Here is a 114,807-nt window from a genome sequence, read left to right on the forward strand (position 1 = left end):
CCGGCTGCTGGGCGCTTTCACCGGCGCCCTCCCACCGGCGACCGCCGCGCAACAGGCCGAGCTGCTGACCGGCACCGTGATCGCCGTCCTGGTCACCGCCCGGCTGGACCCCGCACAGGCCGCCGCTCTGGCCCGCGCCGCCGCGGCCGAGTTCCGCGCCGGCTGATCGCGGTGCACACTCTTTGGTCACAACCGCTCGAGGTCACCTACGTCAGCGACGAGCCCCCACCCTGCTGCTGCTGGGCGGCGCGACGGTGTTCGCCACCCGCCGTCCTCCTGCGCAACTCCCCTAGGGGTGGGCGGTGTCCGGGTTGTCGAGGATCTCCTGCTCGGCCAGCGCCCGGTAGTCGGCGTACATCTGCTTGTAGCGTGCCGACGCGCCCCGCGTGTCGCCGGCCTCCAGGAGGCGCAGGATGTCCTCGTGGGCGTCGATCACGGTGTTCCACAGACTGTCGGCGATGATCGGCGAGAGACGCATCGTGCGGGACACCACGAGGTCGACCATCGACTGCAACTCGCGGTTGCCGCTCGCCGTGATGACGATGGTGCCGAAGTCGGCCCCCGCCGCCCCGGCCGCCACCACGTTGTCGGCGCGCAACGCCTCGACGAACTCTTTCTGCCGCTGCCGCATGAGATCGACGTGGGCAGGGGTGAGGTTGCCGACGCCCCACTCGAAGCCGGCGCAGGCCAGGACGCTCATCACGTCGATCAGCTCGAGCGCCTTCTTCTGCGTCACCCGGGTGACCTGGCGGGTGCGGTTGGGCGCGATGTCGATGAGGCCTTCGACGGAAAGCTGAGCGATGGCCTCGCGAACCGGCGTGATGCTGACCCCCAACCGCGCAGCCAGCTCCGCGTCCTTGATCACCGTCCCCGGAGGAAGTTCCCCCCTGACGATCTCATCGCGAAGCTGATGGACGACCGCCGCCGTACGGGTCGGCGGGATGACGTGAGACATAGCGGAAGCCTACTCACGGTCACCAGCATCGCCCGGCAGGTACCGTTGGCGGGTGTTCTCACCTCAAGGCCCGTCTCTGCGCGAACTGTGCATCCAGGCGCTGTCCTCGGTCGAACGCGGCTACGACTTGCTGGCTCCGAAGTTCGACCACACACCTTTCCGAACCCCGGAAAACATTCTCGAGGCGACCGCCCATGCGCTGTCCGAAACCGGGCCCTTCGGTACAGGACTGGATGTGTGCTGCGGAACCGGCGCCGGCCTGACAGTCCTCCGGCGACTGTGCGCGCAACAGATCACGGGCGTCGACTTCAGCGCCGGCATGCTCCGCCAGGCACGCACCGCGAATCCGAACACCACATTGGTACGGGCCGACGCGCGCGCTCTTCCTTTCACCGGCGTTTTCGACCTCGCGGTGACCTTCGGAGCCCTCGGACACTTCCTGCCCGCGGAACGACCGGCCCTTTTCGAGGGGGTGTACCGCGCCCTGCGTCCCGGCGGCCTCTTCGCCCTGCCGATCGGTGCGCCGCCACCCCTGACCTCGGTCTGGCATTGGGCGGAACTCGGATTCGACCTGGCCATGGTGGTCCGCAATGCCGTATTGCGGCCTCCGTTCGTCATGTACTACCGCACCACTCCCCTATCCGCGGTACGCCGCGACCTGACGGCAGCCGCTTTCACCGTGGAGTCCATCCCCTTGACCGCCGTGGGCCGGCACAGAGATGGCAGTCCACGCTGCTGGCTCGTCCTAGCGCGTAAGCCGGCAGTGCAGCAACCTTCCGGATAGCCCTTGCTTCGACTCCTACCATGTCGGAGGTGGACACAGCCTCGGGTATCGGTTCAGTCGCCACCCGGATCGGTCTGCTGGCCTTGGCGCTGGGTGCGATCGCCTACCTGATCACCCGGCACCGCGAGAGTCTCAGACGCGCCCTGTCCACCACTCCCGTACTGGGCTGCGCCGAGCTGATCCAGACCACGGACCCACCGCCCCGCGCGATCGTCGTGGGCCGGACGGGCCCGACTCCCACTGGTCCGCTGCTGGCTCCGATTTCCGGGAAAGAGTGTGTCTGGTACCGGGTCGTGGTGATGAGCGGCGGTCCTGGAGCAAGCCGCCGGCACCGCAGCGTCTATCGCTCATCGAACCCGTTCACCGTGACAGATCCCACCGGCGCGGTCGAGGTCGCCCCCCGGCTTGCCGACAGGTATCTGTTCGAGGACGACCTCTATCACGATCTCCCGGTCGAGCTGGTGGAAATCACCTCTCTCGACGCCGGGCCGCATCCCGATGTCCGGGATCGGTTGAGGCAGTACGGCTTTCACGTCACCGGCCACCGCAAAGACGTCTGCGAAATCACCGAGTACCGGATCGCGGCGGACCAGCCGATCACCGTGCTGGGCCGACCCCGCCGCGGCCCGAACGCGAGGGCGCTGACCACGGCCCGAGGCATCTGCGGCGTGGCCGGCCCGCCACTCGACGGGCTGCGCACCAGCGCGCAGTACCACGCGAAGGACATCCGGGAGATCACCCGCGGCGTCGCATCGGGCGGTGCGGCCTTCCTTACCGCCGGCCTGCTGTTGCAAGTGCCGGACTGGCTCACGGGCTAGGCCCGGCAGCAGCGGGCCGCGCCGAGCACAGCGCCCGGAGCAGCAGGACGTCAGTCACCGAAAAGGGCGGGCCCCACCTCCATATCCGCCACTGCATCCGCACCGTACACGTCGGGAGGGGTGCTCATGGCCTTGCCTGGACCGCACAGCGTCCTGGCGCGGCCTCGATATAGTGGCGTCCACCTGTTAGTCAGTGCACCGAACTGCGAGGATTCCCGATGTTCGACAACGAGCCTGCTGCCGAGGCAACGGCACGAATCGACGAATGGGAGCACGCCTTGCAGCGCCGCGCCGAACAGGCTCAGTCGCTTGCGCAGCGCACCGAAGGGCTTTTCGCCACCGCCCGGAGCGACGACCGCCTGGTAGAAGTCACCGTGAGCAGCAACGGGCAGCTCCTGGATCTGCGATTGGACGAGGACATCCGCCACCAGTCGGCAGCCACCACAGCTCGGGAGATAGTGGCAACGCTACGGCGCGCCAGGGCGGACCTGCTGCGGCAATTCGACGAGGCGACTGCCGAAACCATCGGAGCAGACAGCGAGACGGGTCGCGCGCTGATGCGATCGATCAGGGTCCGCCTGGACTCGGTCGATGCTCCACATGACAACCGAGACGGGCCGTGAGCAATCCGGTGAGTCAGCCCGGCGGTGAATTCCAGGTCGATTCGGCGGCCTTGGTCGCCCATGCCGGTGAACTGGACCGTATCGGTGACGACCTCACCACCGCGGCCCAGGCAGGCGAAACGGTCCGGACCGACACCGGAGCTTACGGCCAGCTTTGCCAAATCATTCCCCTGCTGCTCAACGACCTGCAGCAGTTCATGGTGGAGGGCGTATCGACCGCATCTTCGTCCGTCCACGACACGGCCGACGCCCTGCGCTCCGTGGCGGCAGAATACGACGAAGCCGACCGCAGTGCCGCCGACCGGTTGAGAAGAACTCGGTGAGTCGTCGATGACCACTCCGAATCCCCTTGTGGCAGCAGACGCGGGCGGCCCCGTGAGCCCGTGGGCGGGGGTGTGGATCGCCGAGGACATCGAGGCGATCATGGCCGGGGTCGAGAACGGCAGCTGGATCGACGCGTCCATCGGCGCGGTTTCGGCCGGACTGGACGCCCTCGCTTTCGTCTCCGATCCGATCGGTTCGTTGTTGCAGTACGGCGTCGCCTGGATCATTGAGCACGTCAAGCCGCTGTCAGAGGCGTTGGACTGGCTCGCCGGCGATCCCGGCCAGATCGCCGCGCATGCTCAGACATGGCGGAACGTGGCCTCCGCTCTGCAGGACCGAGCCGCCGACCTGGATCGCGCGGTGCGCTGGGACACCACCGATTGGACCGGCAAGGCGGCCGACGCGTACCGCACATGGACGGGCCAGCAGCGGGATGCGGTGGCAGGACTGGCCACCGCAGCTCAGACAATGGCTGCGATCACCGAGGGCGCCGGCGCGCTCGTGGCCGGCGTCCGCATGATGGTGCGCGACGCGATCGCCGTTCTGGTGTCCCGGCTGATCACGTACGCCGCGGAAGAGGTCTTCTCTCTGGGGGTAGCCACCCCCTTGGTGGTCGAGCAGGTCAGCACCTTATGCGCGTCGTGGGGTGCTCGCATCGCCAAGTGGCTTAAAGCTCTGATCACCAGCCTCGAACGATTGAGGGGACTGGCCGGCAAGATGGGCGCCGCAATCGAGGCACTCAAGAAGCTGCTCAGCCGTCTACGCGGCGCGAGGGGCTCGGGACGGACTAATCCCTCAGGGAAGCCCGACCCTCATCGCAAACCGGGCGGTAGGCGCACCGATGCCCATCCAACGAAGAAGAAAGATCGGCCCCTACGGCGCGAGAACGAGGCAGCGGACACCCTGTCGGAGCACGGATTCGACGTGGAGCAGAACCCTCCGCCGAAGCCGAACGGCAAGGAACCGGATTACAAGATCGAGGGCGAGTATTTCGACTGCTACAGCCCGAGCACGAAGAATCTTGACAACATCCGGGACGAGGTGAGCGGCAAGGTCAAAGAGGGGCAAGCCGATCGTTTGATCCTGAACCTAGACGACTGTCCCCGGTCGCTCGACGAGATCCGCGGCGTCCTCGAACGCAAGCCGGTCAATGGTCTCAAGGAGATTTTCGTGGTCAAGGACGGCAAGGTCGTGCCCTTCTACCCGTTCTCCTAGCCCCACAATATTCCCGGATACTCCGACTCTGGCCGAAGGACAGCGATGGCGACCGAGTACACGTATTACAGCGCGGCCGACTTGACCACGGAGGAGCTGCGTTCCGTGGTGGTCGCCGCGCTAAGCGGGTCCATCTCAGCGGACGGCACGGTCGTGCGGGAGGGATTGAGCACTTCGGCGCACCGCGTCGATCGTGGGGACGAGGCGGCGGCGCCACAGCTCTTCGGATTCGCGCACCGCGTGACGTGCCGGTTCCGGTTCTCCGCGACCAGGCCCGACCTGGAGGAACACAACACCGCGCTCATGGTCGGCGCCTTCCTCGCCATCGCCGACCGCACCGGCGCAGACAGCGTCCTCCTGTTCAACGGCGAGGAGGCCGTCCTTCAGAGCGTGGGCGGCGAAGCGGTCTTCGCGGCCGACTGGGAGGACTGGGAAACGCTACCAGAGTTGTCGGCCCTCAGGGTCGGTCGCCGAGTCGCTCAACTCGCACAACCGCTGCTCTGATCACGCGCCCGTCAGCCTAGATGCCGAACCAGAAACTCGCCCGCGGTCGAGAAGGCCTTCGCCTGGTTCTCGCGTTTGGTGAAGCCATGGCCCTCGTCCGGGAAGAGCTCGTACTGAACCTCGACCCCAAGAGCCCGGAGGCGTTCAACTACCTGCTCGCTCTCGGCGCGGGGAACGCGGGGATCGTTGGCGCCTTGCACGACCATCAGCGGTGCCCGAATCCGATCGGCGTAGGTGACTGGCGATCGAGCCATCAGCCGGTCCGCATCGGCGTCGGGATCGCCGAACATGGCCTCCACCAACTTGCGCCAGGTCGGTGGAGACGCCTTGGCCAGGGTGACGAGGTTGCTCGGACCATAGAAGTCGACACCTGCAGCCCAGTTCAGCTCAGGTAGACGGCTCAGGCAGGACAATACGCCGAAGCCTCCGTACGATGCGCCGAAGACGCCGATGCGGCTGGGATCGACCCATTGTTCGCCATGCAGGTAGGCGACCGCGTCGGCGAAGTCGGCGAGGTCGACGCCGCCCCAGTCCTGGAAGATCCGTGTCTGGTAGGACTTGCCGTAGCCCGTTGAACCCCGCACGTTGGGCGCGAGTACGGCGATGCCATGGCCGAGCAAGTATTGGTAGAACCCGTCGTACACGTACGCGGGCATCTCCTGCCAGCTCGGCCCTCCGTGAAGGGACAGCAAAACTCCGACCGGCTGCGTGAGGGTTACCGGCCGGTAGAGGAATGCCGGCACCTCATGGCCGTCGCGAGTCGAATAGTGAACGAGGCTGGGTCCGACGAAGCCCGCCCGATCCGCGTGCACCGGCTTCGCGTCGGTCAGCCAAATCCTTGCCGGTTGTCATGGTGCGGGCACGCAGCTGGGCCGCACCATGGACTCGCACATTCCAGGCGACCACGGAATCGACCGGCGACGTCACCTCCTCGATGTCCCAGTCCGGCGTGTCCCACCAAGACAGGGCGCCGGTGTTCGGGTCCATGACGGCCAGCCCGACGAACTCGCGGCCGGCATTCGTCAGGACCAGGAAGCCGCTGCCGTCGGGCAGCCACGGACCCAACCAGTACGAGTGCGCCTCGTCTTCCGGTGTCAGGCGGACAGCCGATCCCCCGTCCAGGGGCACTACGTACACAAGATGGTCGCTGTTGGTCGTCCGCCACTCCGTTACCGTGAGCCGGCTGCCGTCCGGCGACCAGTGCCCCGCGTGCGCTCGACCGCCGCCCGCATAGATCCGCCGAACGGCCCCGGTTTCCATGTCGCGTACCAGAACGTCCTGGTCCCTGGGGACCCGGTCGTTGGCCGCGTAGGCGAGGTATCTGCCGTCAGGCGAAAAGGGGTTGCCCAGTGCCGCGACAAATTGCGTTCCGGCCGAAGCCGTCAACGCCGCAGGTTCACCACCGGCCAAGGGCACCTGATAAATCTGAGTGCTCTCATCACCCTGGGCGTCTGCCGTGAAGATCAGATAGTCCCCACCGGGATGCCAGGCGACGCGCCGGACGGATGAATCGGTGTACGAGGTGAGCCTGCGCACCTGCCCACCGCCGATCGACTGGATCGTCAGGTTGAACTGGCCTGTCGCGTCGTCGACGTAGGCAACCCACTCACCGTCTGGCGATACCGCAAGCGTGGGAAGAAACCTCAGATCCGGCTGGAAGTCGGGATAGGCAAGCACGCGGGGAGCGTAACGCGAACGCGGAGTGCATGTCGGCGCTGATCTATCTCCTCAGCCGCTGCCCTCCCCGTTGCGGGAATGGCTCACAGAGCAGTCGATGGCGGCCTGCGCCGGCGAGGCCACCGCGACCGATGCCGTACCGGTCACCAGTACGGCCGCCGGCAAGATGCGGCCCAGACCGGCAGCAGGAAGAGCCGGAGGGTGAGTCGGACCCCTCCAGCCATCCCTTCTCAGTACCGGTCGACCGTCGGGATCAACGGGTCGTTCGGGTCGTACTTGCCGGCCGTGACCTTCCACGCCTTCGTGTACGAGCCGTCCTCGAACGACTCCTCGAGGGTGTCGTTGATGAAGTTCCGGAAATCCTTGTCGCCCTTCCTCACGCCGATGCCGTACGGCTCCTCGGTGAAGGCGCTGCCGACCAGCGCGAACTGGTTCTCGTTGGTCGCGAGGAAGCCGGTGAGGATGACGTTGTCGGTGGTGACCGCGTCGACCTTGTCGGCCTTCAGCGCCTTCACGCACTTCGGGTAGGTGTCGAAGAGCACCAGCTGCTCGTTCTTGTCCTGCAGGTACTTCTCGATGTTGGTCGCCGGCGTCGAGTTGGTGACGGAGCAGACCTTCTTCGTGCCGTCCTTGAAGGAGTCGGGCCCGGTGATGTCGGCGTTGTCGTTCTTCACCATGAGCGTCTGGCCGGCGATGTAGTACGGCCCGGCGAAGTCGATGACTTCCTTGCGCTTGTCGTTGATCGTGTACGTCGCCACGACGATGTCGACCTTGTCCTGCTGGAGCACCTGCTCGCGGATGGTCGACGGGGTCTCGACGTACTCGATCCCGTTCAAGGGAATGCCGAGCCGCTTCGCGACGATCTTCGCGATTTCGACGTCGAAGCCCTTCGGCTTGCCACTGGGGCTCATGAGGCCGAAGCCCGGCTGGTCGAACTTCGTGCCCACGCGCAGCTTCTGCGCGTCGCTGAGCCTGCGCATGGTCGAGCCGGCCGCGAAGGTGCCGTCCTCGCCGGCGGAACCGGCGCCGTCCCCGCCGCAAGCGGCCGCGGTCATCGCCAGGGCCAGCGCCCCGGCCGCCGCGGTCAATCGGGTGATGCGCATCGTCATGCTCCTCGTGCTGATACGGCGATCCGATGAAAATTGCTTCGTAGGTCCTCGGCGAGCCGGCCGTCGGCCATGAACACGACCCGGTCCGCCGCGCGCCGGGCGAAGCCCCTCTCGGAGATCACCGCGACCATGGTCATGCCCATCGCGACGCGCTGCTGCCGGCCGCCGGAGAGCTGACCGGGGTACGTGCCAGAAGACGCATGGATCTCCGTCCGAGGGATGGGCCAGCCGAGCGTATTTCCCCGTTCCGCAACTCGCGTCCACATTTCGGCGAGCGCATCGGCACGATGATCGGCTGGTCAGCGGCGAACGGTCAGCCGCCGACTACCCGAAAGGGCCACCGGCTGCCACCAAGCCGGCCACCGCTCGGCACGGTCTGCGCCGTCTTCACCATCGACGCTCAATCGGTTATTTCGGATATACATCACCCAGGTGGTGCCGGCGCGGATCTCAGCACCTGCTGAGCCGACCGTACCGATTGACATCGATCGTCTTCGTCATCCGTGACGCCGGACGGGGGTCGAAATCAAGTCGGCTCTGCGCTAACGTCCGTCCATCTCGAACAGGGGAGCGGACGTGACGAAGTGGTCCCGGCGCGGCATGGCGGCAGCCGGCGCGGCATTGGCGGGCGCCATGTTCCTCGCCGGCCCGGCGTCGGCCGCCCCGCCCCCGGCCCAGGTCGACGAGCGCCTGCTCCTCTACAACGAGAACGGCCAGGCGCCCGTGGCACCCGGTGGCAGCGTCACGTTCGTCATGACGGCGGCCGGCATCCCGGAGCACGTGCCGCAGCATCGCACCGTCGTGCTGGAGCTTCCGGAAGGCGTCACCTTCCGCTCCGCCGGCAACGCGAACGCCTCAGGCCCATGCGTGCCGGACGCCACCGAGCGCAAGGTCACCTGTACGACCCAGGACCCGGTCGACGAGGCACCGGCGACCAACGCCGGCTGGCGGGTCACCACCGACTTCGCCGACGACCTGCCGCTCGGCCAGTACGTCACCGCAAAAGCCACGCTGACCACGGAGATCCCGGATCCGGACCTGTCCAACAACGTCTCCTCCACCGACGTGTTCGTCACGACGAGCGGGGACATGTCCGTCATGATCAGCGCCCCGCCCGGGCCGTGGCAGGTCGGCTCGTCGTTCGACGCGAAGATCAGCGTGCACAACGCCGGCCCGTACCGCTCGCCCGCGGACATGCGCGCGGTGGTCTCGTACAACCTGAGCTACACCGGCTGGCCCGAGGGCTGCGTCGCCGACCCTGGACTGATGTACTGCACGATCCCCGTGGTCGAGGCCGGGGAGACATACAGCTTCACCGTACATTTCAAGGTCATCGAGTTCGAAGAGGGCCGGATCGAGGTGAGCCCGGAGATCACTCCGCTCGCCCCGGACACCGATCCCGCCAACAACAAGGCGACATACCGGGCCGAGATCATCAAGCCGTCGGCTTCCCCGTCGCCCTCGCCCACGGCGTCGCCGACGCCGACGCACCCCGGCGGTGGCACCGGCGGCGGTGAGCCCACCCTGCCGATCACCGGTACGCCGGCCGGCCCGCTCGCCTTTGTCGGCCTGGGCCTGCTCCTTGCCGGTACGGGCGCGCTCTTCGTGTCACGCCGCCGCCGCACCTGAGCGAACCCTCGCGGCGGGCCCGGGGCGCGGCCGGCCGATCAACGCGAGGAATCAGGCGATGAAATGGGCGCGGCGGCGACGCGCGGCCAGCACGCCCGCCCCACCGGCGCCGAGCAACAGCAGGCCGATCCCACCGATCAACCCGGCCGTGGGGCCGGTGACCGGCAGGCGTTCACGGCCGTCCACGATATGAACCTGGCTGATACCGGTAATCGGTGCCACTCCCTTGGCGGAGAAAGTGATGGTCACCTTCCCGGTGTCGCCGACCTTGGCGGTCCTGGCGGCCTTCACCACCACGGGCAGGTACAGCTCGATCGTCTCTCCCTCGAACGAGAGCACTCGCGGATCCGAGCAGATGACCCTCCTCGGTGACGGTTTGACGCATTCGCCGCCGCCGTCGCCCGGAGTGAGCCGAACCCCGGCGACCCCGCTCAGGTGGTAGGTGACCTTCGCCCCCGTGAGCTTCGTCGGGCCCGTGGACCAGAGGCTCGGTCCCAGCGGATCGACGGCGGTGCCGCCCGCCGGCACGTCGATGTCCGGGAAGGCGGCCGAGATCGGATCGCCCTGGTGAACTCCCCCGGCCTGAGCAGGGCCCACCCCGATGGCGAGGAGAACGCCGGCCACTGCCAGCATGCCCGTCAGGCGCCGCGCGTACAGATGCTGCATTGACGTTTCTCCCCCGCTGGTGGATTCCGCCTACGCAGCGTAATGGCGCCGGTGGGAATCTCGGTGGTGAGACACGCCTGTTGCCGCAGCTAAAGCGGGCGGCACACGAACCGGCGAGCGTCGCCGGGTGACACACGGTGCAGAGGCCAGGCCCAGCCGACTTCGCCTGACGATCCGGTTCGTCATCGGTGGAACCAGCGCGCGGGGGTGTCGCCGAGCTCGGCGCGGAATGCGGCGCCGAACGCACTGGGGGTTGCGTATCCCACCCGGGCCGCGACGGCGGTGGCGGTCATGCCGGCCGCGAGGAGTCGCAGCGCCTCAAGCATGCGGAGCCGGCGACGCCACTGCCCGACCGTCATGCCGGTATCGGCGCGGAACACGCGTTCCAGGTTGCGGCGGCTGCTGCCCACCCGGCGCGCAAGGTCGGACACGGAGGCGGTGTCGCCAGGGTCATTCTGGAGGGCCGCGGTGAGGGCGACCGCCAGCGGATCTCGTGGCGCCGGCAGTTGCAGGGGCTCATCGGGCAGTGTCACGAGCTGGTCTGCCAGGACGCCGATCAGGCGGTGGTGCACCGGTTCCGTCAGTCGCAGCGGCGCCAGGCGTACGACGTGCAGGATGAGCTCCCGCACCAGGGGCGGAACGTCGAGCACCCGGCAAGTGGGCAGGAGCGCCAGCGGGTGAGCGAAGTACAGCATGCGGAGCGTCACCCGGCCGGACAGGGCGAGTCGATGACGGACACCCGCCGGCACCCACGCCGCCCTGTGCGGCGGGACGACCCATGATCCGTCCGGAGTGTGCACGGTCAGGACACCGTGCACGGCGTAGACGAGCTGACTCCACGCCGGGTCTTGCGGCAGATCGAGCCGGCCGCCCGGGTGCGATACCGCGTAGCACCGCACATCCGGTTCCGACTCATCGACCACCTGACGCATTTTCGACAGGATACGCCGTGATACCGGTAGTGCGTACCGCGTCGGCGGGCCTAGCGTGCCTGCTTATGAACAAGCTGTCCCACATCGCGATCAACTCCGACGACGTTCCCGCCAGCCGCGCCTTCTACCGGGCGGCCTTCGGCTGGCAGTTCACCGCCTGGGGACCGCCCGGCTTCTACCGGGTGGAGGCGGACGACGCCCACGGGCCAGGCGTGACCGCCGCGCTCCAGCAGCGCCGCCGGCTCCTCGCCGACCATCCGACCACCGGCTTCGAGTGCACCATCGCCGTGGACGACATCGACCGGGTCGAGAAGGCTGCCCTGGCAGCCGGCGGCCGGCTGCTCATGCAACCCACGACGATCGCCGGAGTCGGTCATCTGGTGTGGCTCGCCGACCCGTCCGGGAACGTGGTCGGCGCCATGCAGTACGACAAGAACGCCGAATAGCCGTCCGAAAAGCTTGCCGGCCACAGGTACCCGCGGATCAGCCGGTGGCCGTGACGCGCAGGGCGTCCACCGCGGCGGTGGGCTCCGCCGCTCCGTCCGGTCCGGTGTCCGCGGCACCGCCGATCGCCAGCACCGTGCCATCGGTTTCGGCCGCGGCGGAGAGACTGCACCGGCCGGTGGGGAGCTGGGCCGCCAACAGCCGCCACCGTCCGATGGCCGGGTCGTACACCTCCGTGGTACGCCGGAGCTCGACCAGGACGCCGCCGGCGAAGTGGCATCCACCGATCACCGCGATCCGGTTGGAGCGTCCGGATCCGAACACGGTCACGCCCGGCAGACCGCGGTCCTCGTGCATGGCGGCCACGCTGCGCCAGGTGCCGGAGCGCGGGTCGTAGCGGTCGACCAGCGGAACCGTGTCGTCGGCGGCGTTCTGGCCGCCGATCGCGTACAGGTAACCGCCGACCGCCGCGAGCCTCAGCCGGCCACGCGCAGAAGGCAGCGGCGCGATCGGTGTCCAGCGCCGCAGGCGCGGCTCGTAGGCGAGCGCCGTCGCGGTGACCTCCTCGTCATTGCCGACGGCAAGGTAACCGCCGGCTACATAGAGGACGCCGTCAAGCACGGCGGCTCCCGCCGCGGCCCGCCCCGCCGGGAGCGAGGGTCCGGCCGACCAACCGCCGGTCCTCGGGTCGTAGATCTCCACCACGCCGACCGGTGGATCACCGGCGTCATCGCCGCCGATGACCCAGACCTTGCCGCGCAGCACGGGTCCCCCGGCGTTGGCCCGGCCGGTCGGTATCGGTGAGAGGAGGTGCCAGGCACCCGTACCCGAGCGGGCCTCGACCGAGGTGAGCTGCTCCGGATCGTCGAAGTTGAAGCCCGCGGCCACCCAGGGGTGGCCGTCGACGGTCGCGTAGGCCGCGCCGACCCGGGCGACGTTCAACGGTGGCCGCGACGTCCATTGCGCCGGCGGGGCGGCGTTGGCGGCACCGCCGCAGAGAACGATGGCGAGGGCCATCCCGGACATGTTCCCGCCGGTCCGCGAGTCCTATCCCGCGAACGGTCGACACCGGACACCCCGCTGGTGCCCATCGCTGCAGCCGCGTCGGTCACGGCTGGCCGCAATCGGGCTCAACCAACGGCAGCCGGCAGCCGGCAGCCCGCGACGATCGCCCACCCGGGCCGGGCGATGCGGGGGTTAGCCCCCGGGACGGGATTCGAGATTTCCGGCTGGTGCGGACATCGAGGATCTTCGTACTGTCGGGGCACAGTCGCCTTCCCCGAAAGGAACCTTGACGTGAGCGCACATTCCGCAGTCCGAAGCGCGGTGAGATGGCGGACGATCGTGGCGGCCGCTACGGTTAGCGCGACGCTCGCCACTACGGTCGGCGGTGGTGCCGCGTCAGCCACGTCGCAGGCCTCGGATCACCGGTCCACGGCCACGGTGCTGCAGCAGGGCCTTGACGATCTGCACGGCCTCGGCATATCCGGCACGCAGGGCCTGGTCCGCGACCGGAACCGGGTCACCGTGGCCCGCAGCGGGGTGGCCGACCTGGACACCGGCGCGTCGATGCCGATCGACGGGTACCTGCGGATCGGCAGCGACACCAAGACGTTCGTGTCCGTGGTGCTGCTCCAGCTCGTCGGTGAAGGCCGCATCGGGCTGGACGACCCGGTCGAACGCTGGCTGCCCGGTGTTGTCGACGGCAACGGCAATGACGGCCGGCGCGTCACCGTACGCCAGATCCTGCAGCAGACCAGCGGCCTGTACGACTACACGAACGACCTCGCCGTGCTGAACTCGGCCGGGGAATTCCGGGCGCACCGCTACGACCACTACACCGAGGCGCAGCTGGTGGCGATCGCGATGCAGCACCCGCCGATGTTCGCCGCCGGCACGCGGTGGGGCTACTCGAACACCAACTACCTCGTGGTCGGGATGCTCATCGAACGGGTTACCGGGCACTCGTGGCACACCGAGGTGCGCTCGCGAATCCTGCTGCCGCTGCACCTGACCCGTACCTTCTACCCCGGCGACCGGCCGACCCTGCCCAAGCCACACGCCGAGGGGTACAAGCAGTTCGCGCCGGACGGACCGCTGGTCGATACGACCGTCGTCAATCCGACCGTGGCGGGCTCGGCCGGCGGCCTGGTCAGCACCACCACCGACATGTCCCGCTTCTGGCAGGCGGTGGCGCGCGGCCGGCTGTTGCGGCCGGGGCAGGTGGCCGAGATGAAGCAGACCGTGCTGGCCGAGGACTTCCAGCAAATCCGGGCCGGCATCCGCTACGGGCTGGGCATCATGTGGGTCCCTAACCGGTGCGGCGGCTACTGGGCGCACTGGGGCGGCATGCCCGGGATGGAAATCCTCGAGGCGGTCACCCCGGACGGGCACCGCTCGACGGTCTTGTACCTGGCCACCGACCTGTACCAGGACCGCGTACCACCAGTCATGCAGCGGGGGATGGCACTGCTCGACGATCTGATCTGCGGGTGACAGCTCATCGCGAAACGGCCGGCGCTGACGTCGCTTGTGAGGGCGGCGTGCGAAGGGGGTTGTGCGGCAGGATGGCGGGCATGGCCGTACGCAAAGTGATCATCGCCGGTGGTGGCGTCGCGGGGACCGCGACCGCGCTCGCCCTCCTGAAGGCCGGCATCGAGGCCGAGGTGTACGAGGCGCACCCTTCCGGCGGCGCGGATGCCGGCGCGTTCCTCACCGTGATGCGCAACGGCATGGCCGCGCTCGCGGAGATCGGCGCGGCCGAGGCGGTGGACGCGGTGTCGTTCCCGGCCCGGGCGGTGGCGTTGCTCGACGCTCAGGGCCGGCGGCTCGGGCACCGGCCGATCGAGGGTCCGGCCCGATCACTCACGCGCGCCGCGCTCTACCGGGCGTTGCAGGAGCTCGCCACCACTCGAGGCATCGGGGTGCACCACGGCAAGCGGATGACCGGAGCCTCGAGCGGCCCTGACGGCATCGAGGTCAGGTTCGCCGACGGCAGCCGGGTCACCGGAGACGTACTGGTCGGGGCGGACGGCATCCATTCCCGGACCCGCCGCCTCATCGATCCGGACGCGCCCGAACCCCGCTACTCCGGGCAGCACGTCGTGTACGGATACGCGCCCGGCAACCCGGCCGGTCTCGACCTGGACGAGTACCACATGATCCGCGGCAGCCGAGCGTTCTTCGGCCTCACCGCGCCCGGCGGCGACGGCCGAACCTGGTGGTTCGCCCGCGTCCACGGCGAGGAACCGGCCGCGGGACTCAGCCCGGATCAGTGGCGCGACCTGACCCTGGAGATGTGCCGCGACGACGCCACCCCCGCCCATGCGCTGATCGAGGCCTCCGGCGCGGACATCGTGGGCGGCGACTCCTTCGACATCCCGACCACCCCGCATTGGCACAACGACCGCATGGTCCTGGCCGGCGACGCCGCCCACGCCGCGGTCCCGGCCGCCGCCCAGGGCGCGTCGATGGCCATCGAGGACGCCGTGGCTCTGGCCACGGCGCTGCATGACCACGACGACCCGGCGACCGCCTTCGCCGCCTACGAGAACCGCCGCCGTGCCGAGACGGAGGAGACGGTCGCCGCGAGCGCCCGGCTGGGCTCCCGGTGAGGACGGTCGCGCTGGACGCACCATGCACCCTTCCGTCAGGTGGTCCTGACCGGCAGGCTGTCCACACCGAACACGATCGAGGCGCGACGGAACTTGACCTCGGCCGGGTCGATCGCCGGTCGCAGCTGCGGAAAGCGTCGGAGCAATGCCGGCAACGCTGTGCGCAACTCCATCCGAGCCAGCTCGGCACCGATGCAGCGGTGCACGCCGTGGCCGAACGCCAGATGCGAGCGGTCGGGCCGTCGGTCCGGGTCCAACCGATCCGGGTCGTCGCCGAACAGCCGGTCGCGGTTGGCGCCGATGAGCGAGCACATCACGACATCACCGGCGCGGATCTGCACCCCGGCGATCCGCAGGTCGTGCACCGCCACTCGTGGGAACGCCACCTGCACGACGGTCAGATAGCGAAGCAATTCCTCAACCATCGCGTCGACCTCGTCGCCGGCACGCATCCGCCCGGCCATCGTGGCGTCGCCCATCAACACCAATGCGCCGAGCGCCAGCATGCTGGCTGACGTCTCCAGACCGCCGGTCAGCACCCCGTCGGCCAAGCCGGCCAACTCCCGGTCATCGATCTCAGCGCCGTGCGTACGGACAAGCGCGCCGAGCAGGCCTTCGCCCGGGTTGCGACGCTGCTCGGTGATCAACCCGCCGAGGTAGGCCAGCGACTCGGCCACCGCGTCCAGCGACGCACGCGCGCCGTCGGCCAGGTCGAAACGGTCGGTGCTCAACTGCTGAAAGTACGCGCGATCCGCGACAGGCACGCCGAGCAGTTCACAGATGGTCAACGCCGGGATCGGCAGCGCCCACTCCTGCCACAGGTCGGCCGGCATGCCCGCTGCGCCCAACGCGTCCAGCCGGTCCGCAACGATGGCCTCGATCCGTGGCTGCAGCCGGCTCAGCCGGCGCACGGTGAACTCGGGCGTCAGCATCCGACGTAACCGCGTGTGCGCCGGCGGATCGGAAAAGCCCAGACCGCCTGGATCGGCACCCACCTTGACCCGGAGCCGGCCGGCGAACTTCGCGAAGTCGTTGCTGAACCCGTCCAGGCTGGACAGCACCTCACGAACCGGTTCATGACCGGTGATCAGCCACACCCGGATCCCGAACGGCGCCGGCAGCCGGGTGACCGGTTCCCGGGCGCGGGTCAGGGCAATCCGTTCCACCGGGTCCAGACCGTCGCGGTGCAACGGCCAGAGCACCTCTTCCGGCAACAAGGCAAGATCGGCATACGGTACGTCCCCCGCGAACTTGCTGATAAGCAATCCCAGCACCTGCGACCGCACTGCGGACACCAGCGACGCCAAGTCCACTCCGCCACTCCCCCCACGCTCAGCGAACCGCGGCGACTGCCGGCGCCTGCATGATCACACGAGACTGCCGACCAGCCGCGGACTTCACCGTGTCCGCACGGGTGAAACCACGAGCCCGCCGGTGCCGGGGCTCGAGCCCGCGGGAGACGATCAGCTGACCGACGCCGAGCTCGTCCAGCTCTTGCAGTGAGCACGATGCCAGGTGGTGGTCCTAGTGTCGTAGGCATGGTTACCGGTCCGGACAGCGTCGTGGCCAACCCGCTCGAGCAGTTGACGCTTGAGCAGTTACGCACCCGCACCAGCATCAAGTGGACTGCTCACCCGGCCGATGTGTTGCCGCTCTGGGTCGCCGAGATGGATGTCCTGCTCGCTCCTGCGGTGGCCGACACCGTGCACCGGGCGATCGATGCGGGTGACACCGGCTATCCCGGCGGGCGTGCTTACGCCGATGCGTTGGCCGGCTTCGCGGTGGACCGCTGGGGGTGGGACGGGATCGCGGTCGAGCGGACGGCCATCGTGCCGGACGTGATGATGGGGATTGTCGAGACCTTGCGGTTGATCACCGATCCCGGTGACGCTGTCATCGTCTGCGCCCCGGTCTATCCGCCGTTCTACGCCTTCGTCAGCCACGCCGACCGCCGCGTGATCGAGGCACCGCTGGGCCCGGACTGGCGGCTTGACCTCGATGCGCTCGCCGATGCGTTCACCGCGGCTCGGCGGCTCTCGAACCGTCCGGTGCTGCTGTTGTGCAACCCGCACAATCCGACCGGCGTCGTCCATACCCGTGCCGAGTTGACCGCCGTTGCGGCACTCGCGCGTCGGAAGGGCGTACGGGTCATCTCTGACGAGATCCACGCACCCTTGGTCCTCGCGGGCGCCGAGTTCGTCCCCTACCTGAGCGTGTCCGGAGCTGAGGACGCGTTCGCGCTGTTCTCTGCGTCGAAAGGGTGGAACCTGGCCGGTCTGAAGGCTGCCTTGCTGGTCGCCGGGCCTGAGGCCGCCTCTGACCTGACCCGGCTCCCCGAAGAAGTCAGCCATGGACCCAGCCATCTCGGCATCCTGGCCCACACCGCCGCCTTCAGCCATGGCCGCGCTTGGCTCGACGCCCTTGTGCAGAGCCTCGGCCAGAACCGCAGTCTGCTCGCGTCGCTGGTGTCTGAGCATCTGCCGCTCGCCGACATGGTGCACCCGGAGGCGACCTACCTTGCCTGGGTGGACTGCCGACAGCTCGGCCTGCACGCGACCGGCCCGCAGGATGGACCCGGCATGGTCAGTGACCTGTCCGGACCCGCGAAGATGTTCTTCGACGAGGCTCGCGTGGCGCTGAGTTCGGGCCATGTCTTCGGCACCGGCGGCGCCGGGTTCGTCCGGATCAACTTCGCCACCTCATCGGCGATCCTGCGCGCCGCCGTGAAACGCATGGGCGTGGCCGCTTCCTCGATCACGGCGAGCCGGCCAACCCCTGGATAGCCGACTGCTGAAGGTGACTCCGGCGCATCAGGTCTGTAAAGAATGCGCACGGCGGGTGCTGCGCAGGCGTCGCCCCCTGCCCTCTGAGCGGGCCGGCTCCTGCCGGGTAAGGCCCCGCGGGCAGCGAGCACGGCCGCCCGAGCGGAAGTGACCGCGCGGGCCGCCTGCCAGGTAACCACCGCCTGAATGCGTGGCTGACCGGCTTGATCATGAAGTCGTCCGCGCCCGCCGCCGCTGCGTCAGGTGTTACACCCTGTCTGCACCCTCGGAGCGGTCAGTTCCGAGCGTCGCCGCCGATGATGCAGGAGACGTCGGCGTGATTTGCGCCGCCCGGGTCTGCACCAGGTAAGGGGTCAACCATGCTGGCGATGATCGTCGACGATTCCCGCGCGATGCGAGCGATCCTGCGTCGCCTCCTCGTCCCGACCGGGTGCGAGGTCGTCGAGGCGGACAGCGGCCGCAGCGCCCTGCAAGCCCTCGCAACCATGGAGACCATGCCTGACCTGGCCCTGGTCGACTGGAACATGCCCGAGGTCAATGGGCTGGAGTTCATCGGCGCGGTGCGAGCCCAGCCGCAGTGGCGCGACATCACCCTGATGATGGTCACCACCGAGAGCGACCCCCACCAGATCGTGCGGGCGATGGCCGCCGGCGCGCACGAGTACATCATCAAGCCGTTCACCGCCGACGCGATCATCGACAAACTGTCCCTCTTGGGACTGATGAGCTGAACACCACCGCGGCCCAGCCCTCGCGGTACGACTGACAGCGGGGAGCGGACGCGTCGTCAGGCGCTGAAGCGCTGCTGCATGTCGAAGACGCCGAGCACCTTGCTTACCGCCGCGCTCGCCGCCACCAGCCGCAGCCGCAGCCGCAGCCGCCCGGGAGGGTCCCCGCCGGCGCGTTCCAGCGCGGTCAATCGGGCACAGTCGAAGAACCTCACCTCAGCGAGGTCCACGCCCTTGGGCTCGAGGCCCCGTGCAGACCGCCGACGACGCGGCGCTCTTTCCACCACCTGCAGGTCATCATCGTGGTGCCTGGCTTTCAGTTCGCATGCGTTCTTGGTTGCCGCGCGAAGTGGCGCTCGGCGCCAGGCGGTCGCGCGCCCGCGCCCACTCCGGCGGACCCGCGCGTTTCTCGCCGTACCGCGCGTCGCGCTTCGCCACCGGATCAGCCATGCCGACCGACCCTGGGTGATGAGTTGTCGCGCCCGTACCCGTCACATCTACGACGGGACACGACGAGGCGGAAGGATGACGTGATGAGTGCGGACATGCGGCTGGAGGAGCTGGGCGTGAGCGGTCTGGGCGAGGTCGAGGAGCCGGCGTTCTCGGGGTTGGCGGAGCGGCACCGGCGGGAGCTGCACGTGCACTGCTATCGGATGCTCGGATCATTCGAGGACGCCGAGGACACCGTGCAGGAGACGTTCCTGCGTGCTTGGCGGCGGCGGGAGACCTTCGAGGGGCGGTCGACGTTCCGGGCATGGCTGTACCGGATCGCCACCAACGCTTGCCTGGACCTGCTCGCCAAGTGCCGCCCGGAGCCTGCGACCGGCGGCGAGGTGCTGTGGCTGCAGCCCTACCCGGACCGGCTGCTCGACGAGCTGCCCGCGGGCGACACTGACGAGCCGGAGACCGTTGCCGTCGTGCGGGAGACGATCGAGCTGGCGTACCTGGTCGCAGTCCAGCACCTCGCGCCGCGCCCGCGGGCCGTGCTGATCCTGCGGGACGTGCTCGGCTGGCCGGCGAAGGACGTCGCGGAGCTCCTCGGGGACTCCGTCAACTCCGTGAACAGCGCGCTGCAGCGGGCCCGCGCCGGCATGCGGGAACACCTGCCCGCCGAGCGGCAGGACTGGTCCGGCGGAGAGGAGGACGCCGCGACGCGCGAGCTGGTACGCCGCTATACCGACGCCAGCGTGGCCACGGACATCCCCAGGCTCGCCGCTCTGCTACGGGACGACGTGCGAAGCTCGATGCCGCCCACCCCGGGCCTGTACGTCGGCCGCGACAAAGTGGTCAAGGACTGGATCGACAGCGGCTTCGAGGGCATGAAGGGCCTGCGCGCCGTCCCCACCTCCGTGAACCGGCAGCCCGCCGTCGCCTTCTACCTCTGGCGGAAGGAGGAGGGAGCGTACCTGCCGCTGACGATCGACGTCCTGCGCATCACCGGTGGGGCGATCACCGAGATCGTCACGTTCCACAACGACCGGTTCCCGCGGCTCGGGCTGCCGGAACGCCTGCCGGCGGACGGCACGGAGTAGCCCCGTGTGGACGCTCGCACTACGCGGCGGCGCGCGTGTCGCGGTGGTGGCGGCGCAGTGGTGCGACGCGTTCGGTGTCGTCACCCGCGGGCGGGTGCAGCTGGAGTTGCGCGACGGCGAGCCCGGGCCGGTCCTCGGACGCGACACCGGGTTCTGGCTCCGCGGCACTGGCGTCCGCGCCCTGCGGAACCCCGGCCGTCGCACGGCGACGGTGCGCATCGTCGCGCCCAGGGCGAGCTGTCGACGCCGGTCGGCGTGAACTCCGCGGTAGCGGGGGACGCTGCCTCCAAACCCACAGGCCAGGTGCCCGGTCGGTTCCGGGTACCTGGCCTGTGTGCACGGTGACCCGTGGTCGAAACGGGGACGGGGCGGAAGGTCGGTGAGCCGCCCGCTCTGCCGGGCCGGAGCCTCCTCCGGCTCTCTGAGCTATCGCCGTGCCGGCTCAGCCTCCTCGATCGCTGCGGCGGGCGCAACGTGTTTATCGCGACCGTGCCTGGCCGGAGAACACGCCGACCTGCCGCAGTACCCCAGCCAGCAACGAGGACGACACCGTCACCCCGTGAACCAGGTCCCGGGCCGGCGTCGGCAGCTCGGTCAGGCCCTGCCGGTACGGCTGCGTCCAGCCGGTGGCCTCCGGGTCCACCCCGTGCCGCCGGCACGCCTGCCGCACCAGCTCGGCGCCGCACGTGTCGTCACCGAGCACGACATCCCACGGCAGCGGCAGGTCCGCCCATACCTGCACGTCGGCGTGCTGGTCGCGGCCCTCCAGCCGGTGCCAGGCCGCCACGTCCGCCGCCACGAGCGCGGGAACCTTGCCCGGGCAGCTCACCTCGATGACGTCGTCGTACCCCAGGCCCCGCGTCAGGTTGAGCCAACCGGTGCGCGCCTGGTTGAACGCCCGGGTCGCGACGTTCCACGTCGACGAGTCGTCACCCGCCCGCACGATCATGTGGGTGGGATCGCGGCGCACGTCGTAGGAGCGCCGCAGCGCCCGCGCCGACGCAGCGAGCTGCTCGTAGTACAGCCCCATCAGCCGGCCGCACTGCGCATCGTCGAGCCGATCCAGCACCGACCACCGGGTAAGCACCGAGGCGAGCACCCACGGCCGACAGGTCGGGGCCGCCAGTGCCGCCGCCAGCAGCTGCTCGGCGAGGGTGTCCATCGGCCGCGCCTGGCGGCCCGACGTGAACAGGGTCCGCATGTTCAACCGCGACACGTAGTACGCGGTGAACGCTGCGGTGGCCGGGCACGCGACGAAGTCCTCCTCGGCGACGAGGTACGCGAGCCGGGCCTTGCCGAACGCCACCGACGCCTCCCGGTCCCGCTCGGCGGCCAGCACCTCGGTGCGCTGCTGCAGGTGCAACACGGCCCGCACCGCCCGCCGGTACGTACGCACCGACACCCCGGGGAGGCGCACCCGGCGTGTGGCGGCGTCCATCCGGTCCCGGGCGTCGGCGTGCCCACCCCGGTCGCCCCGAGCCCCGGACGGCTTCGGCAGCCTGTAGTGGGTCTCGCCCGTCCACGATTTCATCGGCGCCGGGCGGCGTGGCATCGTCCGGCGGGCCGGCCACGGCTCCTCGCCAGGGAGCACGAGCAGCGTCAGAGCCGACCCGAGCCACAGGTGCAGCGATGCAGGGTCGGCCGAGTCCGCCACCGCGGGCGCCGGCCGCCCCGCGATGAGGGCGACCGCGTCCACCGCGGTCTTTGCCGCCTCGTACGCGCGGGCCAGCCCCGGATGGTGCCGCCACGCCGACGGCATCGACGACCCGACCGGTCCCGTCCACACCGCCGGCCCGTTCTCCGTGACCAGCAGCTGACGGGCCCGCTGGTACCGAGCCATCGCGTACAGGTCCCGGGTGCCCACCGCATTCAGCCACCCGTCCGCACCGAGCTCCACGATGTCCAGCGCCACGTCCTGAGGCAGCCGCCGCTCGCGAATCCCGAGGTACAAACGGTGCAGAATCTCGTCTTCCGAACGCTTCACCGACACCCTGACCACCCAGCCCCGTCGTCACCACGGCCCGGTGAGCGATCCCGCCCCGAGCGCCGGTCGCAGGAAGACCAGCCGCACAGTATCGGCCCACGCGAGCGAGGCCGTCCAACCGTTTTCGGCTCGCCCGGCGGGGCGGTGCCGGTCAGCGCTTCTGGTCGGGCTCTCGAAGACTGAGCCGGCGGACGTCAAGCGCCGGCGTCCGCCCACCGCTGATCGGCGATCCGAGGCGCCCCAGCTCCCGTTCGTCGAAGGGACGCATACGCTCGCGTAACCTCGGTAGGCACGTCCACATGGGCGATGAAGCCACGCCCTGCCGGCCCGTAACCGTTCCGGTCATCGGTGAGCCGGGGGATCTCCCCCATCAGCAGGGAAACGTATCGATCCAGCGGCCACATGCCGTCGGGCGGCGCCCGGAAACCGAGCTCGCCATCGATCAGATCGACGGGTGTCCGGTGAGCGGCGAAGTTCACGATCCGTGCGGCAGGCGCGTACAAGCGGAATCCGGCGTCTATACGCCGCTGCATCGAGGCGTCCTGAATGATCAGGATCCGCCGGTGCGGAACACCCCTGGCGGTCAGCAGCGCCAGAGCATTGCGAACGTTGCTGCCGCAATTCGTCGACTCGTGCTCCAGAAGGTCGGCGTTGATGCCGTACCGTTCGCGAAGATAGCGATCGAAGAGCATCGCTTCTGCCTGTCCCGGCATGTCGTCCCAGCTCATGCGACGCCGCATGGCGGCGCGGAGGACGTCGGTGGAGTGGCCCTGGCCACCGACGATCATGAAGCGGGCGGCGAGGTCGTCCATGACGACTCGGGCGAACAGGTCACCGCCGGCGAGAATGCTGCCGCCGAAGAGGATCGCGACATCCAACGAGCCACCTGCTGCCTCGTTGACCGCGTCGCGGCTCAGCGCGCCGACATCGCGTTGGGCGCAGAAGTCGGCGAGGGTGTTGAGGTTAGCGACGTCATCGGCTCCCACCACGGATCGAGGATAGCTATGGCCCGTCTTGCGCTTCGCCTCTTCCGGGAGCCTCATCCCGGTCAGAGCTGCAGCTCGCATTCCCACTGTTCGAACGGCGGTTCCACCTCGAATTGCGGGTCGCAGTACGCGCGGATCCACTGGGCGGCACGGTACGACGCCTGCTCGCCGTTGGTGACCTTCCCGCTCTCGTCGATCTCGAGCACGTTGGTGTAGATGGCGAAGATCTGCTCCAGAACGGATCCGTTCTCGCCGAGCGCGGACTGGTAGTCGATGTCGCCCAGCAGCTTCATGGCCAGCGTGCCGTTGCCGAGGTAGTAGGCGAACAAACGAATCGAGGCGCGTACGTCTACAGGCAGCTGAGGCATCCCGCCATGATGCCCGAGCGCCGCCACGGCATGCCGGTCAGCGCTCGCAGCTGGGCACGGCCGCTCGATGGGCGGTGCCGGACGTCGGCACGCTGATGCCACAGCCCGAATCTCACCTTGCCGACCCGGGCTAGCCTGTGGCGATGCACGCACAGGTACGGTCGATCCACTTTCCGGATCTCCCGATCGATGAGTCGTTCGACCCTGCCAACACGGTGCAGCTGGCGGCACCACCGAGGTCTCCGCGATCATCCGCCGTGTGATCGGCGACGTCGAAGGCCACAATTGGCACCATCTCGCCGAGCAGCTCAGCCGCATCGGCCACTGGGAGTACGAGGCCCTCGCCGGCAGCTGACAATCTCCTCGTCGCTCACGCGAGCTGAGCAGAAGTGGGCACGTCTGCGGGCACATCCATCGTGGTGTCATGATCGGCGGCGCGCTGCCGTACCACACCTTCCACACCGATCTCGCGCAGCTGCATCGCCAGGAACGATCCGATGTTGACCAACGTGACGGTGACGTGCGCTCGAGCTCCGACATCTTGGCCCGCGAGGAGCGCGGCCATGCCGGCGCCGTCGAGCATGTGGACATCACCGAGGTCGAGAAGGATCACACGGGGCGCCCACCGCACGATCGCGGCGTGCACCGCACCGGGGACCTGTTCGGGACTTTGGTAGGCCACCACACCGGCCACCGTGATGATCACGGTGTCATCGGGGCGCAACTCAGCGTGTACGAGTGAGGGCACCGCTCGACTTTCGCACAAGATCACAAAATAGCCCAATGGCGATGCCTGGTGTTCGGAACAGTCGGCCTCGTGGGGTGGAAGCGGAACGCCGAGATGGGCATTGAGCGATGCGGCGCGGCCGTCTTGCGCCCGGCGAGGCCCTGACGCCGGAGCTGTCCGGCCTGGAAGTCAACACCTGCCAAGACGGCATTCGGCTCAGCCTTACCCGGTCATTCCCGGCTGGCCGCCGGCGGGACGATCCACGCGGTACGCCGTCGGCGGCCCGGCGTGCGACGGGGGCCGGTCCTGCAGCGTGTCGCGCACGTTCTTCTGCACCGCGACCGCGGCGAACAAGGTCATCGCGAACGCCAGTCCGTAGAAGCCCTTCTCGCTGAGCGTCAGGTCACTGTTCCACAGGCCGATCGCAAGCATCACGATGGCGAGCCCCACCACCACCCACGCGAGCCCCAGGTACAGCGCCGACACCGGCAGGCCCTCGGACCGGTCCCGCACGGACTTCTGCAGGGACACCGCGGCGAACACCCCCAGCACCAGCACCGCGGCATAGAAGCCCTTCTCGCTCCTGGTCATGGTGGCGTTCCACAACCCGACGGCGAACGACACGATGCCGAGGACGAGGACGGTCCACGAGGCACCGACGAAGGCAGCCGAGGGCTTGGACGAAGACGACGGTTGGTAAGCCACAGCAATCTCCGAACGCGCGTTGGGCGGCTCGGCGACGCCGGCCGCGCGCCTGGGCTCGATCGGCGGGCGCACGTCGTCCCCCCGTGGACAGGCGACCCTTGAGACACTATGGCCTTTCACGGCGCCGAGCGGCCGAAACCGCGAAATCCGCCAGGCCGGAAAGCGACCCACTTCGCCCTGCTCAGGACTCACGACTGCCGATCGGATCGAATTTCAGCGCAGTTCGCGCAGCCGACAGAGTGCGGCACAGCTGGAACCCGCAAGGATGGCGCCCGAAGTCAGCCTCTCAGTTCCGATCTTGGGCACCTCGGCACTCCATCAGCACGGGTGGCGGCGCCGCCGTACGTAGAGTCGGCCGTCTGGCGAGCCCGAGCGGACCGGCGCTTCCAGTGACTCGTGTGAAGGAGAAGCATGACGAAGGTAGTCGTTCTCGGCGCCGGATTGGCCGGCCTGACGACCGCGTCGCTACTCGAACGCGACGGGCATGACGTGACGGTGGTGGAACGCGATCCGGACGGGCCGCCCTCGCGACCCTGCGATGCATGGATACGGTGGCGGCGACCTGGCGTGGGCCAGTTTCAGTCCCCGCATCTGATGTTGCCCCGGTGGTGGGCTCTCCTGCGCCAGGAATTGCCCGACTTGGCAGCCGAACTCAAGGCATCAGGTGCGCGGCACCTCAACCTGGTGGAGGCCTTGCCGTCGGCTTGGCGGGGAGGAATGAGACCTGAGGACGACCGATTCGATACCGTGACGGCCCGCCGACCGGTCATCGAGGCGGTGCTGGCCGGTCGTGTCAACGTCCGGCGGGGAACGAAGGTTGCAGGTCTGGTCACGTCCGGCACGCGGGTGAGCGGGATAGCGGTGGCCGGCGGTTCGATACCTGCCGATCTGGTGGTGGACTGTTCGGGCCGGCATTCACCATTGAGCGCGTGGCTCGCCAAGGCGGGGTTACCACCTGTCGATTTCGACAGAGCCGACCATGGTTTCGTCTACTATGGTCGCCACTTCCGTGGCCCGCGCCTGCCGGAAGCGCTCGGGTACTACCGCCAGGACTACGACTCCTTCACGGTGCTGACGCTGCCGGCCGACAACGACACTTGGTCAGTCGCCATCGTCGCCAGCAGCCAGGACAGAGAGGCAAGAAGGCTGCGCCGACCGGAGTCGTGGCAGGCGGCCATCGCGCAGTTCCCTCTTGCCGCACACTGGGCCGAAGCAGAATCGATTTCCGACATCGATGTCATGGCCGGCACCCACAATCGGCGCCGGCTCGGCCCGACCGACGGTGGGCATCTGACACAAGGCGTGGTTTCCGTTGGCGACTCGTGGGCGTCCACGAACCCCTCGCTCGGCCGCGGAGCGTCCATGGCTTTCCTCCACGCACTCCACCTTCGCGACGTCTTACGCGCGACAGAGACGCCGGACGAGATCAGTCGTCACTTCGACGAACTCACCACGCAACACATGACGCCCTTGTACGACTCCGTCATCGGCGCCGACCAGGTGCGACTCGACGAGGTGGACGCCGACATCGCCGGCAGGCCGTTCGAGACGCCTGATCCAGGTTGGGCGCGAGGCCGGGCCTTCCTGGCGGCCAGCCTCCGTGATCCGGACATCGCCCGGGCGTACCTGGCGGTCTCGAGCTTCATCGCCACCACTCGCCAGGCGCTCGCCACGCCGCGTGTGCGGGAATCGATAGCAACGACACCACCGACTCGCTATCCGCTACCCGGGCCGACTCGTGCACAAATATTCGACAAAGTCGCCCCGTGAGTCGGCGCTTTCCGCCGGAACCGCAGCGCAGCGCAGCAACCCATTGCAATTGGAATCAAGAAGGGAACCGAATGGCGCACGTCACCCGACTGGAGGTCCGAGCCGAGGACATCGATGTCAACGGCCATGTCCGGGACTCGAAATACGTCGACTACGCAGCGCATGCCCGATGGCAGGCCGTTATTCAGGCCGGGCTCGACCCGCGCGCACTCGCAGCCGCTGCGATCGGCCCCATTCACCTCGAGGTCACTGTTAAATATCTCAAGGAGCTGGTGCTCGGCGACGAGGTCGAAGTTCGGACTCGATTCGAGTACCCGAAGCCGAAGATCGTACGGATATTGCAGACGTTGACACGAATCTCCGATGGTGAGCCCGTCGCGGAAGTAGCCTCGACGACCGGACTCCTCGACCTACGTAGACGCCGGCTGCTTGACGACGCGCGACAGACCTGGCGCAGATTCCTGACCGACCCTGCAGTTATCGACAGCGCGCCGTGATCACCGAGATGCCGGTCAGGGCGACGCATAGGACCCATTGTCGCGGACCAGCTGAACACATCAGTCAGATCCGGCCGGGTGCCTGCTCCTCTTGCCTAACCCGGCGAAGGGCGGGCGCCGTGAACCGCCCTCACATCCTCACGTCGCGCGACGGGCTCGGAGTGACGCCGTGGCGGACCAGCCGGTGCCGGGCGCGTGCCAGATCCCAGCGAGCGCCCAGCGCCGCATAGATGGCGCACGCCTCGCCGCCGAGCCTTGCCGCGTCCCCCCGCTCCGCGCCACCGGCGACGATGACGGCCGCGTCCTCGAGGGCCGCAGCCCGGTCGATCACGCGTCCGGTAGCCCGGTCGTGGTCGGCCGCGGCAAGCGCGGCCGCCGCGTCTCGGGTCAGAAGTCCCTGGCACCGCAGCGCGGCGACGTGTCCGCGGCCGGGCCTCACCTCCAGGTCCGCCTCCGCCACGCAGACGGCCGCGGCGCGCTCCGCGAGGTCGAGGCGGCCTTCGTCGAGGGCGAGCCGGACGATCTCCGGCAACCACAGGTGACGCGGCAACAGGATGTCGGGCTCGGCGGTGAGCAGCTCGCCGGCGATCACCAGGGCGCGGACCGTGTCATGGCGCTGCTCGGCGACCAGGGCCCGGGCAACGATCAAGAACCCGGATGCCTCTTGATCGCCTTGCCCCGGCAGGCGGGCCGGGGACGCCGGTGACTCGACGTCCCGGTCTTCCGCCGCGACGATGAGCTCCGTGGCCAGGCCGGTTTCGCCACGGCGTGCGGCGACGAGCGCGGCGACGGCGTACAGGGCGTCCCCGGCACCGCCCTGTGCATCGTCGTACGCCGCGGCAAGCTCCGCGGCGACGTCGTCCCATCGCCCGCACCAGTAGGCCTGGATCGCCGATGCCGTGCGCAGGGGGACGGGCAGACCTCGGCTGATCGCGAACAGCGCGGCACGGTGCGAGGTCCGCTCCGCGTCGTCCAGCCGGTCAAGGGCGCGGAGGGTGGACATCCGGTCGCCGAGCAGCTCGAGGTACAGGTCGGCGAAGGACGAACAGTCGCGGATGTGTTCCAGCGCCTCGTCCACGATGCTCAGGGCGTGGTCGTGGGCCCGCCGGGCGGAGGCGGTCAGCCAGGTCGTCTGCAGGGCGAACGCGGCCTCGTAGGGCTCGTTCCGGGCGACTGCTCCGGCGTACAGCTGCGCAGCCCGGCGGTCCGTACGGTCCAGATCGGTGAGGTCTCCCCGGCGCAGCCGAGCCGTCAGCTTCCGGTGCCGGACGCGCCACGTCTCGGGGGTTGCCGGCTCCGCGATGGCGGCGTCCAGCAGGTCCACCGCGCGGCCCCCGTCACCCTGCCCGGCGGTTGCCGCGGCCAGTGCATGCCGCATCTCCTCCCGGTCGTCGGGCGCGACGGCCAGCTTCAGCGCTTCGTGAGCCAGCTCGACCGGAGAACGCCCACCTTGAGACTCGAACCTGACGGCGGCGCGGAGCAGCACCGCCCGGTCGGTGTTGCCCGGCGATCCGGATCGCAGGGCCGCATGGATCAGCGTGCCGGCGAGTGACGGGGCCCGGCGCAGAAGCTCCGCCTGGTGTTCCGCCGTCCAGGTCACGACCCAGTCGTCGACGGCGGGGGACTCCGCCGCGAGCTGACCGGCGACGCGCACGACCCCGGCGCCACCTCGGTGGAGCGCCTCGGCGGCTTGGCGCCGGCGGAACACCCGCAGGTCCTCCGGAATGCTCTCGCACAACGCCTCGCGCTGGAGGGGGTGGGCGAACGCAAGCGTAGTGCCGGTGTCGGACAGCAGGCCCGTGCCCACCGCCGATTCGAGGTGGCCGGCCAGGTCGAACGCGGGCAGCCCGGTCACGGCGAGCGCATCGTCGGTGGTGAACTCGCTGCCGAGCAGCGCGACCCGGCGAAGAACCTCCGTCGTGACGCCGTCCAGGGCCGCCAGGTCCGCGTGGAGCCGGTCGACTTTGGCCACCGGCGGCGTACCTAGTTTGACGACGTGCCCCTTCCTGTTCTCGGCGCGACGTCTCAGCATGTCGAGCCCCGCGCGCCCGGAGCCCGGTCGGGCTGCCGCCACGACGAGCAGCGGGAGGTGCAGGCTGGCGGCGATCAGCCGGCTCCAGAGACGCACGCTGGTGTCGTCCGCCCACTGGATGCCGTCGATCACCAGCAGCAGCGGACCCCGCCGACAGGTAGCGCGGACTTGTTCAGCGAGCGTGTCGGCTCGAACCCGGCCGTCGTCCGGCCGGCCGAGTGCTCGTGCGAGGACGCGCAGGGGAACGTGCCGGTCGAGGTCGTCGGCCGTGGCCCAGGCGACCTGGCAGCCGGCGTCGGTGAACGCGGCGGTCAGTAGCCTGGTCTTTCCGGCGGCCGGGCCACCCTCGAGCCACACCGCGTCGCCGGTGCCGGCGACCAGGCTTCGCGTCAGCTCGCGCAGTCGTTCGACTTCGGCGCGGTGTGCGAGCCCCGGCCCGAAGGACGCGCGGTGTGCAAGCCCCTGCCCGGAGGACGCGCGCCGCGCCGGCGCGGGCATGGCCCGTAGCGGCGGGTGCTGCCGGTCGCCGGCGCCGCTGGTGATGGTGCGGTGGAGGTCGCGCAGGGCAAGGCCGGGTTCGACGCCGAGCTCGGTGATCAGGGTCCGGCGCGCCGTACGGAAGACGTCGAGCGCCTCCGCGGTCCGGCCCGCCCGGTGCAGCGCCCGCATGAGCAGCTCGTGCAGAGGCTCGTGCAGCGGTTGGTCGAGCACCAGGGCCGCCAGCTCGGCGATGAGATCCCCATGACCGATCTCCATCAGCAGGCGGGCCCGGAGCTCCACCGCGGCGATCCGCTGCTCCTGCAAATGCGCGCGGTCCAGGCTGAGGCGCTCGCTCATCAGCCCCGCGTACGCGTCACCGTGCCACAACCGCAGCGCGTCGGCGAGCCGGTCCGCAGCCACGGCCGGATCTCCCCCGGCGCCCAGCTCGGCGGCATCGGCGACGAGGGCCGCGAACTGTTCGCTGTCCAGCTGAGCGGGATCCACGTCGAGGGCGTAGGCGGAGGCCTTGGAGGTCAGCAGCTCGTGCCCGACGGGGGCCAGGGCGCGCCGGAGGCCGGAGACATAAGTGTGGACGCCGCCTGCCGCGCTGGGCGGCGGTGCGGAGCCCCAGATTCCCTCGATCAGCTCGGCGCGGGCGACGAATCGCCCGGGCTCGCCCGCCAGCAGCGCGAACAGGGTGCGTTGGCGGGTCTGGCCCAGGTCGATCTCCCGGCCACCGAGCCAGGCGCGGACCGGTCCGAGAACCGACACGCTCAGCCCCGGCTGCCCCGTCGCCGGCACGACCTTCCTCGCCACACTCATAGAGCGGTGACCTCGAGATGGGAGAAAGCGACCGAGAACGGGGACCGGCCCCCCTCGTCCCCCACCTCGATGCCGAGACGGATCTTGCCCTCGGTGGGATTGCCGGCCGGAAGCCGCATCTCGCCCACCCGGCCACCGCCGCGAAAGACCTGCACGACGCCGCCGGATACGGCGATACGGATCTGCACCGGCTGGTTGAGGGCGATCGGCTGGGCGGCGGGCAGCGTCCCCACTGTCTTCGTGGTGGCGCCGGTCACGGCCGTCACCGAGATGGACTCGTGGCAGACATGCAGGACGTTTCCGCCGAGGCCGGGGTTCCAGAGGAACCGCATCGCGGCGCAGGTTCCCCTGGTCCCCAGGTAGGCGGTGACCTTGGCACTGAAGCCGTCCTTGACGATGACCTCCGGCCCGGAACACATGTACGAGGCACGGTCGACGCGTACCACCTTCAGCACGTCCGAGACCTCGCACTTGGCCAGGTGCGACGCGGTCTCGACGTTGGTGAACTGGCTCGGGGCCCGCAGCGCATCCTTGATGTAGGCGCCGCCGCCGGGCTGCGAGGACGCCGCCCGGTGCTCGTCCGTCCCCTTGGTGAGCGCCGCGAACCCGACGGCAGTGCCGCCGATGAGCACCGCTGCGGTGACCGCGCCGGCGACGCGCCGCCGGAGTCGCCGCCGACCGCCCGGCTCCGGTTCGCTTCGGGCCGGCGGCGGGGCCGTCGCGGGCGTGGGATCGGCGCCGTCAAGCAGCATGTCAAGCAGTTCGCGAGCGGTGGGACGCAGCTGCGGCTCTTTGGCGAGGGCTGCCTCCACGATCCGCCGCATCGGCTCGGGAAGGCCGCTGATCTCGGGCGGCTGCGTGAGGATCCGTGCCGCGGTGGCCGGCGCCGAGTCGCCGTCGAACGGGGCGTGCCCGGTGGCGGCGTAGGCGACGACGCATCCCCACGAGAAGACGTCAGCCGCAGCCGTCAGCGGGATTCGAGCGCTCGTGTCCAGCCGTTCGGGCGCCATGTAGGCGATCGTGCCGATGGTCTGGTCGGCCGCGGTCAGCTGGCTGGTGGCCTCCGTCATCCGAGCGATACCGAAGTCGATGACCTTGGGATTCCCGGGTGGCAGCAGCACGTTGTCGGGCTTGAGGTCGCGGTGGATCACGCCGGCCCCGTGGATGCCGGTCAGGGCGGTGGCCACGCCGACGGCCAGGGAATGAAGGTTCGCCGCACGCAGCGGGCCCCGCTGCTGGATAACCTCGGTCAGGCTGGGGCCGTCGACGTACTCGATCACCAAGTAGGGCGGATCGTGGTCGAGGTCGGCGCCGAGCACCTCGGCTGTGCAGAACGGCGGCACCTGCCGCGCGCGGGCGACCTCGCTGCGGAACCGCTCCTGGAACTCGTGGTGGTGCGCCAGTCCCGCATGCACGATCTTGAGAGCGACGTACGAATTGTCGTGATCGCGCCCGAGGTAGACGACGCCCATCCCCCCGGAGCCCAACCGCCCGACGAGGGTGTAGCCGCCGAGGTGCTCGGGATCGTCCTGGTGCAGCGGACCGGCACGGTACGCGGTATCCACAGATCCTCCCCCGTTGCAGCGCTGGAGTGAGGCCTGAGCGTAGTAGACGCCCGGCACCCCACGGTCGGCGTGCCGCCCCAGGTCAGGCGCGGTTGTACGACAGAACATCAAACAATGGCGCTGATCGCCGTCGTGTCAGTGCTGGAGGGGAATACAGCGTGCCCCTTCGGTTCCCGGCCATTGGTTTTCCCCATCGCCCTTCGGCATGGTGCATCCGTGACCCGACTGAGGAACCTTCTCGCAGCCAACGGAACACGAGCCGCCGCGGGCGGGGCGCTGCTGGTGGACGGGCTGACCGGCGTCGACGTCCCGGGAGGTCGCAAACGTGCCGGCCTGTTCGGTTCCGCGTTCATCGTGGCGGTCGGGGTGCTGATCGCCTGCGTCGGGTGGATGTGGCACGGCCGGCACACGCCCTATCCGGACGGCGTCGCCGCCACCGCCACGGTCACCCGGATCGAGACGTTCCACCAGAGCGAGAAAACGATGTATTCGCGGGTGTACACGTTCCAGACCGGCGAAGGGCGCAAGGTGCATTTCACCGAGCCGGAGCGCAGCACCAACCGCCCGGGGCTCGGTGCCACGGCGGTCGTCTCCTATCGGCCGGCCGATCCGGAGGGCGCGCGCGTCGTCCCGGACACCGACTGGATGCCGTACGGCGTGATGGCGATGGGCGGCCTGGTCGCCGTACTGGGCTTCGGCACGTTCGTGGTCCGGCTCGTGAGTCTGGGGTTCGGCGTCTACCTGCTCGGCAGTGCCTTCCGGCGCCGCAACGACTGAGCCGCCATGCCATCTCCGCACCTCGGAGGCGCTACGGTGGGCCACCGGAGAAGAGCTTGCCGGCTCGAGCCACGGCTCGTACCGGCCGGGCGGGAGTGGCGAGCCGATGACCGAGTGCGGGGCGGGTCTGGACCTCCGCTTGCTGGGTCCGGTGCGGGTCAGCCTCGACGGCGCCGAGATCGTCAGCGGGACCGACCGTCGGGTGGCCGTGCTCTGCATGCTCGCGATGCGCGCCAACCAGCCGATCTCGCGGGAAGAGATGGTGACCGCGGTCTGGGGCGAAGAGCCGCCGCCGAGCGCGCTCGGGAACATCTACAAGTTCGTCTCGGAGTTGCGCCGCGCGCTGGAACCGCAGGGCGGCCGGCGAGGCGCCGGACACGCGCTCAGCTCGGTCGCCGGAACCTATCTGTTGCAGCTTCCCGCCGGCGCGGTCGACGTGCAGCGCTTCGAAGGGGCGCGGGAGTACAGCCGGGCCTGCCGCGCTGCGGGAGACAAGATGGCCGAGCTGACTGCCCTGGAGGATGCCCTCGGCCTGTGGCAGGGCGAGGCGCTGGCCGGTGTCCCAGGGCCGTACGCGGCCGCCCAGCGGATCCGGCTGGCGGAACTGCGTCTCGCGAACGTGGAGCGGCGCGCCGAGCTTCTCGTCGGCTTGGGCCGGCACAACGAGGCGGTCCCGGCACTGCGAGAACTCGTCAACGCGTACCCATCGCAAGAGAAGTTCTACGCGCTGCTGATGGACGCCTTGTGCGGCGCCGGACGTGACGCGGAGGCGTTGACCGTCCATCGGCGCGCCCGGCGCTTCCTGGCGCAGTTGACCGGCGCAGAGCCGGGACTCTTGCTGCGGCGAGCCCACCAGCGGGCAACGGGCGCGGAACAATCCGAGAGGAGCGCTGCGGCTCGGCCTGCCGCAATCGTCGGTCGCAACGCCGAGGTTCTGCTCCTGCGTCGGGCGGTCGCCCAGCTCGCCGCGGGAACGGGCGGCCACATCCGGCTGGACGGGGGCCCGGGCGTCGGCAAGTCCGCCGTCCTCGACGCGGGTCTGCGCGGATCGCGGCCGGTCGGCTACCGCGCCGGGTGGAGCCGGGCCACGCTCGAGACCGGGCAGCCGCTGGCCACCCTCCTCGATTGCCTGGCCTCTGCCACGGGCGGTGCCGAGCCGCAGTGGCTGACCCGTCTTCGGCAGGTCCCCGCCGACCCCGCGATCCTCACTGCGAACGTCATCGCGGCGTTGCGGGAGGCCTGCGCTGAGTCGCCCCTTCTGCTGGTCGTCGACGACCTTCAATGGGCCGACGAGGCGACGTTGCGGGTATGGCCGCTCCTGAGACGGCTGTCGGCCGGACTCCCCCTGTTGCTGGCGGCCGCCGCCCGCCCCGACCCGGCGGTGCTGGACCGGCTGGGCTGGGAGGGCGCCATGCCCCTCGGGCCCTTGACGTCCGGCGAGTCCTCCGCCCTGGTCGTCGCCGCGGCCGGGCGGCCGCTCGACGTGAACGTCATCGAGCGGATCGTCCTCGACGCGGGCGGAAACCCCTGTTACTTGCTTGCGGGGGTCGCCGCCGCGCTGCACGACGACGGTACGCCGGAAGCCGGCGTACCCGCGGAAACGGCGGCGGCGGTCGCCCGGCACCTCGCCACGCTGAACGAACCCACCCAGCATGTCCTGCGAGCGATCGCGGTCCTCGGCGACGACTGCGACATCGCTCTGCTCGCCACGGCCACAGGGAAGCCCGCGAACAGCCTGCTCGACGCCGTCCGGGCGGCGCGCGCCGCGGGCCTGCTCACGACGTCCACCGAGACAATGACGTTCCGCCACCGGATCGTGGCGAGGGCACTGCGCGAGGGCACACCGGCCGCGCTGCGAGCCATGCTGCACCGGTCCTTCGCCGAGCAGCTGGCCGCCGCCGGAACGGCCCCCGCCCGGGTCGTCGGGCAGCTGCTGGCCGGCTCGGCGCCGCTGAGCGCCGAGATGTGCGCCTGGCTCGCCCGCAACATCGACGCCGCCGCCGAGCAGTCGCCTCGGGAGGCGGTCGACCTCCTGCGCAGGGCGTGCCTCCAGCCCGGCCTGGAGTCCGCGAACCGGCTTCGACTGACCGCCGCGCTGGCCCGGCTGCTGTTCCGGCTGGAACGGCCGGCGACGGAACCGGCCGAGTGGGTGGCCGCTCGCACCCAGGACACGGAATTGGAGGCGGAGATGCGCCTGTTGGCCGCGCTCAGCCACGAACGGGCAGGGGATGTCGAGCAGGCGGCGGCCGTGGCCCGCTGGGTCCTCGGCGCCCAGCGCGCGCCCGAGCCGTGGCTGGAGCGGTTCCGTGACCTGATGGCCCGGATTCGCCCCCGGATGACCGGCATTCCCACCAAACCACACGAACAGACCGTGACCGGCAACCGGCTCTGACCGGCAAGGATTCGATGAAGACTTCCGGAAGTTTTTCCGGATCGCCTCCCGGCAGTCTGGCCGTCGCATCGGCCGGCGGAAGGTGTCAGGGGGCAGTGGTGAGCGACGTTCTGGTGGCCCTCTACACGTCGACGCCGTTCGGGCACGCCGGTTTGGCCGGCTACCTGCGGCCGTACGCCGGCATCCGGCTGCTCACCGGCCCGGACCAGGCGGACGCGGACGTCGCGGTGGTGTGCTGCGACCGGCTCACCCCGGACGTCGTGGCGACGATGCGCCGCTGTGCGGCCCGGCGGACAGCGACCGTTCTCCTCGTCAACGAGATGACGGAGGCGGAGCTGCTCGTCGCCCTGGAGTGCCGGGTCGTGGAGATCCTCCCCCGGTCCGCCGTCGAGCCGGAACTGCTGAGCCGCAGCGTCATGGCCGCTGCCGGCGGCAACGGCGTGATGCCCGCCCGGCTCTGCGACGAGTTGCTCAAGCACATCGAGCGAGTGCAGCAGGAAACACTGCTGCCGCGTGGGTTGGGCGCCGCCCTCAGCCCGCGCGAGATCGATGTCCTGCGGTTGATGGCCGACGGCCTGAACACCCACGAAGTCGCGGCGGAGCTCTGCTACTCGCAGCGCACGGTCAAGAACGTCATCTACGACCTCACGCACCGTCTGCAGCTGCGCAACCGCTCGCACGCGGTGGCGTACGCGTTACGCGCCGGCATCATCTGACGCGCAACGCGCATACCCGGCCAGGTTGCGAACGAGAGAAGGACGACCATGAGCAAGATCAACCGCCGCCGGTTGCTGTGGGGTGCCGCGGCAGTGACCACGAGCGCCACCGGTGCAGGGATCGCCTTGAACGCCGCCGCGGACCAGGCGCCGGTCCCGGATCCCACCATCATGGCCTCGAGCACGCCTCCGGCCACCCCGCGCCTCGGTACCCTGCCGTGCATCACGGCCGACGCCCACCAGCTCAAGGCAGCCGTCGGTACGGGCATCACCGGGGTCAACGGCGCGAAATGGTACGACGACGCCCTCGGCATGTGGGACCCGGAGCGGGACCTTGTCCTGCCCGACGTGGTCGCGAAGACGAAACGCGCCGGACTCGGGCTGTTCCGCTACCCCGGGGGCACCTCCGCCAACCTGTTCCACTGGAAGCGAGCAGTGGGACCGCAGAGCGAACGCGGCAACCAGGTCTCCGGTCTCGAGGAGGCCGGACCTGTGGACAACCGGTTCGGGCCGGACGAATGGATGCCTTTCCTCAGGCAGATCGGCGCCGAGCTCACCATCATGGCCCCATTCGCCAGCACGGACCCGCAGGACATCGCCGACTGGGTGCAGTACATGAACGGCCCCCGGGGTACCGAGTTCGGCGACCTGCGCGCCCGGCACGGCCATCCCGAGCCATACGGCGTGCGTTACTGGGAGATCGGCAACGAGCACTACGTCGGCAAGGAACGCTATTGGATGAGCCCCGACACGCAGACCGCCCTCGGGCAGTACGCCTTCGGCGGCACTCAGCGCCAGAAAGGGCAGCGCGTCGGCACGAGGGACGACCACCGCCCGTCGGCGGGCGTCAGCCGCGGCAAGGCGCGGCAGCACTTCACGGTCCACTACCCACCGGTGGTCCCCGGCAGTCAAATCGTCCGCGTCGACGGTGTCCCGTGGACCGCCGTGAACGACCTGTCGAGCGCCCGGACGGCGAACGTCTACACGTTCGCACCGAAGACCGGCACCATCTGCTTCGGCGACGGCAGGAACGGCGCGATTCCCCGCACGGGAGCCGTCATCACCTGCGATTACGACTCCGGACCGCACGCCGGCTTCGTCGACTACTACCGGGCCATGAAGGCCGTCGACCCCACGATTCAGGTCATCGCCACATGGGCCCCGGTCAGCCGGGGAAGGCCTGCGCCCGGCAAGACCTTTCCGCAGATCATGGCCGAGCACGGCTGCGGTGACCAGTACGACGGCCTGGCCGTCCACCCGTACACCAGCATCACCCGCGACCTGGGCATCAAGAAGTTCCCGAATCGGATCGCCGGTCACCACGCCCAGATGATCGGCGACAAGGCTTCGCGCGACGCCGTCGCGGCGCTCCAGGCCGAGGTCCGGAAGCACGGCAAACCCTCCGCGTACGTCGTGGTCTCGGAGAGCGGCGCACTGTTCTTCGGCGACGACCACGACGGCTCGGCCTACCGCGAGTGGGCGTACGCCATGTCCCACGCCCTCTACCAGGGCTCGCAATGGTGCCACTTCCTGAATCTCGGGCTGCCGTGGGCGGTGGCCAACGACATGATCTCGACGACCCATGGCGTCTCCCGGTCGCTGCTCGGCGGTCCGCCGAAGTTCGTCTTCTCGGCCGACGCGACGGTACGGGAGCAGCTGAAATCGCTTCTGCGAGGCGGCGGTCACGTCATCGCCGCCGGCGTCACCGACAATGTGGAGGTCGTCACCGACCTGAAAACGCCCATCGGCAGCACCTACCGCGCGCTGGTGACCACCGCGACCCTCGACAGGACCGGCTGTCTCACTGTGGTGGTCGTCAACCGGTCACCGAATGCGGCCATCAAGGCCGAGGTCTCCCTCCGCGGTTTCAAGCCCTCCGGTGCGGTCGGCGTGTCGGTGGTCTCCGGGGCCGAATACGACAGTTTCAACGACGCCGACCACCCGGACGACGTGACGATCCGCCGGTCGACGACCACGATCCGGACGCCCACGCTGACCCGCACCTTCGACGCCCATTCGGTGACCGTGCTGCGGTTCGCCGCATGACGGGCCACCTCGGCGAACGGCTGCCCTCTGGGGCTGTTGCCGGGCCCGAGCGGGCGCCGATCGAGCCGCTGCATTGATTACCCGATCCGGCGGGATCAACCTTCTCCACTATGTCGAAAAGCATGCGGGTGTGGGCCACCGTGCTCCTGGCGGCCTCGGCCGGTATGGCCGGCGGATGCGGCGCGCTCGGAACCGGCGCAGCGAGCCCCCGCCCGGAACCGTCACCGAGCGCGCAGGCGCCGCTGCCGCCCCGCCAGGCGCTGCGCAAGAGCATCGAGCTGGTGGCTCGATCCACCTTCCGGCTGACGTTCAAGGACGCCGGATCGACCACGACCGCCGCCGTCGATCCGGCCGCCCGCAACGCGTCGATGCACTCGCAGAAGGGGTCCGGGGAGCATCGGCAGGCCGTCCAGATGAGGCAGATCGGCGACCGGCTCTGGATGAAGTTGCAGGCCTCAGGCGTGCTGACCGACGCCATTCCGCAGCAGTGGATGCGCATCGACCCGGCCAGGCTCCAGCGGCCGCAAGAGATGCACCTGGTGCAACCGGACCCGACGACCGCGACCACCGTGCTCGACCACATCGTCACGGTGACCGGCGGGGACGATCACTACACCGGTACGGTCGACCTGACGGCCACCCCGAAGAAGCAACTCATCACCGGTTTCACGCTCGACAAGGACGCGCTCGGGCGCCTCGGCGACCGGGCAAAGGCGTTGCCGTTCGACGCGACGACGGACGAGCAGGGCCGGCTGGTCCAGCTCACGGTCTCCGTTCCGTCCGTCGGCGACCAGCCCGCCTACGCGGACGTTCTCACACTGCACCACTTCGGCCTGAAGGTCACACCGAAGGCACCGGCCGGCGCGATCGACGCCGTCGAGTACATCTACGTGATCGCAAACTCGCAGTAATCGTGCCGGGACCGCAGGGAGCCGGAAGGTGCCGGCCTCGCCTCAGTGAGGAGATCTGATGAGCAGTCGAGCCGCAGCTGCGGACTACCGCTGGTTTCAGCAACGATACGGAGACCTGGAAACCTACTGCTTCACGCTCGTGCATCGGATTTCCCCCGGAGAGCTGCTCCAAGCCCTCGGAGCGGAGCCACAGATGCGCATTGTCAGCGTTGACGGGCTGAGGCAACCGGCGCAGAAGGCGATAGTCGAACGCGACCAGATCCTCGCAGGCGTCACCGCCGTGGGAGAGTGGTGCCTGATGGTCGAGATCGGCGGATTCCTGGGGGCTCTCGACGGGGCGATGCGCCCCCTTTCGAAGGGTCGCACAGTGGTGTCGAACCAGCGCGGCATCAGCGGCGAGTCCTATTTCTCCCGATGGCATGACGGCGCGTTGTGCCTGAGATTCGATCATGCCTTCGCGGGCGACCGTGAAGGATCCCACCCTGATGAGTACCTCACCGACATGCGGGAATCCGGCTATGACATCAGGGATGACGAGGATGATGACTCGGACATCGATTTCGAACGGCAGTTCGCAGCCGGATTCGCGCTTTCCGAACGGATCACAGGAATAGAGTTGACATCGACCCTCTTCACGTCGGCCGAGTTCGTCGCCGGGGAGGCACGCTGGCAGGACTGGTGACGGCCGTGTATCGAGCGGACCGGCCTGCTTCACGTATACATCGAGCAGGGTGGTTGCCGAAGTCGCCGTCCCCGCCGAGAAGAGGCGAGGACGGCGACGACGATGAGCAATCGGCCGGCTAGCGGGATCGTGACCAGGCCCGGAGCCGCATGAACGTCTCGATCACATGTCAGTGGCCTGCCTGCCAGCACGCTGAGCCGGTGTGGCAGTTCTTGAGAGCCTCGAGGGTCGCATGCAGCTCGGCTCGCCGGCTTGCGGACAGTGTTCCCGCGACGTTGTGCAACTGCTGCGGGTCACTCTGGAGGTCGTAGAACTCGCGCTGACCGTTCGCGTACTCGACATAGGTGTAGGTCTTGCTGCGGATGGCATCGTAGGTCGGCGGATTGCCGGCAGCGGCGGCTTGCAGGTCCGGATCGGCGGCGTCGTTGTTGTCACCGTGGTGCTCCACCAGGGTGACGTTCCGCCAGTTCTGCCCGGCGTCGCCGTGCAGCAGGCCGACGAGGCTGTGCCCGTCGACCCGGTCCTCGACCGGTGCGCCGCCCAGCCGCTGGAACGTCGGAGCGAGGTCGACGTTCGACGTGATTTCGTTGCTCGTGCTGCCTGCGCGGATACGGGGGCCGACGACCACCAGGGGGACGTTGATGTCCGTGTCGAAGGCCGTCTGCTTACCCGGCATCAGCCGGTACTCCCCCATGTGGAAGCCATTGTCCGAGCCGAACACGAAATAGGTGTCGTTGGCTACGCCGGCATCGCGCAGGGTCTGTCGCATCGACGAGATCATGCGGTCCACCGACTGCACGGCCTGGGCCCGATGCCGGAACTTGCGGTTGATCTCCTTCTTGTCGGCGGCCGACAGCTTGGTCCGCGAGGCCAGCCAACCCGGAGCTTTCGACGGCGTCTTGTTGAACGCCTTCGGCGTCGGCGCCTCCAGGCCGGGAAACGCGTCCTCGTCTCGCGGCGCCGGCCTGGCCGGGGCATGGGGCGCGAAGGTCGCCAGCTCCAGCAGGAAGGGCTTGTCGGCGCCGGCCGCCTGTCTGACGAACGCCTCGCCCTTGCGCGACATGACGTCAACCAGATAGTCCTTGGGCTGGTGACCGTATTTCACGGTCTTGTGGTTCTCGGCGAGACAGTAGCCGTATTCCTTGTAAGCGTTGCCCGCCACATCCCACTCGTCCCAGCCCGGCGGCACCACCGCGGGCGGCGCGCCGGCCTTGCACGACGGCGTATAACCGTTCAGGTATTTGCCCATGAACGCCGTCCGGTACCCCCGCCTGTTCAGGGCCGTGGCGAAGGTGTTCGCTTCCTCACCTCGGTTATGGAAGACCCCATAGCCGCCGTCAGGGGAAGTGTTCGTGAAGACTCTCGTATCGTGCGGGAATTCCCCGGTGAAGATCGAGGACCGCGACGGGCAGCAGAGTGAATCACTGACCACGAAGTTGCTGAAGGTCATCCCTTCGCTCTGCAGCTGCGCCACGGCGGGCATGTGCTTCACCAGGTTCCACGACAGGTCATCGGTGAGCACGAAAACGATGTTGGGCCGGTCTCCCGCAGCGGCGACAGCCGAGCTTGCGGTCGGGACCGTTCCCGTCGCATTGGTGTCGGCATTGGCAGCCACGGTCGACAAGCCGGCACCTAGGAGTGCCAGTGTTCCCACACCAGCGATCAACAGTCTTTTCTTCATACCGGCAGCTTGCGGAGCGCGGACGTCAGCTGCAATCCGCGCTGACGGCCATTGCCCACTCGGGCCACCAGGGGGCCCTTCACGGCCTACGCGCTTGACGTTTCCGGGTGCCTGACCTGCGGCCGTGATGGCCTGACGGCTCACAGCGGGGCGTTCGCGGGGTAGCTGCCATGATTGACCCGTGGGTGTCGCGCAATGACTGAACCGATACGGATCGACCTGCTCGGACCGGTGATCGTCCGGGCCGGGGAGTCTGCGATCGACCCTGGGCCCCCGCAGCAGCAGGCGTTGCTGGCTGCCCTCGCACTTCGCCGCGGAGTCACCGCGGACACCGCCGCGTTGACGCAGGAAATCTGGGGGGTGGGCGCTCCGGCGAGTGCTGCGGCGATCATCCGCAACTACGTGCACCGGCTCCGCCGCAACGGCCTGACGATCGCCTCCACCGCACACGGATACGCGGCCGAGGCGATACTCGACCTCGACCTTTTCGAACAGCTCGTCGCCGATGCCGACGATGCCCGCGCTACGGGCGATCGTGTCGGCGCCGCAGCGTTCTTGCGGAAGGGTCTGGCGTTGTGGCGCGGCCCGGCGCTCGCCGGCGTCGTCGGTCCGGGCGCCGAGTCGTGGCGCACCGAGCTGGAACAACGACGGCTCGCCGCGCTCACGGCCCAGTTCGAGATCGACATCGCGCTCGGCCGCCATCATCAGGTGCTTCCCCACCTGCGAACGGCGATCGAGGATCGGGCTCTCGACGAGCACCTCCGCGGATTACTGATGACCGCGCTGTACCGGGCCGGGCGGCAGGCCGACGCGATCGCGGTCTATCAAGACGGTCGGCGTTTGCTCCGCGACATGCTGGGCGTTGATCCGGCACCGGAACTGCAGAGTCTGTACACCCGGATTCTGCGGTCGGACCCGGCACTGAGAGTCGCGGACGATGACGTCAGACCGGCGCAGCTGCCGGCCACCCCGGCGATCTTCGTCGGCCGCGGCAACGAACTGCTGCGCCGGCCCGGGGAGGCGCAGACGGTGGTGATCGCCGGCATGGCCGGCGTCGGGAAGACCACGCTGGCCGTGCAGTGGTCGCACCGCCACCGCGACTGGTTCGTCGACGGACAGCTATACACCGACTTGCGGGGATACAGTGCCGACCGGGCAGCGGCACAGCCGGCCGATGTACTCGAAGAGTTTCTGCGGTCCTTGGGAGTTGCAGCCGTCGACGTGCCCAGTGATCTGACCGGGCGCGCGAGCCTGTTCCGCACCCTCGTGGCCAACCGCAGGATGCTGATTCTGCTGGACAACGCCAACTCGGCGGGGCAGGTGCTCGATCTTCTTCCCGGCGCCGGTGAGTCGGTCGTCGTCGTCACCAGTCGCAACGATCTGCCCGGGCTGCTCGCCCGCACCGGCGCTCGGTTGCTGCGACTTGAACCACCCGATCATGAAGAGGCGCTGGACCTGCTGGCCGCGCGGGTCGCCGATGACCGTATCCGGGCAGAACCAGCCGCGCATGACCTCGTCGACCTGTGCGGTCGCCTGCCGTTGGCGCTGACCGTCGTGGCCGCCCGGGCGACAGCCCGGCCGCACGTCCCGCTGGCCGCGATCGCCGCCGAACTCCGGGCGGCACACCAACCCCTGGACGCCTTACGGACACCCGACGACGTTGTCAACGTTCGCTCAGCCCTGTCCTGGTCCTACGGCGCTCTGAGCGAGCCGGCCGCTCGAACCTTTCGATGCCTCGGAGCTCACCCCGGTCCCGACGTCACCGTCAACGCGGCAGCCAGCATGCTGGCCTGCGACGCGACCGCGGGTCGCGCCACGCTTGACGAACTGACGTCGGCCCATCTCCTCACCGAACACCGAGCCGGCCGCTTCACGATGCATGACCTCGTCCGATCCTTCGCAGGCGAACTCGCCGACCCGAAGACCGATCGTGGCGCAGTGCACCGCATGCTCGACCACTACCTGCACACGACTCATGCGGTCGTCCGGCGAGCCTATCCGGTTCGGCACCATATCGCGCTGGACCCACCGCTGGCCGGGGTGCTGGTGCTTGATGCGGACCCCGTCGCGTGGTTCGACGAAGAGCATCCCGTGCTGCTGGCAGCTCTCGACCTCGCCGTCGCCGCCGGGTTCGACCGGCATGCTTGGCAGCTGAGCTGGCTGCTCCGCGATCACTTGAACCAGAAGGGTCTCTGGCATCAGCTCCAGGTATCCCAGCAGCTCGGGGCCGCGGCGGCCGCGCGCTGCAATGATCCGGTCGGCGAGGCGTACTGCCTGCGTGGTCTGGCCGTCATGGACGTGAACATGGGCCGTCATGAGACTGCGCTTGCCCGCCTGCGTCAGGCGTTGGGGGTCTTTCTGGAAACCGGCGAGAAGGATGCCGTCGCCGACTGCCGTAACCAGATCCTCGCCGTCCTCCTCGATGACGGCGACAAGACGGGAGCGCTCGATGAGGCGCTCAAGGCTCTGGCCCTGTATCCGCCCGGTTCCCACCCCGGCCGGCGGGCGGCGGCACTCAACACGGTCAGCTGGGCGTACGCCACGCTCGAGCGATACGAACCGGCACTCGTGCACTCGCAAGAGGCCACGTCCTTGATCGACCACCTCGGCCCGCACGGTCAGGCCGCCGTCTGGGACACGCTCGGCTACATCCAGTCGCGGCTCGGCGATTGCGACGGCGCCGAGCACAGCTTCGGGCGGGCAATAGAGCTTTACCAGCGGTTCGACGCTCCTTTTCGCCACGCGGACACCCTCGTGCGACTCGGGCAGGCCTACGAGGCGGCCGGGCGGATCCAGACGGCCGAGGACACCTATCGCAAGGCGCTGAGCGTGGTCACAGACAACGACGACCTTCGCCTGTCTCCGTTGAGCGGCTGGTTGAGCGAGCGTTTACAGGACGTCCACGGATCGTAGACACCCGCTCCGCCACCATGGAGCGCGCCTCGAGTGAGGCGACGGGTCGTCGGGTGTGGGGTGGCAAGCTGCTGATGAACACAAGGGTTCAGAAAGTCAAGGTTGCCGTGTACTCGGCAGATCCCGTCAGCAGTGCCGGCCTCCGAGAATACGTACGCCAAAGCGCAGACCTCGAGCTGTCCGAGGATGCACCGCAGGTCCGCATCATGGCCGACGAGGGACGACTGGTACCGGTTCTGCAGAACCTGAACGAGTACGCAGGCACCGATGTCGCTCAGATCCTCGTCGGCGAGCTACCTTCCGGCGCCGTGGTGCATGCGGTCGACGCGGGGCTACGCGCAGTCCTGACTCCGCGACGGACGGATGCCACAAGCTTGGCTCGCGCCGTCCGGACTGTGGCAGCGGGCGGGACTCTGTTACCGCCGCTGTTGGTCACCGAGCTCGTGCGGCACATCAATCGGGTACAGCATGAGGTACTCGTCCCGAACGGGCTGAGCACCTCAGGACTGACGACACGCGAACTGGACGTGCTGCGGCTGCTCGCCGAGGGCTACGACACGGCAGAGATCGCCACCAAGCTGAACTGGGCCCAGCGTACGGTCAAGAACATCGTCCGAGTCCTGAATTCCCGCTTGGACCTGCGCAATCGCACCCATCTCGTCGCCTGGGCCGTCCGTAACGGTCTGATCTGAATACTGAATCGAGAAGGAAGTTCGTACGACGCCCGCCCATACCGCCGGTCAGCGGTACAGGCGGGCAGACTGCCAGGAATCATCGGACCGTGGTCGTTGCAGCTGGAAGGGTCCGACGGATCAATAGATCCTGATCCACTCGACGGTCACCTTGCCGTCGAACCAGTCAGCCTGATGCTTCTTGAACTCGTGGGTGTGGAACCTTCCCCTGACGTCCTTGTAGCGAAACTTTCCGGCATTGTTCCCCGAACGCCAAAAGTTTGCCCTGGTGGCTCCGAGCTTCTTCTTTCCGGCATCTGCGAGGCAGGAGGGCAGTGCCTGACCGTTGACAATGTTGATGAAGGTGAAGAACTCGTGCCTGCCGAAGAACATCCCGTCTATCGCGCAGGCAATCGGGCCGACGAAATGGATGTTGCCCGCTCGCGCTGCGGGCTGGGATGGCTGGGTGGATTCCCGGGCTCCGGCGTAGCCCGATGTAGGCGCTACGAAGACCGCTCCGGCGGTCAGCGCGCCGGCCATGACAAGCGCCGGCCCCACGTTCCTTACGTTTAATCGCATGATTGCTCCCCTCTAGAGATTTGCAGGAACGATAAGCGACGTCAAAAAGCAATTCAAAGTCCGACGGCTCACTGAGGCGCGAACGGGGCCCGAAGGGGCACCCGAGCTCAATGACGAATTCTTGAAGCTGGGTTCAGGTGAGAGGTTCGCCGAAGGCCTCTTGCGGTCTCATGGCTCGGCCGCGGAGGAACTCGGCGGTGAAGACGCCCGCATTCATCGTGGCGGCGCGGACCGCCGCGAGTTCCGCCGCGTCATCGGGGTCGGGCACCTGGCCCAAGGCTTCAAAGGCCGCATGGGCAACGCCGGCCATCAACGCCGCTTGCTGGTGGTCTCCCTCGGTCGTCCCACCCCTGAGTATCACAGTCTGGCCTTCTGCGAACTCGGCCTCGGCAACGTGAAGCGCGCGCGGGAGTTGTTCACGGCGAGTCGGAGGTTACCGTCTCCGGCCGGCCGAGCTCCTCGTTGAGGGCAATGCCGGCCTCATAGAGGCCCCGCGCTCGGTCCAGGTCGCCGGACATCCGGGTGACCGCCGCCAGCACGTGCCGTGGCCGCTCTTCCAGGCTACGGTCACCGGCCCGCACCGGCACCGCGAGGGCTGTCTCGGCCAACTCCTCACCGCGGTGGAGGTCTCCGTTGCGGACTGCCACCCGGGCAAGGCTGTACAGCGCCTCCACCTCTCCTGCCGGATCCCCGGTGGCCCGAGCCCGACCGAGCTCCGCCTCGCTCATCCGCGTCACTGTGTCGGTGTCGCCGCGCGGAAATGCGCTGCGTACGTCTTCGCCGAAACTCATCGTGGCTCCGTGATCAGGACGGTCCGGGGACGCCGATCGCATGGGCGGTCGATGCCGCCGTAGCCGGCCGGAACAGCGCGAAACGAATGAGACGCCGGTCTGGGCCTTCGGACCTGACAGCGGCTGACAACGGTTCGCCGGCGCCCGGATATACCGGCTACGGTGACTCGAGTTATTCAAGCGATCAATACGGCACGTGGATGACCGGCCCCTTCGGGTGCCGTGCTGACTTCAAGGGGCAGAACCGCGTCAGTCGTTCCAGAACGAGGAGTCGTCACCAGCCCAGGTAGCTGCGCGTCAGGGCGGCGATGTGCTCGGCGACGTCGATGCCGCCCTTCTGGCTCGACTGTCCGTGTGAGAGCACGGAAATAGCCACGTCCGTCTTCTCGCCAGAGATCCAGCCCGTGCTGTTGATGATCCAGTGGTACTGCCCGCAAGGGCCGGCAGAAGGCGTTCCTGCCTCGTGGCCGGCGCGGCGGCCCGATTCTGTCCGGATTCGATTCACCTTTCCCCGGATCGGAAGGCCTCACGATCCTCTCTGGGCGCGCGATCGGGCCTCCGGCCGCCGCTTGCATGAAGGGGTACTAGACGTGCCTCACAACGCAGGCGATGCGGCCGGCTGCGCCGACGAGGTTCTATCGTTGCGTCTCCGGCCCTCATCACACGGGCGGTCTTCACGGCGTTGTGCAGCGCTGGTCGGCGTTCTTCGAACGATCAGCTCCGCTACGCCTGTCCACTCCGGCAGAAAGGGGCCGGCATGCGTCACATGCGTCTGTGTGCGGTCGCAGCCGTCAGGCAGGACCGACTCCGCGAGCGGCGATCGCGCATAGCCCAGGTGAATGCGCTCGAAGAGCGTCTCGGCCTGAGACTGCCGAACACGTACCGGCAGTTCCTGCATCGGTCGATCACTCGGTCGACCGGCCGGCACGGCTTGCAGCTTCTCCCCGCCGACGAGGTCGACCTGATCGGTCGATTGAATCCCCTGCTCACCGGTGTGCGGTTTCCCGTCGCCGAACTGACCGGCCGCCGCACACACGAGTCGGCGATAGTGAGTCCCGAGCACGTGCAGATCGGCGGCGATCTTGATGACTGCAGTGCCGACGTTTGCACCCTTGTCCCTCGCGGGGCGCAGGGCCTGGGCTGGGAGGCATGGGTGATCTCCGGGGTGGACGGTCACGTGATCAGGCTGCCGGCGTTCCACCACCTGGAATCGCTAACTCGTTTTCGGCCCGCCTAGCGAACGCTGTCCAGCGTTATCCGGCGGAGATGCCGACAATCGATCACCGGCGGAGCGTGGCAGGTCTGGGGCATGAGACCTTGTCGTCGTCCTGCCGTAGATTCGGGCACGCACCGCGGGTCATGGATCGGACGCCCCGTCCACTGGCGTCCATGATGTATTGGATGTCGACAATGACGGCATGGCGGCTTGCCACCCCGGATGAAGCAGTATCGCCCATAACCCGCATAGGTGGATACCCCACCTTTCTTTCCCGCGCCCGGTGGCCGGTGAGCGAAGGACACCAGATTCCGTTCTGGGGACAGATCGCGACCCAGCAGGAAATCATCCTGGTCTTCCTCGGCGATCTCTTCAGTTATGAGCCCGAGAACGGCGGGAACGCCGCGCTGGTGGAGCCTTTTGGTGAAGTTCCCGCCTGGGTGGACACGGTGCCGCTGATGCACGGCCCTCGCGTGAGCACTGCGAGGCTGGTTCCGACCTCGGGTTTGACCCTGTACGGACAGCCTCGTTGGTTACAGCAGGACGACACACCGGCGGCCGCCCCCTGTTTCGTGTGCCAGATCGATACCGAACGCGACCTGAGCGACTGGCCGCCGCTCGACAACTTCGGATGGATGTACCTCTTCACCTCCCCGGACCGCCGACAGGCCCGCTTCCTGTGGCAGTCATGACATGTTTCTGCACATTGGAGCTTGGCTCAGGCCCGAAGGGGCTCATCGGCCGAATGCGACATGACCTTTCCCGCGCCGACCCTCAGACTGAATCGGCCCATGTTCTCCCCCGGAAAGGATCGGTCATGACACTACGGTCAAGAATTGTCGGCGGCGTCCTCGCTCTCGGCGTAACTGCCGCTGGATTGGCGGGCGCGGCACATGCGGACGCTGCCACCGCGCCGACCGGAACGGCGATTATCGACACGACGACGGCACAGCCGTCAACGGACGCAGGGCCGGTCGCTGTCCTCGCGGCGGCCGACGTCCCATGCGACAAACACATCGCCCGGGACCATGCCTACCGGGACGGCGCGTTGATTTACACCACCGACGGCGAAGGGCGACCCATCGGCGCCACGGGCAGGGTGAAGCATGCACGTCGGCCGCGCACGGATTGCGAGAGGACCGTCGGCGGTTGGGGCGGACCGAGATATCAGGGCGTGCACTTGATTGCTGCGACGCTCAACGGCATCAGCCGACGCTACAACCTCGTCCCGGCGACCAGAGAAGTCAACCTGCAGCTCATGGGGGCGTTCGAAAACGCGGCTAAGAGGTGCCTGGACGCCGGTAACGTCGTCATCTACACGGTGTCGGTGGGATACACCAACCCGGGCGTGATCCCGGAGAACTTCACCATGATGATGACAATCGGCGTGCAGCAGATCCACGTGAGCATGAGCTTCAAGAACAAGCATTACGAACAAGCGTTCATCACCAGAAAGCAACGGCAGCTGAACGAGGACCTCCGACGCGCCAACTGCGCTGGATAAGACCGAATTCGATCTCGAAACACCTTCGGCGAGCCCGGCAGCACCAGTCCGGGCTCGCCGCCCTGCCCGGCATGGACCCTTTCGCCCCGAGCAAGCCGGAGCCCGTCGTAGCCGAAGGCGCCTTCGGCGGCGGTCACGAGACCGCCGCCGAAGAGAAGGGGAAGCCGGTCAGCAGCCGAGGTTTGTTCCGGGGCTTACCCCGAGAATGCGCGCGAACCCCTTGTATCTGGCGACTCGGTCAGCCACCTGAGCCGGGTTGCCGCCTCGCACTCCAGGCCGTTGATGGCGCGGATCGTTGGCCGAGGCCCGCACCAGGTGCGCGTGGTCCCGGCGTTCCACCAAAGCGAGTGACGGCCTGGAGACCCGTGGCGCAGTGTCAGGAGCGCACCTGACCGGCCCGATGCCGTGCGGCGAACTCGCCCACCACCTCGCCCGGACGCTTCGTCAGCTCATCAGGGATTGGCCGGTGCCACTGAGGCAAGCTCTCCGGGGAAGTGGCAGGCAACCAGCCGCCCGGCGGAGACCTCGTGCAGCGCCGGCTTGGTGGTCGCGCAAATGCCGCGATCGGAGTGGATTCGCGGACCGATGGGGCAGCGGGTGTGGAAGCGGCAGGCGGGCGGCGGATTCAGCGGGCTGGGCACCTCGCCTTGCAGGACCACGCGTTCACGCAGACGCTCCACCTGCGGGTTCGGTTCAGGTACGGCCGACAGCAGACTGGCTGTGTACGGATGCAACGGCGCCGCGGTGAGTTCCTCCGACGGCGCGCTCTCCACCACCTCGCCGAGGTACATCACCAGCATGCGCGCGGCGACGTGGCGTACGGAGGCGAGGTCATGCCCGATGAACAGGTACGACAGGTCCAGCTTTGCCTGCAGATCCCGCAGCAGATTGATGACCTGCGCCTGGAGTGAGACGTCGAGCGCGGCCACGGCCTCGTCGCAGACGATCAGCTGCGGATCCACGGCCAGGGCGCGCGCGATGACGACACGTTGACGCTGGCCGCCGGAGAACTCGTGCGGGTAGCGGGCGGCCGCACCGGCATCCATGCCGACGAGGTCGAGCAGCTCGATGACACGGCGATGTGCCGGACCGCCGCTCTTGCCGTGCGCCCGCAGGGGTTCGGCAATCGTCTGCCCTACGGTCATGCGCGGGTTGAGCGAGGACATGGGATTCTGGAAAACCAGCTGAACCTCGGCGTTGTAGTCCCGTTGAGATGCGCCCCGAAGGCGGGTGACAGGCTTGCCGTGGTACGCGATGTCGCCGGACGTCGGTTCCTCAATACCCAGGATCAGCTTCGCTACGGTGGACTTGCCGCAGCCGGACTCGCCCACCAGCCCGACGGTCTCGCCCTTGGCGATGTCGAAAGAGACGCCGTCCACAGCGCGAAGCTGCGCCCGGGGCCGCCCCAGCACGGTCCGGCCACCGGCCGGATACGTCTTTGTGAGAGCGCGCTGCTTCCGCTACCGACCTGCGGCTCGATCCGCGCAGACTGAGGACTCCACCGCCACCCACATCGGATTCCGATGCGCGCGGACCATCCGATGATCGGCCGCGCCCCCGGCCCTGTCAGAGACCGTGGATGACGTTCTTGACGGTCCTCTGCGAGGAGCACGATTCTGCTGCGATCTCAGTGGTCTAGAGTCCGTCCACCAGCAGCCGGAGGACGCGTCCGATTTGGATCTTCCGGGGCACCGCGGCGCGCCCGCCTCAGTGCATCTATGTACTTCGGCAACTCAATCGCGGCTTCCTCGAGACGTCCGGTTGTCTCGTGGCCTGGGTTGGACGCGGTGCCCAGGATCTGCAGCCGGTTCCTCACCTCACGAAGGGTGCGTTCCAGAGCCGCGATGGTTTCGTCGGCGACGCCCGGCTCCAGCACCAGCCGGCCCTCCGCGGCGAGTCGGAGAAACAGGTCCCCGGCGAAGCCGGGCAGATGTGTTGCTTGGTCGTTCGTCACGCGGTGAATGCAACCCGCTCACCTGAAGCAACGACAGGAGGTTCCGTGGTGGCTGCCCCCGCGGTCATCATCTGCGCCCGGGCTACTCCCTTCTCTCACTCGATCGAGCTGGAGGATCTGCGATCGTCGAGGCGGCTCCGGCCTCGCGCCTCAGGTCCGGTCCCTGTGAAGCGCTTTGTCTAAAGCAGGCCGTTGCGCAACGCGACCGCCACCGCGTGCGTGCGGTTGCGCACCTGGAGGCGTTTGGTCAACTCGGTGACAATCTTCTTGACCGTACGCTCGGCGTAGTTGAGCCGGACCGCGATCTCCGCGGTGTCCAAACCCTCAGCAAGCAGCCGCAGGATGTCCACCTCGCGGGTGGCCAGCCCCGTCACGCTCAGCCCGTTAGGTGTCAGTACGTCGTCCTGCAGTCGGCGCAGGTGCTGCACCAACTCGGTGACGAGCCGCGGTGGTAGCGACATCTCACCGGCGAGCGCCGCTCGGATCATCACGGTCAGACATTGCGGACTGGCCGCCTTCGCCGGAATGACCGCCATCACGCCCGCTTCCAGGACCGCGATCAGTCGGCTCGACGGCACCTCACCGATGAGAACAGTGGGAATGTCGACGCCGGTCGGCTCCCGCAGCGTCGCGAGAGTGGCGTCAGGGGGTTGCTCCACCCTCACCAGCCGAATCTCGCCGTCATCGTGCGCCAGGACGAGATCCGGGCTTCGCTCGACGTACTCCAGCAAGCCCGCACGATCGACCGGATCCGTCGCATGCACAGCCACCTTGACCTTGTCCACAGCCACCTCCACAACCTGCGTGCGGGCAAGTGTGGTGACCAAGGCTCAGGGAAACCTTCCGAACATCTTCACCGCGGCTCCACCAGGGTGAATGGTGTGCCCGTGACCATCCGCTCGCCCCTCGCGCATGCGATTCAACGGCGCCGTCCGCCTCAGTGAGTCGTCGGCTTCACGCTATGCGCAACGACGTCCTCTTCGGGTGCCGTGCGTGCCCGTGCGCGCAGTCGTTCCTGCCATCGATGAGATCTCCACATATCGTCGAGCCGCAACCGCCTCGGTGACTGAGCCGTCGTGGGTGTTCCTCGCCCACATGCAGCGCACATGCGCACCCCCGCTCAAGGCGGTCGGAAGATCAAGACGAGAGACATTATGACGCTGCGACTCGGCATCATGCTGCCGCAACTAGGCAACTATGACCAAGCTACTGACATTGCGGACGCCGCCCGCATCGCTGAAGCCACCGGTTACGACAGCGTGTGGGCCTTCGAACGGTTCCTTTACCCTCGCGATCAGTCGGGCGTACACGGATTCTCCCGCATCCCCGGCCGCCCATGGCCACGGATGCACGCGGGCGTGGCGGATCCGCTCATCACCCTGACCACCGCCGCCGCCGTGACCAGCACCATTCAGGTGGGTACCTCGGTGCTGGTGCCGGGACTGCACCTACCCGGGCGACTGGCGAAAACGCTCGCGGGACTCGACGCCGCCAGCGCCGGACGTCTCATCGCCGGACTGGGCAACGGTTGGTCGGTCGACGAGTTCGCCGCCACCGGACCGCGGCCATTCGACGAGCGCGGCGACGCGCTCGACGAATTCCTGGAGATCGCGGACGCGGTGTGGTCCGCCGACCCGGTCACCTTCGAGAACGACCGCTACGCGATCACCCGCGCCGACGTCGGACCCAAACCGGCCCGCACGATCCCGGTGGCCATCGGCGGCAACGGCCCATTGGCACTCGCACGAGTGGCCCGCCGCGGTGATGCCTGGATGCCGATAGCACTGCCACCGGAAAGATTCAGTCACAGCTGGCTTCGGTCCGCGAGAGCGCGCTCGCAGCAGGCCGCGACCCGGCAGGCATCGGATGCATCTTCCAAATGGTGATCGCGAGCTTCGACCGGGTGACCACTGTCGGGCGAAAGCCCTACCGCGGCAGCGTGTCGCAGATCGTCGAGGACGTTTCGGCCCTGGTTCAGGCCGGCGTGGATCACGTCCTGTTCGTCACGGCCCATCTGGCCTCCGAAACCACCGAGTACCTCGACCGCATCGCCGAGCTGCACACCGCTACACGGGTCGCCGGCCTCGGATCCACCACCTCGGGATCGCTATCCGGAACACGAGAGGAACCACTGTCCTATGAGCACACCTGTCAGCGGAGCTGCGGTCATTCCCGTCGGCGAGCCGACCCCTGTCGTGACCTACAGCTCGATGATCTTGGAGAGTCCGGCTCGCGCGATTGACCTGGAGATCAAGGTGTCGGCGCCGGAGACCGGCAGTGATCTGCCTGTGATTCTGTTGTCACATGGCCATGGCAACTCGAATTTCCTGTCTTCTCTGCACGGGTACGGACCGTTGGCGGACTTCTGGGCCGCCCATGGCTTCGTCGTCATCCAACCCACCCACCTCGACTCGAAGACGCTCGGCCTTCGAAATTCCGACGACCCGCAAGCGCCGCTGTACTGGCGTTCGCGGGCGGAGGACATGCGCCACATCCTCGACCAACTTGACCGGATCGAAGCCGTCGTTCGCGGCCTCGCGGGCCGCGTGGACCGTGCTCGGATCGCCGTCGCCGGGCACTCGCTCGGTGGACACACGGCATCCATGCTGCTGGGCATGCGCGTGACCGACCCGACCGACGAGATCGAGGTGAACCTGACGGACACGCGAGTCAAGGCAGGTGTTGTGCTGGCCGCCCCCGGTAACGGCGAGGACCTGGCACCATTTGCATCGAAGCACTACCCGGTCCTGCGGCGCTCCGACTTCTCCGCCATGACAACGCCTGCTCTCGTCATCGCGGGTGACAAGGACCTCAACGCCAACTTCTGCGACCGAGTCAGCTACCGCACGGACGCATACTTCTCCAGCCCGGGGCCCAAGAGTCTGCTGACCGTGTTCGGCGCGGAGCATATCCTCGGTGGAGTGTCGGGGTACGACGCGGCGGAAACCAGCGACGAGAACCCCGCACGTGTCGCAACGGTACGAGCGCTCGCTTGGGCCTACCTTCGCACCGCTCTGTACCCCGGCGATCCGGCTTGGACCGACGCTGTCGCCGCGCTGGCGAACGACCCCCATCCGATCGGGCGCGTGGAAACCAAGTGATCACTCCAGCGTGGCGGTGGACTCAAAGCTCCGACCTCGATTTCCGGCCGGACAAAAGAATCCCGGTGCACTCGTCTGGCGTGGCACCGAGTCAACCCTCAAGGATGTGACGCAGCGTCCGGGCAAGGTGCCTGGTGAGTTCCTCGGATGGCATCGAGGCCAGCGGTTCGGTGCGCGCGATGTAACGACTGAAGGCCACGCCGATCAAGTGTGACCCCAGCAGTGCGACACGGGTGTCCAGGTCGTCCCCGAAATCCGGCGGGGTCCCGGGCGCCAGTACGGACCGATACACCGTGACGCTGCGCTGCTGCATCGCCAGAAGAAGTTCGGCGGCGCTGCCCTCGTCGGAGGCGGCACTGCGCAGCAGCGCGACGAGCGGGTCGTGGGCAGCGTCGGTCTCCATCCGCTGCACGAAGGCATGGGCGACCCGGTCGGGAAGCGTCTCCGCGTCGCCCGCGGCTACCTGCTCCAGGTCACGGTTGCCGGGAACGGCGGCAAGGAACAGCAGTTCCTTGGAGGTGAACTGCCGTGTGATGAGCCCGTGCGTGACTCCGGCGCGACGGGCGATCTCGCGCAGCGTGGTACGGGCATAGCCGCGCTCGGTGAAGGTCTGGCGGGCCGCCTCCAGGATGGCTTCCCGGTGTCCCTCCGGGTCGCGTCGGTGCCTGCGCACCGGCTGGTCGAAAGCACCCTGCCGGCTCATCGTGGCTCCCGCATACGAGCACTGTACTGCGGCTTTGGAGCGCCTTCCGCGGCCGGGGTATGCTTAATATCCAGTTGGATAATAAGAGTGAGGAAGTGCTGTGACGGAGACACAACGAGAGCCCGCGGCGATCGCCGAGACACGGCTGTTGCACAAGATGCATCGAGCGGCCACGACGCTGCTGGCCGACGCCGCCCACCGACGCGACAGCCCGCCGGAGGCACTTGCGCAACTGCGCGACTTCCTGGTGGCAGCGCTTCGGCATCACCACGAGAGCGAGGACGACGTGCTCTGGCCGCAGCTGGCGGCGGCGGATCCCGTGACCGGGGGTCGCCTGGCTGAACTCGGCACAGAACACGACGAGCTGGATGCGGCGCTGGACGCGCTGGACGCAGCCCCGGTCTGCGAGGACGAGGACCGGATGCGACTGACCGCCGCCGCCAGGAGGGTCCGCGATCTCGTACATGAGCATCTCGAGCACGAGGAGTCTCTTCTGTTCCCGGCCCTGGCGGCGCACATGCCCGACCAGGCATGGGCGGACTTCTCGCGTACCGTCATCAGCTCGGCGCCACCGGTGGCGCCGCACCTCAACATCGGCTTCTTCGAGCTGGTCGGCACACCCGGCGAGCTCGCGGCGGTCACGGCGAATCTGCCGCAAGCCGCTCTGGACGGGCTCCCCGCCATGCGCGAACAGGCCCGCGTCACCCTCGACAGCCTGCGGGCGACCGACGAGAACGGAGTGATCGCATGACCAGCACGCTGGTCGTGGGCGGGAGCGGCGGCCTGGGTCGCGTCATCGCGCAGCACTTCGCCGATCGCGGGGACAACGTTGTCGTCACAAGCCGCGACAAGGGGCGCGCCGACGCCGTAGCCGCCGGCATCGGCGCCGGCGTCCGGGGCCTCGCGTTGGACCTTGCCCGGCCGGAAACGATCAGCGCGGCACTCGGCAGCGTGACTGATGTCGACAACCTCATCATCACCGCGGTCGGCCAGGCGACGAACACCCTGGCCGATTTCAGCATCACCGACGCGATCACGGCCGTGACCATGAAGCTCGTCGGCTACGCCGAAACCGTGCGGGTGCTGCGCGACCGGTTCAACCCGGAAGCCTCCGTGGTGCTCTTCGGTGGGCTGGCCAAGGAACGCCCGTACCCGGGCTCGACGGTCGTCACGACCTTCAACGCCGGCATCACCGGGCTGGTGAAGACGCTCGCCGTCGAGATCGCCCCGCACCGCGTCAACGCCGTGCACCCCGGGCTGATCGGCGACAGCCCGAAGTGGCGCAACGTTCCGAATCCGCCGCACTCGGCCCAGACGCCCATCGGGCGCCTGGTGACCATGGCCGAGGTCGCCGACGCGACCCACTTCCTGCTCCGCAATACAGGTATCAACGCACACGACCTGTGTATGGACGGCGGGCTGCTGGTCACCTGATCTGCGCTCCATCACTGGAGCAGTCACCACCGCACACCACCGAAAACTTGCGCCTCTAGGAGCAGACCAATGAATGATCTTCGCACCAGACTGGAGCGGAACGCCGGCCCGCTGGAGCCACCCGACTCGACGCAGATCGGGGCGGACGTGACTCGTGGACGCCGGGCCGTGCGCCGCCGCCTCCTCATGACGGCTGTCAGCTCCGCCTTGGGCGTCACTGTCATGGCCACTACGCTAGCTGTCGTAGGCATCGGTGGGGATGCACCGCCTCCGTCGTCTCCGACGCGCGTAACCAGCCGATCCGGAGTCGTCCTCGTCGCCTATCGAGGCCTGCCGCCCAAGGGCTTCACCATCGACACCGTGCCGGAAGGCTGGTACGTCCAGGCCGACGAGGACTACAACCTCGTTCTGGCGCCGGGGTGGGCGAGCCACCCAGCGCCTCACGTCAACCCGTCGAAGGAACCGGTCTACGACCCGACCAACCTCTCCGACAAGATTTCTGTCTTCTTGCAAATCTCGCGACCTCATGGTCCGACGCGGCCCGGCGTCCCCGTGCGAATCGGTGACCGCGATGCGGTACTGGTCAAGCAGGAGCCTGGAGTCGATGACAACGGTCAACTCCCGCCGCCTGGCGGCGACACCGGATGGTCGATCTGGGTCAAGCAGCCGTCCGATGCCTGGCTCAGGATCAACTTCTGGCAGGGACTGGGCTTCACGAAGGACCAGATGGTGCAGATCGCTTCAGGGGTACACGTGACCAGCAGAGCACAAGGCACGCGCTGAGGCGCAGTGCGGATGACCAGCGCCACCCATTGACGAACATCCAGCTCTTTTGACACTGTGAGCGAGTGGCTGATCCACTGATCCACTCACCGATCGCGCGGAGCTCCGTCGTCGACGAATTGGTCGGGCGGCTGCGCGCCGACGTGCTCGGCCGGCGGTACGCCCCGGGCAGCCTGCTGCCACCCGAACGAGAGCTGGCCGCGGGCTACGGGGTGACCCGCACGTCGCTCAAGCACGCGCTGGTCCGCCTCGTGGAGGCGGGCCTGCTGGAGACCCGGCACGGGATCGGCACGCGCGTGCGCGACTTCCGGCGTACCGCTGGCCCCGACCTGTTGCCCTTCCTGGTCTCGCTGGACGGGCCGAGCTGGCTCACGGAGGTGTTCGCCGTGCGCCGTGAGATCGGCTCGCTGATCGCGGCCCGCGCCGCCGCGCACGCCGGCGAGGCCGACCGGGAGCGGCTGGTCCGGCTCCGCGACGAGATCGCCGCCGCGCCGGGTCCCGGACCGGCTCAGCGGGCCGAAGCCGAGGTCCACCGCGCCCTCGCCGCCGCCTCCGGAAACCGGGTGTACGAGCTGCTCGTCAATTCGCTGCTGCGGGCCTACGACGACGTACGGGAACTCTTCGCCGGCCCGTTCGCCGACGCCGCCGCTGCCGCCCGGCGGATCACCCCGCTGGTCGAGGCGGTCCGCTCCGGAGACCCGGCGGCGGCACACGCAGCCGCCGACGCTTACTACCTCTCCACCGAACGACTCATGCTGGGAGGCGACGGTGTTCACGACGATGCGAGAAGTGATGACGGGGGCGGTCCGGCTGAGCGGGGAGGCCGTTGAGCGGCCTATCACGCTGACCTTGCGGTTCACCGCGCCGGGCGGGCTGCACCCCCTCGCCGACGTGCGGGCCGAGGCGACTGGCCGCGTACACGTGGCGGGCTTCGCCGATGATCCGGCGGCGACCGGCACCATGGAGATCGCTCCGCTGCGGGCCGGCCGGATCGGCTACCGGCTCGCCTTCACGGCTCTCGACGGGAGGCGGCTGTGGCTGGACGGCGGCAAGGCGGTGACCCTATGCCGTCCGCTGGTCAGCATGACCAGGCTCACTGCCCGGCTGCTGGACGCCGAGGGGACCGTCGTGGGCGATGCCCGGCTGGTGTTCGACCTTCGCCGCGACTTGCTGCCGTTCCTGTCCAGCATGCGGCTGCGCCGCCGACGGCGGCCGTGGCCCGCGGCGCCGGGCACCCGGGGCACACCGCTCCCCCGGCCGGCCGGTGGCGGACCGGCGGTGGGCGACCTGCTGGCCTCACGGTGGCGGGGCCAGCCCGGACGGCTCGAGGTCTGGTACGCGACCGTCACCGACCCGAAGACCGGCACCGGCGTCTGGCTGCACCACGAGCTGGTGGCCCCGGCCGACGGTTCCCCCGCCCGGGCACACGGATGGGCCGCGGTCTTCCCGAGCGACGCCGCACCGGTCTGGGAACGCTTCGGCCCGATCCCCTGGCCCGCCGAGCGCCCGGCCGCCGGGTACGACGCCGGCGGAATCACGGCCACCGCGCAGGAGCTGGCCGGCGCGGCCGGTGACCTGCGCTGGCGGTTGCGGGTGACCGGCGCCGGCGCCCCGATGTTCACCTTTCCCCGCTGGGCCTGGCACCGCGAGCTGCTGCCGGCCGCCCAGATCCTCCCCGTGCCGACCGGCCGGTTCACCGGGACGGTCCGGGTAGGAGACCACGAGCTGGCTCTTGCTGACGCGCCGGGGAACATCGCCCGCATCTACGGCCACGGCAACGCCCGCCGGTGGGCCTGGCTGCACGCCGACCTCGGCGACGGCGACGTGTGCGAGGTGGTGGCGGCGATCTCCACCCGGCCCGGTCTCAACCGGCTGCCCGCCCTGCCGTTCGTCCGGCTGCGCGTCGGCGGCACCGAGTACCCGTCCGGCGATCCGCTGCTGGCGGCGCTGCGCTTCCGTGCCCGCCTGGGACGTCCACGCTGGACGGTGACCGGACGCAGCGGCGACCGCCGGATCTCCGTGGCCGTGACCATGCCTCCCGAGCGCACCGTCGCCGTGCCGTACGCCGACCCGGACGGAGCTCCGGCGGTCTGCCACAACTGCGAAGTGGCCGACGCGGTCATCCTGCTGGAGCGGCGTCACCGCGGCGGCTGGCACGAGGAACGGCGCTGGCAGCTGAGCGGAACCGCCCATGCGGAGGTGGGCGAGCGTGACTGATCGCCTGGGAGCCCTGGCCGCCGCCCTGCTCGGCACCGACGCCGATGAGGGCCGCCGGATCGCGACCGAGCTGACCCGGCTGGCGGTCGCCTTCCCCCGGCCGGTACGGCTCGGGCTCGGCGTCGCCGGCGGCGGCCTGGACCTGGCCGCCCGGCTGCTGAGCGGCGAGTCACTCGCCCGGCTCGACCCGTCCACCCGGGAGGCGATCTGCACCGCCCTCGCCGCCCGGCCCGGTGGCCGGGCGCTGCTCGATGCGGTGAAGATGCCGCTGCTACTGGCCTCGGCGGCCGCGGGTGCGGAAGGTACGGCACCGGCAACGGCCTCTCCTCCGGCGCCCGAGCCGGAGCTCAGCTGCGTAGCCCTCGACGACTGGCCGAAGCGCAGCCGCGCCGACGCCGTCGTGATCGGCTCCGGGGCGGGTGGCGCGATGGCCGCCCGGGAGCTGGCGCGGGCGGGACTGTCAGTGGTCGTACTGGAGGAGGGCCGACGGTTCACCGCAGCGGAGTTCCGCGACCGGCCGGCCGCCGACCGCTTCATGGACCTGTACCGCGACGGCGGCGCGACCTTCGCGCTCGGCAACCCGCCGGTGCTGCTGCCGCAGGGGCGCGGCGTCGGCGGCACGACGCTGGTGAACTCGGGCACCTGTTACCGCACCCCAGAACGGGTCCTGCGGCGCTGGCGCGATGTGCACGGCCTCGCGTTGGCCGACCCCGCACGGTTTGCGCCGTTGCTGGACGAGGTGGAGCGCACCCTGCGGGTGGCGTCCCAGCCGCTGGACGGGCTGGGTCGCAACGGCGAGCTGGTGCTGGCCGGGGCCGCAGCGCTCGGCTGGAAGGCTGCGCCGATGCGCCGCAACGCTCCCGGCTGTGCCGGCTCCTGCCAGTGCGTCGTCGGCTGCCCGCGCAACGCCAAGAACGGCGTACACCTCAACGCCCTGCCGCAGGCATGTGCCGCCGGCGCCGTCGTGGTGACCGGAGCCAGGGTGGAACGGATCGTCACGACCCGCGGGCGGGCCGTCGGGGTGCGCTTCCGCGGCCGCCGGATCGCCGCGCCGCTCGTCGTGGTGGCGGCCGGGGCGATAGAAACGCCGCGATTGCTGACGAGGTCGGGGTTGGGCGGGCATCCCGGGATCGGGCGCGGACTCGCCGTGCACCCGGCCGTCAGCGTGGCCGGCCGGTTCAGCGAGCCGGTGAATGCCTGGCGAGGCGTGCTGCAGAGCGTCGGCGTCGAGCAACTGCACGACGACGGCGTCCTCATCGAGGCCACCGCCGGTCCGCCGGGGCTGATGTCGTTCGTTCCATCCGGCATCGGACGGGAACTGCACGCCGAGCTCGCCTCCGCGGACCGGCTGGCCACCGTCGGAGCGATGATCGCCGACCAGCCCAGCGGCCGAGTCGGCGCCCGCCTGGTGCGCTACCGGCTCGCCGACACCGACGCGGACCGATTGCGGCTCGCCATCGTGGCCATCGGGGAGCTGCTGTTCGCCGCCGGCGCCGAGGCGGTCCTCACCGGACTCGGCCACCGCCCGTACGCGCACAACCTCGGCGAATTGCGCGACGCGGTGTCCACGGCCGATGCCCGGCAGCTGCATCTGGCGGCGTTCCACCCGACCGGTAGCGCCCGGATGGGAGCTGATCCTCAGCGGGCGCCGGTGGACGCGGACGGCCGGCTGCGCGGCGTCCGCGGAGTCTGGGTCGCTGACGCCTCCACGCTGCCCGGCTGCCCGGAGGTCAATCCGCAGCTGAGCATCATGGCGATCGCCCTGGCCGTCGGCCGGGCGGCGGCAGCCGAGGCGCAGCGCTGACCCGTGCATGCTCTCCCATGGCGCAGCCGGGGGCGGCGCCTTGTCGGCAGCAGCGAAACAAGCGGCGCGGTCAGTGAAGGCGCCCTTCCGAGCGATTGAGGGCGACGGACCGCCGCCTCGGGCGCCCGAGAATCCTCAACTGGGCCGATCCGCTGACGAAGGAACTCCGCGAAGAATCGAGCGCTATTCCAGGACGGGGAACGATGACCGCCGAGCCGCAGAGCCGCAGCGTGTGGGGAGAAGACTCCCACCCCCAGCCCGGACCGCCTCCACAGGCTTACCCGCCGCTCCTGAATCAGGGCCCTCATTTCCAGCCCGGCTACCCGGCGCAAGGCTATTACACCTACCCGCAGGCCGGTCAGACGACTCCGGCACCGGGCGGGTACTACATGCCGCCTCAGTACGCCTACGGCGCACCCACTGGCCAGATGTCGCACATTCGGAAGCTGCCCGGCGTTGGCGGAGTCATCGTCGGAACCGCCTTCCTCGGCGTATTCGGCGCGTTTTTCGCAGCGTCCAAGGCGAGGTACGCCGCGTCGGTCGGTGCGTCAGGGAAGAAGTACTGGATCGCCTTCGCAGTCACTCTTGGCATCGTCTGGACGCTCGGAATGATTTCGGTGTTGACCAGCGACCACGGCGGCCGCGGCGTTACGCCTGACAAGCTGGAGAAAGCCGTAATAACGCAAGGCGACTTCAGAAATGATGACGGCACCACTGTTGCCGTCAAGGACGCAGCCTGCACTGCGTCGAAGGTGGACGCTGCGGGCGCCGGCACGTACCGCTGCATGGTGGACTTCGAGGACGGTGAACAGGTGTCGTACGGGGTGACCGTCGACTCGAACGGCAGGTGGGTGACCGACGGCGGAGACTGACCGCTGCCGAACGTCGACACCCAGGCGAGGGTCAGCACCGGCCCGTCAGCGCGGGTAATAGACCACCGCGCGGCTGACACCCCAAACCGGGCGGATCGACGCGGCGATGCGCCCGTGATCGTCGAGGTCGACGACCTCGCCGTCCGTGCTGACCCCGGCGAGGCTGAGGTCGTTCAGGGCGCCGCGCCGCCACAGCGCCGGGCGGGCAGTGCCGTCCGCGGCCTGGGAACTGGCCAGGATCTCGCCGCGGTTGTTGATCGCCCGCAGCTGCGTGGAGCTGCCGCCGAGGGTGCCGACATCCAGGGCGCGGCCGTGCCGCCAGAGGATTCCGCGCTCGAACTGCTCGGCCGAGAACTGCCAGCCGATCACCCAGCCGCGGTCGTTGAGGGCGTACGTGTTGCTGCGATCGAAGGGGCCGGCGCCGAGGTCGGTGACCCGGCCACGCTGCCACACCGCGGCGTGGAAGCCGCCCGGCACGAACACCCCGCCTGTGACCTGGCCACGCTCGTTGACGTCGGACACCTCGGACAGCGGCAGGGGCCGGGCGCGGCCGTTCGTCCACAGGACCGGCCCCGCATCGGTACGGCCGACGACCTGGCCGCGGTTGTTGATCGACACGGGCAGGGCGGACGCGTCGCCCAGCGGCCGCAAGACACCGCGGTACCAGACGTACGCGCCCGAGCCGTCGTCACGGATGCCGACGACCTCGCCGTGGTCGTTGACGTCCGTCGGGTCGAAGGCATCGAGATCGATCATCCGGCCGTGGCGCCAGAGGAACCCGCGGTAGGTGCCGTCGGCGCCCTGAGCGCGACCGACCACGTCGCCGTCGTCGTTCATGGCGGTGGCGTAGCTGCTGTCGCCGCCGAGGGTGCCGAGGTCCACCATGCGGTAACCGGCCGGGACGCCGGGCGCGGCGGACGCAGCAGCGGGCGCGAGGGTCGGTGCGGCCGTCAGGGCGGCCGCGAGGAGAGCGGTGGCGAGGATGGATGGCATGGGACGGCTCCCTCCGCGGCGTCGCCGGGCGAAACGCACACTCAGCGTAGGCGCTTCGCGCCGCCCCGCCAGGGTGCGGTCACCCAGCCGACAGCCTCGCCACCTGCTGCCCGCGCTCGCCGGGGAAGGCCTGTATCCATCCGCACTATGGTAATGATGGGTAAGTTTAGGGAACATTAGGGAATGTCAGCGACAAGGATCTACCGAACCGCCGCCGGTCAGCGGGCAGTCGAGCAGCACTACCGCGACCTCCTGAGCCACTGGCCGGTTCCGAACACCCAACAGACAATCACCACACGGTACGGAGACACGTTCGTCATCGCGTCAGGCCCGGAGACGGCGCTGGCGGTCATCGCGTTGCAGGGCTCGGGCGCCAACTCGGCGATGTGGCGGCGCCAGATCAGAACATGGTCGCAGCACCTGCGCGTGTACGCGGTCGATGTCATCGGCGAGCCGGGCTTGAGCGCGCCGGCCCGGCCTCCCCTCGCGTCCGACGCCCACGCCGAGTGGCTCGACGATGTGCTGGCCGGTCTCGGGCTCACCGAAGCAGCCATGGTCGGCGTGTCCCTCGGTGGCTGGATCGCCATCGACTACGCCACCCGGCGGCCGGGCCGGGTCACCCGGCTGGCGTTGCTGGCGCCGAGCGGGGTGGGACGGCGCAAGCTCGGCGTCCTCCTTGCCGCCGTCCTGCTCCGCCCCTTCGGCAGGTGGGGCATGAGGCGCACGGTACGGCTCGTCCTCGGCCCGGCCGGGTCGATGTCCGACGTCGACCGCTCGGCCGCCGAGTTCGCGCTTCTTGTCTTCCAACATTTCTCGCCGAGGATGGACGCCGTCCCGGCCTTCGACGACGACACCCTCCGCCGGCTCACGATGCCGGTTCTCGCGGTCGTCGGTGGCCGCGACGCGCTGCTCGACTCGGATGAGACGCGGCAACGGCTGACGACGACGGTGCCGCAGGCGATCGTTCGTCTTCTGCCGGAGGCCGGGCATCTCCTGCCCGACCAGACGATGACGGTGCTGCAGTTCCTGGAGAGCGCGTGACAGCGAGCTAGAGCGCCACGGCCGCCGCGTCGACGTCCGGGAGGAAACCCGCCGCCGCCCGGCGGCCGATGGTGTCCATGGCCTCCCGGATCGCCTGCCTCGTCCGAGCGTCCGGCTCGACCGGTAGCCGGTTCCGGAGCGCGGTCAGGAGGTCGCGGGCCTGAGCGCCGCAAGCCATCAGCGCGGCGGGCGCCTCGCGTCGCACCGGCAGGCGCTCGTCGCGGAGCAGACCGGCCAGGGCTTCCGGCGATCGCACGAGACTCTCGGGCGGCATGGGCGGGTCCGTGTCCAGCGCAGCCAAGGCGGTACGGGCAGACGCAAGGATCTCCAGGTCGTCGACCACTTGTGCGCTGCTCCATCCGTTCGTGTCGGCGGTTGCCCGGCGGGCGGTCGCCAGCTCGGTGCGCAGCAGCGGACCGAACACCGGCGCGGCCACCGGGCCGATCTCGGCGACCAGGTCGGCGACGCGGCCACGGACACGACGGTGGGCCTGCCAGATGTCGGCCAGCGTCGGCAGGACTTCGTCGGCATCACCGGTGACGCGCCAGAGTGCCCGGGCGGCGCGTGACCGGGTCCACGCGTCCGTGTCCGGGGCGAGCATCAGGGTCCGCATCCGCGGCGCGTACGTTGCGGCGGCCGGGCCGATCTCGGCGACGGTTCCGGCGATGACCTCCGGGTCGCCGACGAGCTCCAGAACGGCCAGGACGACCGCCAGGTCGCCGGTGATGCGACGCAGCGCTTCGGCCGCGGCGACCGCCGTGTATGCCTCGGCAGTGGCCGACAGGCGGTGCAGCGGAGCCACGGCGGCGGCCGACCCGATCCGGCCCAAGGCCTCGATCGCCTCGATGCGCGGCAGGCAAGCGAGCAGATCGGGTACGGCGTCAGCAGCCGCCACGCCGATGGCGCCCAACAGGTGAACCAACTCGTCCGTCCGGTCGGGGTCGGCGGCGGCCAGCTGACGGCGGGCCCAGGGCACCAGGTCAGCGGCGGAGGCGCCGTACCTGCTGACGTAGGAGGCGAGGTATTTGACAGGCTGCTCCCGGGTAGTCGCCCGCAGCAGGATCGGCAACGCCCGCGGGTCGCGAAGCCCGACCATCGCCTCGAGGAGATTGCCGAGCGTCGCGCTGCCGTCCGGCTGCACCGTGAACAGACCCGGCGGCTTGTCGCCGAACAACCCGTCGTCCTCTTCCGGCCAGCTCCCGGCCGCGCGGGCGAGCGCCTCGGCGGCGGGAGCGGCCAGGGAGCCCAGGTTCGCCAGCCTGTCGGCTGCCAGGGCGCGCAGTTGGCGGCGCGGATCGCTCAGCTGCTCGCCGACGAGGTACAGCATCTCCTCGTACGGCCCCCGCCATCTGCCGACCAGTGCGCCGGTCGCCCACATCGCGTTGGCTCTGGTCGCCGGGTCGCGGTGGCAGAGGAGGGCCACCACCAGGTCGGTCCGCTCGGACACCCGGTCGCCGAAGGCCACGCTCATCGTCCGCGCATCACCACCGGCCGCACCGGCGAGGGCGAGGGCGGCCATCGTGGGCGCCGCCATGCCGGCGTCATCGCCCGCCGGGCCTCTCGCCAGCTCGATGAGCGCGGCGAGCTGGTCGGTCGGGTCCGTTGCTCGTTCGGCCGACGCCCGAAGTTCCCTCCGGACCGCCGCGGCGTCCACGCCGGGCTGCAGGCCGGCCTCGGCGCGGCGACCGATCGCTGCGACCGCCCCCATGACGGCGGCCCGGACCCTCCCGTCGGGCTCGACGGAGAGCCGGTGCTGCAAGGCGGCAAGCACCTCGCCGGCGTGTGCGCGGGAGGCCAGCAACGCCGACGGCACGGCCCGGCGCACCTTGCGGCGGGGGTCGTCGAGCAGGCTTATCAGCGTCGGCCCGGCGGCGTCGACCATCGCGTGAGCCCGCCGGTACAGCGACCGGTCGACCGCGGCGTCGTGGCTGCCCCCCGGCGCGTCGTCAAGGGCGCGCAGGTCGTCAATGTCGGCGCTGCCGATGCTCGCCAACAGCTTCAGAACGCTGACCCGACCGCGGCGCCCCGGGCGCATCGCCGCCTCCACCAGAAACGGAATCGCCGCGACCGTGCACTCGTACACGTCGCCCTGATGGTGCACCGCGCCGAACATGTAGTCCCACGCCCATGCCCGGCGCCGCTTCTTCTTGGCGACCATTCCCCGGATCGCGTCGGGCACGGCGTCCGCCGGCCCGTAGGCATGCCGCATCCGGGCCCAGTCGATGTCGTGCAGCCCGGCAACCATGACCTGCCCTCCGCAAAATGCCTTGGAGTTCCTCATTTCCACAACAAGGCCCGTTACGGTACGGCAAGCGTGCACCTCGACCAGGGCGCCGGTGAGACGGCGCCGTCGTTTCTACGGTGCCCCGCGGAGCCGTGATTCAGGGAACGACGATGATTTTGCCGCGGGTGTGACCCTCGCGGTTCAGTCGCTGTGCGTCGGCTGCACGTTCGAGCGGCAACGTGGTGGCCACCTCCACGCGCAGTTTCCCGCTCTCCGCGAGGTCGGCGAGCGCCGCCAGGTCCTGCGCGTCGGGTCGCACGAAGACGTAGTGGCCACCGAGCCCCAGCACGGCGGCGTCGGCGATCGAGGCCAGGCGGCCGTCCGCGGCGAGCAGCTCGGACGAGACCTTCAGGGCATCGCCACCGACGAGGTCGAGCACGGCGTCCACGCCCTGCGGTGCGAGGCTCCGGACGCGGTCGACGAGACCCTCGCCGTAGGTGATGGGTTCGGCGCCGAGCTCGCGCAGGTAGTCGTGGTTGTGTTCGCTCGCGGTGCCGATCACCCGGGCGCCCAGAGACCTGGCGATCTGGACCGCCAGGGAGCCGACGCCGCCGGCCGCCGCATGCACCAGCACGGTGGCGCCGTTGCGGACCTGCAAGGTCCGGGTCAGTGCCTGGTACGCGGTCAGACCGGCCAGCGGAAGACCGGCGGCCTCCTCGAACGTGAGGTTCGCGGGCTTGCGGGCGAGCGTGCGGACCGGGGCGGCCACGTACTCGGCGAAGGTGCCGCGGGAGACGAAGTCCTCGCGGACGTAGCCGATCACCTCGTCTCCCGGGGCGAATTCGGTGACGGCGACACCGGCCTGCTCGACCACGCCCGCGACATCCCAGCCGGGGATGACGGGGAAGACGGCGTCCAGGACGCTGTCCAGGTATCCCGCCTGGATCTTCCAGTCGACCGGGTTGACCGAGGCGGCCTTCACGCGGACCAGGACGGCGTCGGGGCCCAGTTTCGGCTGCGGGACCTCGCCGTACTCCAGGACCTCCGGGCCGCCGTACGTGCGGTAGATGATGGCCTTCATTGTGGTACTCCCCTTGGTGTCGTATGTATGAGTCGTCATGCGGGCCATCGGCCCGCATGTCAGGCGCGGGCCGCGACCGGCGATTCCAGCTCGATCCCGGCGCCCGATTCGGCCGGCTGGAGGTCGGCAGCTGCGCGGTCGGCCGTGATCTGGCTCGCCGGCGTGGCCGGCTTGGTACGCAGACCGAACAGGCTGACCAGCCCGACCAGGCCGAACGCGACGCCGGCGACAGCGAAGCTGATCGTGAACTGCCGCTCGGCGGGCATGGCGGGCACGCCGGCCGGCAGATTCGCGATGGTGTTCGCGGCGAGCAGCGAGGTGACGACGGCGCTGCCGATCGAGCTGCCCGCCGAACGGGAGATGGAGTTGATCCCGTTGGCGATGCCGCTCTGATGCAGCGGCACGCTCGCCATGATGAGCGCCGGCATCGCGGCGTACCCGAGGCTGATGCCGGCGCCGATCGCCATGCCTGTGCCGATGACCGCGGCCGGGGTGTCGTGCGCGATCGTCAGGACGGCGAAGCCGCCCGCGCCGACCACCGCGCCGAGGGTCAGGGTGGACCGGGCGCCGATGCGGCGCACGAGCGCGCCGGCGAACTGCGCGGCGAACAGCGACACGATCGTTGCCGGCAGGAGGTACTCCACCGAGGCGCGCAACACCGAGGCGCCGAAGCCGTAGCCGGTGAGCGCGGGCGGCATCTGTACCAGGTAGGACACGCCGATGAACTGTGCAAACATGCCGAAGCCCACGAACAGGCCGGCCAGGTTGGTGAACAGCACCGGACGGTGGACGAACATCCGCAGGTCGACGAGGGGCTCGCGCACGCGGCGCTCGACCAGGACCCACACGGCGGCCATCAACGCCGAGCCGGCGAAGCTGCCGAGCGTCCGCGCGCTCGTCCAGCCCCAGGACTGCCCCTGGGAGATCGGCAGCAGGAGCAGGACGAGGACCGCGGCGAGGGTCACCGTTCCCAGCACGTCCACGCGGCCGCCGGTACGGGAGCCCGTGGCCGGCACCAGGAAGACCACCGCGGCGAGAGCGACCAGCGCCAGCGCCGTGGCGAGCCAGAACACCCGATGGTAATCCGCATCCGCGCCGCGGGTCAGCAGGCCGGTCAGGACCAGGGCCAGGCCGCTACCGAAGGCCAAGGTGCCGCTGACCAGACCCATCGCCGCGTGCAGCCGGTCGTGACGCACCTCCTCGCGCAGCACCGACAGGGCGAGCGGGAAGATCGCCGTGGCCGCGCCCTGCAGCGTCCGGGCGACGATCAACCAGCCCAGCGAGTCGGTCGTGGCGGCCAGGACACTTCCGGCCACCATGACGACCATGACGGCGACCAGGGTCGGCTTCTTGCCGTGCTGGTCGCCGAGGCGGCCGAGCAGCGGTGTGAAGACGGCCGCGGACAGCAGCGTGGCCGTGGTCACCCAGCTGACGCTACCGACGCTGGTGTGCAGCCGCTGCTGGATCAGGCCGAGGATCGGCACCACGAGGGTCTGCATCACAGAAACGATCATGGTCGCGAGACCCAGCGCCAGGATCAACACGGTGTCACCGCCGCGTCGCGGCCGGACTTCGGAGTGCAGTCCCACTACACCGTTCCTTTCACATGCCGCGTCTGGCCAGGCTGAATAGCCGGCCGACGAATACTTGATGAGGTTGAAGCTTGATGGCCTCAAGGAAATGAACCGTAACCTCGATGGTTGAGGTGGTCAAGCTTTCCCGCTACCCTTGCGACGTGAGCCACTCCCCCGCCGCGGCGCCCGCCACTCCTGCCCCACCCACCACCGTTCAGCTCATGGAGCTGTTCGCGCTGGCGAGTACGGCCTACTTCCAGGACTTCACCGCGGTCGCAGCCAACCAGGGCCTCACCTCAGTGCAGGCGAAGCTGCTCAGCCAGCTGCGCCTGCCCCTGTCCATGCGGGAGCTCGCAGAGCGGCTGGTCTGCGACGCCTCGAACATCACCGGCATCGTCGACCGCCTGGAGGCCCGCGGACTGGTCCGCCGGGAGATGAGGCCCGACGATCGACGGGTCAAGAACGTCGTGCGCACCGACGCCGGCACCGACGCAATCATGCGCGTACGCGACGAGATGCAGGCCACCCACCAGGCCCTCGCCGGCCTCGGCGACGCCGACCGCATCGCCCTGGCCGACCTTCTGCAGCGCCTACGGGCCTCCCTGGACCAGCGCGCCTGACGACCCGGCCCAGCGGCATATCCGACAGCGGACGCTTCGGCCGGCGGCCCAGCCGGTCAACGTTTTGCATGTCGCGGCGTTGGGACCTACCACTCTCGGACGGTCGAGGTCTGCGAAGGCTCCTGCTCGGCACAGAGCTCAAGGCGCTGCCCGACGATGTCAGCGCGGCCGCCCGCGCCTCCTCGAGGTGTGCTGTCCAGTCAGGTTGGTCAGGCGGTTGATGGGTGCCTGCCTGCCGAATAGCGGTCCGCGCCCCGCGCGGGACAGGTCTCAGATCCAGGCGTGCAGCGCGACGCTGGTCGCCGCCCTCCCATGCAGGGCGGGATTGTTCCCTGTTCGCGGTATGCGTCTGAAACGTCAGATTTCCACGGCACGGCACGGGTACCGGACGAGATTGTCACGCATGTAACCCACCGGTAACATCAGTTGCTTAGATAGATGCCGATCTATAACTGGGAGTCCGGACCATGCCCAGACATGCCACCCCCACCCGTCGCCGCCGCGCCCACCTGCTGACCGCGCTGGCGATCGCGGCGGCAATGCTCGGCGCGGCGCCTGCTGGCACCACACCCGCGCGTGCGGCGCAGGTTCCGACCCAGGTCGCCGCCAACCCGTACGAGCGCGGGCCGGCGCCGACCGTGGCCAGCATCGAAGCCACCCGCGGCCCGTTCGCCATCGCCACGAGCACCGTGTCGCGCTCGACCGCCACCGGCTTCGGCGGCGGAACCATCTACTACCCGACCACCACGTCCGCCGGCACCTTCGGCGCCGTCGCCATCTCGCCCGGCTACTTCGGTACGCAATCCAGCATCTCCTGGTACGGCAGCCGGCTGGCCTCCCAAGGCTTCGTGATCATCACCATCGATACCTTCAGCATTTTCGACGAGCCCGACAGCCGTGGAACACAGCTGCTGGCCGCGCTGGACTACCTGACCCAACGCAGCACGGCACGCAACCGCATCGACGCCACCCGGCTCGCCGTGATGGGCCACTCCATGGGCGGCGGTAGCCTCGCCGCGGCGGCGACCCGCCCCCAACTGCAAGCGGCGATCCCGTTGACCCCGTACCACGACAAGTCGGACTGGTCCGCGGTTCGCGTGCCCACCCTGGTGATCGGCGCGGAGAACGACACCACAGCTCCGGTCACCTCGTACGCCGAGCCCTTCTACACCAGCCTGCCCTCCACGCTCGACAAGGCCTACCTGGAGCTCAACAACGCCGGCCACTCGGCGCCCACCTCGTCCAACGTCACGATCGCGAAGTACAGCATCTCGTGGCTCAAGCGCTTCATCGACAACGACACCCGCTACGAACAGTTCCTCTGCCCCGCGCCGAGCGGGACCACCATCGAGGAATACCGCGACACCTGCCCCCACTCCTGACCCGGATCAGGGCGTGTCCGACATCCGCGATCACCGGAATGCGCCGCGGTCGGCGCGCATCGTGGGCTTTCCGCCACGGGCGGGCTCAGTCGGTCACCTTGCCGGCCTTGCGCAGCCACGAGAGCGCCAGCCTGTCGAGCTCCGCCGCGTCCAGCGGGGCGTCGATGTGCTCCACCAGGCCGGCGAGTTGGCCGGCGCCGCTCGGACGGGTCGTGCCGACGAACGCGCGTTGGACCCACGCCAGATCGGTCGGCGGCACCATGGCGTACTCGCGGCCGGCGATCGTCAGACTGCCCTGGAAGAGCCGGACCTGATCCTCGATGAGCTGACCCACCGCGTTGCGCGACGACGCATCGCCTGCCTTCACCTGGCCCGCGAACAGCAGGTACGCCCGCGGCGGCGTGAACGACTCGTTGACGACCAGGATCGCGTCGTCGACGAACAGCTTTCCCACCTTCTTGCTGGTTCCCGGCGCGAACAGGGCGGCCAACGGCTTGACCACCTTCCACGCCGGCTCGGCGCCCTCACGAGCGGCGGCCGTGTTCAACGTGGCGGCGAGCGTCTCGCCGCGCCGCAGGCTGCGGGCCAGCGCCGAACGGTACCGGGGGCTCGCGGTGCCGACGGCCTCGGCGAGGGCCGCCCGCAGGCGCATCACCATGCCGGTGACCGCTTCGGCGTCGGACGCCTTGACCGGCTTCAGGCTCGCGAGCTTGCGGCCCACCCGGCCCCAGGCGTTCGGCGACGACTCGATCGCCGGCATGAGGTGCCGCCAGAAGAGGGTTCGCCGCCCGATCCCGGCGGCACGCTGCTCGCGGAGCAGTTCGGCCACCGCGTCGCCGAGCCGGGCCAACATCGCGAGCGCGTCCTGGGACGGGATCTGCGCGGCCAGCGCCCTAGTCGCGCGCTGAACCACCCGCACGTACTGCGCCGACGGGCCGAGGCCGGCCGTCGACGACTTCTTCGTGCCCAGCACGCCCATTTTGGAGCACAGGTCGTCACCGGCCGCCGCTAGTTCGGCCTCGTCGAAGCCGCTGGTCGCCTCGTGCCACCGGGCCAGTGCCTTACGCAACGCGTCGTAGGCGGGATCGGCGCGAAGAAGGTCGGAGTAGAGGCCGGTTTCCAACTTGCCGAGTTTGGTGACCACCTTCGGGCTGTACCGCGGCGCACCCCGTAACGGAAGCCAGGCGATGGCGGTATCCACGTTGGACATCTCCGCCTTGATCTGGGCCCGCACCGCCGTGTCGGCCTTGTCGGCCGCCTGCGCGAGCGCCTCCTTGAGCGCCTTGGCCTTCTTCAGCAGGAGCAGATCCGAAATCCACGAGTCGGGGTGCAGGGTCTTTCGCCAGTAGGCGAAACGGAAGTCGTGGGCGGCCTGTTCCACAGCCGGCACGAAGTGTGCCGCCTGCGCCAGGACGGTCGACACGCCGACCAAAAACTTGGGCGGCGTATGCTGCACCAGCTCACGGGCGGCCCGCGCGATGGTGACCGCGGTGCCCTTCTCGGTCTGCAGCGCGGCCTCGAGCAGCTGCTCCGCCTCGGACTCTACGCTCATGGCTTGATCCGCATGATCACTTCGGCGGCGCCGAAGGCGATGGCCGGCACCAGTCCGGGCACGGCTGAGCCGAGGAGGCCGATGATCGACGCCTCGACGTCGCGGAAGCTCGGCGGTACGGCCAGCGACCGGGCCGGGTCCAGGCAGGCGCGATGCGCCGCATTCGTGGCGCCGTACTCGGTGGCGTCGGAGTAGAGGTTCCACAGCGCCGTGGCCACCCCGAGCGCCACGCCGACCGGTGGCGCGGCGAGACTGACCGCCAGCACCGTGCCGGTCATCAGGTGGTTCAGCCCCTGGTACTCCGTCGACCCGCCGGTAACCGAGTGCGCGGCCGCGGCCACCGCCGACGGCGTACGGTGGCCGAGTTCCTCCAGTGCGGCGTCGATCATCATCGGGTAGCGCCACGGTCCGCGCGGCTCGAGCATGTTGCGGGTGAACGGATTCGTCAGGCCGGCGCCGAGGAAGAGCCGTACCGATTGCAACCCGGCGTTTGCCTGCTCGGCCGACAAGGTGTCCGTCGGCCAGGCCCCTCCCTCAGCCACCTCCCCGCGGACCTCCGCGACCGCGTCGGTGACCGTCTTCAGCTCGTCGAGGATCAAACCGACCACGGCCTGGTCGGTGACCGCCGGGTCGGTACCGACGAGCCACGACACGAGTGGCGAGTGGCGCGCCGCCAGCGCCACCCGCTCCGCCCGGGCCTGCTGGAACGCCCGCAACTTGAGCAGGGACCTGTCGAGGATGGCTTCGAGGTGTGGCGCCCGTGCGGCCATCGCCCGGTTGGAGCGCACCTCCTGGCGGAAGCGCTCGGCCATCCGGTTGGTCGGTCCCAAGTCGTCCAACATCGAACGCAGCGCCTCCGACGCCGCTCCAGGCTTGAGCGTGAGCCGCCGGCGGGTTGAGCTCAGATACGACACCGGCAGCGAGCCGACGCCCGGGCCCAGCAGGAACATCGCACAGGCGGCCGCGACTTGCTCCTCGCTCACCGCCAGCCGGTCCAGGACGATCTCCCGAGCCAGCTCCTCGACCTCCGCGAGCTGTGGGACGATCTCCGCGACCACCTCGTTGGCGCTCGCGTAGACGATCGTGGTCAGCTCGCCCACCCGCAACGCCTGCACGCTGCGGATCAGGTCCTGCAACGCCGGCCAGCCGCCCCGGGACAGGCAGTCGAGGGCGGTGTCGGACATGCCGACCGGATCCGCCCGCACCTCGACGGTACGCTCGCCGGCTGGCAGGTCCGCCAACGCGACGTTCAACGTGACGGTCCATTTGGCGCCGCGGTCCCCGTCGGCCTGGGCGCGCCGCAGCAGGCCGGAACGCAGGTCCTGCTCGCGACGTTCCTGCGCCGCCTCATCGGGCAGTACGGTGCTGATCATCAGCGGCAGCATCGCCGTTCCGTCCGTAGTGGACGGTGCGGTGGTGGTCTTCCCGGCGGCCGACCCCGGCGGGCCGGCGGCGCGCCGGGCGGTCGGCGACCTCCGCTGGCGCGCCGCCTGCCGCTGCCGGCTGGCAGCGGCCGCCTTCTTGGTCGTATCGGCCACCCGACGCCGCCTAGTCCTGCGGTTCGGGCGCCGGCCGCTCGCTGGTCACGAGGTCGATGCGCAGCGGTTGGCCGGCCGAGGCCGGGTCGTCGTACAGCTCGTTGTCCAACCGCAGCCGCCGGCGGCGTACCTCCTCGCCCACGACGTCGGCCTCCGCCGCTGCCTTGCGAGCCTCGATGTTGAGCATGCGCCGCTCGTGCGGCCCGCAGCTGTCACACGTGCCGAGCGTCGTCGTGACCGTCATGCCGGGCGTCGGCAGGATGTAGTCGTCGGGCCGGATGGCCTCCTCCGCCTGCGTCGCCTCCGCCGAGGCCTTGGCGAGGATCGTCCGCAGGTCGTCGACCGTCTTGGCCAGTTGGCTCTGGCCGACCGGGGTGAGCGGCAGGGCGAGCAGCGGGCCGTTGTTGGCGACCACGCGTGGTTCGAAGTACCCGACCTTGAGCTGAGGCGCCAGGTCGGTGAGCAGCTTGAGCTGCTCGCCGGGCGGAAGTGCCTGGAACAGTACGAACCGGTAGTAGTCCGCGTGCTCGCCGAGGTGCGTCAGCAGGGCCTGTTCCCGCTCGCGCGCGTCGGCCACGACCTCCAGGCCGTACTTCATCTCCAGCTTGTCGACCCAGGTGGCGGCGGCCTGCTCCTGGTTGGCGTTGTTCACCAACTGCTGCTGGGTGAGCAGCGCGTCGCCCTCGGACGCCTTGGCCTCATAGTCGCGCAACGCGCCGACCAGCCGCTTGTGCGCGCCGACGAAGCCGCAGTCGTCGGGGGCGTACATGCCCTGGTCGCGGACCTGCCCGGTGAACCAGCCCCAGTTGCCGAACCAGCCGTAGTACTCCTTGATGGCGGCGGCCAGGCCGGCGTCCTCCTTCTCGGTGTCCTTCAGGCCGGACAGGTCGGCCAGACCTGGGAAGGCGCTGGCGGGCACCGCGTCTGCCAACGTCCGCGCGTAGTCGACGTTCAACGTGGCGGTCGCCAGCTCGCGCATCTTGCCGACCACGGAGGCGCTGACCTTGCCCTCCGCCAGCGTCCGGAACAGCCACCGCTGTGCGGACTGCTTGTTGTCGGGCGAGGCACGGTGGTTGCTGTTCTCGGCGATCTCCTTGAAGGCAGGGTTGTAGTCGCCCGCAACGATGAGCGCGGCGGCCTTCTTCAACTCCGCCAGCGCCGCCATCACCGCCTGAAGCTGCGGCGGATCCGGCTTCTGCGGTGTGGTGCCGCCACCCGCCGGCACGGCCGGCTTGGCGCGCTCGCGGTCCAGCTCGGCCACCGCCTTGGACTTGGCCGCGATCTCCTCGGCCTCGGTCCAGGCGAACCCGTACGACGAAAGCAGGCGGCACGCCGCGAACGCGTCGGACAGTTCCGGGTTGAGCAGCGAGTTGCGCAGTGCGGTCTCGTTGGTGCGACGAGCAGGTTGGTGAACGTCGTCGCACCGAGCGGATTGTTGATCATGACCACGACGCGCACCCGGTCGGGCACGAACTTGGTCGCGACGGTGTAGTGCGCGAGCCGCTCGTGGTAGTCGAGCATCAGCGAACGGCAGACGTTGCGGTTGCGGATGTGCCGTACGACATCCTCGGTGCGCCCGGCTTCCACCTGTTCGGTGATCTTCGTGACCCGGCGGGAACGCACCTTCGTTGTCGCCCGCCGGACAGTCTCCTGCACGTGCTGCTGTGTCGACCGCGCGATCGAGCCGACATTGTTGCCGGACGTGACGCTGCCGTCGACCGCTACTTGAATCGAGGCCACTCCGGGGCTGTAGCTGGCGTCGAGCGAGGCGGACGCCTGCGCCTGGAACTCCTGCGACGACGTCATCTCGCGGAACACGTCCTCGGTGTCGCGGGTGGTCGAGGTGAAGTCGGCGGTGATCTCGGTCTCGGTCTCGGCGGTCTGTTCCAGCGCCTTCGAACGCCGCTCCCACTGCGAGATCGCGATGGTCACCTCCTCGCCGGGCGCGAGCGCGATACTCGAGATCAGGTTGCCCCGGGAGAAGCCGACGAGCGTCCACTCCTGACGCCAGGGCAGGAACACCGCGACCTGTAGGCCCTTCGGCCGGGGAATGGCCGAGGTGGTCGCCGTCGGCGAGGTGAGCACGGCGCCGGTGCCGTGGGTCTCGACGAGCTTGCCGATGATGCCCTGGCGCAGCGTGAACCAGTCGTAGGTGAGCTCCAGCTCCTCGATCGGCCGGCCCCCGATGCCGGGCAGCACGAGCGGAACCGACTTGCCCTTGCCGGGATTGGTGATTGCCTCGGGACCGAGCTTCAGCCGGATCTCGGCGCCGTTGAGCTCCAGCATCGTGCTGCCCTCGCTGCGCAGCGACCCCGCCAGCCCGGCTGTCACCGGCACGGCGATCGGGCGACCGTCAAGACCCGGCACCACCGGGTTGGCGAAGAAGCCGGGTGCGTCGCCGATGACGAAGGTACGGGCGGCCGGCTCGTCGCCGGCGTTGCGCAGACCGCCGGCGAGGGTGAGCCGAACCGGCCGGACGGCCTCGTCGACCAACCCCGGGGTGACGACGGCCCGACCGCTCAGCAGCGCCTGGGCGACGTCGGAACCACGCGGAACAGTCACGCTGCCGACACCGTCCACCTGCAACGCCGCGCCGGCGAGCACGGTGTCGACCGCCTCGGGCGCCAGCTGCACCGTGGTAACCCCGGGCACCAGGCGGACCACCATCGGCGCGCCGCCGTCGGCGTCGGTCGCCACGACGGTGACAGACCGGCCCGCCCAGAGCGCCACCGCCTGCTCAGCACCGAGCCGGGGCCGCACGTCACGCCCGCCCGCGAAGACCGGGGCACCCGCCACAATCCGGGCCACGTCGTCGGCCGCCACCGATTCGGGCCGGGCGGTGACGACATCGAGCGCTTGATCTCCCACCGCGTACGCGAGATCGAGTGGCACCCCACCGAACTCGGCCGCCAACGATCCGCGCGGGACCTGTTCGCCGTACAACGGGGCGGACGTCGCGCCGACGGCCCTGGCCACCGCGGCCCGCACCTGCACGTGCTGCGGCTGGTCGGCCGGGTCCTCGCCCTGGCCGTAGACGGCGCCGCTCTCGGAGACGACGAGCGGCATCGACGTGGTCTTGCCGGCGAGCTTGCCTTCCTTCTGCAACAGCACGAACTGGCCGAAGTCGAAGCGCCGCGTCACGCCCCACGACTTGAGCGGCTGCTCGCAGTCGTCGCCGAGAATCGGATCGGGCTGCTTGACGACCGGTGTCCATTCCTCGGGGGCGACTGGCTCGTTGTTCGCCGCTGGCTCCGTCATGGCGCCCCCTCCGTGGGTACGAGGGCGTCAGTGTATTCAGGGCTTCACCGCCCACACGGTGTCGCCGACTGTCTACTTTCTGCTGTTCGAGCGCCAGCGGGCTGGGAGCCGTGCAAAGCCCACCTCGCTCAGATGGGCCAACAGCTCCTCGACCGCCGCCGGCCCGGTGCGGCCGTACGTGGCTGAAGGGATCCTGTGCCTACCTCAAACGTCGCCGTGGCCGGAAATTTATCGGCTCTGGCTCCACTTTCGGGTGAACCCATCACGCATTGGTGACAAGCCGTTCAGAGCCGAGCGCGATTGTCCGCGGCATGAGCAAGCGTTACGGGCTTGGCGGCAAGGCGTCGTACAGGCCGATTTCCTGCTCGTCGGGCGCTTCGAAGCGACGCCGCCATCCGTCGATGTCCAAGCGCTGGATGGGAGGATCCTCCATGGCGCGCTCGTGGATTCGGCGCCAAAGTTCTTCATCCGGGGCGTCCAGGTAGATCAGGTGCACCGCAGCCCCGAGCTCGCGAGCCTGGCGCCTGAGGGCGTCGCGCTCACAACGGGCCCATGTTCCCCACTCGACTATCACGGTGTTGCCGATGAGCAGGAGCTCCTCGGCTACCACCCATTGGAGTGCCTCCACTCGCTCTCGCATGGCGGCGTCCCACAGGCTGACACCGAGTGCTGTCATCCACTCATCGGGTCCTAGCCGCACGCCGCGCCGTTGAGCGGCCACTTCCTTGGCCTTGGTGGTCTTCCCGCTTCCCGGCAGCCCGCAGATGACGACGAGCAGGCCACCCGATGGTGAAGCGGGCGGGCGTCGATCACCGTTCGTTGTCATACGAACCATGATCGCCGTTAGGTCAGTACGCGGCTGGCCGACCGAACGTCCTCGACTCGGCAACGTCCGACGTCGGGGCCAGCAGCCCGACGCTCGCCCCCGTACGGAACCTGACGGCGACCGGGTCCGCCGCGCCTTCTCCGCGCCTTCTCCGCGACAGAGAGGGAGGGGCATTGCGTCGAGTACGACAATGGCATCGTGGAGATCAAGCCTCGCTGCCCGGCGAAGCGGAGACTCACCTCTCTCCGGTGGCCGGATCCGGTGTCATCTACGCGGTCGGATCCGCGGACGGATGGACTCCCGACCGCGGCGACCTTGAGTTCGCCCGCTACGTGGTGCAGTTGGCGGGCGAACGGGACGTACGACCCGCGTGACGGGGCAGGACCGCCGACCTAAAGGCCTACGCGCGGTCCGCGGCCATGAGAGTGTAGGAGAAATGTGACGAGTAGTGGCCAGTTCTTGAGACCCTGCTGTCCGACTGTATTGGCCGCTGTCAGCAGACCTTCTCGTCGGCGAGGGTCATCGGGGTCAGGGTTTCGCCCGAGCGAATCGCGGCGTTCAACCGTCGGCTTCCGCGTACGGCGACGAAGGTCGACGCTTGGTACCGGACCACGATCTCGCCGTCCTCGTCCGTCGCCGCCGTCTGCTGCACGCGGCCGGGATCCAGGTGGCACACCGGCGCGGACGCGGTGAAGGTGGGCGTCTCGAGCACCTCGACGATCCGCGAGACGATCTGCTCCGGTGCTGCCCTCGTGGTGTCACAGACGACGTCGTAGTTGCGAAGTCGGGACTTATCGACGCCGTACCGGGAGAGGAACCGCTGGCGTTCGCTGGCGCTACGGCCGGCCAGCTGACAATGCGCCTCCTCGACGCTGTGGTAGTTCTCGACCGGGTCGCCGGTACGGCCGAGCACCCGCCCGGCCGCCACGATCGGGTCGGTGATGAGATGCACCTTCAGCGCACCGGTGAAGAAATGCCAGGCCAGCCGGCTGTCGACCACCAGGCGTTCGCCGGAGGCTGCGATGTCGTGTTGCAACTGGTCGATGTAGTGGTCGATCTTGTCGTCCAGCTCCGCATGCAGGTTGAACTGCAGTGCAGTCATGCCGTGCTCCGCGGCCATCCGGCGGTAGAGATCACCGACGCTAACCCTGCGCACACCCAGCCGCTTCGCCAGCATCACCGACACGGTCGTCTTGCCGCTGCCGAGATCTCCGTTGAGGACCACGGTCCTGGGTCGAGTCATCGCCTCACGATAACGGGTGAGCCATCAGCCGGTAGGCCTCGATCCGCTTCGGCTCGCTGCTGCAGTACGGCGTCGCGTGGATCATCGAGCACGTCAAGCCGCTCTGCGAAGCGCTGGACTGGCTGGCCGGTAACCCGAACGAGGTCACGGCGCAGGCGCAGACCTGGACGAACATCGCGGGCCGGCTGGCCGGCGAGGCCGACACGCTGGCGCAGTCGGCCCGCTGGGACACAGCCGACTGGGAGGGCGCTGCCGCAGGCGCGTACCGGGCGCACGCCGCGCGCCGCGTCTCGGACCTGCAGTCACTCGGCGTGCATCCGAAACCATGGCGCCAACCGCATTCGATCGGCGGTCGGTAGGCTCGTGCCATGGCCGTTCACCGCCACGGCGGCGTCGCAGAAGTCCGCGGTGTCGTGGCTGCGTGCATGCCCGGCTACCGGATCGACACCGTGGTGCCGGTCGGCGACGGTCTCGACAACCTGGCGTACGAGGTCAACGGCAAGCTCATAGTGCGGTTCCGCAAGGAACCCGACCCGAAGCAGCTCGACCGGGAAGCGGGCCTGCTCGCCGCCATAGCCGCCGTTGCACCGCTGCCCGTCCCCGCGCCAACGTTCACAGTCGCCGAGCAGGGCTGCCTGGCATACCTCAAACTCCCCGGCACACCATTGCTGGACCTACCCCGGCTGGGCCGATCCGAGCACGCCACGTCGATCGCCGCCACACTCGGCGACTTCCTCACTGCCTTGCACGCCGTCCCGGCCGGTCGGATGACCGACCTGGTCGACATCGACGACCAGGCCCTGGCCGAGTGGCGACGGGAGGCCGCAGCGACCTATCCGACCGTCGCAAGGCACATCCCTGCAGCGCACCGCCGAGCGGTCGAGGCGTTCCTGGACGCCCCACCACCGGACGACGGACACGCCCTCGTGTTCTCCCACAACGACCTGGGCATCGAGCACATTCTGATCGACCCAGGCACATGGACGGTGACCGGCATCATCGACTGGAGCGACGCTGGCCTCGTCGACCCGGCCCATGACTTCGGAATGCTCTACCGCGACCTCGGACCCACGGCCCTCCGTGCCGCCGTCAGCAGCTACAGAACCGACACTCATGACCTCGCAGCGCTCAGCGAGCGTGCCGTCTTCTATGCCAGGTGCGGTGTCTTGGAAGACATGGCTTACGGTATCGCGACCGAGCGCGGCCACTACCTCGACAAAAGCCTCGATGCGATGGAATGGCTGTTCCCGGCGTAGGCGTGCCCGGCGGTCCGGTGACGGCCGTGACCTCGGTGAGGGGCGGGCCGAAATGAAGGCGGTCGACGCCGCCGCCGTAACCGCACGAACTGGTCATCGTGCACCCCTGCCGCCGCGGTGCGGCGGGTCATGGAGACCCTTGGCCCGGATTGGGCCCGCAGTCCGCCACGGCCTGCGGTTTAGTCGCCCTTCTGGCCGGGGCAGTTGATGGTGGCCGCCACCGACACCGTCGTACCGGCGGTGGTAACGGTGATGGCGGCGGTGCCGACCCCGGAGCCGGACGGTGTACGCACGTTGTGCAGATCGACGAGGCCTGCACCGGATGCGTCGGTGATGAAGGAGGCCGTCGGCTGCCAGAAGCCGCTACCGGTGGCCGCGTACGAAGCGCTCGGAGTGCCGGCGGTGACGGTGACACGGACGTGGGCGCCGAGGTCGTCACAGTAGGTGCCCTGGTATTGCTCGGCGGTCACCGTTCCCACCGGCGACGCCACGGTGTCCGCTGATGCGGTCATGGCCGTGCCGGCGATGGCGCCGATCGTGGTGCACGCCAGCGCCGCAGCAAGCATGGTCTTGGAGACTCTCATGTTTCCCCCGCGTGATTGACAGATCTGTGAGCTACTCATCGACAGGTGCGCCCTTGCTCAGACACTTCGTTCATCGATGGCTGACATCGTAATAGACCACGAGGCGCGCAGCAGGAATCAGGGGATGTCCGCTCAGCGGCTCGGGTGTCGGCGCTGCCGTTGGTGCGCTGTTTGACGGTTGAGCGGGAACGGCAGCGTGTCCCGGATGCTGTGCCCGGTCAGCATCATGATGAGCCGGTCCACGCCGAGCCCGAGGCCGCCGGTGGGTGGCATGGCGTACTCCAGTGCCTGCAGGAAGTCTTCGTCGAGTTGCATGGCCTCCGGATCCCCGCCGCCGGCACGCAGCGACTGGGCGGTGAGCCGGCGGCGCTGCTCGATCGGGTCGACCAGTTCGGTGTAGGCCGTCGCGATCTCCATGCCGAACGCGACGAGGTCCCACCGTTCGGCGAGGCGCGGCTCTTGGCGGTGCTGGCGGGTGAGCGGCGAGACTTCGGTCGGGAAGTCGGTGTAGAAGGTCGGCGCCTGCGTCTGCTTCTCCACCAGCTTCTCGTACATTTCCAGGACGATCTGCCCGGCGGTCCAATCGCGTTGCAGCGCCACGTTCGCCGCCGTGGCGAGGCGGCGCAGGTCGTCGATGCCGGTGTCCAGGTCGACCTGCGCACCGACGACGGCCGACACCGCGTCGTGGACGGTCACGACCGGCCACGGCGTGTCCAACTCGACTTCCACGCCGCCGCGGCGGGCTATCTGCGCGCCGTGCGCGGCCGTCGCCGCGGCGAGGATGAGGGTACGCGCCAGCGTTCGCATGGACGCGTAGTCGCCGTACGCCTCGTAGGCCTCCAGCATAGTGAACTCGGGATTGTGCGTGGCGTCCACGCCCTCGTTGCGAAAGTCCCGGCCGAGTTCGAAGACCTTCTCCACCCCGCCCACGGCCAGCCTCTTGAGGTACAACTCCGGTGCGATGCGCAGGTACAGGGGGATGGCGTACGCGTTGCTATGGGTGACGAACGGGCGCGCGTTGGCGCCGCCATGGATGGGCTGCAGGATCGGTGTCTCCACCTCCAGGAAGTCGCGCCCGATGAGGGTTGTCCGCAGCGCGTGCACGGCGGCCGACCGGATCCGCAGCATGTCGCGGGCGGCGGGGCGAACGATGAGGTCGAGGTGGCGCCGTCGGCTCAATGCCTCGGGGTCCGCGAGTCCGCGGCGTTTGTCGGGCAGCGGGTGCAGACATTTCGCCGTAATGGTCCAGGAGTCCGCCAGCACGGAGATCTCGCCGCGGCGGGAAGTACTCACCTCGCCGACGACGCCGATGTGATCTCCCAGGTCGACGCTGCTCCGCCAGCTCTGCAGCGGTTGCCGTCCCAGCCGGTCGAGGGTGAGCATGATCTGCAGGTCACCGCTGGTGTCGCGCAGCGTCGCGAAACATACGCCGCCGTGGTCTCGCTTCAGCACGAGGCGTCCGGCGACGGACACCTTTTCGCCCGTGGCGGTGTCAGGCGCCAGGCCGGCGTGTGCGGCCCGCACAGCGCCGCAGGCATGGGTGCGCTCGAAGCCGGGCGGGTACGGATCGACGCCTTCGGCACGGAGCGCCGAGACCTTTGCCAGCCGGGTCCGGGTCTGTTCGCTGGGCGCCGCGGGGGCGGCGACCGGTGCGGCTGCCGGCACCGGTTCCATCAGGGTGTCCGCGGGAACCCGGGGCAACGGAATTCGATGTTCCCATCCCGGGGGCGCCGCTGGGGTGGCCTTTCCGCGCCGTAGCAGCGTCAGCAGGCTGGGCACCTCCACGAAGCCCTCCGCCACGGCAGAGGCGAGTCCCACCTTCGCCAAATCGCGTACGTCCTCGAAGCAGAGGAAACGCGGATTCCACGTCGGCCGGTATTTGATGTTGGACCGGTACAGGGACTCCAGCTGAAACCAGCGGGACAGAAACAGCAGTAATCGCCGCCACGCCAGCAGCACCGGTCCGGCACCGATGCGCGCGCCTTCCTCGAAGACGGCCCGGAACACCGCGAAGTTCAGCGACACGCGGCTGACGCCGAGCCGCGGTGCCTGCGCCATCAAGGTGGCCACCATGAATTCCACGAGGCCGTTGTCGAGCGTCCGGTCGCGGCGCATGAGATCGAGCGACAAGCCGTCGGTACCCCAGGGAACGAAGGACAGCAGTGCCGCCTCGGTGCCGTCCCGGGCGAGCGCCTCCACCAGCACACAGGCTCCGTCGGCGGGATCGCCGAGCCGGCCCAGGGCCATCGAGAATCCCCGCTCGGTCTCGGTGTCGCGCCACTGCGCCGCCAATGACACGATGCGATCCATCTCGGCGGCGGGGATGTCGCCGTGACGGCGGATGCGCACGGTGTAGCCGGCCCGCTCGACCCTGGCCACAGCCTGGCGTACGTGGCGCATCTCCCGGCCCTCGAGGCTGAATTCCGCCGCCCGCAGGATGGCCTCGTCGCCGAGCTCCAGGACCCGCATCCCGGCCCGGGCGTACGCGGTCGCACCGACCTCCCCAGCGCCCATGACGGCGGGCGTCCAGGCGTATTCCCGGGCCTCTTGCAGCCAGGCGCTGATGGCGGACCCCCACGCCTGCCGCTCACCGATCGGATCCCCGCTGGCCAAGCTGACCCCGCCCACCACCCGGTACGTCACAGCAGCGCGACCGGACGGGGCGAAGATGACCTCCTTGTCGCGGCGGGTGGCGAAGTAGCCGAGCGAGTCGTCGCCGCCGTAGGCATGGATGAGTTCGCGGACCTGGCGCTCCTCGTCGACGTCCAGCGACGCGGCGGCGCGCTGGGAGCGCAACAGCACGGCAAACGCCGTGAGCAGGGTCAGCGCCCCGAAGAAGCCGAGTACGAGGTTGATCCAGCCCGGTGCCATGCCGGACCGGTGCACGTTGAGCTCCAGCGCCCCGCCGGTGACCTCCCGGACCGCGTACGCAAGCCGATGACCGCCCTCACGGCGCAGCGAACCGGGGAAGGCCGCCACCAGGCCCCATCCGATCACCGAGAATACGGTGATGAGGCCTGCCACCGTGGCGAGTGCCTTCGGCAGGCTGGCCCGCTGAACCCGGGCATAGAACTGCCGGTGCGTACGCGACAACACGGCGAGCACGACCACGGTGATCAGCAGATTGCCGGCGAGGAGCCACAGGTGCGGGGTGGGTACGTGAGCCGATCCGGGCACCGGCCGCCGGACCAGAAGGAACGTCACCAACGCATCAGTGACGAGCTGCAATCCGAAGTATCCGGTCAGCAACCAGTAAGCCACCCGTTTGCGGTTGTTGACACCCACAGCGAGCATGACCAGGAAGACCGCGTAGGCGAGGTTCGCCGGTGCGGGCATCAACAGGTCGTCAACCAGCCGGCGCACAGGGAGCAGACGGGCCCCGAACGCGGCGCTGATCGCGGCCAGCGCGCATACCACTGCTACGGCGAAGAGCACCCGGGCGAACGCCGCCGGTACAGCCGTACGCCAATCCCGGCGCGGGGCGGCCGGCGCCTCGGGCTTTTGTTCACCCTGCTCGGTCACCTTTTCCGCTGTGGCATGCACCAGTATCTCCACCCATGTCGTCCGACGAGACGCGACGGTACGTGATCACCGCCACTTGGCGGGTCCCGCGTCTCGGACAGTTGCCGACAGGCCACAGCGGCAATTGACGGATCCGACGACGAGGGGACCCAGGCGACGGGGACAATGGCACAGCGATCGGACTGGTCTGCGCCACAGTGGAAGTACCACCCGGCCTGATGCCCGAGCGTGGTGGCTTCGTACCGTCTGGTGGTTGCAGACGGTGGCCATCATGGCCTCCATGACGCGGCAGCAAGCAGGTTCATGAGCCTGACTGGAATCCCTCTCCTGATTGTGGCCGGCTTGTCGGCGGTGGCGTGCGCCGCGGCAACTGTCACGCTGTGGTCCCGTTCTTGGCGCTGGCGCGTGGTCGTCCGTACTGTGGGCATCCTGATGACCGAGCTCACGGTGGTGCTCACCGTGGGATTGGCGGCGAATCGGTCGGAGCAGTTCTACCCCTCATGGGCGGCGCTTGCCGGTGACACCGGCACCGAGTCAGCAGCCGCGCCGGTCCGGGCCGGCGACCTCGACGCCGCTCTGGCCGGGCGGTCACAGTTGCCGTGGCATCCCCGGGACCTGCACCGCTGGCACCTGGCGGCGGCACCGACGGTGACGGTACCGCCCGACTATCTCGGCCCCGGCTCGGCCCAATATCCCGTAGTCGTCACACTGGGCGACGCCAAGAGCGCGGCAGCCCCGGTCGCCGGCGTGGTGACGGTCGCACTGGCACCCACCCGGGCTACCACTGCCCGGGCCCTGAGCACCCTCGTCCTCGAGCTGCGCAAGGACCTCCGCGTCACGGCGCAGGGATGGGCCGTGGTGGCCGGCGCGGGTGAGACCGCGCTCGCCGGACAACTCGCTCGTGCCCTACCAGCGCAGTTCGAGGCGCTGGCCGTGGTGCAGCGCTCCCCCACGGCCGGGCTGGCGTCACTGGGCCGCACACCGCCCGGGACTGCGCTGGCAGTGGTGCGGCCTGCTTCTGCGCGTACCCGATCCGACAAGGTGCCGACCGGCGTGACCTCTTTGATCGCTGCCGCGCCGAAGGCGTGGCAGATGGCGACCACCTGGACGGCCAGACAGCTCAGCCCGCCCCTGACCGCGCCTCTTCTGCTGCCCACAGGGAGCGCCCAATGAGCCTCGACGGAACACCGCTGCTGATCATCGCGCTGACGGCGGTGGCACTGACGGCCGTGCTGACAGCGGTCGGCTGGGATCGAGGCGGCCGGCTGCGCTGGGCCCTGCGCGTGGTCGGCGTGCTCACCGCAGTCCTCAGCGTCACCGTGACAGTGCTGGTGCAACTCAACAGGATGACTGAGGCGTATCCCGCAGACGTCGAGGCGGAGTCCGAGCAGGAGCCGGGTCCCGTGGAGGTGAACACCCCGGCAGGCAGCCAGCTGCTCACGTTCACCGTCGCCGGGCCCGCCAGCGGACTGACCATGACCATGTACGCGTACCTGCCTGCCGCGTACCGCACCGGCAAGCAACGCTTCCCGGTCATGGAAGCGTTGCACGGCTACCCCGGATCTCCGCGTACATGGCTCAAGAAGCTGAAGGTTCAATCACGTCTGGACACCGAGATAGCCGCCGGCAGGATGGCGCCGACCGTAGTGCTGTTCCCCTCGCAGACACCGCGGCGACTTCTCGACACCGAGTGCACGAACCTGCGACAGGGACCGCAGACGGAAACATTTCTGACGGTGGACGTGCCGGCTTACGCCAAGACGCACCTGCGCATCCGCACCGACCGCAGGGGCTGGGGCCTGATCGGCTACTCGGCCGGCGGCTACTGCGCCAGCAGCCTGGCACTACGGCACCCCACCGAATATTCGGCCGCCGCCAGCATGTCCGGACTGGCCGGACCAGGCATCATCGTCGGCGATGGCACGGAAGACACCATGCACAACGTGGCCTGGCGACTACAGCACCTACCGCGGCCGGCTATGGCACTCTGGGTCGGGTGGGCGAACGACGAGCAGCGAACCCGCCGCGACTCCATGCTGATCGCCCGCGTCGCCCGACCGCCGGTCTCGGTCACCACGGCCGCCGTGGAACGCGGTGGTCACAGCCACGCGGTCTGGCGTCAGATGGAAGGTCCGGCATTCGACTGGCTCTCCGCCCGCCTGGCCCGGCCGCTGCCCTGACCACGGCCGTCGCCCTGCTGCTGACATTCACGAGCGGATGCGCACCGGGCAGTACGCAGCAGCCGATCAGTGCGGAGCGACAGCAGCGCACAGTGGTCACGCTCGGCGATTCGGTACCGGCGGGCACCGGATGTGGCTGCACCGCGTTTCCGGAGCTGTATGCCCAGCACCAGGGAGCCGTGTCGGTCAACCTGGCAGCGACCGGGCTCACTTCGGCCGACGTCTATGCCGAGCTCGACGAGCCGGCCGTACGCGAATCTCTACGGCACGCCGACGAAGTGCTCCTCATGATCGGCGCCAACGATGTGGCGGATGCGTTCACCGACCCGGATTCCGTCGCCGCAGGGGCGGCCGAGGTACGGACGAACGTACGGGCGATCATCGAGGGCATCCAGCGCATTCACCCGACCAATGTCGTCGTGCTCGGTTACTGGAACGTCGTCCGTGACGGCAAAGTGGCGAACTCCTCCTACGGTACGGACGGGGTGGAGGCGTCCACCGAGGCGACCCGTGCGATCAACGACGCGCTGGCAGCCGCGGCGGACGCCGACGGCACCATCTACCTCTCGACCGAGCCGGCATTTCACGGGCCGGACGGCAGCCAGGATCCGACCCCCCTCCTGCTCACCGACGGCGACCACCCCGACTCCGCCGGACATATCGCTATCGAACAGCTGCTGCCGCAGCTCGGGTGAACCGCACAGAAAGTCATCACGGCGGGGCTACGTTGCTTTGCGCGCTCTCTGGACAGGCGTGGCCGACTGAACCTGGTGGTCAGACTGTTCCGCCGAGTTTGGTGAACGCCGAGGCCAGCCCCGCAGAGCGGGGCTGGCCTCGGCGCAGGCTGCGCACGATCGGGATCACATTGAACATCCGTAGCGCGCTGGGGACGACCAGGCCGCTGGGCCAAGACGATGCGCGAGACCACGCGGCGCGCCTGCGCCGACCTTGCAGCGATCGGCGGCGTCTGCGCCGAGCAGATCCCACTCTCGATGCACGAGCCAGCGGACGCATTCCCGCACCGACCGGCGACGACGCCTGGCAGGTACCCGCTCTCGCACTGCTCGACGCCGAACGCCGGCGATAGCACCGCGACCCGCGGCAACGGGGGCAACCCGCAACAACTCGTCGGCACCGACCAGCTCAGCGTTACGTAACGCCGGGCTCAGGGATCGCCATGCGCCAGCGCCGAGTGAGCCGATTCGTCTCGTCGTCTGTCAGGAGGTCCGGAACGCTGATGGCAAGCGCGGCCGCCAACGCAGCCCGCCGCGCCTGCTCCCAAGCCGGGTCGGCGAGCAAAGGCCAACGATCAGCGCCCTCCACCCATCCAAATAGGTGGGAATCGGTGCGCGCAGCGGCGGATTCGACCGCGGTCGAAAGGAAGTCCCAGGCCGTCCCGTACGGCGCGAGCGGCGGTCGGTGATTCGCCGGGGAGGGAAGCCGAGCCCGCCAAGCCTGTAGCACCGCCTGTTCGGTTCGGGTCTCCCCCAAGCTATCAAGGGTCCCGATTACGTCTACCTGAGCCTGGGTAAGATCACTCGCTTCATCGATCAGACGAGCCACCGCGGCGCCGTGTGCGCCGAGGACCTGCCAGCTTGGGATTTCCTCGAGGACCTCGAAGGATTGGCAATGCAGATAGAAGGGCTTTTTCATGGACGTAGTCGGCTGCACCAGATCGTGCACCTTCCAGAGCCGGCAGGGCCAGGTCATGACATCCAGGGGATCGAAGAACACGACCAGACCTAGAGCCCCATCCCTGCGATACGGGATCGGCCAGATACTCCGCGGACCGTATTCGTACAGCTTCGCCTCGTCGAACGTTACATGCGCTCCTGCCGTCGGGAGGGAGGCACCGAAGAAGTCGGGCCGCTCTTTGCTTGTAGCGAAGTAGTACGCGTCGTTCACCAAGCACCTCCCTGCACGCACGGTGATGTTGAGCAGCGGCTGGCCTCGCTCCCTCATGCATGCTTGATCAAGGTTGGCGAATGGTCCGGCCTGGTTACTTCTTCAGAGAATACATTTCTAGAATTTCCGCCTTCGCAATACAAGCCCTCGCCGAAAGCGTGTTGTTCCCAGATGCGGTCGACGACCCCATCCGAAACCGTCTTGTTGAACCGGTGGTCGCGAGGGCCGAGGAACGAGACCGCCGCCGAGATGATCTCGGTTACCTCTTTCAGCGTGCTGCTGGTCTGCTCTGCCGCGTTCGCTGACGTGCACGTGGACATGCGCCGGGTACCTGCTGGCCTGGATCATCTCGGTTACGCCGGCAAACTGGTCGACTACGCGGCCACCGTGCTCGGCCTGAGCGTGCAGATCGTGTCCGAGCTGGCCGGGCAGACCGGTTTGTGGTGCTGCCCCGCAGGTGGTGCGTGGAACGCACCTTCTCCTGGATCAACCGGTGCCGCCGCACGTCCGAGACTACGAACGGCTGCCCGAGCATCACGCCGCGACCGTCTACGGTCCATGATCATCGTCATGGGACGCCGCCTGGCCCGCAGCAACCGCCACACCAGGCACTCCACAACCCACCCGCGCGCCGTGAACCGGCTATTGACCAGGCTCTACCGCTCCAGCGGGATCGCGACCGCGCCCGGGTAGGCCGGGTTCTCGGCTTCGTCGAGCATGGCGGCGGCCACGGTTGCCCGGCTCACGCGTGCGGGGAGGAGACGCTTCGGCGCCTCGCCGAGGCTGACCGTGCGCCGGGTCGAGCTGAGCGGCCCGTTCGACAACGGCCCCGCGTGGAACACAGTCCCGCCGGCATCCAGAATGGCCGCGTCGGCGGCGACTTTGTCCAACAGTTCGTCGCCCAGCAGTTTCACCAGCGTGCGGGTGAAACTGCCGGCCGCACGGGCGGACGGGCCGGTGCCGAACGCGCCCAGCCAGATGGCGCGTTGCGGTTGGGCTGCGACGACGGCTCGGGCTCCGGCGGTGAGCGCGCCGGGCTGGTCGCCGCGCGCGACGCCGAGGCCGGAGAGCACGATCTTCTGCCCGGCCAGGGCCGCCGCGATGGATCGCTGGTCGCGTACGTCGGCGGCCACCCGGATCAGCCGAGACGAATCCGCGACGGTGATGCGGTCGGGAGTGCGCGCGATCGCCGTGACCGTATGGCCACGCTGCAGCGCCTGGCGGGTCAGTTCGAGTCCGGTCGCGCCGGAAGCCGCGAGGATGGCGAGTTCCATGTCAGTGCACGTCCTTCTCTTGCAGCAAGGCCAGCAGTTCCTTTGTGTACGCCGGAAGCCGCGGCGAGGATGTCTTGTCCGGGCTGCCGGGACCTCCCGTGCAGGGTGGGCACCACGCCGCCCGCATCGGTGAACGAGCAGGACGCCCGCGGCCACGCCGACGAGGTCGCACTCGTACAGCCAGTAGGCGTCGATGTGGCCAGCGGCGAGGTCCAGTTGCGGGAATGTGCTGGGCACCGTGGAGCGGTTTTCCGGTCAGTGCAGGGGACGGAGGATGTCGAGAGCGGCGGCGTGCAGTCCCGGCGCGGCGGCCAGGTAACCGTCGCTGGTGATCTGCCACGGCTTGCCGTCGAGGTCGGTGACGGTCGCGCCGGCTTCCTGCACGATCAGCAAGGGGGCGATGTGCGAGCGCAGATTGTCGAACTGCCAGTGCAGGTCCATGCGACCGGCGGCGACCTGCGCGAGCTGGTGGCTGACCGGCACCGACGCGCGCACGTAGAGGGCGTGCTGCATCATCGCCGCGATCGCGGCGCCGACCCGCCGCGCATGGGCCGGGCCGCGGTTGGGCCTGGCCTGCCCGGTGCCCGCCAACGCCACGGACAGGTCACTCTTTCCAGAGACGTGCACGGGTACGCCGTTGAGAAACGTCCCTTCGCCGGCGGCGGCGGTGAACGTCTCGCCGGCGACCGGCATGTGCAGGACGGCCAGGGTGGGCCGGCCGTCGCGCACCAAGCTGACACCGATGTTCCAGTCCGGCATGCCGTACACGGCGTTGAGGTTGCCGCCGACCGGGTCGATGACCCACCAGTCGCCGCCGGGCATCGGGCCGGAGCCGTGCTCGTCGGTGTCCCAGCCAGATCCCGGCAGCACGGTCGTCAGCACAGGCCGGAGCACCTCGGTGACGGTATCGTCGTTGGCCCGCAGTGCAGCCCGCAGGGCTTCGGCGTTCGACGGCCGAGAGTCGATGGAGGGCAACTGCCTTCCCGCTTCTTGGACGGCTGTGGTCAATGCTTCAAGCAAGTCGTTGGACATGCTTCTACCTTCGAGCCGCGCCGTGATTAAGTCCAGTGCACTCTTGTTCAGCTAGGATTTACCGTCATGCACTTGGACTTGAACCTGCTGACGGTGCTCGACGCGCTCCTGGACGAGGGCAGCGTGGCGGGCGCTGCCGAGCGGCTGCGGCTCTCCTCCCCCGCGGTCAGTCGTTCACTGGGACGCATCCGGCGGCTTACCGGTGACGACATCCTGGTGCGTACCGGCCGCAGCATGACCCCGACGCCCTATGCGCTGGCCGTCCGCGACCAGGTCGGCGAGCTCGTGCGGCAGGCCCGGGACGTGCTCGCCCCCAGCCGGGAACTCGACCTGGCCGAACTCGACCGCACCTTCACGCTGCAGTGCCACGACGCCCTCGCCACCTCGCTGGCGCCAACGCTGCTGAGCGCCATCGCGAAGTTTGCTCCCGGCGTGCGCCTGCGCTTTCTGGCCGAGTCCGCAGTCGACACCGACGACCTGCGCCACGGCCGCATCGACCTGGCGATCGGCGCGACCGTCCCCGACCTGCCCGAGTTTCGCTCGGAGACCCTCGGCCACGACCGGGTCGTGGCGATCCTGCGCCGCGACCATGCGTACGCGGGGAAACTCGACCTGGCCGCGTACGCCGCCCAACCGCACATCCTGGTCTCCCGCCGCGGCCGCCTCACCGACCCGGTCGACGACGTCCTCGCCACTCACGGCCTCCGCCGCCGGGTCCTCGCCTCGGTCGCCACCGCCGCAAGCGCCATGCTGATCATCAGCCGCAGTGACGCCGTCCTGACCGCGCCGCAAGCCATCTGGCGCCCCCTCATCGAAACGTTCGAGCTGAGAACCGAACCCCTGCCGATCCCGGTGCCGCCCCCACCGATGATCTGCAGCTGGCATCAGCGCTACGACACCGACGCCGCCCACGCCTGGCTCCGCGCCCAAGTCCGCACAACCCTGACCGCAGCAGTTCCCTCGGGTCACGCTCTCGCAGCCGGGGACAGCGCGTCGACGATCGCGCCGCCGATCCGCTCGGCATGCGCCGGACCGATCAGGCTGTAGTGGTCCGCTTCCAGCACGTGCTGACGGAAGCCCGCGCGGGCGAGCGGTTGCCAGGCCCGGCGTTGCTGTTCGGCCCCGCTCCTGCCGCTGAACAGCGTGACCGCCAGGTCGGCAGGCACGGGCCGGTAGGCGGCGTGCGCGCCGCCGAGGGCGCCGAAGACCTCGATGCGCCGGGCGACGATTTCCTCGCTGCCGCGCGGGATCAGCCCGTAGCGGCTCAGCCGCTCGACCACGGAGCCGACCGGGTCCGGCCCTTCGGCACCGGCGGTCACGTCGGCGGTGAGCGACTCCACCTCTTTCGGCGCCCGGCTCTGCCGCAGCATGTCGCGGACGAAGCCGGCGACCATCTCGCGGGCGTCCGCGGGCGGCGGCTCGGTCCAGCCCGGCTCCGGGTCCAGCAGCGCCAGTGTCGCGATACGTTCACCAGCCGCCTGGAGGCGGCGGGCGATCTCGAACGCGATCGTCGCCCCCATGGACCACCCGCCCAGCGCGTACGGGCCCCCGGTCCCCAGCTGCCGGACAGCCGTCGTGTACTCGTCGGCCGCCTGGGCGACCGTCCGGTCGTGCTCGTCCTGGTGCAAGCCGCGGGCTTCCACGCCGAAGCACGGGCGGTCGTCCAGCGCGTCGGCGAGCCAAAGGTACGCCATCGTCGATCCACCCACCGGATGCACCAGGAAGAGGGGCGTGGCCGCGGTCTCCGAGGTACGCAACGGCATGATCCATTCAGGTGCGGCTTTCATGATCATTCTCACTTCTCGATAGATGTCGAAGGAAGGGCGGACCCCGCGCTGATCAGCGCACGAGGCCGCTGAGGACCCCCGGACGACCGGACGCCCGCCGGCAGTCGTCTACATCAGACTGCACTCGCGTGGCATCATCCCTCCCATGTGGCTCACTTTGACGCACGGGGGCGGAGACCGAGGGCGAGACCCGGGTCTTCAGTCTGGTTCGACGCCGTCTGGCGGAACAGCACGCGCCGGTGCAGCCCCTGCTGATCGGTAACCCTCCGCACTCCTAGACACCACGCCGGCTCCGCCGGATCTCGCCCGGGGTCCACTCCCCGGCCTCTCATAGTCGCCGCAGCCGCCGCATGCGGATCCCTCCACGTCATCACCGGCACCGGGCCGGTCGTCATCCCCGCCCGGCGTTCAGGCGTGCCCGCCGCCGCGCGTGCACGGGCGCCGGCGCCCGTTCAGCACCTCTCCACCAACCGACGATTGGCTCACTCATGTTCGAGAGCACGGTCGGATGGACGCCCCTGCAGGCCGTCCGAATAGACCTGCAGGGCCGTCCGTACACGGCCTACTTCAAGCTGGAATCGGCTAATCCCACCGGATCCTCCAAGGACCGGACCGCCCGCGCGATCCTGCAGGCGATGCATGCCGAACGCCCCCTGCGCCCCGGCGACGTCGTGGTGGAATCCACCTCGGGCAACCTCGGCATCGCGCTGGCACACCTGCTCCACCAGATCGGCTGTCGTCTGATCGCGGTGACCGACCCCAACACCAGTACGGACATCCGTCGCACGCTCGAGGCCGAAGGCGTCGAGGTGCAGGTGGTCGACGAGCCGGACGGGTACGGCGGCTACCTGCTCAACCGGCTGCGTCGGGTTCGCGAGCTGTGCGAGGCGAACCCGTCCTACCGGTGGGGCAACCAGTACGAGAACCCTGCCAACCCGGCGGTGCACGAGCGGACCACCGGACCCGAGATCCTCGCGCAGGCCGGCAGCGAGCTGGACGCCGTCTACGTCGCGGTCTCCACGGGCGGCACGTTGTCCGGCATCTCCCGCTACCTGCGGGCGGCCGCTCACTCGGTCTCGGTTGTCGCGGTCGACGCCCACGGCTCGCGGGCCACCGGCGGCGAGGCGGGACCGCGCCTGCTGTCCGGGATCGGCGCCAGCCGCGTCTCGAGCTTCCTGAACGACGAGGCGTACGACTCGGTCAAGATCGTCGCCGACTCGGCGTCCTTCGCCCTGTGCCGGATGCTGGGCGATGACACCGGTCTGCGCCTCGGCGGGTCGAGCGGCAGCGTCCTCTGTGCCCTGCTCGACGACCTGCGCGGTGCCACGCCCCCGAGAAGGCCGGTCTGCGTGATGCCGGACGGCGGCGAACGGTACGAACACACCTTCTACGACGACGCATGGCTGATGGCCCACGAGGTCTTCGACGCCGTGTGCCACGCGGAGAAAGAGCTGCGGGACGACGGGCTCACCTTCTCCCTGCCCGGCTGACATCCCACCGCAAGCCCCAGAGACAGAGGACGACCAACGATGGACTTCTTCACCGACGAGCACGACGGCGCCGACGTGCTCTACCTGTCCCGGAAGGACGTCGTGCGCGGCGTCGCCGGCATCGATCCGGTCGCCGTGGCCGGCGAGACCCTGCGCGCGCATGCCAAGGGCGACACCCACGTGCCGGAGGAGGCGTACCTCGGCTGGGAGACCAGTTCCGGGCACTCCGCGCGCTCGCTGGCCATGCCCGGCATGGTGACCGCCGGCGGACAGCGGCAGCTCGGCCTCAAGGTGATCAATGCGAGCCTCGGCAACATCGCCCGGGGGCTGCCCCGGTCCCAGGGCTTCACGATGATCTTCGATCCGGAGACCGCGCGTCCGCTGGTGATCATGGAGGCGGCGTACATCAGCGCGCTGCGTACAGCGTCGGTCTCGATGGCCGCCGCGAACTGGCTGACGCTGCCCGGGGTGCAGGAGGTGGCGCTCATCGGGTGCGGCACGCTGGCCATGGCGCACCTGGCTGTCCTGCCCTCCTCGATCACCACCGTGCGCCTGTTCGACGTCGACCGTGCCCGGGCCACCGCGCTGGCGGACGCGCTTCGCGCCGATGTCGGCAGCGCCCATCTGCGCACCGTCGTCGCCGACGACGTGGAGTCCTGCGTCCGGGGTGCCGGCCTGGTCATCCCGGTCACGACCGTCACCGAGGGCTATCTGCCGTACGCCTGGCTCGAGCCGGGATCGGTCCTCGTCCACGTGTCCCTCGACGACGTCCTGCCGGATGTGGTGCATCAGGCGGAAGCGGTCCTCGTCGACGACTGGGGGCTGGTCAGCCACGACCCGCGCCGGCTGCTGGGCCGCATGTTGCGCAGCGGGGATCTGCTGGCGCCGGACGGCAGCGGCTACCCGGGCAGCACGGCGCGCCCGGGTGCACGACGGGTGGACGCCACGATCGGCGAGGTGCTGCTCGGTACGCATCCCGGCCGACGCACCGATGCCGGCGTGATCCTGGTCAATCCGTTCGGCATGTCGATCCTCGACGTGGCCTTCGGGTCGGCCGTCTACGGGCAGGCGCTCGAGCTCGGGCTCGGCACGCGACTGCCCATCTGAGCTTCAATCACCTGCGACGTAGGCGGAGAACCACTACATGACCCTGGCAAACACCGCGCCGAGCACCCGGCAGGTGCTGGCCGCCCTGGTCGAGCAGCACAGCCGGACCTTCCCGTGGTACCGGGACCTGCTGCGCGCCCGCGGGCTGTCTCCCACGGCCGAGCTGACCGAGCTGCCGATCATCGACGAGCACCTGCTCAATCAGCACTACTACGACGTCGAGCGGCCCGACCTGACCGACGCGGCCGTCTACCGCACCTCGGGCACGGTCAGCGGCCGGCGCAAGCGCATCCTGTTCGCGCCGGCCGACGAGCACGACTACGTCGCCCAGCGCCGGGCACTGTTCCGCAGCTTCCTGGACGGCGTGCCGGCCGGCGCGGTCGCGGTGGCCGACCTGGGCACGGGTCACGCCGCCGCCTCGGCCCGCCGGATCTTCGAGGAGCTGGGCCTGCAAGCGCGGGACATCGACTTCACCGCCCCGGTGGCCGAGCACGTCGCCCGGCTCAACGAGTGGCAGCCGGCGGTGCTGTTCACGATGCCGATGATCATGGACCGGTTGCTCAACGCCCCTGATCCGCTCCGCATCGCGCCCCGCAAGATCATGGTGCTCGGCGACGTGGCGCCGCTGAGCTGGCGCCGCCACGTGGCCGCCCGGTTCACGATCCCGGAGAGGGACGTGCTCGACGTGGTGGGCAGCATCGAGGTCGGCGCGATCGCGTACCACTGCGCGGACACCGGCCTCTACCACTTCCACGACCACATCGTGCCCGAGGTGCACCGCCCGGCCGACCTGTACGCGGACTGCCCGCACGACGTGCCCGCGCCCGGCCCCGGCGACGGGATCCTCGTGCTCACCTCGCTGGCCCGCCGCTACTTCCCGGCCGTCCGATTCGCCACCAACGACGTCGTGCGCGGTTTGCGCCGGATCGAGCACGAGGGCCGGCCGGTCTACGCGTTCGACCGCATCGACGGCCGGTTCGGCGGCGAGGTCAAGCACGGCGAGCGGATCAGCAGCCACGACCTGCTCAACGCGGTCCACACGGCCCGCCCCGGTGCGCTGTTCGACGTCCGCAACGACAACCGCCTGGAGATCCGGGTGGCCACCGCGACGCTCACCGCCGACCAGGCCGGCCTGATCAAGCGGAGCATCCGCGCGTCCTGCCCGGACGTCGCCCGGATGATCGACTCGGGCCTCGTCGGCGACATCACCGTGATCCGCATCGACCCCGGTGACCTGACCGTCGCGGGGGCCAAGCGGTCCTTCACCCTCAGGGCGGTCTGACCGTGTGTGGCATCGCAGGCGCGGTCGGCGGGCCGGGCCGCACTCAGGAGGCGTTCACCCGTGCGGCGTGCGCCCGGATGGCACACCGGGGGCCGGACGGCGAGGGCCATCACCGCGCTCCGGGCATGGCGCTGGGCATGTGCCGGCTCAGCATCATCGGCGGGCACGGTGGCGCCCAGCCGGCCTACACCGCCGACGGCCGGGTCGTGTGCGTGTTCAACGGCGAGATCTACAACCACCGGGCGCTGCGCGAGCACCTCGAACAGGCCGGCCGGCCGGTCACAGGTACGGGCGACGCTCACGTCATCCCCGCGCTCTACGAGATGTACGGGGACGCGTTCGTCGACCGTCTGGTGGGCATGTTCGCGATCGCGCTGTACGACGGGCGCACCGGTGAGCTCAAGCTGATCACCGACCGGGCGGGGAAGAAGCCCCTCTTCTACACGACGGTCGGCGACGGCATCGCGTTCGCCTCCGAGCTGGCGCCGCTGGCGGCGCATCCCGCGGTCCGGCACGACATCGACCCGCTCGCGATCGACCAGTACCTCAGTTACCGCGTCGTGCCGGCACCGCACACCATCTATGCCTCGATCCGTAAGCTGCCGCCGGCCTCGATCCTGACCTTCCGGGCCGCAGCGGCGCCGACGATCCGGGAGTACTGGCGGTTCGACTTCACCGACCGGCACCAGGACGACCCGCAGACCACCACCGACCGGCTCGAGGAGCTGCTCACGACCGCGGTCGCGGACCGGCTCGAGTCCGAGGTGCCGCTCGGGGCGATGCTCAGCGGCGGCCTCGACTCCAGCCTGGTGGTGGCGATCGCCGCGCGGCTCACCGGACGCAACCTCAACACCTTCTCGGTCGGCTTCGAGCAGGCGGCGTTCGACGAGTCGGCCCACGCGCGGGTGGTGGCGGAGCATTGCGGCACGCGGCATCACACCTACCGGATCGGGCCCGGGGACGCGCGTACGGCGATCGACTCGATCCTGCTGCACATGGGTGAGCCGTACGCGTTCCCGTCGGCGATCGCCGCCTACTACATGTACCGGCTGGCGAAGGAACACGTCACCGTCGTGCTCACCGGCGACGGCGCGGACGAGATCTTCGCCGGCTACCGGCGCTACCGGATCTTCCGCGGGTTTCCGCGGGTCGCCGAACGGGACCGGCACCGGGTCGACCTGGACGCGCTGGCCCGGGCGGGCGACGTCGCGGGGCGCTACGAGGCGGTGCTCATCGACGGTGTCCGCACCGGGCTGCGAACCGAGCTGTACACCCCCGCCTTCCGGGCGCGTCTGCCGGAGGCGTACCCGATCAACCACCTACGACCACGCCTCGCGCCCACCGAGGGCCGCGCCGATGAGCTGAGCCGGCTGATGCAGCTGGACTGCCGCTTCTGGCTGCCCGACGCCCAGCTGGTGAAGATCGACCGGATGGCGATGGCGCATTCCGTCGAGCCGCGCACGCCGATGCTCGACCACCGCCTGATCGACTATGTGACCGGCATACCGTCGGACCGCAAGCTGGTCGGCGACGACGAGAAGGCGATCCTGAAGCGGGTCGCCGCGCGCCACCTGCCGGACCGGATCGTCCACCGGGACAAGCAGGAGCTGGCGGTGCCGCTCGAGGACTGGCTCGCCCGGCACCTGCGCCCGCTCATCACCGCCACGCTCACCTCGGACAAGTCGCTCGACCGCGGCTACTTCCGGCCCGACGTCGTGCGCCGGATGGCCGCCGAGTTCCGGCCCGCCGACACCTACGCCCTCTGGACGCTCTTCATGCTCGAACGCTGGCACGAGCTCTTCCTCGACGCGCCGGGCGGCACCGGCCCGGTCGAGCGGCTCGAGCTCTCCACCCTCAAGTGATCGGACACGACATGTCTGCAGCACCCAGTTTCCGTTCCATCCGACCCAAGACGCTCACCGGCGACTCGTCCGACGAGGCCACCCGCTACGAGCAACTGCCCGGCCAGTCGATCCCGCACGTGATCCGGGCCGTCGCCGCCGGCCTCGAGCTGGGGGCCTGGGCGGAGCAGAACGGCCGGCGCATCGACACGCTGCTCGCCGAGCACGGGGCCCTGCTGTTCCGCGGATTCGCGGTGGAGCAGCAGACAGGCTTTCCGCGGTTCGCCGCCGCGGTCGGCGGCGGTGGGCTCGACTACACGCAGCGCTCCACCCGGCGGACCAAGCAGGCCAAGGGCGTCTACACCTCCACCGAGTACCCGGCTCCGCTGACCATCGAGCTGCACAGCGAGAACGCCTTCCAGCGGTCCTGGCCGCAGCGCATCATGTTCCACTCGGTCGTCGTCGCCGAGACGCAGGGCGCCACCCCGATCGCCGACAACGCGCGGGTGTACGACGAGATCGACCCGGGGGCACGCGGCGAGTTCGAGCGGCGCGGCATCCGCTACGTCCGCAACTTCGGCGCCGGCCTGGAACTGCCCTGGCAGGAGGCGTTCCAGACGGACACCCGCGAGGAGGTCGAGGAGTACTGCCGCAGCCAGGACATGACCTGGGAGTGGAAGCAGGACGACCGGCTGCGTACCGACCAGGTGCTTCCCGCGGTGATCCAGCCGCCGTGGATCGGGCGGCCGGTGTGGTTCAACCAGGCACACCTGTTCCACGTCACCAACCTCGCGCCGGACATCCGCGCCGCCATGCTGGAGTCGATGTCGGAGGCCGACCTGCCCCGCCACGCCTACTACGGCGACGGCGGGGTGATCCCGGACGACCACATGGCGAACGTCCGGGCGGCGTACGACCGGTGCCGCACCCGTTTCTCGTGGGCCACCGACGACGTCATGCTCGTCGACAACCTGCGGATGTGCCACGGCCGTGAGCCCTTCACCGGCGCCCGCAAGGTGCTGGTCTCGATGTCCGACCCGGCCGATTACAGCATGTTCCCCGTACCCGCGACCCCGGCTTCCGGCCGGCAAGGCCGCTGAGGAGAGATCGAATGACCACCCAGCACCTCGCCTCGGTGCAGCAGTCCGAACGGGCGGGCGGACACCTGGCGTCCGTCACCGTGACGCTGCCGTCCGATGTGGATGAGACCCGCGCCCGGGCCGCCGCCGAGCAGCTCGTCGGCCGTCACGAGCTGCTGCACAGCCGGCTGATCAAGGCTTCCGACGGACGCACTGTGCAGGAAGCGCTCGACGGCGCGGCGCTCGTCTGGCAGCCGGGTGAGGACCCGGAGTTCGGCACCGAGGCCCGGTTGGCCGGATCACCGCTACGCGTCCAGCTCAGCACCGGCCCGCAGGCCCCCGGCCAGGCGCGCATCCGGCTGACGCTGCCCTCGACGTACGCCGACGCGGGCGCACTGCTCGTCCTGGCCCGGGAGCTGCCCCTGCTGGCCGCCGGCCGGGACCTGCCCGATCCGGTGCAGAACAGCCAGTACGCGGCCTGGCAGGCCGAGGAGGCGAGCGACGGTACCGGTGCCGCTGTGCTGCCGCCCGCCGGCCCTAGGGACTCCGCCGACGAGGCGGACGTGCCGGACGAGCCGCACCACGGGCTGACCGCCCGGATGCAGGGCGCCCCGTGGGCCGCCGTCGTGTCCCGCGCGCAGGAGCTCGGCTGCGGAACCGGCGCGCTGCTGCTCGCGGCCTGGGAGATCGTGCGGGCGCGCCGCGGCCTGGACCGCCGGACCTGCGTCTACCTGGACCACCGCGACGTCTACCCGGACCTGGCCGACTCGGTGGGCGTGCTGTCCTGGTACCTGCCGCTGGGCACCGACCTCGTCGACGACGACCCGGTCCGCGACGCCGTCGGCCGGGTCGGCAAGGACGTCCAGCAGCTCACCGCGGCGCTCGACTCGTTCCGCTGGCGCGACGCCGCCCGGGACGCGTACGCGTCGGACAGCCGTGCCCCGCGCCGCCCGGTGCTGTTCGCCGCCCACCCCGTACCGGCGGACGTCCTCGCGGCCGACCCGGAGCTGATCGAGCCCAGCCACCGGCCGCGCCTGTCGGTTCACGTCCTGCACCACGCCGAAGCGGCCCGGATCGACGTGCTCCACCATCCGGGCCTGGTGTCCGATGCCGAGGCCGCGGCGTTGCTGGACAGCTTCCTCGCGGTGATCAACGGTGTTGCCGAGGACCCGGACCGCCCGATCGCCGATCTGCCCCTGCTCACCGCAGCGGCCCGCCGGCGCGTGCTGGACGACTTCGGGCACGCTCCGGAGCGGCTCGAGCGACCGGAAGGAACCGCGTACGACCGGATCGCCGCTCAGGCCGAGCGGACACCGGAGCGGGTCGCGGTGGTCGACGGCGAACGCGAGTGGACCTACGCCGAACTGCTGCAGCGGGCCGGCTGCGTCGCGGCGGCGATCACCGCGGCGGGTGCGCGCCCCGGGGCCAGGATCGCTCTGCTGCTCGACCGCAGCGCCGACATGGTCGCCGCAGTGCTGGGCACCTGGCGGGCCGGTATGTGCTATGTGCCCGTCGACCCCGGGACGCCTGCCGAGCGGCTGGGGTTCATGCTCGCCGACAGCGGGGCGAGCCTGCTGGTCACCGACCTCACCGGGCAGTCCCGACCCGATGCCGGTGAGGTCGCCGTTCTCGACCTGGCCGCGGTGGGTGCCTGCGCGCCGGTGACCGGGCCGCAGGACGAGACCGAGCCGGCGTACGTCATCTACACCTCGGGCACGACGGGCCGGCCGAAGGGCGTGATGGTCGAGCACCGGTCGCTGGTGAACCTGGCGCTCGCCCACCAGGTGCGCATCTACGGGCACCATGCCGCGACCGGGGCCGGGCTGCGGGCCAGCCTCAACGCGCCGCTGGCGTTCGACGGCGCCGCCGAGCGGATCATGCTGCTCGCGCGCGGTGACACGCTGTTCGTGGTCGACGACGAGACCCGCCGCGACCCGGAGGCGTTCGTCGGGTTCGCCCGCCGGCACCGGCTGGACGTGCTCGACGGCACGCCGGCGTTCATCAACGCCGTCCTGCAGGCGGGGCTGCTGGCCGATGGCGCGCACCAACCGCGGGTGATCCTGGTCGGCGGCGAGGCGATCGGGCCGGCGCTGTGGCAGACGATGTCCGCCAGCACGGTCGCCTTCTACAACGTGTACGGGCCGACGGAGGCGACCGTCAACGCGGCGGTGGGCCGGGTGACCGGAGCGCGCCCGCATCTCGGGCACGCACTGCCCAACGTCCGTCTGTACGTCCTGGACCGGCGGCAGCGCCCCGTGCCGGTGGGGATGCCGGGCGAGATCCACGTGGCCGGCGCGGGCGTGAGCCGGGGCTATCTGCACCGGCCCGAGCTGACCGCACGGGCTTTCCTGACGAACCCGTTCGCGCCGGAAGACCCCGTCTACCGCAGGATGTACGCGACCGGCGACCTCGGCCGGTTCCGGCCCGACGGCACGATCGAGTTCCTGGGCCGCACGGACGGGCAGATCAAGCTGCGCGGGTACCGGATCGAGACCGGGGAGCTGCAGACGCTGCTCACCGAGGAGCCGGGGGTCCAGGACGCGCTGGTCCGGCTCGCCGGTGACGACCCGGCGACGCAGAGCCTGGTGGCCTACGTCGTCGCGGCCACCGCCGAGCATGCCGGCCTGGGCCATCGGCTGCGCGCCCGGCTCACCGACCGGGTCCCGGCCTACATGGTCCCGGCCCGCTTCGTCGCGCTGGCGGAGTGGCCGCTCACCCGCAACGGCAAGATCGACGTCGCGGCCCTGCCGGCGGCGGACGGGGAGGTCCCCACCCAGGAGTACGTCGCGCCGCAAGGACCGGTCGAGACGGCCGTCGCGCGGGTCTGGTCGGAGGTGCTGCAGTGCGACCGGGTGTCGGCCACAGCCGGGTTCTTCGAGGTCGGCGGCCATTCGCTGCTGGTGCCGGTGCTGATGCGGCGGCTCTCCGACGAGTTCGGGGTGGCGCTGCCGATCCGGACGATCTTCTCCGCCCGTACGGTCACGGCCATGGCGGCGAAGATCTCGGAAGATCTCCCCGCGCAGTGACCGGAGCCGAGCTGAGCGCGGGCCGGCATCCGGTGGTGCCGGCCCGCGGCGGCGGGTCAGCGGTTGTCCGCCGAACCCGCCGGCTCGAGGTGGGCGACGTGAGCGGCGTGCGCAGGAGCCCGGACCCCGGTCCAGGCCGCGGCGAAGGCGACCGCGCCCAGCACCACGCACAGCATCCAGGCCCCTCGCCCGTACGCCTGGAAAAGGGTCGTGCCGACGACCGGGCCGATCGCGAACGCGGCGGTCTGGCAGGCGCTGAGCGCCCCGATGTAGCGGCCCCGCAGGGCCTGCGGGCCGGCGAGCGCCGGATACGCGTTGGCCGACGGCCCGCTGACGATCTCGCCGGCGGTCCAGACCAGCGCGGCCAGCATGAAGGCCCAGGCCGCGTCGGCGATCCCGAAGGATGCCAGCCCGAGGGCGATGAACAGGTCACCGACCGCGATCACCGCCCGCATCGGCAGCCGCTGCACGAACCGGGTCAACGGCAGCTCGAAGAGGATGACCAGGGCGCCGTTGAGCGCGATGACGGCGCCGTACAGCGTCGTCGGTTCACCTTCGGCGGTCAGCTGCAGCGGCAGGATGATCTGGTACTGGACCTCGACGAGCGCCGTGGCGAAGCCGGCGGCCAGTACGAGCAGGTACCGCCAGTCGGCCAGCATGCCGGCCGCCGGGGCCTTCTCGCCGGTTTCGCCGGGGGCCCCGGGCTCGGTGGCGTGGGCGGCGCCGGTCTCCGGCAGGGCGACCAGGGCCACGACGCCGAAGAACAGACACGTCGCGGCGTCGATGGCGAACACCAGCGTGTACGAGTGGACCGCCACCCAGGCACCGATCAGCGGACCGACCGTGGCACCGACGTTCAGGGCCAGCCGGCTCGCCGCGGCGGCCGTGACCAGGCTCCGCGCCGGGGTCAGCTGCGCGATCATGGACGAGGCCGCCGGCCGGTACGCCTGGGTGAAGGCACCCGCCAGGGCGCTGGTCACCAGCAGCACGGTGTAGGTGTGCTCGACCGCGACGGCGCCCACCGCGACACCGGCGAGCAGCATCGACACCACGATGACGCGGCGGGGGCCGAACCGGTCGGCGGCGCGGCCGCCGGCGTACACCCCGGCGATCGACCCGACACCGAACGCGGTGAGCACGATGCCGGCCCGGGAGGGACTGTAGCCCAGGTGCGTCATGTAGAGGATCAGGAAGATCGAGATGAAACTGCCCATCCGGTTGACCGCGATGCCGAAAAGCAGCACGATCACCGGCCGCGGGAGTGAGCGCAGCGTGCGCCACGTTCCCTCGGGGCGCTTTGCGGTCTCTTGCTCAACCACCTGGCGGGTGTCCTCTCGCCTGTCCGGGACGGAACCGTCCGTGCGACGGCCAGGCCCTAGAGTAAGGGACTCCGGACCTCATATGACCAATGTGTATGAATCCACACAAGACAGTCGCGATCCGTTGCGCCGCAGTTGCTTTCGGTTGCCGACGCCTGCGCGACCGCGACCGCATACCACCCGAGCGAAGGACCTGACATGCCGACACTGACCCGCAAGGAACACATCGTGGTCGTGGATGCGTACTCCGGCGGGAAATATTTGCTCGCGGCTTACCAAGCGCTCGGCTTCCCGGTGCTGCACGTGCAGTCGGGCCCGATCGACTACTACGCGGCGGACAACGCCGTCGCGGCGCAGCGCGCGGAACGGCACCTGTCCTTCGACGGCGACCTCGACGCCCTGGTGGACGAGCTGCGCGCCACCCCGGTCCGGGCCGTCCTCGCCGGCAGCGAAGGCGGCGTCCTGCTCGCCGACCAGCTCGCCGACCAGCTCGACGTGCCGTTCCGCAACGACCTGAGCTCCTCGCTCGCCCGCCGCGACAAATTCGTCATGCAAGAGCAGATCCGCGCGGCCGGGCTGGCCGCGATCGCCCAGGCCCGGGTGTCCGACCCGGCCGAGCTCGACGCCTGGCTCGCCGACCACGACGCGTATCCCGTGGTGGTCAAGCCGCTGCGCAGCGCCGCCACCGACGGCGTCCACATCTGCCGATCCCGCGACGAGGCGCAGACGGCACTCGCCGTTCTGCGCGCGCACCCGGACATGTTCGGGCAGCCCAACACCTCCGTGCTGGTCCAGGAGTTCCTGGGCGGCACCGAGTACGTACTGAACGGCATCGCCTGCGACGGCCGGTACGTGTTCACCGAGGGCTGGCTGTCGCGCAAGGTCGACAACGCCGGTTACCCGGTCTACGACACGCAGTACCTGTTCTACCGCGGCGATCCTGGCTTCGAGCAGATGTCGGCGTACGTCGTCGAGGTGTGCCGCGCGCTCGGCATCGTCAACGGGCCGTTCCACGCCGAGGTCATGCTGACCGCCGACGGAGCGGTGCTCATCGAGATCGCCGCGCGGGTGGCCGGCGGTGCCGACCCGTACGTGGTGGAGACCTGCCTCGGGCACTCGCAGATCCGCCTGCTGGTCGAGGCGTCGCTGCACCCGGCGCAGTTCCGGGAGTCGTACCGTGAGCGGCCCGCCGAGCGGCCGTACCGCAGGGCCGCGTACGTGTACCTGATCAGCCCGGCCCCGGGGCGGGTGAAGGGGGTCGACCTCGAGGACTTCCTCCAGATCGACGGCGTGATCCGCGCCGACTACAAATACCAGGTCGGCGACCTGCAGAAGATGACCCGCGATCTGATCACCGCCGCCGGTCTGGTGCTGGTCAGCGCCGACGACCCGGACCGGCTGGACGCCGCGGTGGCCCGCATCCGTGCGACCGAGACCCAGATGTACGCCCGAAACGTCACGGAGGAGAGCCCGATCGATGAGTAACCAATACCGGACCAGCCCCCTGGTCGTCCTGATCGGCTCGAAGCCGGCCGAGGGATACCAGACGCTCGCCCGGCTCGGGATTCCGTACATCTGGGTGGTCGACCCGGTGGACGGACCGCTGCCCGAGGCCGAGGGTTTCGTCGAGGTGCTCGAGGTGCCGTTCAAGAGCGAACCGGAGGCGCTGCTCAGCCGGGTCGTGCCGGCCGGCGTGCAGGCCGTGGTCTCGTTCACCGAGATGGGATCGTTGCCGGCCGCCCTGCTCTCGGAGGCGCTCGGGCTGCCCACGGTGCCGGTCCGGGCGGTCGTCCGCGCCCGGCACAAGCTGCTGATGCGCCGGGTCCTCGCGGCCGACCCGGACGCGCTCGCCTTCGGTGTCGTCGGCTCCGACGACCCGGCCGGGACGGACTTCCCGGTGATCGTCAAGCCCGCCGACGGCACCGGCAGCATGGGCGTGGAGTACGTCGCGGACGCGGCAACCTACCGCGACAGGTTCGCCGCGCTCACCGGGGCGATGTGGGAGCACTACATCGGCGGAACCGAGTACAGCGTGGAGGCGGTCTCCTCCGGCGGCCGCCACCGGATCCTCGGCATCACCGCCAAGCAGACCACGGGCAAGCCCTACTTCGTGGAGACCGGCCACGAGGTACCGGCACCCCTGACCCCCGAGGAGGACCAGGCGATCCGCGCCGGCGTGCTGCGCTGCCTGGACGCCCTGGAGATCACGGCCGGCGGCTCGCACACCGAGGTCAAGGTCGAGAACGGCCGCGCGGTCGTGATCGAGACCCACACCCGCCCCGGCGGCGACCGCATCCCGCTGCTCACCCGGCTGGTGGGTGGCGCCGACCAGTACGAGCACGCCATCCGCTCGCTGCTGCCGCAGATCGGGACCAGCGACGAGGCACCGCGTCACAAGCACGCCGCGGTGCACTACTTCCCGTGGCAGGGGGTGACCGTCGACGGCGTCGACAACCTGGAGCAGTGCCGGTCGATGCCGGGCGTCGAGGAGCTGGTGGTGCAGGTGGCCGACGGGTCCGCGGTTCCGGTGTGGCGGTACAGCCACGAACGGCCCGGGCACGTCGTGGTCGGGGCGGACGACCGGGAGGAGCTGCGCCGGCGGCTCGCCGCGGTCGAGCAGGCGATCCGGCCCCGGCTGAGCTGACCGCGCTCGCACGCCGGGCCGGCGGGCCACCGCCGGACCGGTGAGGGCCGTCCCAGCGGAGCGATATTCGCTCGCGCCTCACCGTGCCCGCTCTTCGAGCATCCGTTGATCACCGTCAGTACAGGTTCGGTCGACCGCCCGCCGGCCGCGTTGAAGTAGCCGCCGCGCGGGCGACTCCACTGCCACGTAAAGCAAACTCGCTATACCAAGCGACACGGCAAAGCAGCCCAGCGAGTACGGCACGCCCTCGCCGACAGCACGCCCACGTTCGTCCACCGCGACTATTCCGACTCGTAACACCAGTAGGTGGACCAGATAGAACGCGTACGACACCTCACCCAGGCGCACCATGAGCGGGTGGCCGGCGCCGGACCTGTGCCCGCTGCGATCGGCGTGCGCTGCTGCGGCGATCAACAGCACGAAACCGGGCAGTGTCGCCGCCGCGTAGCGATACGGCGTGGGAACGAAACTGGCCAGTAGACAGCCCCCAGCCGCCATCGCCACCGCGGCCGCCATCGGCGGACGGAAGCGCCACGCGCCGGTGACGACGAGCCGGGCCAGCACCACGCCGACCACGAACTCCGGTAGCCGGCCCGGCGGCGTCCAGTGAAAGAACCACGTCGCCGCATCGCGGCCGGCGACCGCGCCGAGCAGCGCCGGCCCGACCGGCACCACCAGCGCTGCGGCACCGCCGAACATCCACAGGCCGGATGCGCTCAGCCGCCGAGTTGCCGCCACGAGACACGGCAGCAGCAGGTAGAAGAGCGCTTCGCAGGACAGCGTCCAGCTCACCGTGTTGAGGCTCTGGACATACGCCTCGTGCGGCATCCAGGCGTGCGTCAGGGTGAGGTTCGTCAGGATCACCGTCAGGGACGGGGCGGGACCGCGCTCATACGAGATCACCAACAGCAGAGCGGCCAGGGCAGTGAACAGGTGCAGCGGATACACACGCGCGAACCGCGCGCGATGAAACCCAGGACGTGACCTGTACGACCAGGCCAGTACGAAGCCCGACAACACGAAGAAGAAGGACACCCCGGCACTGCCCCCGCGGAACAACGTTGCGGCCACCGCGCCTGCGTCGCCTCGCAGAGCCCCCACGATGTGCAGGTGGAAGGCGAAGACGAAGAACGCTGCCGCCCAGCGAAGCCCGGTCAACGAGGGTAACCGCGCGACGGCCGCTTCAGCCTCCCCGGAGGCGGTCGACGAGACAGCCAGTTTGATCATGGCAGGAATGTAGAAGGCAGCCGCCACCGGCTGGGAGGGCGACTGGTCGTCATCCGCCGCGACTGGCCCTTCGGCACCGCGCTCACGGCCCTCATGGCCGTCGTGAAGGACCAGGCTCACCGTCTCGCACGCGGCGTCCGTGACCACGCTCGAGCTCAGCCGTGCGCCGCGGTGGTCCGCACCTGGTTGCGGCCGCCCCGCTTGGCGGCGTAGAGCTGCTCGTCGGCGGCGGTGATCGCGAAGTCCAGGGTGGTGACCTGGTCGAGCAGCACCGCCCCGACCGACACGGTGACGTCGACCTGGCGCCCGTCCGGCAGCGGCACCGGCTCGCCGCAGACGGCCGTGCGGACCTTCTCGGCGACCAGTTCCAGCACCCCGGCATCGGGTACGGCACCCAGCAGCACGCAGAACTCCTCGCCGCCCCAGCGCCCCACCACGTCGTCGCGGCGCACCGCCGCGGCCATCCGGCGGGTCACCGCGACGATGACGGCGTCGCCGGCGTCGTGCCCGTACCGGTCGTTGATCTGCTTGAAGTGATCGATGTCGATGAGCAGGATGCCCGTGCCGCTCTCGTCGCGGGGCACCCCGTCGAAGGCCTCACCGAACGCCCGGCGGTTGGCGGCGCCGGTCAGCGGGTCGGTCCGCGACAGCTGGTCGGCGGCGGCGCGGGCCGCCTCCAGCCGCGCCTGGACGCGGCGCACGTCGGCGAAGAGAAGGCCCACGCGGACCATCAAGGCGAGATAGCTCACCGTGACAAGGCCGATCGCGATCGGGTTGGAGTCGCCGTAGACGGCGTGCAGCAGCACCGCCAGCACCACGAGTGCGCAGCAGGCGGGGGCGGCGAACATCCGCCAGCCGGTGACCTGCACCTGCTCCACCCGCTTCACCGGCTGCCACGCCGCCCGGGCCAGCATCACCGCCACGACCGGCCACGCGCCGAACAGGATCCGGTCGGAGGTCTGCGCCGACAGGTAGGCGCCGTCGATCATGACGCTGCCAGCCAGGCCGGCGACGAGCCAGCCCCAGCCGCCGTGCAGCCGCCAGCCGTGCACGGCGAGCACACTGGTGACCATCGCCAGCAGCACGATGTCCCCGGCCGGGTAGGAGAACTCCGCCAGCAGGTCCACCCCGCGCACCGACTCGGCGTCGTCGGGCAGGTAGCCGCCGATCACAACGACGGCGTACACGGCCCCGGTGGCGCAGCCCACCACGACCCCGTCGAGCCACAGGTTGCGCGGCACGGCCGAGATCCGGGCACGCAGCAGCAGCACCAGCGCGGCGCCGACCAGCGGGTACCAGGCCAGCCACGCCACGTCGCCCCAACTGAACAGCGGGTACGTATCGAGCTGGCGCAGCCACATCAGGGAGTACACGTTGCCCAGCCCCCACAGCAGCAGCGCGCACCCCAGCAGCGCCCACGCCGACCGCTCCACCCGGGTCGCCGCGGCCCGGCACAGACACGCGCCGGCCGCGAGCAGCACCGACAGGGTGTACAGGACGTACCTCGAGTCGCCGTCACCGAGCACCACCCGGGGGCCGAGCAGCGCCCCGACGGCGGCGACGACCGCTACGGCCACGGTGAGCAGCACCAGCGATGCGCCCGCCCGAGCGCCCCACGAGGGTACGCGGACGCCGACCAGCTGCCCCACTCTTCTCACCTCAGCCCTATCGACCGAATCCGCACTCGGCTGACCGATTCCGCCGACGCCATCCGTTTACGGGTAGACCTACCGAGGGAGCCTGCGGTGGTCCTCTGCGACCGAGCCCGGCACGGGCCTACGCGGCGATAGATCGGCAATCCTCAATCTAGTTCTTCGATGAAACACATTCATCAGGAGAAAATGAACGGACGTGACGGCCCTCATATATCCACCCCGCGGTCGAGTTCAGTTAACAAACCTATGCTTTTCTGATGCCCGGGGATTCGGCCCGTCGAGGCCGTACAAATGGAAACTTTGGGGAGCACCGTCATGCCCGCGTCAGCCGCGCTCGACGCGCCGCCGGCCAGCGAAGCCAGCGCAATTCCTGAGCCACTGCTACCGGCTCCGCCGGACGATACCGAGCTGTACGCCTATTTCGGCCCTCAGCGCCGATGGGTTCTGTTGTGCGTGTCACTGTCGTACTCGTTCACGGCGGCCACGCTGTTCTATTTCGCATTGCGGCACCCCTCCTTGTGGGTCTTTCTGATCGTTCTGGCCCTCAACGTCGCCGGGTGGGTCATGTCCTGCGTGGACGGTCAGCGTCAGCGCCGCATCACCCGCGACTCGCACGAGTTGCTCCTGCGGGCCTGGCGGCCGGCCGTCGTGCCCAGCGTGGATGTCTTCCTGCCCACCTGCGGAGAGCCGATGGCGGTGCTGCGCAACGCGTACGACCACGTGGCGCGGCTGCGGTGGGGTGGGGCGCTGCAGCTCTGGGTGCTCGACGACGCCGGCCGGCCCGAGGTCCGGGACCTTGCCGGCGAGTACGGGTTCACGTACCGGAGCCGAGCTGACCGAGGGCACCTCAAGAAGGCAGGCAACCTCAACGACGCCCTCGGACACAGCGACGGCGACCTGATCGCGATCCTCGACGCCGACTTCTGCCCGCGCCCGGACTTCCTGCACCATCTCGTGCCCTACCTCGAGGCGCCCGACATCGGCATCGTGCAGAGTCCACAGTCCTTCGACACCGACCCCCGGATGCCGTGGTTGCAGCGTGCCGCAGGCTCGGCCCAGGAATGGTTCTTCCGTTGGCTGCAACCGTCGCGGGACGCCGACGACGCGGCCATCTGCTGCGGCAGCAACGCCGTCTACCGACGGTCCGCGGTGGAGCGCATCGGCGGCTTTGCGCGCCTCGAGCACAGCGAGGACCTGTACACCGGGCTGGCGATGCTGGGCGTCGGATACCGTACCCGCTACGTCCCCGTCCAGGTCGCCAAGGGGCTGTCTCCCGACACGCTGCCGGCCTTCGTCAACCAGCAGTACAGGTGGGCCATGGGCAACCTGCACCTGCTCGTCGACTCCGGGTTCCGCCGCATGCCGGCGTCGTGGCGGTTACGGATGGCGTACGCCAACGGCGTGCTCGGCTACCTGCTGGCGGCGGTCAACGCCTTCGCCGCACCGCTGCCGCCGCTGGTGATGATGTTCTGCTTCCCGGACGAGATCCGGGCCTGGCACGTCCTGCCGCTGCTCGCGCCGCTGTGGGTCTGGCTGGTGCTGCTGCCCTCGGTCTCAGTGACGCGGTGGCGGATGGAAGTGATCCGCGCGCACCTGATGGTGAGTTTCGCCGGCGCGGTCGCGCTGCTGCACACCCTGCGACACCGGACGGAGGCCTGGGTGCCCACGGGCGCCGGCAGCGGGCGCTCACCGCTGGCCCGTACCGTCGGCCGGATCGCCCTGGGCTGGCTGGCCACCACGACGGTGGCCACGTGGATCGGTGTCGCCTACGACGTAGCGCGCTACGGCTGGGTGCAGCACTGGGGAGTCGCGGGCTACGCCGCACTCACCTCGTATCTGACCGTGCCGCTCATCGCGGCCCTGTGGCAGCGGGAGAACCGATGACAGGCGCTCGGAATCAGCTTCGCATCGACGGCGACCGGATAGGTTGGCCGGAATCCGTGGCCGTCACCGCCGTCCTTGCCCTGATCGCACTGATCGCTTCCGGTTGGGTGGACCCGATTCTGCCCTGGGTCCGGTGACGGCGACCATGATGCTGACCGCCGCCCCCGCTCCGGTCGCGTCCGCAAACGCGACTGCGTTCGCGTACCGGCTGAACTTCCGTCCCGACATCGAGGGCCTGCGGGCCGTCGCGATTCTCACCGTGCTCGGCTTCCACGCCGGTGTCCCGTTCTTCGCCGGCGGATATGTCGGCGTGGACGTCTTCTTCGTCGTGTCCGGTTTTCTCATCACGGGACTACTGCTGGCCCGCGTCACGGCGCACGGCACATTCTCGCTGGCGGACTTCTACGCCCGGAGGGCCCGGCGCATTCTGCCGGCGGCCGGCGTGACACTCGCCGCGACGGCGGTCGGATGTTGGCTCCTGCTTCCGCCGTTGGGCCGCGCCGACGCCGCGTACGACCTCATCGCTGCTGCGCTCAGCATGGCGAACTGGCGGTTCATCGCCGGCCAGACCGACTATCTGGCCGCCCACGCCGAGCCGAGCCCCGTGCTGCACTTCTGGTCCCTGGCCACCGAGGAGCAGTTCTACCTGGGGTGGGCGCCGCTGGTGCTGCTGATAGCTGTGCTGGCTCGCCGGCGCGGCCGTTCGGCGCTTCCGGGGATCGCGGTCGCGGTGGGCGTGGTGACAGCCGGCTCGTTCGCGCTGAACCTGAGCTGGACCGCGACCGCGGCGCCGCTGGCGTACCTGTCTTCACCGTCGCGGGCGTGGCAGTTCGGGATCGGCGCCGCCGCCGCCCTCGCCGCGCCGTACGTGGCCCGGGTGCTGTCGGGTCGCGGCGAAGCCTGGGCGCGGGCGGCGATCGGCTGGGGCGGTGTCGCGGCGATCGTGTGGGCGACGGTGACCTTCGACGGGCTCACCGCGTTCCCCGGCACGGCGGCGCTGGTCCCGACGCTCGGTGCCGCCGCGGTCGTGCTCGCCGGTCAGCGCGCCGACGACCGGTCGCCGGCGGGCGTGGAGGCGGGACGGCTGCTCGCCACCGGGCCGGCGCGGGCGGCCGGGCGTCTCTCGTACGCCTGGTACCTGTGGCACTGGCCGGTGCTCGTGCTTGCCCAGGCGCGTCTTGGCGAGCTGGGCTGGCCTGCACGCCTGGCGCTGGTCGTGGCGGCGGGCGTACCCGCCGCCCTGACCACCCGGCTGGTCGAACGCCCGCTGCGGTTCTCGCTCGTGGTGGCCGCCAGGCCTCGCCGGGGACTGGCCGTCGGCGCCGTCGCGGTGGCCGTGCCGCTGGCCGCGGCGCTGCTGCTGGGCAGCGGAGCGATCCGCATGCTGGAGGCAGATGCGCGCAGCGCGGCCGGTCCCCTTCCCGTGGGCGCGGCAAGCGGGCCATGGCTGCTCGCCGCACCCGGACCGGCCGCTCAGGGCGGACCGGTTCGGCCGGCTCCGGCGCAGGCCCGCGTCGACTTCCCGCCGATCGCCGGTTGCGAGATCCCGCCGGAAGCCACGACCAGCCCGGCATGCCGGTACGGCGCGAGCGGCGCGCACGATCGGATCGTGCTGATCGGCGACTCGCACGCCGGGCAGTGGTTCGCCGCGGTGAACGAACTCGCATCGCGCCGCGGCTGGGCGGTGGAGGTGCTGGTCAAACAGGGGTGTCCGCTGCCCCGGTTGACCGTGCGCAGCCCGCAGCTCGGCCGCACCTACACCGAGTGCGACAGCTGGCGCCGGCAGACGCTCTCCCGGCTGGCGGCCGAGCCCCGGCCGCGCCTGATCCTGGCGGCAAGCCTGAACCGGTACACCGCCGACGCCCGTGTGCTGGCCCAGGGCTGGGACAACTCACTGGACCGGCTGGTCGCGACGGGCGCACCTGTCGCGTACCTGCGGGACACCCCCACCTTCGGCCGGGACGTGCCCACGTGCATGTCGGGCGAGCTGAAGTCCTGGCATCGATGCGCCGTCACGCGGCAGGCGGCGCTGCCACCCGACCAGCTCGCCGAGAAGCTCGCGCACCGCCCGCGGCAAGGAGTGTCGGTCGTCGACCTGACCGACGCGCTCTGTCCGCCTGGGCCACGGTGCCCGGCCGTACGCGAGGGCATCCTGCTCTACCGCGACGGCGCGCACCTCACCAGCACCGCCGCCGCCGTCTTGGCGCCGCGGCTCGACCACGAGCTGGACCGGCTCGGGCTCCTGCCGGCGGTGGACCGGTGAGGCGGCTCGCGGCCGGAGTCGCGGTGGCGGCGGCGCTGGCGGTCACCGGTTGCACGCCGCCGAATCCGGATCCGGCCCCGGGACCGTCCGGCTCTCCCTCTTGGTCCGGCGTCTGGCGTGACGACTTCACCGGGGCAGCGGGCAGTCGGCTGTCCGATGAGTGGCGTTACGACGTCGGCACCTGCTACCCGGGCTGCCCGGCGCCGCAGTGGGGCACCGGCGAGATCGAGACGATGACGGACGACCCAGCCGACGTCTCCCTCGACGGGGCCGGCCACCTGGCCATCACGCCCCGCAAGGTGGCTGGACGCTGGACCTCCGGCCGGGTGGAGACCGAGCGCGCCGACTTCGAGGCGCCGCCCCGCGGCGTGCTGCGCGTCGAGGCGGCGCTGCGGCTGCCCGACGTGACGGCCGCCGACGGCGCGGGTTACTGGCCGGCGTTCTGGATGCTGGGCGCGCCGTTCCGCGACGGCTACACCGGTTGGCCCGGCGCCGGGGAGATCGACGTGATGGAGTCGGTCAACGGCCGCCCCGCGATCGTCGGCGCCATGCACTGCGGCCAGCTGCCCGACGGCCCGTGCCATGAGGCGCGTGGCGGGCTGGGATCGCCGGAGCAGACCTGCGCCGACTGCGGCCGCCGGTTCCACGTGTACGCGGCGGAGCTGGACGTGTCGAGCAGTCCCGCGGAGGTGCGGTGGTACCTCGACGGCACGATGTTCCACAAGGTCACCGCCGCGCAGGTGGGAGAGCCGGCTTGGAGTCGGGCCACCGGGCACGGCTTCTTCGCCATCCTCAACGTCGCGGTCGGCGGCGCGTTCCCGGCGGCCCTCGGTGGTGAGCCGACGGCGGCCACCAGGCCAGGTCGCTCGATGCTCGTCGACTACGTCGCCGTGTCGCAGCGGCGGCCCGGGTAAGCCCGATCGGGCCGGCGCGGCGACGCCGGACGGTCAGCGCACCAGCCAGCGCTGGGCGCCCGTACCGTTGCACTCCCAGAGCTGGACCAGCGTGCCGTTCGCCGTGCCGTCGCCGTTCACGTCGACGCACTTGCCCGAGCCGGCGCCGACCAGGGTGCCGTCCGGCTTGGCGGTGAAACGCTGG

At 69.6% G+C, this 114,807-nt stretch carries 101 protein-coding genes and 3 pseudogenes (2 of these 104 only partly in view); 58 read left to right on the forward strand and 46 right to left on the reverse strand.

The genetic code is table 11. From position 1 onward, the window contains the following. Positions 1-166: the final stretch of a TetR/AcrR family transcriptional regulator gene (locus AB0368_RS08635; RefSeq protein ID WP_366153184.1), read on the forward strand. It extends 395 nt beyond the left edge of the window; 166 of the gene's 561 nt are visible here — the last part of the coding sequence; its start codon lies beyond the left edge, outside the window; it ends in the stop codon at positions 164-166. A gap of 123 nt (positions 167-289) precedes the next feature. Here the strand turns inward: AB0368_RS08635 and AB0368_RS08640 are convergent, their stop codons facing one another. Further along, on the reverse strand, positions 290-955 hold the full coding sequence (locus tag AB0368_RS08640) for a GntR family transcriptional regulator (RefSeq protein WP_366153185.1): 666 nt from the start codon (positions 953-955) through the stop codon (positions 290-292). Between the two features lie 52 nt (positions 956-1,007). Here AB0368_RS08640 and AB0368_RS08645 point away from each other — a divergent pair, with 52 nt between their 5' ends. From AB0368_RS08645 to AB0368_RS08670, 6 genes are all read left to right on the forward strand, one after another. Further along, complete coding sequence (locus AB0368_RS08645; protein WP_366153186.1) at positions 1,008-1,739, forward strand: methyltransferase domain-containing protein; 732 nt, start codon at positions 1,008-1,010, stop codon at positions 1,737-1,739. Between the two features lie 29 nt (positions 1,740-1,768). Further along, positions 1,769-2,557, forward strand: coding sequence for a hypothetical protein (locus AB0368_RS08650; protein WP_366153187.1), 789 nt, complete (start codon positions 1,769-1,771; stop codon positions 2,555-2,557). A gap of 218 nt (positions 2,558-2,775) precedes the next feature. After that, positions 2,776-3,180 carry a YbaB/EbfC family nucleoid-associated protein gene (locus AB0368_RS08655; RefSeq protein WP_366153188.1) on the forward strand — a complete coding sequence of 135 codons (405 nt, stop codon included), beginning with the start codon at positions 2,776-2,778 and terminating at the stop codon, positions 3,178-3,180. Next, the gene (locus tag AB0368_RS08660; protein ID WP_366153189.1) at positions 3,177-3,503 is read left to right on the forward strand and encodes a type VII secretion target; all 327 of its coding nucleotides are present in this window, start codon (positions 3,177-3,179) and stop codon (positions 3,501-3,503) included. The genes AB0368_RS08655 and AB0368_RS08660 overlap by 4 nt, the downstream gene beginning before the upstream one ends. Positions 3,504-3,510: 7 nt before the next feature. After that, entirely contained in the window at positions 3,511-4,719 is a 1,209-nt protein-coding gene (locus tag AB0368_RS08665) for a hypothetical protein (protein WP_366153190.1), read from the forward strand. Positions 4,720-4,764: 45 nt separating this feature from the next. Further along, positions 4,765-5,223 carry a SitI3 family protein gene (locus AB0368_RS08670; RefSeq protein ID WP_366153191.1) on the forward strand — a complete coding sequence of 153 codons (459 nt, stop codon included), beginning with the start codon at positions 4,765-4,767 and terminating at the stop codon, positions 5,221-5,223. An 11-nt stretch (positions 5,224-5,234) separates the two neighbouring features. On the opposite strand, the gene AB0368_RS08675 is transcribed toward AB0368_RS08670, so the two are convergent. The 4 genes and pseudogenes from AB0368_RS08675 to AB0368_RS08690 all read right to left on the reverse strand — a co-directional run. Further along, entirely contained in the window at positions 5,235-6,035 is an 801-nt protein-coding gene (locus tag AB0368_RS08675) for an alpha/beta fold hydrolase (protein WP_366153192.1), read from the reverse strand. After that, positions 5,968-6,900, reverse strand: a complete 933-nt coding sequence (locus AB0368_RS08680) for a hypothetical protein (protein WP_366153193.1) — start codon at positions 6,898-6,900, stop codon at positions 5,968-5,970. The genes AB0368_RS08675 and AB0368_RS08680 overlap by 68 nt, the downstream gene beginning before the upstream one ends. A 230-nt stretch (positions 6,901-7,130) precedes the next feature. Then, positions 7,131-8,003, reverse strand: a complete 873-nt coding sequence (locus tag AB0368_RS08685; RefSeq protein WP_366153194.1) for a glutamate ABC transporter substrate-binding protein — start codon at positions 8,001-8,003, stop codon at positions 7,131-7,133. A 50-nt stretch (positions 8,004-8,053) separates the two neighbouring features. Then, positions 8,054-8,194: pseudogene (locus AB0368_RS08690) on the reverse strand (amino acid ABC transporter ATP-binding protein); the annotation flags it as partial. 391 nt (positions 8,195-8,585) lie between these two features. Here AB0368_RS08690 and AB0368_RS08695 point away from each other — a divergent pair. Further along, complete coding sequence (locus AB0368_RS08695) at positions 8,586-9,638, forward strand: LPXTG cell wall anchor domain-containing protein (RefSeq protein ID WP_366153195.1); 1,053 nt, start codon at positions 8,586-8,588, stop codon at positions 9,636-9,638. A 51-nt stretch (positions 9,639-9,689) separates the two neighbouring features. Here AB0368_RS08695 and AB0368_RS08700 read toward each other — a convergent pair whose 3' ends face one another. Together AB0368_RS08700 and AB0368_RS08705 are read right to left on the reverse strand one after the other, a co-directional pair. Further along, complete coding sequence (locus tag AB0368_RS08700; RefSeq protein ID WP_366153196.1) at positions 9,690-10,304, reverse strand: hypothetical protein; 615 nt, start codon at positions 10,302-10,304, stop codon at positions 9,690-9,692. A gap of 182 nt (positions 10,305-10,486) precedes the next feature. Then, a complete protein-coding gene (locus tag AB0368_RS08705) occupies positions 10,487-11,236 on the reverse strand; it encodes a helix-turn-helix transcriptional regulator (RefSeq protein WP_366153197.1) in 750 nt (249 codons plus the stop codon). Positions 11,237-11,301: 65 nt separating this feature from the next. Here AB0368_RS08705 and AB0368_RS08710 point away from each other — a divergent pair, with 65 nt between their 5' ends. Next, complete coding sequence (locus AB0368_RS08710) at positions 11,302-11,682, forward strand: VOC family protein (protein WP_366153198.1); 381 nt, start codon at positions 11,302-11,304, stop codon at positions 11,680-11,682. A gap of 37 nt (positions 11,683-11,719) precedes the next feature. Here AB0368_RS08710 and AB0368_RS08715 read toward each other — a convergent pair whose 3' ends face one another. Continuing rightward, entirely contained in the window at positions 11,720-12,697 is a 978-nt protein-coding gene (locus AB0368_RS08715) for a hypothetical protein (protein WP_366153199.1), read from the reverse strand. Positions 12,698-12,976: 279 nt separating this feature from the next. On the opposite strand from AB0368_RS08715, the gene AB0368_RS08720 reads away from it, so the two are divergent. Both AB0368_RS08720 and AB0368_RS08725 read left to right on the forward strand, forming a co-directional pair. Next, entirely contained in the window at positions 12,977-14,176 is a 1,200-nt protein-coding gene (locus AB0368_RS08720) for a serine hydrolase domain-containing protein (protein ID WP_366153200.1), read from the forward strand. Positions 14,177-14,256: 80 nt separating this feature from the next. Next, positions 14,257-15,294, forward strand: coding sequence for an FAD-dependent monooxygenase (locus AB0368_RS08725; RefSeq protein ID WP_366153201.1), 1,038 nt, complete (start codon positions 14,257-14,259; stop codon positions 15,292-15,294). Positions 15,295-15,329: 35 nt separating this feature from the next. On the opposite strand, the gene AB0368_RS08730 is transcribed toward AB0368_RS08725, so the two are convergent. After that, positions 15,330-16,601, reverse strand: coding sequence for a cytochrome P450 (locus tag AB0368_RS08730; protein WP_366153202.1), 1,272 nt, complete (start codon positions 16,599-16,601; stop codon positions 15,330-15,332). 231 nt (positions 16,602-16,832) lie between these two features. On the opposite strand from AB0368_RS08730, the gene AB0368_RS08735 reads away from it, so the two are divergent. Together AB0368_RS08735 and AB0368_RS08740 are read left to right on the forward strand one after the other, a co-directional pair. Next, complete coding sequence (locus AB0368_RS08735; RefSeq protein ID WP_366153203.1) at positions 16,833-18,077, forward strand: MalY/PatB family protein; 1,245 nt, start codon at positions 16,833-16,835, stop codon at positions 18,075-18,077. Positions 18,078-18,436: 359 nt separating this feature from the next. Next, the gene (locus AB0368_RS08740) at positions 18,437-18,808 is read left to right on the forward strand and encodes a response regulator (protein WP_366153204.1); all 372 of its coding nucleotides are present in this window, start codon (positions 18,437-18,439) and stop codon (positions 18,806-18,808) included. A 56-nt stretch (positions 18,809-18,864) separates the two neighbouring features. Here AB0368_RS08740 and AB0368_RS08745 read toward each other — a convergent pair whose 3' ends face one another. Next, a complete protein-coding gene (locus AB0368_RS08745; protein ID WP_366153205.1) occupies positions 18,865-19,035 on the reverse strand; it encodes a hypothetical protein in 171 nt (56 codons plus the stop codon). Positions 19,036-19,338: 303 nt separating this feature from the next. On the opposite strand from AB0368_RS08745, the gene AB0368_RS08750 reads away from it, so the two are divergent. Together AB0368_RS08750 and AB0368_RS08755 are read left to right on the forward strand one after the other, a co-directional pair. Further along, positions 19,339-20,337, forward strand: a complete 999-nt coding sequence (locus AB0368_RS08750; RefSeq protein ID WP_366153206.1) for an RNA polymerase subunit sigma-70 — start codon at positions 19,339-19,341, stop codon at positions 20,335-20,337. A 4-nt stretch (positions 20,338-20,341) separates the two neighbouring features. After that, positions 20,342-20,596, forward strand: coding sequence for a hypothetical protein (locus AB0368_RS08755; RefSeq protein WP_366153207.1), 255 nt, complete (start codon positions 20,342-20,344; stop codon positions 20,594-20,596). Between the two features lie 219 nt (positions 20,597-20,815). On the opposite strand, the gene AB0368_RS08760 is transcribed toward AB0368_RS08755, so the two are convergent. The 3 genes from AB0368_RS08760 to AB0368_RS08770 all read right to left on the reverse strand — a co-directional run bounded on the left by AB0368_RS08760 (position 20,816) and on the right by AB0368_RS08770 (position 23,675). Further along, the gene (locus AB0368_RS08760) at positions 20,816-22,321 is read right to left on the reverse strand and encodes a hypothetical protein (RefSeq protein ID WP_366153208.1); all 1,506 of its coding nucleotides are present in this window, start codon (positions 22,319-22,321) and stop codon (positions 20,816-20,818) included. A gap of 194 nt (positions 22,322-22,515) precedes the next feature. Next, entirely contained in the window at positions 22,516-23,310 is a 795-nt protein-coding gene (locus AB0368_RS08765) for an ElyC/SanA/YdcF family protein (RefSeq protein WP_366153209.1), read from the reverse strand. 59 nt (positions 23,311-23,369) lie between these two features. Continuing rightward, the gene (locus tag AB0368_RS08770) at positions 23,370-23,675 is read right to left on the reverse strand and encodes a hypothetical protein (RefSeq protein ID WP_366153210.1); all 306 of its coding nucleotides are present in this window, start codon (positions 23,673-23,675) and stop codon (positions 23,370-23,372) included. Between the two features lie 244 nt (positions 23,676-23,919). On the opposite strand from AB0368_RS08770, the pseudogene AB0368_RS08775 reads away from it, so the two are divergent. Next, a pseudogene (locus tag AB0368_RS08775) lies at positions 23,920-24,030 on the forward strand (Imm8 family immunity protein); the annotation flags it as partial. A 15-nt stretch (positions 24,031-24,045) separates the two neighbouring features. On the opposite strand, the gene AB0368_RS08780 reads toward AB0368_RS08775, so the two are convergent. Next, a complete protein-coding gene (locus AB0368_RS08780) occupies positions 24,046-24,381 on the reverse strand; it encodes an STAS domain-containing protein (protein ID WP_366153211.1) in 336 nt (111 codons plus the stop codon). A 243-nt stretch (positions 24,382-24,624) separates the two neighbouring features. After that, positions 24,625-25,107, reverse strand: a complete 483-nt coding sequence (yiaA, locus tag AB0368_RS08785) for an inner membrane protein YiaA (protein WP_366153212.1) — start codon at positions 25,105-25,107, stop codon at positions 24,625-24,627. 411 nt (positions 25,108-25,518) lie between these two features. On the opposite strand from yiaA, the gene AB0368_RS08790 reads away from it, so the two are divergent. Both AB0368_RS08790 and AB0368_RS08795 read left to right on the forward strand, forming a co-directional pair. Continuing rightward, positions 25,519-26,877: an FAD-dependent oxidoreductase gene (locus AB0368_RS08790; protein WP_366153213.1), complete on the forward strand. Its 1,359-nt coding sequence runs from the start codon at positions 25,519-25,521 to the stop codon at positions 26,875-26,877. A gap of 71 nt (positions 26,878-26,948) precedes the next feature. Next, complete coding sequence (locus AB0368_RS08795; protein ID WP_366153214.1) at positions 26,949-27,374, forward strand: acyl-CoA thioesterase; 426 nt, start codon at positions 26,949-26,951, stop codon at positions 27,372-27,374. A gap of 130 nt (positions 27,375-27,504) precedes the next feature. Here AB0368_RS08795 and AB0368_RS08800 read toward each other — a convergent pair whose 3' ends face one another. Both AB0368_RS08800 and AB0368_RS08805 read right to left on the reverse strand, forming a co-directional pair. Beyond that, entirely contained in the window at positions 27,505-30,708 is a 3,204-nt protein-coding gene (locus tag AB0368_RS08800) for a BTAD domain-containing putative transcriptional regulator (protein ID WP_366153215.1), read from the reverse strand. Beyond that, positions 30,705-32,273, reverse strand: coding sequence for a serine/threonine-protein kinase (locus AB0368_RS08805; RefSeq protein ID WP_366153216.1), 1,569 nt, complete (start codon positions 32,271-32,273; stop codon positions 30,705-30,707). The genes AB0368_RS08800 and AB0368_RS08805 overlap by 4 nt, the downstream gene beginning before the upstream one ends. Before the next feature lie 216 nt (positions 32,274-32,489). On the opposite strand from AB0368_RS08805, the gene AB0368_RS08810 reads away from it, so the two are divergent. The 6 genes from AB0368_RS08810 to AB0368_RS08835 all read left to right on the forward strand — a co-directional run bounded on the left by AB0368_RS08810 (position 32,490) and on the right by AB0368_RS08835 (position 39,797). Next, positions 32,490-33,050: a DUF3592 domain-containing protein gene (locus tag AB0368_RS08810; protein ID WP_366153217.1), complete on the forward strand. Its 561-nt coding sequence runs from the start codon at positions 32,490-32,492 to the stop codon at positions 33,048-33,050. A 106-nt stretch (positions 33,051-33,156) separates the two neighbouring features. Then, positions 33,157-35,442: a BTAD domain-containing putative transcriptional regulator gene (locus tag AB0368_RS08815; RefSeq protein ID WP_366153218.1), complete on the forward strand. Its 2,286-nt coding sequence runs from the start codon at positions 33,157-33,159 to the stop codon at positions 35,440-35,442. Positions 35,443-35,594: 152 nt separating this feature from the next. Further along, positions 35,595-36,158 carry a LuxR C-terminal-related transcriptional regulator gene (locus AB0368_RS08820; protein WP_366153352.1) on the forward strand — a complete coding sequence of 188 codons (564 nt, stop codon included), beginning with the start codon at positions 35,595-35,597 and terminating at the stop codon, positions 36,156-36,158. A gap of 48 nt (positions 36,159-36,206) precedes the next feature. Then, positions 36,207-38,204, forward strand: a complete 1,998-nt coding sequence (locus AB0368_RS08825; RefSeq protein WP_366153219.1) for a hypothetical protein — start codon at positions 36,207-36,209, stop codon at positions 38,202-38,204. A 110-nt stretch (positions 38,205-38,314) separates the two neighbouring features. Further along, a complete protein-coding gene (locus tag AB0368_RS08830; RefSeq protein ID WP_366153220.1) occupies positions 38,315-39,115 on the forward strand; it encodes a hypothetical protein in 801 nt (266 codons plus the stop codon). A 58-nt stretch (positions 39,116-39,173) separates the two neighbouring features. Beyond that, positions 39,174-39,797 (forward strand): DUF6461 domain-containing protein, encoded by a 624-nt coding sequence (locus tag AB0368_RS08835; protein WP_366153221.1) that lies wholly within the window; start codon positions 39,174-39,176, stop codon positions 39,795-39,797. A 169-nt stretch (positions 39,798-39,966) separates the two neighbouring features. Here the strand turns inward: AB0368_RS08835 and AB0368_RS08840 are convergent, their stop codons facing one another. Further along, positions 39,967-41,478 (reverse strand): sulfatase-like hydrolase/transferase, encoded by a 1,512-nt coding sequence (locus tag AB0368_RS08840; RefSeq protein WP_366153222.1) that lies wholly within the window; start codon positions 41,476-41,478, stop codon positions 39,967-39,969. Positions 41,479-41,673: 195 nt separating this feature from the next. On the opposite strand from AB0368_RS08840, the gene AB0368_RS08845 reads away from it, so the two are divergent. Continuing rightward, positions 41,674-44,391: a BTAD domain-containing putative transcriptional regulator gene (locus AB0368_RS08845; protein ID WP_366153223.1), complete on the forward strand. Its 2,718-nt coding sequence runs from the start codon at positions 41,674-41,676 to the stop codon at positions 44,389-44,391. A 17-nt stretch (positions 44,392-44,408) separates the two neighbouring features. Beyond that, the gene (locus AB0368_RS08850; RefSeq protein WP_366153224.1) at positions 44,409-45,083 is read left to right on the forward strand and encodes a response regulator transcription factor; all 675 of its coding nucleotides are present in this window, start codon (positions 44,409-44,411) and stop codon (positions 45,081-45,083) included. Positions 45,084-45,203: 120 nt separating this feature from the next. On the opposite strand, the gene AB0368_RS08855 is transcribed toward AB0368_RS08850, so the two are convergent. The 4 genes from AB0368_RS08855 to AB0368_RS08870 all read right to left on the reverse strand — a co-directional run bounded on the left by AB0368_RS08855 (position 45,204) and on the right by AB0368_RS08870 (position 47,609). Next, positions 45,204-45,641, reverse strand: coding sequence for a hypothetical protein (locus AB0368_RS08855; RefSeq protein WP_366153225.1), 438 nt, complete (start codon positions 45,639-45,641; stop codon positions 45,204-45,206). 133 nt (positions 45,642-45,774) lie between these two features. After that, positions 45,775-45,951 carry a hypothetical protein gene (locus tag AB0368_RS08860; RefSeq protein ID WP_366153226.1) on the reverse strand — a complete coding sequence of 59 codons (177 nt, stop codon included), beginning with the start codon at positions 45,949-45,951 and terminating at the stop codon, positions 45,775-45,777. Positions 45,952-46,057: 106 nt separating this feature from the next. Beyond that, positions 46,058-46,432 carry a tetratricopeptide repeat protein gene (locus AB0368_RS08865; RefSeq protein ID WP_366153227.1) on the reverse strand — a complete coding sequence of 125 codons (375 nt, stop codon included), beginning with the start codon at positions 46,430-46,432 and terminating at the stop codon, positions 46,058-46,060. A 595-nt stretch (positions 46,433-47,027) separates the two neighbouring features. Continuing rightward, complete coding sequence (locus AB0368_RS08870) at positions 47,028-47,609, reverse strand: hypothetical protein (protein ID WP_366153228.1); 582 nt, start codon at positions 47,607-47,609, stop codon at positions 47,028-47,030. Positions 47,610-47,833: 224 nt separating this feature from the next. On the opposite strand from AB0368_RS08870, the gene AB0368_RS08875 reads away from it, so the two are divergent. After that, positions 47,834-48,340: a hypothetical protein gene (locus AB0368_RS08875; protein ID WP_366153229.1), complete on the forward strand. Its 507-nt coding sequence runs from the start codon at positions 47,834-47,836 to the stop codon at positions 48,338-48,340. A 125-nt stretch (positions 48,341-48,465) separates the two neighbouring features. Next, positions 48,466-49,152 (forward strand): DNA/RNA non-specific endonuclease, encoded by a 687-nt coding sequence (locus AB0368_RS08880; protein WP_366153230.1) that lies wholly within the window; start codon positions 48,466-48,468, stop codon positions 49,150-49,152. Between the two features lie 452 nt (positions 49,153-49,604). Here AB0368_RS08880 and AB0368_RS08885 read toward each other — a convergent pair whose 3' ends face one another. The 3 genes from AB0368_RS08885 to AB0368_RS08895 all read right to left on the reverse strand — a co-directional run bounded on the left by AB0368_RS08885 (position 49,605) and on the right by AB0368_RS08895 (position 51,891). Beyond that, on the reverse strand, positions 49,605-50,531 hold the full coding sequence (locus AB0368_RS08885; RefSeq protein WP_366153231.1) for an oligopeptide/dipeptide ABC transporter ATP-binding protein: 927 nt from the start codon (positions 50,529-50,531) through the stop codon (positions 49,605-49,607). Between the two features lie 248 nt (positions 50,532-50,779). Further along, the gene (locus AB0368_RS08890) at positions 50,780-51,106 is read right to left on the reverse strand and encodes a hypothetical protein (RefSeq protein WP_366153232.1); all 327 of its coding nucleotides are present in this window, start codon (positions 51,104-51,106) and stop codon (positions 50,780-50,782) included. A 179-nt stretch (positions 51,107-51,285) separates the two neighbouring features. Continuing rightward, positions 51,286-51,891 carry a response regulator transcription factor gene (locus AB0368_RS08895; protein WP_366153233.1) on the reverse strand — a complete coding sequence of 202 codons (606 nt, stop codon included), beginning with the start codon at positions 51,889-51,891 and terminating at the stop codon, positions 51,286-51,288. Between the two features lie 369 nt (positions 51,892-52,260). Here AB0368_RS08895 and AB0368_RS08900 point away from each other — a divergent pair, with 369 nt between their 5' ends. Genes AB0368_RS08900 through AB0368_RS08910 form a run of 3 tightly spaced genes read left to right on the forward strand, consistent with a single transcriptional unit; the run spans position 52,261 to position 54,207 of the window. Beyond that, positions 52,261-52,992, forward strand: coding sequence for a TIGR03619 family F420-dependent LLM class oxidoreductase (locus tag AB0368_RS08900; RefSeq protein ID WP_366153234.1), 732 nt, complete (start codon positions 52,261-52,263; stop codon positions 52,990-52,992). Continuing rightward, positions 52,986-53,348 carry a hypothetical protein gene (locus tag AB0368_RS08905; protein ID WP_366153235.1) on the forward strand — a complete coding sequence of 121 codons (363 nt, stop codon included), beginning with the start codon at positions 52,986-52,988 and terminating at the stop codon, positions 53,346-53,348. Before AB0368_RS08900 ends, AB0368_RS08905 begins: the two co-directional genes overlap by 7 nt. Next, positions 53,317-54,207: a chlorophyllase gene (locus tag AB0368_RS08910; protein ID WP_366153353.1), complete on the forward strand. Its 891-nt coding sequence runs from the start codon at positions 53,317-53,319 to the stop codon at positions 54,205-54,207. Before AB0368_RS08905 ends, AB0368_RS08910 begins: the two co-directional genes overlap by 32 nt. A 91-nt stretch (positions 54,208-54,298) precedes the next feature. Here AB0368_RS08910 and AB0368_RS08915 read toward each other — a convergent pair whose 3' ends face one another. Beyond that, positions 54,299-54,910, reverse strand: coding sequence for a TetR family transcriptional regulator (locus AB0368_RS08915; protein WP_366153236.1), 612 nt, complete (start codon positions 54,908-54,910; stop codon positions 54,299-54,301). Between the two features lie 100 nt (positions 54,911-55,010). On the opposite strand from AB0368_RS08915, the gene AB0368_RS08920 reads away from it, so the two are divergent. From AB0368_RS08920 to AB0368_RS08950, 7 genes are all read left to right on the forward strand, one after another. Then, entirely contained in the window at positions 55,011-55,661 is a 651-nt protein-coding gene (locus tag AB0368_RS08920; RefSeq protein ID WP_366153237.1) for a hemerythrin domain-containing protein, read from the forward strand. After that, positions 55,658-56,344, forward strand: a complete 687-nt coding sequence (locus AB0368_RS08925; protein WP_366153238.1) for an SDR family oxidoreductase — start codon at positions 55,658-55,660, stop codon at positions 56,342-56,344. The genes AB0368_RS08920 and AB0368_RS08925 overlap by 4 nt, the downstream gene beginning before the upstream one ends. A 69-nt stretch (positions 56,345-56,413) precedes the next feature. After that, complete coding sequence (locus AB0368_RS08930; protein WP_366153239.1) at positions 56,414-57,127, forward strand: hypothetical protein; 714 nt, start codon at positions 56,414-56,416, stop codon at positions 57,125-57,127. 65 nt (positions 57,128-57,192) lie between these two features. Next, complete coding sequence (locus tag AB0368_RS08935; protein WP_366153240.1) at positions 57,193-57,957, forward strand: GntR family transcriptional regulator; 765 nt, start codon at positions 57,193-57,195, stop codon at positions 57,955-57,957. Next, positions 57,920-59,344 carry a hypothetical protein gene (locus AB0368_RS08940; protein WP_366153241.1) on the forward strand — a complete coding sequence of 475 codons (1,425 nt, stop codon included), beginning with the start codon at positions 57,920-57,922 and terminating at the stop codon, positions 59,342-59,344. The genes AB0368_RS08935 and AB0368_RS08940 overlap by 38 nt, the downstream gene beginning before the upstream one ends. Further along, positions 59,337-61,148, forward strand: a complete 1,812-nt coding sequence (locus AB0368_RS08945; protein ID WP_366153242.1) for a GMC family oxidoreductase — start codon at positions 59,337-59,339, stop codon at positions 61,146-61,148. Before AB0368_RS08940 ends, AB0368_RS08945 begins: the two co-directional genes overlap by 8 nt. 203 nt (positions 61,149-61,351) lie before the next feature. After that, on the forward strand, positions 61,352-62,020 hold the full coding sequence (locus AB0368_RS08950; RefSeq protein ID WP_366153243.1) for a hypothetical protein: 669 nt from the start codon (positions 61,352-61,354) through the stop codon (positions 62,018-62,020). Positions 62,021-62,065: 45 nt separating this feature from the next. Here AB0368_RS08950 and AB0368_RS08955 read toward each other — a convergent pair whose 3' ends face one another. Then, positions 62,066-63,013, reverse strand: a complete 948-nt coding sequence (locus AB0368_RS08955) for a hypothetical protein (protein WP_366153244.1) — start codon at positions 63,011-63,013, stop codon at positions 62,066-62,068. 183 nt (positions 63,014-63,196) lie between these two features. Between AB0368_RS08955 and AB0368_RS08960 the strand changes: the two genes are divergently transcribed. Further along, positions 63,197-64,054 (forward strand): alpha/beta fold hydrolase, encoded by an 858-nt coding sequence (locus AB0368_RS08960; RefSeq protein WP_366153245.1) that lies wholly within the window; start codon positions 63,197-63,199, stop codon positions 64,052-64,054. Positions 64,055-64,061: 7 nt separating this feature from the next. On the opposite strand, the gene AB0368_RS08965 is transcribed toward AB0368_RS08960, so the two are convergent. The 3 genes from AB0368_RS08965 to AB0368_RS08975 form a co-directional block, all read right to left on the reverse strand. Continuing rightward, positions 64,062-66,299, reverse strand: a complete 2,238-nt coding sequence (locus AB0368_RS08965) for a hypothetical protein (RefSeq protein WP_366153246.1) — start codon at positions 66,297-66,299, stop codon at positions 64,062-64,064. A gap of 136 nt (positions 66,300-66,435) precedes the next feature. Beyond that, positions 66,436-67,359, reverse strand: coding sequence for an NADP-dependent oxidoreductase (locus AB0368_RS08970; RefSeq protein ID WP_366153247.1), 924 nt, complete (start codon positions 67,357-67,359; stop codon positions 66,436-66,438). Between the two features lie 59 nt (positions 67,360-67,418). Continuing rightward, positions 67,419-68,873 carry an MFS transporter gene (locus AB0368_RS08975; protein WP_366153248.1) on the reverse strand — a complete coding sequence of 485 codons (1,455 nt, stop codon included), beginning with the start codon at positions 68,871-68,873 and terminating at the stop codon, positions 67,419-67,421. A gap of 221 nt (positions 68,874-69,094) precedes the next feature. Between AB0368_RS08975 and AB0368_RS08980 the strand changes: the two genes are divergently transcribed. Continuing rightward, the gene (locus AB0368_RS08980; protein ID WP_366153249.1) at positions 69,095-69,553 is read left to right on the forward strand and encodes a MarR family transcriptional regulator; all 459 of its coding nucleotides are present in this window, start codon (positions 69,095-69,097) and stop codon (positions 69,551-69,553) included. Positions 69,554-70,020: 467 nt separating this feature from the next. Further along, a complete protein-coding gene (locus AB0368_RS08985) occupies positions 70,021-70,935 on the forward strand; it encodes an alpha/beta hydrolase (protein ID WP_366153250.1) in 915 nt (304 codons plus the stop codon). Between the two features lie 85 nt (positions 70,936-71,020). Here AB0368_RS08985 and AB0368_RS08990 read toward each other — a convergent pair whose 3' ends face one another. The 6 genes and pseudogenes from AB0368_RS08990 to AB0368_RS09015 form a co-directional block, all read right to left on the reverse strand. After that, a complete protein-coding gene (locus AB0368_RS08990) occupies positions 71,021-72,487 on the reverse strand; it encodes a hypothetical protein (protein ID WP_366153251.1) in 1,467 nt (488 codons plus the stop codon). Further along, positions 72,484-74,025: a hypothetical protein gene (locus AB0368_RS08995; RefSeq protein WP_366153252.1), complete on the reverse strand. Its 1,542-nt coding sequence runs from the start codon at positions 74,023-74,025 to the stop codon at positions 72,484-72,486. The genes AB0368_RS08990 and AB0368_RS08995 overlap by 4 nt, the downstream gene beginning before the upstream one ends. Before the next feature lie 10 nt (positions 74,026-74,035). After that, positions 74,036-75,286, reverse strand: coding sequence for a hypothetical protein (locus AB0368_RS09000; RefSeq protein WP_366153253.1), 1,251 nt, complete (start codon positions 75,284-75,286; stop codon positions 74,036-74,038). After that, the gene (locus tag AB0368_RS09005; protein ID WP_366153254.1) at positions 75,190-77,283 is read right to left on the reverse strand and encodes a hypothetical protein; all 2,094 of its coding nucleotides are present in this window, start codon (positions 77,281-77,283) and stop codon (positions 75,190-75,192) included. The genes AB0368_RS09000 and AB0368_RS09005 overlap by 97 nt, the downstream gene beginning before the upstream one ends. 322 nt (positions 77,284-77,605) lie before the next feature. Beyond that, positions 77,606-78,109 carry an ATP-binding protein gene (locus AB0368_RS09010; RefSeq protein WP_366153255.1) on the reverse strand — a complete coding sequence of 168 codons (504 nt, stop codon included), beginning with the start codon at positions 78,107-78,109 and terminating at the stop codon, positions 77,606-77,608. A 538-nt stretch (positions 78,110-78,647) separates the two neighbouring features. Next, positions 78,648-79,352, reverse strand: a pseudogene (locus tag AB0368_RS09015) (AAA family ATPase); the annotation flags it as partial. Positions 79,353-79,720: 368 nt separating this feature from the next. Here AB0368_RS09015 and AB0368_RS09020 point away from each other — a divergent pair. Further along, positions 79,721-80,608, forward strand: a complete 888-nt coding sequence (locus AB0368_RS09020; RefSeq protein WP_366153256.1) for an aminoglycoside phosphotransferase family protein — start codon at positions 79,721-79,723, stop codon at positions 80,606-80,608. Positions 80,609-80,787: 179 nt separating this feature from the next. Here AB0368_RS09020 and AB0368_RS09025 read toward each other — a convergent pair whose 3' ends face one another. Both AB0368_RS09025 and lysX read right to left on the reverse strand, forming a co-directional pair. Beyond that, positions 80,788-81,192 (reverse strand): hypothetical protein, encoded by a 405-nt coding sequence (locus AB0368_RS09025; RefSeq protein WP_366153257.1) that lies wholly within the window; start codon positions 81,190-81,192, stop codon positions 80,788-80,790. 132 nt (positions 81,193-81,324) lie between these two features. Further along, positions 81,325-84,735 carry a bifunctional lysylphosphatidylglycerol synthetase/lysine--tRNA ligase LysX gene (gene lysX, locus AB0368_RS09030; protein WP_366153258.1) on the reverse strand — a complete coding sequence of 1,137 codons (3,411 nt, stop codon included), beginning with the start codon at positions 84,733-84,735 and terminating at the stop codon, positions 81,325-81,327. 411 nt (positions 84,736-85,146) lie between these two features. On the opposite strand from lysX, the gene AB0368_RS09035 reads away from it, so the two are divergent. The 3 genes from AB0368_RS09035 to AB0368_RS09045 all read left to right on the forward strand — a co-directional run bounded on the left by AB0368_RS09035 (position 85,147) and on the right by AB0368_RS09045 (position 87,589). Next, positions 85,147-85,887 carry a hypothetical protein gene (locus tag AB0368_RS09035; protein ID WP_366153259.1) on the forward strand — a complete coding sequence of 247 codons (741 nt, stop codon included), beginning with the start codon at positions 85,147-85,149 and terminating at the stop codon, positions 85,885-85,887. Further along, entirely contained in the window at positions 85,884-86,894 is a 1,011-nt protein-coding gene (locus AB0368_RS09040) for an alpha/beta hydrolase-fold protein (RefSeq protein WP_366153260.1), read from the forward strand. Before AB0368_RS09035 ends, AB0368_RS09040 begins: the two co-directional genes overlap by 4 nt. 92 nt (positions 86,895-86,986) lie before the next feature. Next, positions 86,987-87,589, forward strand: coding sequence for an SGNH/GDSL hydrolase family protein (locus AB0368_RS09045; protein WP_366153261.1), 603 nt, complete (start codon positions 86,987-86,989; stop codon positions 87,587-87,589). 454 nt (positions 87,590-88,043) lie between these two features. On the opposite strand, the gene AB0368_RS09050 is transcribed toward AB0368_RS09045, so the two are convergent. Further along, complete coding sequence (locus AB0368_RS09050) at positions 88,044-88,799, reverse strand: hypothetical protein (protein WP_366153262.1); 756 nt, start codon at positions 88,797-88,799, stop codon at positions 88,044-88,046. A gap of 171 nt (positions 88,800-88,970) precedes the next feature. On the opposite strand from AB0368_RS09050, the gene AB0368_RS09055 reads away from it, so the two are divergent. After that, positions 88,971-89,492 carry a hypothetical protein gene (locus AB0368_RS09055; RefSeq protein ID WP_366153263.1) on the forward strand — a complete coding sequence of 174 codons (522 nt, stop codon included), beginning with the start codon at positions 88,971-88,973 and terminating at the stop codon, positions 89,490-89,492. Here the strand turns inward: AB0368_RS09055 and AB0368_RS09060 are convergent. Together AB0368_RS09060 and AB0368_RS09065 are read right to left on the reverse strand one after the other, a co-directional pair. Continuing rightward, the gene (locus tag AB0368_RS09060; RefSeq protein ID WP_366153264.1) at positions 89,456-90,073 is read right to left on the reverse strand and encodes an NAD(P)H-binding protein; all 618 of its coding nucleotides are present in this window, start codon (positions 90,071-90,073) and stop codon (positions 89,456-89,458) included. The two genes, AB0368_RS09055 and AB0368_RS09060, sit on opposite strands and share 37 nt — an antisense overlap. A gap of 255 nt (positions 90,074-90,328) precedes the next feature. Beyond that, positions 90,329-91,105, reverse strand: a complete 777-nt coding sequence (locus AB0368_RS09065; RefSeq protein ID WP_366153265.1) for an inositol monophosphatase family protein — start codon at positions 91,103-91,105, stop codon at positions 90,329-90,331. A 66-nt stretch (positions 91,106-91,171) separates the two neighbouring features. Between AB0368_RS09065 and AB0368_RS09070 the strand changes: the two genes are divergently transcribed. Further along, entirely contained in the window at positions 91,172-92,152 is a 981-nt protein-coding gene (locus AB0368_RS09070; RefSeq protein WP_366153266.1) for a LysR family transcriptional regulator, read from the forward strand. Here the strand turns inward: AB0368_RS09070 and AB0368_RS09075 are convergent. Further along, entirely contained in the window at positions 92,071-92,892 is an 822-nt protein-coding gene (locus AB0368_RS09075) for an alpha/beta fold hydrolase (protein WP_366153267.1), read from the reverse strand. The two genes, AB0368_RS09070 and AB0368_RS09075, sit on opposite strands and share 82 nt — an antisense overlap. A 488-nt stretch (positions 92,893-93,380) precedes the next feature. Between AB0368_RS09075 and AB0368_RS09080 the strand changes: the two genes are divergently transcribed. The 6 genes from AB0368_RS09080 to AB0368_RS09105 are packed head-to-tail and all read left to right on the forward strand — an operon-like array spanning position 93,381 to position 102,717. Further along, positions 93,381-94,382, forward strand: coding sequence for a pyridoxal-phosphate dependent enzyme (locus tag AB0368_RS09080; RefSeq protein WP_366153268.1), 1,002 nt, complete (start codon positions 93,381-93,383; stop codon positions 94,380-94,382). A 39-nt stretch (positions 94,383-94,421) separates the two neighbouring features. Continuing rightward, complete coding sequence (locus AB0368_RS09085) at positions 94,422-95,489, forward strand: ornithine cyclodeaminase (RefSeq protein WP_366153269.1); 1,068 nt, start codon at positions 94,422-94,424, stop codon at positions 95,487-95,489. Between the two features lie 37 nt (positions 95,490-95,526). Continuing rightward, the gene (locus AB0368_RS09090; protein WP_366153270.1) at positions 95,527-96,771 is read left to right on the forward strand and encodes a hypothetical protein; all 1,245 of its coding nucleotides are present in this window, start codon (positions 95,527-95,529) and stop codon (positions 96,769-96,771) included. A 2-nt stretch (positions 96,772-96,773) separates the two neighbouring features. Beyond that, complete coding sequence (gene asnB, locus AB0368_RS09095) at positions 96,774-98,633, forward strand: asparagine synthase (glutamine-hydrolyzing) (RefSeq protein ID WP_366153271.1); 1,860 nt, start codon at positions 96,774-96,776, stop codon at positions 98,631-98,633. An 11-nt stretch (positions 98,634-98,644) separates the two neighbouring features. Beyond that, on the forward strand, positions 98,645-99,712 hold the full coding sequence (locus tag AB0368_RS09100; RefSeq protein ID WP_366153272.1) for a TauD/TfdA family dioxygenase: 1,068 nt from the start codon (positions 98,645-98,647) through the stop codon (positions 99,710-99,712). A gap of 11 nt (positions 99,713-99,723) precedes the next feature. Continuing rightward, positions 99,724-102,717 carry an amino acid adenylation domain-containing protein gene (locus tag AB0368_RS09105; RefSeq protein WP_366153273.1) on the forward strand — a complete coding sequence of 998 codons (2,994 nt, stop codon included), beginning with the start codon at positions 99,724-99,726 and terminating at the stop codon, positions 102,715-102,717. A 56-nt stretch (positions 102,718-102,773) separates the two neighbouring features. Here the strand turns inward: AB0368_RS09105 and AB0368_RS09110 are convergent, their stop codons facing one another. Further along, complete coding sequence (locus AB0368_RS09110) at positions 102,774-104,036, reverse strand: MFS transporter (protein ID WP_366153274.1); 1,263 nt, start codon at positions 104,034-104,036, stop codon at positions 102,774-102,776. Between the two features lie 198 nt (positions 104,037-104,234). Here AB0368_RS09110 and AB0368_RS09115 point away from each other — a divergent pair, with 198 nt between their 5' ends. Both AB0368_RS09115 and AB0368_RS09120 read left to right on the forward strand, forming a co-directional pair. Next, on the forward strand, positions 104,235-105,521 hold the full coding sequence (locus AB0368_RS09115; RefSeq protein ID WP_366153275.1) for an ATP-grasp domain-containing protein: 1,287 nt from the start codon (positions 104,235-104,237) through the stop codon (positions 105,519-105,521). Next, on the forward strand, positions 105,514-106,680 hold the full coding sequence (locus AB0368_RS09120) for an ATP-grasp domain-containing protein (RefSeq protein WP_366153276.1): 1,167 nt from the start codon (positions 105,514-105,516) through the stop codon (positions 106,678-106,680). The genes AB0368_RS09115 and AB0368_RS09120 overlap by 8 nt, the downstream gene beginning before the upstream one ends. A gap of 78 nt (positions 106,681-106,758) precedes the next feature. Here AB0368_RS09120 and AB0368_RS09125 read toward each other — a convergent pair whose 3' ends face one another. Further along, positions 106,759-108,054 (reverse strand): acyltransferase, encoded by a 1,296-nt coding sequence (locus AB0368_RS09125; RefSeq protein ID WP_366153277.1) that lies wholly within the window; start codon positions 108,052-108,054, stop codon positions 106,759-106,761. A gap of 8 nt (positions 108,055-108,062) precedes the next feature. Then, complete coding sequence (locus tag AB0368_RS09130; RefSeq protein WP_366153278.1) at positions 108,063-109,556, reverse strand: GGDEF domain-containing protein; 1,494 nt, start codon at positions 109,554-109,556, stop codon at positions 108,063-108,065. A gap of 321 nt (positions 109,557-109,877) precedes the next feature. Between AB0368_RS09130 and AB0368_RS09135 the strand changes: the two genes are divergently transcribed. The 3 genes from AB0368_RS09135 (at position 109,878) to AB0368_RS09145 (ending at position 114,623) form a co-directional block, all read left to right on the forward strand. Next, a complete protein-coding gene (locus tag AB0368_RS09135) occupies positions 109,878-111,446 on the forward strand; it encodes a glycosyltransferase family 2 protein (protein ID WP_366153279.1) in 1,569 nt (522 codons plus the stop codon). Between the two features lie 133 nt (positions 111,447-111,579). Then, a complete protein-coding gene (locus AB0368_RS09140) occupies positions 111,580-113,709 on the forward strand; it encodes an acyltransferase family protein (protein WP_366153280.1) in 2,130 nt (709 codons plus the stop codon). After that, the gene (locus AB0368_RS09145) at positions 113,706-114,623 is read left to right on the forward strand and encodes a glycoside hydrolase family 16 protein (protein WP_366153281.1); all 918 of its coding nucleotides are present in this window, start codon (positions 113,706-113,708) and stop codon (positions 114,621-114,623) included. Before AB0368_RS09140 ends, AB0368_RS09145 begins: the two co-directional genes overlap by 4 nt. A gap of 33 nt (positions 114,624-114,656) precedes the next feature. On the opposite strand, the gene AB0368_RS09150 is transcribed toward AB0368_RS09145, so the two are convergent. Continuing rightward, on the reverse strand, positions 114,657-114,807 hold the end of the coding sequence (locus AB0368_RS09150; protein WP_366153283.1) for a ricin-type beta-trefoil lectin domain protein. Its footprint extends 959 nt past the window's final position; the window shows 151 of its 1,110 coding nt (coding positions 960-1,110); its start codon lies beyond the right edge, outside the window — the gene reads right to left on this strand; it ends in the stop codon at positions 114,657-114,659.

Source organism: Actinoplanes sp. NPDC051475 (assembly GCF_040689425.1).
Lineage (GTDB): Bacteria > Actinomycetota > Actinomycetes > Mycobacteriales > Micromonosporaceae > Actinoplanes.

Bases quoted from the DNA above. Each gene is read 5' to 3' on its own strand.
- AB0368_RS08950 (WP_366153243.1), top strand. From the start codon at position 61,352: ATGACCGCCGAGCCGCAGAGCCGCAGCGTGTGGGGAGAAGACTCCCAC.
- AB0368_RS09115 (WP_366153275.1), top strand. From the start codon at position 104,235: ATGCCGACACTGACCCGCAAGGAACACATCGTGGTCGTGGATGCGTAC.
- AB0368_RS09085 (WP_366153269.1), top strand. From the start codon at position 94,422: ATGGACTTCTTCACCGACGAGCACGACGGCGCCGACGTGCTCTACCTG.
- AB0368_RS08865 (WP_366153227.1), bottom strand. From the start codon at position 46,432: ATGAGTTTCGGCGAAGACGTACGCAGCGCATTTCCGCGCGGCGACACC.
- AB0368_RS08850 (WP_366153224.1), top strand. From the start codon at position 44,409: ATGGAGCGCGCCTCGAGTGAGGCGACGGGTCGTCGGGTGTGGGGTGGC.
- AB0368_RS08685 (WP_366153194.1), bottom strand. From the start codon at position 8,003: ATGCGCATCACCCGATTGACCGCGGCGGCCGGGGCGCTGGCCCTGGCG.
- AB0368_RS08835 (WP_366153221.1), top strand. From the start codon at position 39,174: ATGAGCAGTCGAGCCGCAGCTGCGGACTACCGCTGGTTTCAGCAACGA.
- AB0368_RS08960 (WP_366153245.1), top strand. From the start codon at position 63,197: ATGTCAGCGACAAGGATCTACCGAACCGCCGCCGGTCAGCGGGCAGTC.
- AB0368_RS08830 (WP_366153220.1), top strand. From the start codon at position 38,315: ATGTCGAAAAGCATGCGGGTGTGGGCCACCGTGCTCCTGGCGGCCTCG.
- AB0368_RS09060 (WP_366153264.1), bottom strand. From the start codon at position 90,073: ATGGAACTCGCCATCCTCGCGGCTTCCGGCGCGACCGGACTCGAACTG.
- AB0368_RS09100 (WP_366153272.1), top strand. From the start codon at position 98,645: ATGTCTGCAGCACCCAGTTTCCGTTCCATCCGACCCAAGACGCTCACC.
- AB0368_RS08715 (WP_366153199.1), bottom strand. From the start codon at position 12,697: ATGGCCCTCGCCATCGTTCTCTGCGGCGGTGCCGCCAACGCCGCCCCG.
- AB0368_RS08670 (WP_366153191.1), top strand. From the start codon at position 4,765: ATGGCGACCGAGTACACGTATTACAGCGCGGCCGACTTGACCACGGAG.
- AB0368_RS08900 (WP_366153234.1), top strand. From the start codon at position 52,261: ATGACGCTGCGACTCGGCATCATGCTGCCGCAACTAGGCAACTATGAC.
- AB0368_RS08955 (WP_366153244.1), bottom strand. From the start codon at position 63,013: ATGCCATCCATCCTCGCCACCGCTCTCCTCGCGGCCGCCCTGACGGCC.
- AB0368_RS08925 (WP_366153238.1), top strand. From the start codon at position 55,658: ATGACCAGCACGCTGGTCGTGGGCGGGAGCGGCGGCCTGGGTCGCGTC.
- AB0368_RS08880 (WP_366153230.1), top strand. From the start codon at position 48,466: ATGACACTACGGTCAAGAATTGTCGGCGGCGTCCTCGCTCTCGGCGTA.
- AB0368_RS08740 (WP_366153204.1), top strand. From the start codon at position 18,437: ATGCTGGCGATGATCGTCGACGATTCCCGCGCGATGCGAGCGATCCTG.
- AB0368_RS09005 (WP_366153254.1), bottom strand. From the start codon at position 77,283: ATGACGGAGCCAGCGGCGAACAACGAGCCAGTCGCCCCCGAGGAATGG.
- AB0368_RS08725 (WP_366153201.1), top strand. From the start codon at position 14,257: ATGGCCGTACGCAAAGTGATCATCGCCGGTGGTGGCGTCGCGGGGACC.
- AB0368_RS09120 (WP_366153276.1), top strand. From the start codon at position 105,514: ATGAGTAACCAATACCGGACCAGCCCCCTGGTCGTCCTGATCGGCTCG.
- AB0368_RS09090 (WP_366153270.1), top strand. From the start codon at position 95,527: ATGACCCTGGCAAACACCGCGCCGAGCACCCGGCAGGTGCTGGCCGCC.
- AB0368_RS09070 (WP_366153266.1), top strand. From the start codon at position 91,172: ATGCACTTGGACTTGAACCTGCTGACGGTGCTCGACGCGCTCCTGGAC.
- AB0368_RS08795 (WP_366153214.1), top strand. From the start codon at position 26,949: ATGGCGCACGTCACCCGACTGGAGGTCCGAGCCGAGGACATCGATGTC.
- AB0368_RS09055 (WP_366153263.1), top strand. From the start codon at position 88,971: ATGCGGTCGACGACCCCATCCGAAACCGTCTTGTTGAACCGGTGGTCG.
- AB0368_RS08860 (WP_366153226.1), bottom strand. From the start codon at position 45,951: ATGGCCGGCGTTGCCCATGCGGCCTTTGAAGCCTTGGGCCAGGTGCCC.
- AB0368_RS09040 (WP_366153260.1), top strand. From the start codon at position 85,884: ATGAGCCTCGACGGAACACCGCTGCTGATCATCGCGCTGACGGCGGTG.
- AB0368_RS08940 (WP_366153241.1), top strand. From the start codon at position 57,920: ATGACGGGGGCGGTCCGGCTGAGCGGGGAGGCCGTTGAGCGGCCTATC.
- AB0368_RS08700 (WP_366153196.1), bottom strand. From the start codon at position 10,304: ATGCAGCATCTGTACGCGCGGCGCCTGACGGGCATGCTGGCAGTGGCC.
- AB0368_RS08965 (WP_366153246.1), bottom strand. From the start codon at position 66,299: ATGGTTGCCGGGCTGCACGACATCGACTGGGCCCGGATGCGGCATGCC.
- AB0368_RS09010 (WP_366153255.1), bottom strand. From the start codon at position 78,109: ATGACAACGAACGGTGATCGACGCCCGCCCGCTTCACCATCGGGTGGC.
- AB0368_RS08985 (WP_366153250.1), top strand. From the start codon at position 70,021: ATGCCCAGACATGCCACCCCCACCCGTCGCCGCCGCGCCCACCTGCTG.
- AB0368_RS08710 (WP_366153198.1), top strand. From the start codon at position 11,302: ATGAACAAGCTGTCCCACATCGCGATCAACTCCGACGACGTTCCCGCC.
- AB0368_RS09025 (WP_366153257.1), bottom strand. From the start codon at position 81,192: ATGAGAGTCTCCAAGACCATGCTTGCTGCGGCGCTGGCGTGCACCACG.
- AB0368_RS09035 (WP_366153259.1), top strand. From the start codon at position 85,147: ATGACCGAGCTCACGGTGGTGCTCACCGTGGGATTGGCGGCGAATCGG.
- AB0368_RS08905 (WP_366153235.1), top strand. From the start codon at position 52,986: ATGGTGATCGCGAGCTTCGACCGGGTGACCACTGTCGGGCGAAAGCCC.
- AB0368_RS08855 (WP_366153225.1), bottom strand. From the start codon at position 45,641: ATGCGATTAAACGTAAGGAACGTGGGGCCGGCGCTTGTCATGGCCGGC.
- AB0368_RS08875 (WP_366153229.1), top strand. From the start codon at position 47,834: ATGTCGACAATGACGGCATGGCGGCTTGCCACCCCGGATGAAGCAGTA.
- AB0368_RS08790 (WP_366153213.1), top strand. From the start codon at position 25,519: ATGACGAAGGTAGTCGTTCTCGGCGCCGGATTGGCCGGCCTGACGACC.
- AB0368_RS09020 (WP_366153256.1), top strand. From the start codon at position 79,721: ATGGCCGTTCACCGCCACGGCGGCGTCGCAGAAGTCCGCGGTGTCGTG.
- AB0368_RS08970 (WP_366153247.1), bottom strand. From the start codon at position 67,359: ATGAAGGCCATCATCTACCGCACGTACGGCGGCCCGGAGGTCCTGGAG.
- AB0368_RS08910 (WP_366153353.1), top strand. From the start codon at position 53,317: ATGATCTTGGAGAGTCCGGCTCGCGCGATTGACCTGGAGATCAAGGTG.
- AB0368_RS09105 (WP_366153273.1), top strand. From the start codon at position 99,724: ATGACCACCCAGCACCTCGCCTCGGTGCAGCAGTCCGAACGGGCGGGC.
- AB0368_RS08915 (WP_366153236.1), bottom strand. From the start codon at position 54,910: ATGAGCCGGCAGGGTGCTTTCGACCAGCCGGTGCGCAGGCACCGACGC.
- AB0368_RS08840 (WP_366153222.1), bottom strand. From the start codon at position 41,478: ATGAAGAAAAGACTGTTGATCGCTGGTGTGGGAACACTGGCACTCCTA.
- AB0368_RS08800 (WP_366153215.1), bottom strand. From the start codon at position 30,708: ATGAGTGTGGCGAGGAAGGTCGTGCCGGCGACGGGGCAGCCGGGGCTG.
- AB0368_RS09135 (WP_366153279.1), top strand. From the start codon at position 109,878: ATGCCCGCGTCAGCCGCGCTCGACGCGCCGCCGGCCAGCGAAGCCAGC.
- AB0368_RS08735 (WP_366153203.1), top strand. From the start codon at position 16,833: ATGGTTACCGGTCCGGACAGCGTCGTGGCCAACCCGCTCGAGCAGTTG.
- AB0368_RS08705 (WP_366153197.1), bottom strand. From the start codon at position 11,236: ATGCGTCAGGTGGTCGATGAGTCGGAACCGGATGTGCGGTGCTACGCG.
- AB0368_RS08815 (WP_366153218.1), top strand. From the start codon at position 33,157: ATGACCGAGTGCGGGGCGGGTCTGGACCTCCGCTTGCTGGGTCCGGTG.
- AB0368_RS08750 (WP_366153206.1), top strand. From the start codon at position 19,339: ATGAGTGCGGACATGCGGCTGGAGGAGCTGGGCGTGAGCGGTCTGGGC.
- AB0368_RS08990 (WP_366153251.1), bottom strand. From the start codon at position 72,487: ATGAGCGTAGAGTCCGAGGCGGAGCAGCTGCTCGAGGCCGCGCTGCAG.
- AB0368_RS08825 (WP_366153219.1), top strand. From the start codon at position 36,207: ATGAGCAAGATCAACCGCCGCCGGTTGCTGTGGGGTGCCGCGGCAGTG.
- AB0368_RS08930 (WP_366153239.1), top strand. From the start codon at position 56,414: ATGAATGATCTTCGCACCAGACTGGAGCGGAACGCCGGCCCGCTGGAG.
- AB0368_RS08665 (WP_366153190.1), top strand. From the start codon at position 3,511: ATGACCACTCCGAATCCCCTTGTGGCAGCAGACGCGGGCGGCCCCGTG.
- AB0368_RS08975 (WP_366153248.1), bottom strand. From the start codon at position 68,873: ATGATCGTTTCTGTGATGCAGACCCTCGTGGTGCCGATCCTCGGCCTG.
- AB0368_RS09075 (WP_366153267.1), bottom strand. From the start codon at position 92,892: ATGAAAGCCGCACCTGAATGGATCATGCCGTTGCGTACCTCGGAGACC.
- AB0368_RS09065 (WP_366153265.1), bottom strand. From the start codon at position 91,105: ATGTCCAACGACTTGCTTGAAGCATTGACCACAGCCGTCCAAGAAGCG.
- AB0368_RS08770 (WP_366153210.1), bottom strand. From the start codon at position 23,675: ATGCCTCAGCTGCCTGTAGACGTACGCGCCTCGATTCGTTTGTTCGCC.
- AB0368_RS08655 (WP_366153188.1), top strand. From the start codon at position 2,776: ATGTTCGACAACGAGCCTGCTGCCGAGGCAACGGCACGAATCGACGAA.
- AB0368_RS09080 (WP_366153268.1), top strand. From the start codon at position 93,381: ATGTTCGAGAGCACGGTCGGATGGACGCCCCTGCAGGCCGTCCGAATA.
- AB0368_RS08640 (WP_366153185.1), bottom strand. From the start codon at position 955: ATGTCTCACGTCATCCCGCCGACCCGTACGGCGGCGGTCGTCCATCAG.
- AB0368_RS08845 (WP_366153223.1), top strand. From the start codon at position 41,674: ATGACTGAACCGATACGGATCGACCTGCTCGGACCGGTGATCGTCCGG.